The sequence below is a fragment of the Sorangium sp. So ce1504 genome (assembly GCF_051521635.1).
GTDB lineage: Bacteria > Myxococcota_A > Polyangia > Polyangiales > Polyangiaceae > Sorangium > Sorangium cellulosum_B.
This window is the reverse complement of the sequence record NZ_CP150365.1, coordinates 3,117,501-3,232,843: the sequence shown is the minus strand read 5'-3', so window position 1 is coordinate 3,232,843 and position 115,343 is coordinate 3,117,501. Positions and strand designations below refer to the sequence as shown.

Below are 115,343 nucleotides of genomic sequence, written 5' to 3'. Positions count from 1 at the left end.
CGCGCGGAGCTCTGGCCGGCGCTCGACGCCCCGGATCGCGCGATGGCGGACCTCCGGCGCGCGGTCCAGCTGGCCCGCGAGGAGGCGAGCGCCCTGGCGGAGCGCGACGCGACGATCAAGCTCGCGGAGCTGCTCTACCTCTGGGGGCACGAGGACGAGGCGCTGCCCCTGGTGCGGCAGGCGCGCTCGCTCGACGAGCAGCTCAAGGACAGGCCGGCCTACAGGAGCGCGCTCCTGCTCGCGCGGATCCACGCGATGCGCGACGAGCACGCGGACGCGAGCCGGCAGCTCCGGTGGCTCAGGGCGCAGGGGGCGGTCGCGGATCTGCCGCCGTACGCCCAGGCCCTCCTCGGCGTCATGCAGCTCGCCGTGAAGGACCCGAGGTCCGGCATGGAGAGCACGCGCACGCGGGCGACGGCGCGCGAGGAGGGGGAGCCGCCCGGCGAGCTGAGCGGCGGCCTCAGCGCCGATCAGCGGATCGAGCTCCTCTACTGGCGAGCGCGCGCCCTGCTCGACGCCGGCCGCCCCGAGGACCTGGCGCTGCTCCTCGCGCGCACCGCGCCGCTGCTCGCCCAGAGCCGGGCCTGGCGCCCGCGCTTCGCGAAGCTCCGGGCGGGCGACGGGCAGCTCGCGGGATAGCGCCGCCGGGGCGCTGGGCCTTCACCTCGGATCGACGCGGAGCACCTCGCCGGTCAGCATGACGACATAGAGCTCGCCCGCGGCGTCCTCGCCGAACGAGGCCGCGGGCAGGCGCGACTCGAGGTCCGCCGTGATCTCGACGTGATCCCGCACCCTCGAGCCGTCCCACCGCAGCGTCCAGAAGCGGTGCGTCCCGTAGTCGCCGTAAACGTACCTTCCCTGGAGGCACGGAATCGCCGAGCCGCGATAGACGTAGCCGCCGGTGATCGAGCCGCCCTCTCCGCTCGAGTGGCTGTGCTCCACGGCGGGCGCGACGCCGACGCGGGAGCACCCGGCGGCGACGCAGTGGTCGCCCTCCATCGCCGGCCACCCGTAATCGCGCCGCCCGGCGCGCGCCGGCTCGATGTCGAGCTCCTCCCAGGCGTTCTGTCCCACGTCGGCGATGTAGAGATCCCCCGTGCCCCGGTCGAAGCTGATGCGCCACGGATTGCGCAGGCCGTAGTCCCAGACGAGCGGGTTCACGCCCGGGCCGGAGAGGTTGCCTGGCGGGCCGAGCCCGCTGTCCACGTCGATCCGCAGGATCTTGCCGAGCGGAGACGAGAGATCCTTCGCTGGAGAGGCCGAATACGGCGTGACGGCCGCGTCGCCGACCGACGCGTAGAGGTAGCCGTCGGGGCCGAACGCGAGCGTGCCGCCCGCGTGGTTCCAGCCGCCGTGCCTCGCGTCGAGGAGCGTCCGGACAGGCACGCTCCCCGCCGACGTGTCGGCGACATCGGGGTTCGAGGCCGAGCGGCGGAACTCGGCGATCGTGACGTTGCCCCTGGGCGCGGCGGTGTAGAAGAGCCAGAACCTGCCGTTGTCCGCGTAGCCCGGGTGAAACGCCATCCCGAGCAGCCCGCCCTCCGCGGTCGGGCTGGGCGCGCACACGAGCGGGTTCGCGCTCGCCGGCGGCGAGGGCGGGCACGATGTCCCGCCGCGGAGCTCGAGGAACGGGGTGGACCGGAGGACACCGTCCTTGATCAGGCGGACGACGCCGTCCTTTTCGAGGACGAACATCCTCGATCGGTCGCCCGGCGGGCTCGCGAGGAAGACGGGCGTCGCCAGGCCGGCCGCGACCTGCGTGAGCTTCAGGCGCGGCACCCCGGCGCACGCGGCCCCGGAGCCGACGCTGCCGCTGCCGGCGCTAGAGCCGACGCTGCCGGCGCCGTCGCTGCCGCTGGTACCGCTGCCGGAGCTCGCGCTCGTGCTGCTGGCGCCAACGCTCGCGCCTGCGGCGCCGCCCCCGCTGCCGCCGCCGCTCCCTGCCTCGGGCGGCGGCCCGAGGCCCTCGATCCAGGAGCGGACAGCCGCGAGGCCCGCCGCGTCGGCGGCGTCCGACGCGATCGGGGGCATCTGCGCCCTGGAGCCGCGGTGATCCATCCGCCGCACGACGGCGCTCGACTCGGGATCTCCCGGCGTGATCCGGTAGAGCGCGCCGGGCTCCCAGAAGCTGGGTGTCACGCCCACGCCGGTCGTGTAGGTATCGGTGCTCTCCACCGTGGTGTTCGCCGCGAGGAGGCGTGTCCGCAGGGTCGCGACGCCGGTGCTGTTGTGGCAATTGCCGCAGTTCGCATGGAGATAGCCGAGCGCCGCGGCCGCCCGGGCGTCGCCCGGCGGGCGCACCCCTCCCCGCATCGGGACGGTGAGCCACCCGGCGTCGCTCAGGGACGCCATCGTCTCGCCCGGTCCATCGTGGCTCAGCTGCAGCGCGCTGAAGCCGAGGACGCGCTCCGGGAGCTTTCCGTGGCACTCCCAGCATTCCGCAGTCCGCGGGATGTCGTGCGCGGTCCCGCGCGCGTCCTCGACGCCCGCCTCGACGAGGAACGCGTCGTTCCTCGCCGGATCCCACGCGTACGCGGCGAACAGCCAGTCGTCGATGCCCGGCCCGAAACGGTGGATGAACCGCGTCTCCACGGCCACGCCCTCCGCGCGGAGCTCCTTCCAGAAGCGCGCGCCCACCGGCAGCGACCAGTGATCCATGTCGCTCGTGTCGACCGTGGAGCAGGGCGGCAGGTACACGAAGCGCCGCTTCGCCGCCCCGTCCGACCAGAGCTCGTAAGCAGGACGAAACTCGCGCGTGCCCGCTGCCCGCGATCGCGTCGTGATGTCGGCGTAGAGCCCGGTCTCGGAGAGCCGCGCGGGCGGCAGCGGATCGGGCGGCAGCGCGGCCGCGTCGGCGCAGGGATCACCCGACGCGCCGGTCGAGCTCGACGCGGCGGCGCTCGACGTGGCCGCCGCCGGGCTCGCGCAGGGAGCGCAGCGCGGCCCTCCGCAGTCGAGGCCCACCTCGAGGCCGTTCATCACCCCGTCCGAGCAGGTCACGTAACAGACGTCGAGCCTCGGGCGCTCCTGCGTGCTGCCGATCTCGCTGCTCCTCAGGTAGGTCGTGTGCGCGCGCTCCTCGTCGAGCAGCACGCCGTCGTTCCGCGCCGTCCCGAGCGCCCACGACTGCACGAGCGCCGACACGTCCGTCGCGCGGGCGCCGACGCCGGCCTCGGCCGCGAGGGTCGCCGCGCTCTCGCCTTCAAAGCCGCTGTCCCCGATGCTCCACCAGGTGACGGTGCGCTCGTCCCACGGGACCCTGACGCGGTGCACGCTCACAGCGCTGCTCTCCACCGCGTACGTCTGATGGAAGACCAGCGAGGCAGAGAGGACCGTCGCGCCGACGGGCACGGGAGAGAGCCCGAAGTGCACGACAGACCGGCGGCGGCCGGCGCCCGCGGCCCACCCCGTCGAGAGGCTCGGAGATGCGGAGTCGTTCCACCCCGGAGCGTTTTGCCACAGTGTCGCATCTCTCACCGTGCCGAGAGTTCCACGCTGGATGGTGACGCACACCGCACCATCGCTCGACAGCGCCGCCGAGGCCGCTCCGAGCGCCGCCGAATCGCCCTCTCCGACACCGTGACTCTCGCCGGCGGGACGCCCGAGCTCGCCCTCCGTCCCGGGCGCGGTGCTGCAGCCGATCGCCGCCGCCGCGGCGGCGCCGGCCAGGACGCCGCGCATCACGAGAAAAGGGACGCCCGTCATCGCCGCCAAGCGACGTGGGCGGCGGCGCGACGGCCCGAGTGGCCAGGGCGGCCCGAGCGAGAAGCATCGTTGTTCCATACAGCAATACCCTCCTTGCTGGGTCGCCCGGCCGGATGTTTCCCTCAGGTGAAGGCGTATGTGCGCGAGGCGCGCGGTGGCCGCACCGGATCCATGGACACACCTGGGCACCGATGGACGCCACGTTCGTCATCAACGAGCATGCCACTCCGCCGCGGGCGACGCGTCGCGTTATGCCCTGGAGCAAAGCGCGCCATCGCGCGAACTGCGAAGCGCATCACATTCCGAGGTGAGGACCGCATCACATCGGAAGCTCGATGGCGATGGCGGAGCTCGCTCCGGGTGCCCTCTCCGTTCAGCGCTCGCCCGCGCTCTCACGAGAGCGAAACGAGAAGCCGCGCGGCCCGCGGAACTAGTGGTTGGATCCTGCGCGAGGGCGGCGTAACATAACAGATTGTGTCATCCCCCGAACCGACGCAGAGCGCCTCGCTATTCCTCTGCATCACCTTCTTTCCGAGCGAGCGTCTGGCGACGGCGGTGCTGCGGCTGGTGTCCAGCTTCTGCGGCGCCGTGCTGGACGACGCGAATGTGAGCTCGCGGTTCTACATGGCCGCGCACGAGCTCGCCGAGAACATCACCAAATACTCCACCGGCCCTCGCGTCAGCCTCGAGCTCGCGCTGGAGGAGGACGAGACGTCGCACATCATGAAGATCCGCGCGCGCAACGAGGCGTCGCCGGAGCGGCTGCGAGAGGTCGAGAAGCGGCTGCTCGACCTGAAGACCGCGAGCGACCCGCTGAAGCACTACGACGACCTCATCACGGAGACAGCGATGGTCGAGGGCGTCTCCGGCCTCGGCCTCGCGCGCGTCCGCGCCGAGGGAGGGCTCGACGTCGACTACAAGATCGAGGGCAACGAGCTCACGATCATCGCGCACGCGCCGCTCGAGCGGTGGAGGATGAATGGACAGCCTAAGGGTTGATCGCATCACCACGGACAGCTTCGGCATCGAGCCGGCGCTGCTCGGCGATCGCCTGAGTATCAAGCTCACCGGGACGGGCGACATGGCGGCGGCCGCGCCGCTCGGCGCCTATTGCAAGGAGGTCCAGCACGAGGTCCGGCGCCTCTCGCTCGCAGCCGTCGAGTTCGACATACGCGCGCTGTACTTCCTGAACTCCAGCTGCCTGAAGGCGTTCATCGCCTTCATCTCGGGCGTCACCGGCCAGGGCCCCAGCTGCAAGATCCGGTTCGTCACGGACGCGAGGCTCGGGTGGCAGCGGCGGAGCCTGGCGGCCCTGGAGCGCATGTCCCCCGGCCTCGTCTCCATCCACGACAAGTGAACGGGGAGCGATAGATCATGGCGGCGAAGCGCCACACGATCGCCCTCCTTACCGACTACCTTTGCGGCGAGTACCAGTCCGAGGCGCGCTTCGGGGTCGAGCGCGCGGCCGAGGCGCACGACGTCAACCTCATCGTGGCCTTCGGCGAGACGCGCGCCCGCCAGGGCTACACGCTGGACGCCCGGGGCGGGATCTATTCGCTCATCGGCGCGACGACGGTCGATGGGGCGGTGATCATGTCGTCGGCGCTCACGAACCACGTCGGCCCCGAGGGAGCGCACGAGTTCTGCCGATCGCTCGCGCCCTTGCCCGTGTGCAGCGTGGGGCTCGCGCTGGACGGCGTCCCGAGCGTCATCGTCGACAACGCGGTCGGGGGGGAGGCGGCGGTCGCGCACGTGCTCGACGACCACGCGTGCAAGCGCGTCGCCTACATCAGCGGGCCGGCCAACAACGAGGAGGCGAAGCTGCGCGCCGTGGCGTACCGGAGGGCCCTCGCGGCGCGCGCGCTCCCCTATGACGAGCGCCTCTTCGTGTACGGCGATTTTCTGATCGACGGCGGCCGCCGCGCGATGCGCGAGCTCCTCGGGCGCAGGGTCGAGTTCGATGCCGTCGTCGCCGGCAACGACAACATGGCCCTCGGCGCGATGGACACGCTGAAGGCGCACGGCATCGACGTCCCTGGCGACGTCCTCGTGTGCGGGTTCGATGACGTCGCCGTCTCGCGCGTCACCAGGCCGTCGTTGACGACCGTCCGCCATCCGATCAAGGACCTCGGGGCGCTCGCCGTCGAGACGGTCGTGCGCCAGCTCCGCGGCGAGCGTGTGCCGGAGTGCAGCCTCCTTCCCGTCGAGCTCACGCGGCGCGAGTCGTGCGGCTGCGGCTACTACGCTGCCCTCCCGCGCGCGACCGGGGCGCCGCCGCGCCGCGAGCCGCTCTCCATCGCCGCGCAGCAGGAGCCGCTGGAGCGCGCGCTCGCGCGGTGCGTGACCGTCCCGGCGGCGTCGCGTGAGGCCTGGCCCCGAGAGCTGCTCTCCGCGCTCGAGGAGGAGCTGAGCGGGCGGGAGGGCCGCTTCCTGACGGCGCTCCAGGACCTCCTCGACGCGGCGGGGCGCGAGGGCGTCGCCCTCGACCAGTTCCAGGGCGCGATCACGCTGCTCCGCGCGAAGATCGGCCGGGCGCCCGGCGGCGCCTCCGAGGACCGCCTCGAGCGGCTCTGGCACACGTGCCGCATCCTGATCAGCCACGCCTCCGTCCGCGCCGAGGGCGAGAAGCGGCTGTACCTGGAGCGCGCGTCGGTCAACCTCAGCTGGACCGGCATGTTCTTCTCGACCTGCCTCGGCATGCCCACCCTCCGGCGCACGCTCGCGGCGGAGCTGCCGAAGCTGGATCTCACGCACGTCGCCATATCGCTCTTCGACGATCCCGAGCGCGCCACCCTGCAGTCGCTGTTTCTGATGGAGAACAGCCGCGAGGTGGAGCCGCCGCCCGCGAGCTTCGCGTCCTCGTGCCTCGCGCCGCCCGGATTCCTGAGCTCGTCGGAGCGCTGGAGCGTCGTCGCGATGCCGCTCACGTTCGGCGAGACGGAGCACTACGGCATCGCGCTCGTCAACAGCGGCGCGAACGAGATGGTCTACGACGCGGCGCGCCTCCAGATCGGCTCTGCGATGAAGGCGGTGTCGATGCACCGGGAGATCGTCCGGCACGTGGAGGTACGCGAGCGGCTGGAGCAGGAGAGGGTCCACCAGGAGACCCTCGTCGCGAAGCACATCCAGACCACGCTCGTCCCGGCGCACCTGCATGTGGAGGGGCTCGAGCTCTCCGCGATGATGCGGCCGGCCGCGGAGGTCGGCGGCGACTACTACGACGTGCTCCCCACGCGGGACGGCGGGTGGCTCGGGATCGGCGACGTGGCGGGGCACGGGCTCGTGGCGGGCCTCGTCATGTTGATGATCCAGAGCATGGTCGCCGCCATGACGCGCAGGGATCCGGGCGCCCGCCCGGGCGAGGTCGTCTCGGCGCTCAACCGCGCGATCTACGACAACATCCGCGACCGGTTGAAGCGCGACGAGCACGCGACCCTGCTGCTGCTGCGCTACGAGCGCGGCGGGCGGGTGACGTTCGCGGGCGCGCACGACGACATCATCGTGTGCCGCGCGAGGACGGGGAGGAGCGAGTGCATCCCGAGCTCCGGCGTGTGGGTCGGCGTCCTGCCGTCCATCGACGCGTTGACCACGGACGCCGAGCTCCTCCTCGAGGACGGCGACCTGCTCGTGCTCTACAGCGACGGGGTGACGGAGGCCCGCAACGCGCACCGGGAGCAGTTCGGGCTCTCGCGGCTCTGCGCCACCGTCGAAGCCGCCCAGGACGCGCCGGTCGACGACATCCGCGACCGGATCCTGCGGGAGGTCGACAGCTGGTGCCCGAGCCCGGACGACGACATCACGATCGTCGTGGGCAGGTACCGCGCGCCGCGGTGATGGCGGCTCACCGGGCTCGTCAGCCGGTGACGCGGCCCTCGACGATGCCCCCGTCCGCGGTGATGGCGACGACCACCTCGCCGTCGACGAACAGCGACACCACCGGGCCGACCCACGCGTCGTTCTCCCAGACGCACTCCCACACCCCGGCCATGGGCGGGATGCCGCCGCGCCGCACCCAGATGCGCCCCGCGCTGCCCGCCCAGGCGCGCCCCTCCGCGTCGATCGTCGCGGCCGACAGGGCGCGCCGCGGCTCGATGATCTCCGTGAAGACGCTCTGCCCGTACCGCCAGACGACGCTGCCCTCCGCGCCGACGGCGATGCCCACGCCGAGATCGGGCCGCCCGGCGCACGCGACGAACGCCCGCGCCGGCGGCGCCGGGATGCGCTCCAGGTGCCAGTCGAGCGGCGCGTAGAGCGCGACCAGCCCCTCGCCCTTGGTCGACCGGCCGACGACCAGCCACCGCTCGTCCTCGACGCGCGCGACCGCGGCGAGCAGCGCGACGCCGTCGGCCGGCATCGGCCGCAGCCAGCGCTTGGCGATGAACGCGTGGAGGAGCGGCCGCGGATCGTTCGGCGTCGTCGAGACGAGGATGCCCATGTCCTCGAGGTCGCCGCTCAGCGCGACGTGGCTCTGCGGCTCTCCCGGCAGCTGGAAGACGCCCGTCACGCCGCCCGTCGTGTACACCGCGAGCGTCGAGGCGTCGCCGCCGATGAGCCACCGGCCGGGGCCGATCCGGTGCACGAAGCGCACGCCCTGCGGGCTCGGGAGGCCGCCGGACGACGCCTCGCTCCAGCTCGTCCCGTTCCAGAAGAGCAGCCCCCCCGTGGCCGCCGCGAGGCACCGGCCATAGCCGTCCCAGGCCACGCTCCGGATGACCGAATCGAGGCTCGGGTGGTGGAGCACGCTCCACGTCCAGCGCTCGACGACCGCCGACAGGCGCGGCGCGGGCTCCCGCGAGGCGCGCGGGGGCGCGCTGATGATCTCGGCCTCGATCGGGCGGTCCTGGCTCGGGCGCTCGGCGGCCTTGGCGTTTCGCGGCGACAGCAGCGTCTGGCCGAGCTCCCCCTTGAGCAGGACCGGCGCCTTCAGGTGCGTGGACGGGACGGTCATCGGACCGACCTCCTCCGCGGCGCGCACGCGCTGCTCCCCCGCGCTCGCCACGATCCGCTGCTCCAGCGCGGAGATCGGCGACGCGGGGCGGAGGTACGGCGAGAGCATCGCGGCCACGGCCACCGCCTCCTGGAGGCGCTCCTGCGCCTCGCCGGTGGACGCCCAGCGGAGCGCGAAGTCGATCGACTTGCACGCCTGGTCGTTGCCGCGCAGCGCCGGGTGGAGCCACCGCGTCTCGACGATGCTCCGGCGCGTGCGCGCCATGGCGGCCATGAGCGCCTGCGCCTGCGACTCCGCGATGATGTACTCCTCGCCCGTCAGCAGGAAGAAGATGACGGACGCGAGGTTGAAGATGTCGGTCCACGGGCCGATCGTGCTCGGATCGGCGGACAGCATCTCCGGCGGCGCGACCCCGGCGTTGCCCACGACGCCGGCCATGATCGTCTCGCGGATGCCGCGCGGCCGCGCCATGCCGAAGTCGCTGATCTTGAACAGCTCGTCGTCGCCGGAGCCGCAGCAGAGGATGCTCTCCGGCGTGAGCTGCCGGTGGACGACGCCGACGTCGTGCACGGCCGACAGCCCGCTCGCGATGCACTCGATGGCGCGCGTCGCGCGCGCCGGATCGAACGCGTGGCCCGTGGCCTGGATGGTCCCCTGGACCCGCTGCCGGAGCGTCACGCCCTGGACGCCGCCGTGCACGTACTCGATGGTGATCCAGGGGAGATTGAGCGCCTTCGTGCCGCGGCGGACCTCGAACGTGCCGGTGTCGATGAGCCGGACCACGAAGGGGGTCGGAGGGACCTGCTCGTTGAGGCGGCCGAGGGACACCGCCTCTTTCTTCACGATGACGGCCGCTGACGGACCCATCTGCCTGAAGAGCGACGGCCGGAGGATCTTGACGACCACGGGCGTCTCGCCTTCGGGCGCGGTGCGGACCGCGTAGAACGAGACGAACATCGTCCCGGAGCCGGCGCGCGACACGATCCGGTAGCCGATGCTTGGCGAGAGGTCGCTGGCGATCGTGGCACCCTGCAGACCTCCGAGGGCCTCTTCATCGCTGGGTATTGTGAGCACGTGAACGACCATAGCGCACCCGGCGCGGCGTGGAACAACTTGCCGAGGGGGAGCAACGCCGCCGCCTCGGGCGTCGCCGGCGCGCCGCCGGAGCGGCTCGGGAAGCGGCCCGTCGGTCTGCTCGCGGCGGCGAGCGCCGAGGGGCGCGCCCCCCTGTAAGCCGGCCTGGGCGGCGCGCGTTGCACGGGCATGAAGAACCAGCGCTCCCTGTCCCGCGCGTACCTCGCCGGGCTCATGCTTTCCGTCACACCGCTGCTCGCCGCGTGCGCGGCGCAGGCGACGCCGCCCGTGGCCGCCGCTCCGGAGGTCAACACCATCACGGTCGTCGGCCGCGGCGACGTCAGCGCGAGGCCTGACATCGCCCGGGCCCAGATGGGCATCGAGGTGATGGCGCCGACGGTGCACGAGGCGACGAAGCTCGCCGCGGCGCGCATGACCGAGATCCTCGCCGCGCTCAAGAACGCCGGCCTGGCCGAGAAGGATATCCAGACCAGCAACTACTCCATCCAGCTCGTGCGGCAGCCCGACGTGCCGCCCTGGATGGCCATGGGCCACGCGCAGCCCGCCCCGGCGGTCGCGCCGGCGGCCCCGGCCGCGGCGCCCGCGGCTCCCGCGGGGCGCGGACCGAAGGCGCCTCAGCCGCCGGCGCCGAAGCCGCCGCCCGCCGACCTGGCGCCGGCAGCGCCGCCTCCGCCGTCGCACGTTTATCAGGTGAGCAACACGGTGATGGTCGTCATCCGCAACCTCGATCAGGTCGGGGCGGTGCTCGACGCCGCCGTGGCCGCCGGCGCGAACAACGTCTGGGGCGTCTCGTTCGGCCTCGACGAGACCGACCCGCTCGAGGCGCGCGCGCGGGAGAAGGCGATCGCGGACGCGCGGGCTCGCGCCGGGGCGCTCGCCAGGCTCCAGGGCGTCTCGCTCGGCCGCGTCGTCTCGATCAGCGAGGTCGTCGAGCACGGCCCCATCTACGCCCCCCGCCCCGCGCTCGCCTCCGGCGGGTACTCCGCGGACATGGGCACGCCCGTGTCGTCCGGCGAGGTCCCGTTCGGCACGCAGGTGAAGGTCGTCTACGCGCTGGAGAGCGCGCCGGCGAGCCCGCGCAAGTGACGCCGCGGCGCGGAGGGCGGGGCCGCGGGCGCGCCTGCCCGCGCGGCGGCGGTCGGATTCCAGCTAGATCCACCGCGCGTCGCCCCAGTGGGTAAAGTCCCAGCACCCAGCACGGACCCCACCCCCCATCGGCCCCTGCACAGCGCACCATGATCGCTCCGTCCCGCCCTTCCCTTCGCCGTGCCCCTGTCCTCGCGGCGCGCCCGCGCTGCTCCGCCGCGCTCGCTCGCTCGTTCGCAGCGGCAGCGCTCGCCGCCTCGACCACGGGCTGCCTCGTGATCGAGCCGCCGACGTACGAGCATCCCGAGCAGACCGCGCCGGTGCTCACGGCGGTCTTCCCTCCCCAGCACATACCCGTGTACATCGTCGAGCAGCAGGACAGCTTCAAGAATTTCGGCGCGACGGTGCTGTCCGAGGACAACGGCATCCCTCTGCAGGGCGTCCTGTACATCGATTATGGGCGGCGCAGCAGTGAAGATACCCCGTTCCCGCTCCCGTTCCGGAGGGTCACGTTCCCACGAGTGTTCCCGGCCGGGACCATGGCTGGCGGACAGCGCCCCTTCGAGCTCACCTGGGATCTCACGACGCCAATCCCGGCAGAGGGGGTGACGCCGGAGAAGGAGTGCCACACGATCACCATGATTGCATCGCACGCCTTCAACAAGTGCAGTTGCGCGGCCGACCCGGACGACATGAGTTCGCTCACCTGGCAGATCATCCACTGCAATCCGAACGAGCCGACCTGCCCCAAGTCATGCCCTCCGCTGGATTGCGAGACCACCCCGTGCCTCTTCTGCGATGATCCCTCGCTCGAGGATGGCTGCAAGAACCACTGACGCCGCGGGGCCGCGCGCTCGGGGGGATTGCGCGCGCCCCTGACGCCGCGGGGGCGTGGTACATGGGGGTCGATGATCGCTCCCCCTGATGTCCAGCCCTCTCTCGCGCCGCGCGGCGGGGTCGTGCGCCCTGCGCGCCGGCCGCCCGGGTGGATCGCCCCTGGGCCGCCGCCGGTGACGCCGGATCGCCCGGAGGTCTGGCCCGGCCCCGGCGAGGACCTCTGCTATCTCTCGGGCGATTTCCGGATCCTGCAGCGGCTCGACGGGCACCGCTGGTCGGCCGACGACCTCGTGACCGCCTGGTTCGCGGCCGAGCGGGTCGCGAGCACGCCCCCGCGCCGCACGGTCGACCTCGGCTGCGGCATCGGCACGGTGCTCCTGTTCACCGCGTGGCGCTTCCCGGACGCGCGCTGCGCGGGCGTGGAGGCGCAGGAGGTGAGCGCCTCGATGGCGGGGCGCTCGGTCGCGTGGAACGGCGTCGACGCGCGCGGCGAGGTCCGGTGGGGGGACCTGCGCGATCCGGCGGTGCTCGACGGGCTCGCGCCTGCGGAGCTCGTGACGGGGACGCCGCCGTACCTGCCGGTCGGCACCGGCATCGAGTCCTATCGGGTCCAGTGCGGGCCGTGCCGCTTCGAGCACCGCGGCGGCGTGGAGGACTACTGCCTCGCGGCCGCGCGGCTGCTCGCTCCCGGCGCGCCGTTCGTGGCCTGCGCGGCGGCGTGGCAGCGGCCTCGCGTCGAGGCGGCGGCGGCGGCGGCCGGGCTCGCGCTCGAGGCGTGGCGCGACGTCATGCCCAAGGAGGGCAAGGCGGCCTTGTTCTCGGTCTATGCCCTGCGCCACGCCGAGGCCGTGGCGTCGTGCCATGACGAGCCGCCGCTCGTGTTGCGGGGCGGAAACGGGCGCTTCACCGAGGAGTTCGACGCGCTCCGCCGGACGATGGGAATGCCGGTATGACCCGGGCTCCTGCGCGGGTGTGTCGGCGGGGGCTCACCGCCTTGTCGCGGAGCGCACGAACCTGCACTCCGCGATAGGACAGCCTCCTTGCCGGCGGATCCGCCTCGTTCGCCGGCCGTCAGCTCGGCTGTGACACGAGCGGAAGGGTCATGGTCTGCGCGCGGAGCAGCGGCCGTCCGTCGCGCGACAGGAGCGCATCCTTCGCTTGCTGGCCCTGTGCCGTGCGCGGTCGCGCCGGGCGCGCCGGCTTGTCTCCGGGCTCGGGTACAGGCGCAGGCGCAGGCTCGGCGGACACCGTCTCGACCGGGGCCTCCCATGCGTGTCGGGTCCCGCCGGCCTCGTTGGCCTGGAAGAACACGGCACGGAGCGCCCTCCCCTCGACGTCCGTCTCCACGGCCATCATCCAGAACCACGGGCCATCCGGCTCGGTTTCCTGCCCCATGAACGAGAAGGCCATCTGTCGCGACTCCGAGCGGCGACCGTGCTCGCTGCGCGCGGCCTCGAGGTGCCGCTGCGAGGGTTTGTCGGCCGGACCGCGGTACACGCGCACGGCGACGCCCTCGATGTGCGGCATGAAGTACAGCCCGTCTCGATGGACGGACAGCCAGGGGTGTTTTCCGCTCTCTGCCAGCTTGCAGAGGGAATGACCGAACCGCTCGTGCGCCTTGCAGCCGATGCCCCAGCTGGTGTCGCCCTCGTCGCGGTTCGCCTCGTTGAACGCCTTGTTGCGGACATCGACGGCCGTCTGCGCCAGGAGGACGAGCCGGCTCTGCTGGAGGACGGGGTTCAGCTCCCAGGGCAAGGACGCATCCATCGCGCCTGGCACGGTACGCGTGTTCACTGAAAAGTCAATCGGTACCGGCGCTTGCACGTGCGCGAGGTGGCTCCGTGCGCGAGGTGGCTCCGTGCGCGGCGCGGCTGGCGCAGCGGGCGCGGCGGGTCGACCCGACGCCTCCCGAGCGGCGCCGCTGCGCGCCGTGCTAGAGCGCGCTCCACGCACGACGGCGTCGCGTGCGGGGAGGTGTCCTTGGGAGAGGCGATCGTCGGGGGGAACGCCGCGGAGCGACCGCTGGTGGGCGTGGGCGTGATGCTGGTGCGCGACGGGCACGTGCTGCTCGCGCGGCGCCGCGGGAGCCACGGCGACGGCAGCTACTCGTGGTGCGGCGGCCACCTCGAGCTCGGCGAGTCGTTCGAGGACTGCGCCGTCCGCGAGGTGCGCGAGGAGAGCGGCCTTGTCGTCAGGAAGCTCTCCTTCCTGTGCCTCAGCAACATCCTCGCCTACGGCAAGCACTATGTGGACATCCAGCTCCTCGCGGAGGAGTTCGACGGCGAGCCCGAGGAGCGCGAGCCCCACAAGATCGCCGGCTGGGGCTGGTACCCGCTCGACGCGCTGCCCACCCCGCTGTTCCGCCCGGTGGAGCTGGCCATCGCGAGCTACCGCAGCGGCCGCCGCTACAATCCCTGATCCCGGCCTCATGCGCGCGCAGGACGGCGCCGCCCCGCGCCGGTGCGTGGCCTCGTCCTGGGGTCCTGGGTGAGCCAGTTGACACCCTTGATCCCACCGCCACTTCTTCCTTTGCGCAGCCAGATAGAATGAGAGGTCGGATAGTCCGCTTCCGACCCGGGAAACTTCTGGGCCCAATCATAGACGACGGGCTCGTACCGGCTGCTGATTGAGCTATCAGGCGACTCGACCGCGCCGATACCTCCATAACCGCTCACCGGCTTCAGCTTCCGGCACACCTCGAGCATCACCTCCGGGAACGACTCCGACGAGCCCGCAAACCAGAGCAACGGGAATGCGATCCGGAAGAATCCGAGCTCGACAAATGGCCGCTTCTCGTTGCCCAGCGCTTCCGCGTAGAAGGCGCTCGCGCACGGCTCCGGCGACACCGCCTGCGGCCTGTTCGCTACGTTGCTACTTCGTCGCGGCGCGGCGCCACGAAGCAGCGCACCGCTGCGTCGCGGCGCCGCTGCTTCGCTGCGTCAGCGCAGCCACGCGAGCGCGATCACCGCGCCGCACAGGACCGCCAGCGCCAAGACCACCGCGCCGATCCGCGCGCCCGACCAGCGCTTCTCGGCTCCGCCCTCCACCATCGCCGCGCTCATCCATACCCCGGCAACCTCTTGCTCAAGGGCATCCATCGCCCCCGCCTGGGCCTCGATCTGAGCGAGCTCCTTCCGCACGTCCTCGCCCCGCGCGATCCGAAACAGCAGCGAGCCTCGCGCCCGTGCTCTCTTCAGGATCCGGAGCTGCTCCTCTCTCGCCTCCGGCGTGTCCGAGTACCAAACCGGATCGAGCCCCGGAGGCAGCCCCTCCGGCGGCTTCTTCGGCGATGCCATCGCGTCATCCTCCGCACGACGACTGACCTGCGAAGTCCCAGCAGCTCCCTTCACTCCCTGGCGCTCCGGCGTTTTCCGAGGCTCCGCCAGGACCGGCGTTGCCGCCGGCGCCAGGTGTGCCGGCGGTGAAGTCCACCGCCGGCGCTTCGCTTGGCGTCACCGCATACGCAACGCCTACGGCATAGCCGCCCCGGCCGCCACCTCCAGCACCACCTGGACCGCCTGCACCACCCTTTCCGCCGTCGCAGCCGGCTTTGCTGGGCGGCGTCGTCGATGCCGTCCCGCCAGCGGCGCCATTGCCTCCAGCGGCGCCATTTTGCCCCGCTACCCCGGCACCTCCGTTGCCGGCCTTACCCACCGCGATCGTCACCCCGGTCAGCGTCAGGCGGTTGCCCAGGCTCACGATCCCACGCTCGATCCGCCCGCCTGCCCGCCTCCGCCTCCCTTGCCTCCGCAGCCCCCGGCCCCGCCGCCTCCGCCGCTGGCCCCGACGCCGTCGACGGTGTCTGGTCCGACCTGGCAGAACAGCCCCGCCTTCGCTCCGCCGCCTCCACCTCCGCCTTGACCACGGCCGCCGGTTGAACCGGGAGCGCCGTCGCCGCCGCTCAGGCCCTTCAGCGCAAGCGTCGCGCCAGTCCCTCCGGCGCCGGCAGGACCGCCGGTGCCGTCCCGTCCATCATTTCCTGGTCTGCATCGCCCGTTGGGATCCGACAGGTCGCTCTGTCCTACGCCGCCCAGGCCATCGCCGAATGGATTCTCCTCCGGCACCGGCCCGCCATCCGTCCCAACCTGCCCGTTGCCCTTGTCCGTCGCCGTGATGCCTCCCGGCCCGCCGCTCCCCCCGGCCGTCTCGCCGTCCTCGCAGCTCGTCACCGCTCCGGCACCGCCCAGCACCGCGTTGTCCGCAACGCACGCGTTCGACGCGCTCCCCGCCTCCGCGCTCGCCCCGGCCACCGGCGCCTCGCTCGGCGTCGCCCCCTTGGCCCCATCCATCGCATCGCCCGCGGTCACCTCCACCTCTGCGAGCTCCGCCTCGACGTCCGCCACCACCACGCCGATCGACGACCCGCCCGCCTGCGTCGCGTTCGCCGCACGGATCGCGAACCCTTCCACCAGCGCCCCGTCCGCGCCCTCGCCGATCGTCAGCGCCACCGCGTCCGCCGGCCCCGCGATCCCGCTCTTCCTCCCCTCATCCAGCGTCCACCCCGCGCACGCGAAGCTCCCGATCACCTCGAGCCCCGCTTCGACCTTCACGCTCTCCTCGAACGCCTCCCCCTCGTCCGCGCATGCGTACACACGCTTGCCTTCCGCCGCCGCCTTCTCGATCGCCTCCTGCAGCGATCCGTAGGGGCTCTGCTTCGTGCCCTCTCCCTCTCCCGCTCCCGCGGCCCCCGCCTGCGCGAACACACCGCACGCCTCGCTCACCACGCTCGGGTCTTCCCGCGGATCCGCCTCGCACGGGGGTAGTGGTCAACTTTGCCCAGAGAGAGTCCACATGAAGGCGGGAAGGCGGGAAGATCATTCAGGTTTTCTTCCCGCCTTCCCGCCTTCATGTTCAAATTTGACCACTACCGCCTCGCGTACCTCGCGAGCCGGCCGCCGTTCGTCGCCTCGTCGTCCCAGGCCACGTCGAACCGATCGGAGGTCTCCGCGACGAACGAGCGCGCCGCCCAGCTCGCCGCGCGGTGCAGCCGGCGGTGCTGCCGCTCCCGGTGGAGACCGTCGCGGATCTCGCCGTCGATGAATGCATACGCATACGTGGTGAAGCGGACCCCGTGCGCCGGGTCGAATCGAGACGCCGCCATCACCGCCCCGGTGTACGCGTACGCGAGGAGCTCCTCCTGCTGCTCGGGCCGCACGTGCGGCGCATACACCGCCACCCTGGCCCGGACCAGGCCGATCGCCTCCGCCACCAGCGCCTGCTGCTCCGGGGTCAGCGGTCCCCCAGGAGGCGCCGTGCCGCTCCGGCTCATCGCTTGCTCGCGGCGCGGCGCCGCCCCTTGCCCCGAGGATCGCCGCGCTCGGCGCCATCCGCCGCGGCAGGCGCGCCGCCCCGCGCGAGCTCGTGGCTCTCGTCGGGCGGGGGCCGCTGCTGAAGGGCCCGGAGCAGCGCGACCGGATAGGGGTGCGCCGACATGAGGGTGGTGCTGTCATTTGCCCAGAGAGGTTCCACATGAAGGCGGGAAGGCGGGAAGATCATTCAGGTTTTCTTCCCGACTTCCCGCCTTCATGTTCAAATGACAGCACCACCCCATAGCCGATCGCGACGCCGGACTCGGATAGCTGGGCGTATGGGCGGGGTGTGGGCTCGCCGTCCGGGCAAGCATGGCCGGACCCGCCTTGCCTGGTTGGCTGCATTTCCTTTTTTGGAACGCAGACTCATGACGCCTGCGACGTGAGGCACAAGATCCACACTCATGTCGACAGCGCATGGCATCACGGTCCGTCACGCCTTCACAGGATCCTGCCGGCACGGGGCGCTGAGCCCGGCTGGTATGGATTCGAGCCCGCGTGATGCGCTCAATCACGTTCTCGGTCCGGCTCGGCGGCCCGGCCGACGATGCCCGAGCCCCGTGGAGCACCGCGCACGCGGCCTCATCGCCCTCGCCGAGCGTGTCGCGCATCAGGAACCCCCTCCATGCCCCTCGCCTCCCCGTACACGATCACCATGCCTCTCTCCCTCGATGGCAGAGCCGTCGTCTATCGTGCGGTCAGGAGCGCCGATCGCTGCCCGGTAATCCTCAAGGTGCTCGATCCGCGGCGCAGCCGCCCGAAGGACCGCGAGCGGCTGAAGCACGAGTATGAGCTCGGACAGCTGCTCGACGCCCGGGCCGTCATCAAGCCGCTCGCCCTCGAGACGTACCAGGGCATGCCGGCCCTCATCCTGGAGGACTTCGGCGGCCAGTCCCTCGATCACCTGCTCGGGACGCCCATGGGGATCGAGCGCTTCCTCCCCCTCGCGATCCGCATCGCGGCGGCGGTCGCGGACGTTCACCAGCAGGACATCATCCACAAGGACCTGAAACCCGGCAACATCCTCGTCAACCCCGCCTCCGGCGAGGTCAGGATCGCCGACTTCGGGTTCGCGTCCCGCCTCCCCCGCGAGCAGCAGCGCGCGCAGCCCCCCCGGCTCATCGAGGGCTCCTTGCCCTATCTATCGCCGGAGCAGACAGGTCGGACGAGCCGGGCCATCGACAACCGCACCGATCTCTACTCGCTCGGCGTGACGTTCAATCAAATGCTCACCGGCAGGCTCCCCTTCGAGGCGCGCGACCCGGTCGAGTGGGTCCATTGCCACGTGGCCCGCGTCCCCACGTCGCCGTCGGAGCTCGTCCCCGAGGTGCCCGAGACGATCTCGCGCATCACCCTGAAGCTCCTCTCCAAGATGCCCGAGGATCGCTACCAGAGCGCTCGCGGCCTCCAGCGCGACCTGGAGAGGTGCCTCGCAGAGTGGAGCGCGAGCGGGCGGGTGGAGCCGTTTGCGCTGGGCGAGCGAGACACGACAGGCCGGCTCCAGATCCCGCAGAAGCTCTATGGCAGAGAGGCGGAGGTCGCCACCTTGCTGCAGGCCTTCGGCCGCGTGGTCGCCACGGGGACGCCGGAGCTCCTGCTCATCTCCGGGTACCCCGGGATCGGCAAGAGCGCGCTCGTCCATGAGCTGCACAAGCCGATCATTCGGGAGCGGGCCTTCTTCCTTTCGGGCAAGTTCGATCAATACAAGCGCGACATCCCCTACGCCACGCTCGTCCAGGCCTTCCAGGAGCTCGCGATCGAGCTCCTTGCCGAGAGCGAGGAGCGGATCGCGGCGTGGAGACGGCAGCTGCTCGACGTCCTCGGGGTCAACGCCCAGCTCATCGTGGAGGTGATCCCGCAGGTCGAGCTGATCGTCGGACGGCAACCGCCCGTCCCCGAGCTGCCGCCGACCGAGGCGCAGAACCGCTTCCGCATGGTGCTCCGGCACTTCATCGGGGTGTTCGCCCAGAAGGAGCACCCCCTCGCGCTCTTTCTCGACGATCTCCAGTGGGTCGATGCGGCCAGCCTCGGGCTGCTCAAGGACCTCTTGGCCCACCCTGAGATGCGCTATCTCCTCATCATCGGCGCCTACCGCGACAACGAGGTGTCCCCCACCCACCCGCTCCTGGTGACGTTGGACGAGGTGCGGAGAGACGGCGCGCGCGTCTCGGACATCGTGCTCGGCCCGATACCGCGCGAGCACCTCGCCGCGTTCGTCGGCGAGGCGCTCCGCTGCCGCCTCGAAGACGGCGCACAGCTCTCCGATCTCGCCTACGAGAAGACGGCCGGCAACCCCTTCTTCGCCATTCAGTTCCTCCTCTCGCTCCATGAAGAGCGCCTGATCGAGTTCGACGAGCGCACGGAAGCCTTTCGGTGGGACGTCGCGAAGATCCGCGAAAAGGGCTACACCGACAACGTGGTCGACCTGATGGTCGGCAAGCTCAGGCGGCTGCCCGCGAAGACCCAGGAAACGCTGAAGCAGCTCGCCTGTCTGGGAAATACCGCCGAGGTCGCCCTCCTGGCGATGGTTCGCGGCAGTGTGGAGCACGACGTGCACGCGGACCTCTGGGAGGCCGTCCGCGCGGGCCTCGTCATCCGCGTGGACAGCACATACAAGTTCCTCCACGACCGCATCCAGGAAGCGGCCTATTCGCTCATCCCGGAGGAGCTGCGCGCCGAGATGCATCTTCAGCTCGGCCGGCTCCTCTTGTCTCGGTTGCCAGAGCAGGGGATCGCAGAGCGGGCCTTCGACGTCGCAAACCAGCTCAATCACGGCGCCCACCTCCTCACCGACCCGCGCGAGAAGGAGGCGCTCTGCCGGCTCAACTTCCTGGCGGGGACCAAGGCAAAAGCCTCGGTGGCCTACGCGTCGGCTCGCAGCTACCTGGCCCAGGCGACATCCCTGCTGCCACCGGACGCCTGGAGCGCACGGAACGAGGATGCATTCACGCTCCACCTGGAGCTCGCCGAATGCGAGTACCTCGTCGGCCGCTTCCAGCAGGCCGACGAGCTGTTCGACCTGATTCTCCAGAACGCCCGCTCCAGGCCCGACCGATCCAGGGCGTACCGATCGCGCCTGCGGCTCTACCAGATCGCCGGACGGCACCGCGACGCCGTGGCGGTCATGATCCAGGCCCTGCAGCTCTACGGGGTGATGCTCCCGGAGTCCGACGAGGAGATCCGGATGGCCGCGGAGGCCGAGATCCGGCAGGTCTCGATCAACCTGCAGGGGCGCCCCATCGCCGACCTCGTCGATGCGCCTGTAGCCACCGACGAGAGCGCGCGGGCGCTCATCGGCCTGATCGCCGAGTCGTTCCCCATCGTATACACCTCGCGACCAGCGCTCTGGGTCCTGCTCACCGCCAAGGGGGTGAGCGTCTCCCTGCAGCGCGGGCACGCCGAAGAGTCCTCCTTCATCTATAGTAACTACGGCATGGTGCTGGTCTCGTTCTACCGCGACATCCCGCGCGCGCTCCAGTTCTCCGAGATGGCGCTCAGGCTGAATGAAAAATTCAAGAGCGCCACGGCAAAACTGAAAGGGAAGCTGCTCTTCCAGAATGCAAGCGTCATCAAGGTCTGGTGCGGGCGCTTCGCGGCGAGCCTCCCGCTCATGGAGCAGGCCTTCCTCGCTTGCCTCGACATCGGAGATCTCGTCTTTGCCGGCTACTTGACCTACAACATGACATGGCTCGTTCTGGAGAGCGGAGAGCCGCTCGTTCATGTCATCGATGTCGCGCGGAAGCACATCGCGTTCGCCCGGCAGACCCACAATGACGTGGTGTACCATGTCCTCCGGCTCGAAGAGCAGTTTGCAGCGAGCCTGAGGGGAGCGACGCAGGCGCCCACGAGCTTCAGCGACGACACCTTCGACGAGGAGAGCTGTATCGCGGCCCTCAAGAAGGCGGGCTTCGGCCTTGGAGTTACATACTACCACGTCATGAAGCAGATCGCGACATTCACCCATGAACGCTATGCCGAAGCGCTGGAGTCCGCGACCAGCGCCACGTCGATGCTGCACCAGGTGGCATCCATGGCGATCGAGGCGATGCATCACTTCTACCACGCGCTCACGCTGACGGCGCTCTATGCGCAGGCCCCTGCCGAGCAGCAGCGGCAGTTCGCGCAGACGCTCGTGAAGCAATTGCAGAAGCTGGAGCTCTGGGCCGACAACTGCCCCGAGAACTTCCGGACCCGCTACGCCCTGGTATCAGCCGAGGTCGCCCGCACCGAGGGCCGGGACCTCGACGCCATGCGCTTCTATGAAGAGGCCGTCCACTCGGCGCGCGACAGCGGCTTCGTCCACGTTGAAGCGCTCGCCTACGAGCTCGCATCTCGGTTTTACCGGGCGCGAGGGTTCGCGCGCTTCGCCGACACCTACTTGCGCGAGGCCCGCTCCTGCTATGTCCGCTGGGGCGCCGACGGCAAAGTCCAGAGCCTCGACCGATGCTACCCCGAGCTCGTCGAGCGACCATCGGCCGCGCTCACCGCCACGTTCGTGGCCGCGCCCGAGCAGCTCGACCTGTTCTCGGTTGTCAAAGCCTTGCAGAGCATCTCGTCCGAGATCCTCTTGCCGAAGCTCAGCGAGACGCTGCTGCAGATCGTGCTCCAGCAGGCGGGCGGGCAGAGAGGGGCGCTGATCCTGGTCCGCGACGGCGAGCTCGCCGTCTACGCCGAGGCCACGACCGACGGGACGGAGATCCGCGTCGCGAGCCACAAGGGCGTCCCGGCGTCGGCGGCGGCGTTCCCGATGTCGATCCTCCACTACGTCGCGCGGACGCGTGAGCCCGTCATCCTGGACGAGGCCGCCGTGGCGACGCGGTTCGCTTCGGACGAGCACCTCACCCGGAGACGGCCGCACTCGCTGCTGTGCCTCCCCATCGTACGGCAGGCGCGCCTGAGCGGCCTTGTCTACCTGGAGAACAACGTCGCGACGGGGGCGTTCACGGCCGGCACGATCCGGGTGCTCGAGCTGCTCGGCGCGCAGACGGCCATCTCGCTCGACAATGCCATGCTCTACGCCGACCTCGAACGGAGCCAGATGGAGATCAAAGCAGTGCTCGACAACATGGTCGACAGCGTCTTCGTCGTCGACCGGAACGGGCGCGTCACCCTGGCCAACCATGCGGCGGCGCGCCTCGCAGGGCTCGCGAGCCCGGACGAGGCGCGCGGGCCCATCGCGGACCTGGTGCGGCGGCTCCGCTTCGACCGCCCGAACGGGACGCCCTACGAAGCGGAGCAAACGCCGCTCGTGCGCGCGCTCGGCGGCGAGACGGTGGCCCTGGATGAGGGGACGATCTCGCTCCCCGGCGCGGAGCGGACCCGCTACGTGCACACGAGCGCGTCGCCCATGCGCGATGCGGGGGGGCAGGTGGTGGGCGCGGTGGCGGTCGTGCGGGACGTCACCGAGCTCGTCGAGCTCGACCGGCTCAAGGACCAGTTTCTCCGCGTGGCCGCGCACGAGCTCAAGACGCCCGTGACGGTGATCATGGGCTATGCCGAGATGCTCTTGCGCACGGCGACGGAGCTGCCGCCGGGTCAGCGCCGGATCGTGGACGGGCTGCTGCGGGGCGCCGACCGGATCGAGCGGATCGTGGCCGATCTGCTGTTCCTTTCGCAAGTCCAGCTCGGCCGGCTGGATCTGGTGCTCGAGCGCGTGGATCTCGGGGAGCTGGTCGAACGCATGGCGACGCGCCTGGAGCAGGGGGCGCGGTCGCGCCGCATCCGGGTCACGTGCGCCGAGCCCGTGGTGCTCCAAGGGGACCGCGAGCTCTTGGAGCGGGTCGTGGCGCACCTGCTCGACAACGCGCTGCGGTACTCACCGGATGGCGGCGAGGTGGAGCTCTACGTGCGGATGGCGGACGCGCTCGACGCCCTGGTGTCCGTGCGCGATCAGGGGGTGGGGATCCCCGTGGAGAAGCGGGCGCGGATCTTCGAGCGCTTCCATCGCGCCCACACCGATACGCCCCACGATTACGGAGGGATGGGGACGGGGCTGTACCTGTCGCGCGCGATCGTGGTGCGCCACGGAGGCGAGATGTGGTTCGAGAGTGAGGAAGGCCGTGGCAGCACGTTCCACGTCCGCCTGCCCCTTACATGCGAAGGTGCGACCGCACCATCCTGACCAGCTGGTCGCAGTGAAAGGGCTTCGCGATCCACCCTGCGGCGCCGATCTCCTGGGCTCGAAGGGCGGCGTGCTCGGCCGCGGTCAGGACCATGATGGGCACCGACCGGCCGTATCGGTTCTGAAACTCCCGCGCGAAGGTCCGGCCGTCCATGACCGGCATCTTCATGTCGAGCAGGATGAGGTCGGGCATGTGTTCACCTATCCTCTCCAGAGCCTCTTGTCCGTGCCGCGCTGTCTGCACATGGAATCCCTCCACCGAGAGCGTCATTGCCACGAGCTCGCGCAGGTCGTCGTCATCTTCCGCAACGAGAATATTCATCGTCACCTCGATCTCCATGGCCCCCAGAGTGACCGATAAGGCTCAGGCCACCTTTCCGTTCACTCAGCGCGGGAGCCCGATGACCCCGTCGAGCTCTCTTCAATATCGATCCGTCAGCCGTTAGCCATCAACGCTCATTTCCTATACTGTACTGTACAGCCGTTCCTCGCTCCTGGCGCGCCGGCACAGACGGACTCGACCGAGAGCATCCTCATGGCCATTCGAGTATAGCCATTCCGATTCACGTCGGCCTTCAGAAAACCCCTCATCGCCGGATGGTTACTCCGTCGGCAACCGCCTTTCCGCCGACAGGCAGGTCCGACGGCAGGCATGCGGCCTGGCTCTGCCTGCAAGCCCACGACCGAGGTGATCGTGACGACCCTGCCGCCCTGCTGGCTCGCCCGTCGCTATGCTCGGCAGGGAAAAGGCGAAGCTCGCCATGGATGGATTGACGAGAGGGATCGCCGCTGGACGGCTGAAACAATCGAGGCCGGCGACACGCGTCAAGGCCATCGCTTCTTCGGCGTGCCCCGAGCAGCGTGAGCCAGCCGCCCGCCCGGCCCCCCCGCGCGGCGCCGCACCTCGCCGCGGGCCGGCCGGCGAGCGCGGCGCAAAGCCACGCTCGCCGCGCAGCGTGGCATCCTGCCACAGCTGCGACATCCCGCCCGACCGTGACGCGCCCGCGAGACGCCGTCAGACCGCCGCGTGCACCGCGCTTCGCAGCTGGAGCGCGTGTCGCTCTCCGTTGATAGGCATGCGCAGGACACGTATCATGCGCACCATGGCAGACGCGGCGGACGGCTCGCCCGGCTTCAGCTCTGGAAGCGCGAACGGCGGCGATCCCCCCGCGCCGCTCGCGCCCGACGTCGCGGATACGCTGCAGGGCGTCGACACCGTGGTGCGCGACCGTCCCCCCACGCGGGCGGAGCCGCCGGCCGAGCGGAACGGCGACGGCTCCACGCTGAGCGACGAGGACCTCTGGCGGGCCGCGGCGCGCTCGAGCCTGCACGAGGGAGGCAGCTCGGTTCAGGTGCCGCCCGAGGGCACGTTGCTCGGAGGGGTCTACCGCATCGTCGGTCGCCTCGGAGAGGGGGCGATGGGCGTCATCCTCCTGGCGCGCGACGAGCAGCTCCAGCGGGACGTCGCCATCAAGCTGCTCCGGCCGGAGCAGCTCGACAACGCGCAGATGCAGGCCCGCCTGCTGGCGGAGGCGCGGGCGATGGCGCGCGTCCACCACCCGAACGTCGTCGAGATCTATGCGTTCGGCGAGTACGAAAACGCGCCGTATTTCGTCATGCAGTACGTGCCTGGGGTCACGCTCGACACGCATGTCCACAGCAAGGGGGGCCGGCTCGGCCTCGACGAGGCGCTGAGCGTCCTCGACCAGGCCTGCCTCGGCGTCGCGGCGATCCACGCCTCGGGCATCGCCCACCGCGACGTGAAGCCGAGCAACATCCTCGTCGGCCAGGCCCTCCGCGTCGTGGTGGCCGATCTCGGGCTCGCGAAGCGGATCCCCCGCGGCGATCGGGTCGAGCTCGCCTTCTCCGGCACCCCGGCGTACCTGGCGCCGGAGGTGGCGCTGGGCCGGCAGCTCGATCCCGCGCTGCTGCCGCGCATCGACGTCTACGCCCTCGGGGTGGTCGCGTACTACCTGCTCGCCGGCCGCCTGCCGTTCCAGAGCACGAGCACGGTGGATCTGGTCATGCAGCACGCGTATCAGCCCCCGATCCCGCCGAGCGAGATCTGCCCTGATCTGCCGCCGTCGTTCGACGCGCCGGTGCTCGCGGCGCTGGCCAAGGAGCCCGACCAGCGCACGGCGAGCGCGGAGGCGCTGCGCGAGGCGCTGCTCGACGCGCGCGGCGCCATGCCGGCGTACGCGCGCACGACGCGCGTCGTGGTCGCCGACGACAGCCCGTCGTTCCGCAGCTTCCTCGCCAGCGTCCTCGCGGAGGCGCTGCCCGGCGCGGCCATCGAGACAGCGCCCGACGGCGCCGCGGCGCTGGCGGCCATCGAGGCGAACCGCCCGTCGCTCGGCGTGTTCGACCTCGACATGCCCGGGCTGGACGGCATCGCGCTCACGGCGGCGGTGCGCAGGCTCCCACAAGGGGATTTCCCGATCATCGTGGCGACCGGGACCGGGGGCGCGGCCGACTGGCAGTGCCTGTCGCGCCTCGGCGCGTCGGCGTTCCTCGTCAAGCCGTTCGACGCGGGGCAGCTCATCACCCTGGCGCGCGCGCTCGTGGGCGTCGCCGAAGAGCAGAAGCGCCGGCCATGAGGGGCGGGGCGAAGACCCTGGCCTCCGCCGCGGCGGGGGTGGAGCACGCGGCGTGGCGCGAAGCTTGCCGGCGGGAGAGCGCCGATGTCCGGCGTGGTCGAGGCTCCCGATGAACGACAGCGCGATGAAGGTCCTTCTTGTGGATGACGACGAGGTCGACCACCTCGTCACACGGCGGCTCCTCCGCGACGTTCCCCGCACCCGGTACGACGTGACGTGGCTGAGCAGCTCGGACGAGGCGATCCAGGCGCTGCGCGCCGGCGGCTACGACGTGTGCCTCCTCGACTTCCGGCTCGACGCCCGGACGGGCCTCGACGTCGTGCGTGAGGCCAACCACCTCGGCTGCGCGATCCCCATCATCATGCTGACGGGGGTCGGCGACGAGGAGATCGACATGGCCGCGATGAGCGCGGGCGTCGCGGATTACCTGGTGAAGGGGAGGTTCGACGCGCAAAACCTCGAGCGCACGATCCGCTATGCGATCGAGCACAAGAGGTGCCAGCTCAAGCTCAAGCAGTACGCCGACACGCTGGAGGAGAGCAACCGGCAGCTCGTCCAGATGCACGAGGAGCTCGCGGCGAAGAACGCGGAGCTGGTCCGGCTGAACGAGGAGAAGAACCGCTTCGTCGGCATGGCGGCCCACGACCTCAGGAACCCGCTCGGCGTCATCCTCGGCTACAGCGATTTCATGCTGATGAGCCACCGGCGCGGGGAGCCGACGTCGCTGCTCAAGGAGGGCGGCGTCGAGATCGTCAACATGATCAGGAGCTCGAGCAAATTCATGCTCTCGCTCATCAACGATCTGCTCGACGTGTCGATGATCGAGCTCGGCAAGCTGAGCCTCGACAGGAAGAGCACGGATCTCGTCCAGCTCGTCGAGTCGAACGTCGCGCTCAACATGGTGCTGGCGGGGCAGAAGAATATGAAGCTCGTCGTCGAGAGCGACGAGGGCGTCCCGCGGGTCGAGGTCGACGTCCACAAGCTGGAGCAGGTGCTCAACAACCTCATCAGCAACGCCATCCACTACGCGCCTCCGGGCACGACCATCCGCGTCCGGGTCCACGGCGGCCGGGGGGAGGACGCCGGCGGGGGGGCCGAGGTGCTCCTGTCGGTGAAGGACGAGGGGCCCGGGATCGCGGCGGAGGACCTCGGGAAGCTCTTCCGGCCGTTCGGGCGGGCGAGGACGGTCAGCACCGGGGGGGAGCGCTCGACGGGCCTCGGGCTGGCGATCGCGCAGCGGGTCGTCGAGGGCCATGGCGGGCGGATCTGGGTGGAGAGCGTGGTCTCGAAGGGGTCGACGTTCTTCGTGGCGCTGCCGGTGGCGCGGGCGGAGGAGAAGGAAGAGGCCGCGTGACGGGGGCGCGACGAGCGCGGGCCCCGCGCCGCTCGACGTCACGATAGAAGGCGTCGAGCGCCCCGCAGACCGGCAAGAGCCGACGGCAACCAGCGCTGTCCGAACCGTCGTGTGGGAAGACGCCGCCAACTGTGAGCTTTCGGCGCTCCGCTCCACCAAGAACCCATCCTGCGCCACGCAGAGCAATCCGCTCTGCCGCCGTTCCGTAACAGCATTCCACATTGAGGAGCCACTCCAGAAGGTGGATACTCCGCTGGATGCAAGCTCACGGTCCGCGGTAGCGCGAAGCCGCGAAGACCGGCTCGATCGCGGGCTGCGCCGTGCCGGACGCGCCCTCGACCGCTCGCCGGAGACTCGCCGCACCGCCGCCCTCGGGCCGCGACGTTCCGACCACGTTGAACCGTGTAGGACACATCGATGTGCGCAGTCTCCGCACCTCATGCGAGGTGCCAGGGAGGAGTAGCTGTGGCGAAGAGAAGAGCGTTATTCAGAGGCGTGCTGTCAGCGCAAGCCAGCGTGATGGCCGCGCTGCTCTTGCTGCTCGGACAGGGATGCGGGAGCGACGACAACAAGCCCGAGCCCCAGGAGCAGACCCCACCCGAAGAAGAGAACGAGAACCCTCCGCCCGAGGAGGAGGAGCCGGATCCTCCCAAGGAAGAGCCCGAGGAGCCCGAGGAGCCCGAGGAGCCCGAGACCCCGGAGGGGCCCACCGACTTCGTGTCGGCCGATGATCCGTTCACCGAGGGGTACCTCGGCGAGGAGGAAGAAGAAGAGGAAGAGGAGGAGGAAGAAGAGGAAGAGAGCCGCGAGCTCGAGGAAGGCGACATCTACCGCGTCCTCGGCGGCGGGCAGATCCTCAACCTCAACACCTTCCGCGGCCTGCAGGTCATCGACATCCAGGACCCGTCGGACCCGAAGTTCCTCGGCCAGATGCAGATCGCCGGCACCCCGGTCGAGATGTACGTCGTCGGCGACCGCGCGGTCGTGCTCCTGAACGACTGGGCCGGCTACCAGCTCAAGGCCGACGGCCTCACCGTGGAGCGGCGGACCGGCGGGACCGTGCTGTTCATCGACATCGCCGACCGCGCCGCGCCGAAGCTCTTGTCGCAATATCCGGTCACGGGCGCCATCATGACGAGCCGCCTCGCGCGCGGCGAGAGCGCGAGCTCGCTCTACATCGCCTCGAACGGCTCGGAGCTCGAGGAGATCAACCCCGGGCAGTTCCAGTGGGTCAACAAGACCCTCGTCCGGAGCTTCGACGTCGGCGCCGACGCGCTCGCCCCGCGCAGCGAGATCGAGCTCGGCGACACCGTGACCGCCATCCACGCGGAGGCGGACGTGCTCCTCGTGGCGCGCAACGGCGGCAGCTGGTCGCAGGATCCCAGCGAGATCTCGATCATCGACATCTCGAACCGCGACGGGTCGATGGTGCTGCGCGACAGCGTGAGCACGGCCAGCTACGTGCGCTCCCAGTTCCACATGGACTTCCGCGACAACATGCTTCGGGTCTTCTCCGGTCCGCAGTGGGCCGACGGGACGCCCAGCTACCTCGAGACGTGGAACGCGGCCGATCCCGACGACATCGTGCCGATCGACAGCGAGGAGTTCGGCGCCGAACAGTCGCTCTACGGCGCCATCTTCCTGGACGACAGGGCGTTCGCGGTCACCTACCGGCGCCAGGATCCCTTCCACGCCTTCTCCATCGATCCGAGCGGGAACGTCACCGAGGAGAGCGAGTTCATCGTGTCCGGGTGGAACAACTTCTTCCGCCCGGTCCTCGGCGCGACCCGCCTGATCGGGATCGGCGTGAACGACCAGAACGGCCGGCAGCTCGCGGCCAGCCTCTACGACATCACCGATCTGACGAGCCAGGATCCCCTGGTGGCGCGCGCCGAGATCGACGGCGGCGCCCAGGGCTGGAGCTGGTCCGAGGCCGACTGGGATCACCGCGCGTTCACCGTGCTCGACGACGCGGTGGACGCCGTGGCGGCGACCGGAGAGCCCGAGACGGGCCTCGTGCTGCTCCCGTTCTCCGCGAGCAGGATCGTGGACAACACCCGGCGGCCGTTCTCCGGCGTGCAGATCTTCACCTTCTCGGACACCACGCTGACCCGCCGCGGCGTGATGGAGCACGGGACCCCCGCGCGCCGCACGTTCCGCGCCGAGGACATCGCCACCGCGAACGTCTCCGATGAGGAGCTCACCCTCTACGCGCAGGACAAGCTCGACACGCCCGAGAAGCTCGGACACCTCGATCTCGCCCCGGATTATGTGAAGGTCTTCGCGTTCGGCGAGCACCGCGTCCGCGTGAAGATGCCTTACGATCTCTACTGGACCCCCGCCGAGAACCGGAAGGTCAAGGCGGAGGTCGTGCCGAGCGCCGGGCTCACCCAGCTCGCGCAGCCGATCGCCACCTTCGATCTGCCGGCCGACGCAGAGCTCCATCAGGTGGGCGATCTGCTCGTGTCGCTGACCACCACCTTCGAGAACTGGGTGGGCAAGGTGACCCACCTCGAGGTGATCGACCTGTCCGACCCGACCGCGCCGCGGCGGGCGGGCACGCTCGACACGAGCGATCTCCCCGCCACGGGCGGCTACTACGGCGGGGGGAGCTCGTTCTCGACCGTGCACCCCGCGCGCGATGCCCTCGCCTTCCTGCGCGTCATCGGCCACTCCGAGGACCTCGGGGTCGGCTGGGCGTGCCGGACCAACTCGGTCGAGAATCCGGGCTGCTTCGGGCAGGAAGGCTGCACGTACATGGCCGGAGAGCGGACGTGCCGCAACATCGGCGGCGAGGAGTACTGCAACGGCGGGTTCGCCGAGTGCACGGACCACCCCGGCGCGGACACGAGCTGCACGCCGGTCGAGGTCGACCGGAACGACATCGTGGGGATCACGTCGACGTATTGTTATGAGTACGTCCCGCGCCGCAGCTGGGCACAGATCGAGATCCACGTGGTCGACCTCTCCGACCCGGACCACCCGACCGTGGCGCCGGCCGTCGCGCTGCCGGACGACAACGAGACCGTGAACGTCCTCAACGACGACGGGGAGCTCTACTTCAACATCAAGCGCTCGATCAGCGGCCGCGCGCCGGACGATCCGCGCCCGCGCACGCAGTACTTCCTCACGCACCTCGACCTGACCAACCCGTCGCAGCCGGCGCTCGATCCGGGGATCAACGTGCCCGGCGAGGTGCTCGCGATCCAGGGCGCGTCGATCTACGCGAGCGACAGGGTGTGGGGCCAGCAGTTCATCGAGACGGCGATCGCGCGGCTCGAGGTGCACGAGGGGCTCGCGTACCTGCAGGAGTACCAGAAGTTCCCGGACCGCCAGGTCAACGCGATCTCCATCGATGGCCGCGGGCTGCCCGTCCTGTCCCACAGCCTGATCTGGCGTCCGAGCAGCGGGTGGTACGCTGGCTGGGATCCCAACCAGAAGCTGACCACGCTCTCGCCGGCGGGTGAGGCGCCGCCGCCCGAGCCGGAGAACGAGAACGAGGACCCCGCGATCCCCGAGTTCGACGTGCTCTCCACCGTCCGACTCGCCTCGTGGGCGTCGCTGCGCCACACGGCCGACATGCGGGCGCTCTTCGAGGTGCCCGGCGGCGCCCTGGCGATCTCCCTCGAGGAGCCCGAGGCGCCGAAGGCACAGGCGTTCTTCCCGCTCTGGGGCTGGCCCGAGAGGTTCGTGACCAGCGGCGAGGAGGTCCTGTTCGCCGCCGGCCGCTTCGGGATTCACCAGCTCGATCGCGAGACCGTCAACCTCGTCCCCTACCTGGGCGAGTAGCCGGGCCGCTGGGCAAGCCGGCCGGGGCCGAGCGCACCGGGCCGGCTTGCCGCAATGGCACGCGGCGCGCAGCTTCGCGCGGCGCGGCCGCCTCATCCCTCTTTTCCCTCTTCGAACGCTACGCACCGCGCAGGCCGCGCGTGCGAGGCGGTGAGATCCGGTTTCGCGGAGCGCCCGACAACGCTATGGAGGAGCCCCATGGTCGAGCAAAGCACAGCGGAAAACGGGGAGGGGCAACCGGAGAGCCCGGAGCCCATCGAGGATCGCGCGACGGAAGCCGCCGGAGAGCCGGCGGAGGCGGGCGCTGAGGCCTCTTCCGGCGGCACGACGACGACCACGACGGCGGGCGCAGCGAGCGCGGAAGACGCCGTGGCGGCGCCGGCCGCCGCTGCGCCCGCCGCCGCTGCGCCGGCTCGATCGCGGCCGCCGCGGGTCATCGACATGCGCCGGCCGCGCACGCCAGCGCCCGCGCAGGAGCCGCCGCCGCGGCGCTCGGCGCGGCCAGCGGAGCGCGGACCCGCCGACCGTGGAGCGCGCGAGCGCGGGCCGGCGGAGCGCGCAGGACGCGACAGCGGCCCGGCCGAGCGCGGGGCGCGCGACGGCATCGCGGCCGAGCGCCGCTCGCCGGACAAGCCCAGGGGGGCGCGGGATGGGGCGACGCCGCGCGGCCGGACAGGCGCCGGGGGCGCTACCCAGACCCGCGCGCCCGCGGCCCATCCAGCGCCGGGCAACGCCACGCGAGAGCAGCGCGCTGCCGCCGCCGCGGACCCCGCGCAGAGCGAGGCGGAGCGCAACGCCGCGCTCGCCGAGGCGAAGCGCGCGCCCGCCGCGGGAGAGGCCAACGCCTCCAGGGCGTCGCGGCAGCCGCAGCCCGCCGAGACGCGCGGCGTTGCGCCGGCGCCGGAGACGACGGCGACCCCCGAGCCGCGCCGGGACGCCGTGTGGGTGCCTCCGCCGAGCGCCGCATTCCCGCGGAAGAAGAAGCCCGCGCTCACCGCCAAGGAGGCAATGAAGGCCAGAGTCCAGGCGCGGGCCGAAAAGAAGGCAGCGAAGCAGGCACCGAGCCGCGCGGCCGAGCCCACCGCGGACCATGGCGTGGAGGCCGGCCGTGAGGAGCCCGGAGCGCCTCCCGCTGCAGCAAAGCCCCGTGACGCCGCCGTGGCGAAGCCCCGCGATGCGGCGCCGAGGTCAGCACGCCGCGACCAGGCGGCGCCGGCGCCGGCGGCGAGCGCGCCGACCGCGAAGCCGGGGCTGCTCAGGCGGTTGCTGAGCCTGTTCGGGCGCTCCGGCTAGTACCGGTTCACGAGGCGCTCGGTCGGCTGCTCGGGCTGCCGGTGGCACCGGAGAGGTGAGCAAGCTCAGGCCGAACGTCGAGCCCGCCGCTCGCGTCGGCTCGCTGCCGGGAAACAGCGAATCATCCCCAAAGCGATCGATTCAGCATCACCGCGGCCGGATCCCCCCGCGAGCAGACGGCCCGCAAAAGCATCCACCTGGTTTGTAGGCACAATGTGCCTCGCCTCACTCGTTATCCAGATCGGGTGGTCTCGCACACGCTCGCACCGTGCCGGAACCGACGAACCTGCGCGTCACCTCGGTGCTCGGCCCGGGTCGTTCACGCGAGGCGCGACATCGGCGAGGTGAGTCGCTAACATCGCTCCGGGGCATCACCGCTGTCGCGGAGCAGCGACGTCGTCTCGACGCACGCTTCGCGCGGACGAACCGAGGAGAGCTGCCGTGAAGCATCAGAAGGGTCTCTGGAAGCTCGCATGTGCGGCGTTCACCATGCTGTCGATGGCGTCGATCGCAGGCTGCGATCAGGGAGGTGGGGGCGAGGTCAGCAGCAAAGGCAACGGCAAAGAAGCCACGGCCAAGGTGATCAAGGTCGCGTTCGTGACGAACGGATCCAGCGACTTCTGGAAGATCGCGTTCGCCGGTGTGCACAAGTACGAGCAAGAGGCCAAGATCCAAGTCGACCTCAAGGTGCCGCAGGTCAGCACGCCCACGGAGCAGAACCAGATCCTCGAGAGCCTCGCCAGCCAGGGCTACGACGCCGTCGGCGTGAGCGTCCTGGCGCCGGACGATCAGGTGACCGTGCTCAACAAGGTCGCGGAGAAGGTCAAGCTGATCACGTTCGACTCCGACGCCCCGAAATCGAACCGGCTGCTCTACATCGGCACGAACAACTACGAGGCCGGCAAGGTGCTCGGCAACGAGATCGTGAAGCTCTTGCCGAACGGCGGGAAGATGGCCGCCTTCGTCGGCATGTTCGCTGTCGACAACGCGGCCCAGCGCCTCAAGGGCATTCAGGACGTGGTCACACCCCACAACATCCAGCTCGTCGACAAGCGCGAGGACAACACCGACCTCGCCAAGGCGCGCACGAACGTGGAGGACATCATCAACGCCCACCCGGACCTCGACGTCGCGACCGGCCTCTGGTCGTACAATGGGCCGGCCATCGTCGCCGCCGTCGAGGCGCTCGGGAAGAAGGGCAAGGTCAAGCCGGCCGTGTTCGACGAGGAGGACGCGACGCTCGCCGGCATCGAGAACGGCACTGTCGCCTGCACCGTCGTGCAGAAGCCGTTCCAGTTCGGTTACCTGGGGAGCAAGTGGCTCCACCGCCTCGCGACCGAGGGCGACGCGGCCATCGCCGCCATCCCCCCGAGCAAGGTGATCGACACCGGGGTCGACGTGATCAACAAGGAGAACGTCGCGCAGTTCAGGGCCACGCTCGCCGAGATGAAGAAGTAGCCCGGTCCCCCGGCGGTCCGACTCCTCGCCGCCCCGTATCGGCTCGGCTCAGAAGGGCTGAGGGTGCGGTGAGCGGCGATAGACGATCTGGCCGCCGGTCTTCGACAGCGCGTAAGCGAACCCGAGCTCCAGGGTCGAGCGGGTGATGACGCTCCCGAGGTCCACCCCCTGCTCCACCATCAGCCGCGCCGCCGCCGGCGTGACGCCGACGAGCACGACCTCGGCGCCGAGCAGCCGCGCCGCCCGCGCCGCCCGCAGGAGGTGCTCCACCGACGCGGCGTCGACGACCGCCATCCCCGTGACGTCGACCAGCACCACGCGCGCGTGGTGCTCGGTGATGTCCTGCAGCATCGACTCGATGAAGCGGCCCGACCGCTGCGCGTCCATCGTCCCGACGATCGGCATCACGAGGATGCTCCGCGCGATGGGCACGACCGGGCTCGAGAGCTCGCGGATCGTGTCGAGCAGCGACTCCTGGTGCCGGTTCGCGCGCTCGAGCTCATGGGTCCGCTCGGTGATCCGGTGGACGAGCCGCGCGTTCTCGATCGCCACGGCCATCGTGTCGACGATGCGCTCGATCATCGTGAGATCGTCGAGCGAGCACGCCGCCCGGCGCCCGCTCTCCAGGACCAGGGCGCCGAAGGCGGACCCGCCGGCGAGCAGCGGGACGCCGACCAGGGTATGCGCCCCCTTCCCGCGCGCCTCGACGACATCGGGCGCGTCGTGGAGCTCGCTCGAGTGCGTGTCGACGAGGATCGGCCGGGCGGTGCTCAGCACCCGCCCGACCATCGACCTCGCGTCGAGGGGGGCTCGCTCCTCGCGGTACCCCTCGTTCCCCGCGTCCACGGTGACGAGGAGGAGCTCCTTCGCGCGGCTCTCGTAGGGGAGCTGCTCCCTCCGCTTCGCCGCCTTGCGGTTCGCGTCGAGAGGCAGGTAGTCGGAGAGGGGGAGCGACCAGGGCGTGCGCTCGATGGTCACGACGTCGATGCCGGTGTCGATGAAGCGCAGCGCGGACCCTCCCCCGGAGCCGGCGCGCGTGGGCAGCCCGGCCAGGGCCGCCTCGACGCCCTTCGATACCATGTCGTGGAGCACCCGCACCGCGCGGTAGCCCATCTCGTGCTCGCGCTGGACCAGGACGGCGTGGATGGTCCCTTCCCGGAGCATCTCGAGCGTGTCCGTGAGCAGATCGAAGGCGACGATCTTGAGCTCCCCCGCGCGCCCCAGCGCCCTCGCGGCCGCGCCCCACGACAGGCCGTTCTCGGCGCAGACGCCGAAGGCGCCGGCGATTCCTCCGGTCTGCACGGCTTCCCGGGCGATCCGCATCCCGAGCTCGATGTCGAACCGGTCCTCTGCCGGCGGCTGCAGGTCGAAGGGCGCGCGCGTGCCCGAAACCGCCGCACGGAACGCCTCGATGCGCTCGCGGCTGTTCATGGCGCTGAGCCAGAACGTCAGCGCGCCGATCTTGCCTCCGCCCGGGAGCAGCCGGGCCATCATCTCCGCGGCGAGCCGCCCTGCCGCCACGTTGTCGGTGCCGATATAGGCCTGAGCGCAGCTGCCCTCGGCGGGCGGCGTGTCGATCGTGACCACCGGGACCCCGGCCTGCGCCGCCCGGCGGATCGCCGGCTCGAGGACCTCCGGGGTGATCGGCGCCACGGCGATACCGTGCACGCCCCGGTCGATGGCGTCCTCGAGGATGCCGCGCTGCTCGACGGCGCTGTGGGCGGGGGCGTTGCGGACGTCCACGTGGATGCCGACGCTGCGCCCCGCGATGAGGGCGCCGTCACGCACGTTGTTCCAGAACGCCAGCGGCGATCGGTGCGGGACGTGGTAGACGCGGATCTCGCGGGCCGCGGCGTCGCCGCGCGCGCCCCCGGAGGGAGCGTCGCTCAGCAGGACGAGGTGCACGGAGCGCCATTGCGGCCCGAGCTGCACGCTCTTGATGCCTTTCGAGATCATCTCGACGAGCTCGTGCGTGCTGGTCCGCGCGGCCACCGCGTTCAGCACCCCCTCGAGCACGCGCACCTCCTGGGCCGACCGCGCCTTGTCGTTGTAGAGCTCTCGCCGCTCCAGCGCCGCGCCGGCGCTCGCGGCCAGCGCGCGGAGCCGCGCCCAGCCCTCGCCGGAAGGCGCCTGCCCGCCCGGCTGCTCGACGGCGAGCACGCCGATCGTCTGTCCCTGCACGTGCACCGGGGTGAGGACGACGACCGCGCCCGCGGGCACGAGGTGCAGCGCCGACGCGCCCGGCAGGTGCTCGCGGTACCAGTCGGCGGCCGCCATGACCCGAGGGCTGTCCGCGGAATCCGGCGCCGAGAGCGTCGAGAGCGTCGAGAGCGTCGCGATCACGGTGGCCGGCACCGCGCCGCCGGCGACCTCCTGCGGGCTCGCCAGCACGCCAGCGAGGCCGACAGAGGCCTTGTAGACCAGCTGCTCCCCGTCCCGGGCCAGGAGGCTCGCTCGCTGCGCGGAGGGCACGGCGCCCACGGCGTCCGTCACGATGCGATGCAGCGTTGCATGAAGATCGAGACCGGTGACCATGCGCCTCACGTCCCCGCAACACCCCCACGACGGCGCGGACGTACACCAGTGGGCGTGATCGAACGGCACCTTGTCAAGGGATGACCGAGCCGCCTCGGACGCCGCTCGCCCGCGCGTGGGCTCGCTAACGGAGCGTTGCCGCCCGACTTACACCTCCACGCCCTCCAGTCGCCAGGCTTCTGCGAGGCCGTCGCGCCAACCTTCTTCGATGACCTCGGCATGCCCCACGATGAGACGCTGGGCCGGTCGCTCCAGCATGGCGCGGATGGAGCGCGCGGCCGCGGTCTTGTCCGGGATCTTCTTTCTGGCGTCGGGAGGAACGCGCACCCGCTCGTAGAAGCCAGTGAGGCGCGCGGCATAACGCAAAGTCCAGTGGTCCTTGGCGCAGGCGCAAAGGACGATGTCTGCGCCCAGCAGGGTTTGCGTCGGCCGATGGTAGAGCACTGTCTCGTCCCAGAACGGCACGCCCCGGAGCGGCAAGGCCTCGAGCTCGGGGACCTGCTCGCCGAACTTGGCGTCGTGGATATCCATGTGGAGTCTCAGCGCCTTGTTCCTGCTCCGCGCCGACGCCGGTCCCACCACGCGCGCCTCGGGGAAACGGGCCGCCGCCGCGGGTGTCCCGAGATGATGCCAGCAGTTGGGTACCAAGAGCCAGCGCACGGGACCCAGGGCGCGTAGCTGCTCTGCCAGCGCATCGGTGGGAGGGGCCGGGGTGTGCAGGAGCAAACTGCCGTCCTCGAGGCGTACGACCGTTGTGCGGGCGCGCATCCGTACCCCGCTGAACCACACGGGGCGGTCCAGGGTCCAGATCGTGTCATCGACTACGGCGGTGAGAGCGCTGTCAGGCATGCGGGCGACCTCCTCCAAGCGACCAAGGCGTTCGAGGGGCAAGGGCCATTCGTCCTCAACCCGCGGCGCCGGCTGGCCGGTTCTTCCTTCTCTTCTTCTTCTCGCCCTCGCGCGCCCGGTCCGCCGCCCGCAGCGCGCTGAGCTCGCGCCGGAAATCCGCGGCCGCCGCGTGGTGCTCGTCAGCCGACCGAACGACGCCGGCGATGGCGCCGCCGCAGCGCGGGCACTCGCTCCGATCGGACGTCAGCGCCGTGCGGCAGCCCGGCTCGGAGCAGAGATCGTACTGCCACCAGTGACCGACGGCCCAGCCGACGAAGGGCGCCCCGAGGAGCACGGCGAAGGCGAGCTCCCCACCGGCGCCGCGCGGCAGGGCGGCCGCGACCAGGATTGCCCCGCAGAAGCCCGCGAGCAGGCCGAGGAACAGGCCCATGCCCGAGTGCGCGCGCCGCAGGCGGAAGACCGGCCGCGGATCGCCCTCCTCGAGCTTCGTCATCGCGGCGGGCCCCGCCTTCGGATCGGCCCAGACATGGCCGCACTTGTGGCAGTGCCAGCGCCTCGGCAGGAACAGCATGAGCGGCGCGGCGAGGATCGAGAGCGCGGCGGCGGCGCTCGAGCCCTCGAGGCGCAGGCGCTCGTGGAAGCAGTAGGGGAGCTCGCAGCGCGGGCAGCGGACCCCGGCAGCCTCCTCGTCGTCGTTGCTGGCCGCCTCCCCGGGGTGGACCTCAAGGAGCCTCTCCACGCGCTGGAGATCGCCCTCGCGCACCTGCAGCTGCGTGCCGCCGGCGGCGCCGCTCAGCATCGGGTTGTAGCTCGCCGCCTCGAACACGTGGGACTCGATGCCGTTGGCCGAGAGCAGCGTGCGGTCCATCTGGGCCGCGACCGGATCGAGGTAGCGGCGGACCGTGATCAGCTTCCCCGTGCCCGAAGCAGCATCCAGCTTGTCGCGGTACGGCAAGACGTCGCCTCCCCCTGGGTCGGGACAGTGTCGCCCGGCTATGGGGCTAAGAAATCCAAACGCGCTCCGAAAGTCAATCTCCCCGACGAGGGCCCGGCGCAGCTGCGCGAGCGGCGGTGGCGGCAGGCCGTGCAGCCGTCGCCGCGGTTTCAGCTCGGAGGCGAGGGCGGCGTTCGCGTCGTGGAACGGGTCGCCCTTGCTGGTGAGCAGGTGCAGGTCGCGCGGGCCGGCGGCGGCGAGGGCCCTTGGCGAGCCGGTCGGCGTAGGCGGGGGCGCGGTGGGCGGTTCGTCTTATCCTGCCGGCCCGTGGCACCTCAACCTCAGAAAGTCTCCGCCCCGTCGAGCGATCCTCGTCGAGTGCACGCGCTGGGCCATGCCGTCCGCCAGGGCGCGATCGCGGTCGTGGCATGGCTCGCTCTGATACGAGCGGAGGCCGCCCACGCCGCGAACGTCGGGGTCGCGGTGGAGCTCGACGAGCAGCACTGCGTGACGCTCGACGCGGTGCGGGCGGCGGCCGCGCTGCGCGGAGGGCACGTGGACGCCGACTCCCCAGTACGGCTCCGGGTCCATGTGCGCGAAGCGGAGCCGCCGAGCGCGGTGACGCTCGTGATCACCGGAGAAGGCGCTCACGGCGCCATCGAAGCGCGCACGATCGTGGCAGACTCCTGCGCGGAAGCCGCCTCGGCGCTCGGGCTGGTCGTCACGATGGCCGGCGAGGACGAGCAGGCCCCGGTCGAAGCTTCCCGCGCCGAGCCTCCCTCCCTGACGCCGCCGGCGAGACCGTCGCAAGGCACAGCCCGCGAGAGCAGCCCAACCCACACCGCGCCGCCGGTGAGACCGTCGCGAGCCACGGCTCGCGAGACCACGCCCGCGACGAAGCTGTATGCGGCGCTCGGTCTCGTGGCCACACCGCTCTACGTAGGGCCGACAGGCGCGCGGCTCTCGGGCGGGCTCGCATCGGGTCGGGTGTTCTTTCCATGGGCGGAGCTCGGCGTGGGGGCGACGATGCCGCGCACCGTGGTCGGAGGGGGAGCGTCGGTGAGCCTCACCTGGCTCACCGCTCGTGCCGCGCTGGCGCCGCTCGGCGCATCCCTCGGCGATCACGTCTTCGTGAGTGCTTACATGATGTTCGATGCGGGCGCGTTGCTCGCCTCGGGGGAGGGAGCCCCGGCGGTCTACAGCCGATGGCGCCCGTGGCTCGAGGCGGGCGCCGGCGCACGGATGCGCGCGCTGCTCGGCGCATGGTCCTTCATGGATTGGCAGGTTGGGCCCGCGCTGCCCCTCCTTCGGGACGAGTTCTACTACGTGCACGGCGGGACGGCCTATAAAGCCCCCGCCGTCCGGCTGGACGCCGCGCTCTCCATCGGGGCGTATTTTCCGTGATCAAACCGGGGACCTCGTGGATCGCCTGGGACGAGCCCCTCGTGATCAGCACCGACGACGCCCCCGGTTCCACCGCCTTCCGCCTCGCTCGCCCTCTGGGCGGACTCGTCGACGCGCAGGCGCGTTCCCCCTGTGAGTCCACCACCGACGTCGCGCGCGAGGCGCGCCTCGAAGAGCTCGCGTCGCACCTCGAGTTCCTGTGGCGGTTCGCGTGCCGGATGGGCGTGGGCGAGGCGGCAGCCGAGGACATCGCGCAGGAAGCGTTCGTGGTGGCGGCGTCGCGCCTCGACGCGATCCTTCCCGGCAAAGAGCGCTCGTACCTCGTCTCGGTCGTGGTTCACATGGTCCGGCGCGAGCGAACCCGGCGAGCACGTCACGAAGAGCTCAAGGGAGAGCCCTCCGCGCCGGCGGGCGAGCAGCCGGACAGCCGCCTCGACGACGCGCGCGCGCGCAGGCTGCTGGACGCGTCGCTCGAGGCGCTGGACGACCAGCTTCGCGCGGTGTTCGTGCTCCATGAGATCGAAGAAGAGACGATGGAGGACATCGCTCATCTGCTGGACTTGCCGCCAGGGACCGTGGCGTCACGACTCCGCCGCGCCCGTGAGGCGTGGAAGCGAGCGACGGAGCGATTGAAGAGGGGTCTGCCGGTGAGCGGCGGGAGGCGGCCGTGAGCGACTCGTACGACGACTTCGACCGCGCGCTGCTGCGCGCCGGGAGGACGGCGAAGGCGCCTTCCTCGCTCCGCGCGAAGGCCCTCGCGGCCGCCGCGGCGGGGACCGCGACCGCGGTCGCAACGACGAAGCTCGGCGTCGGTGCGGCCAAGGCGAGCGGGGGGATCGCGGCGCAGGCCGCTCACGCGCTCGGCCTGAAGGCGGTGGTCGTCGCGTCTATCGGCGTCACGTCCGTCGCCCTCGTGCTCGGGGGCGCGTACGTGGCGGCGACCCATCACGCGGACGCCGTCGCGCCCGCAGCCCCCATGCGCTCGCCTCGCGCGGCGGAGATCGACGGGGTGGCGCCGGCAGCCGCTTCATCCACGCAGGAGGCCACGCAGGAGGCCACGCAGGAGGCCACGCAGGAGGCCACGCAGGAGGCCACGCAGGAGGCCACGCAGGAGGCCACGCAGGAGGAGCCCGCCCTGCCTGCGAAGGCAGAGCCCGCCGCCGCCCCTGCCGCCGAGCCCGCCCCGCGCGCAGCGGCGTCGACCAAGAACGTGGCGCCCGCGCCCCAGGCGATCGGGCTCGCGCGCCAGGTCCCCTCATCCGTTCCTGCGGCGACGGCCGCCCCCGCCATCGACCCCCTTCCACGAGAACCCCGCAGTGCGGAGGTAGCGCAGTCCCCTGCGACACCCACCTCCGTTCTATCGGACGAGCTCCGGCTCATCGACGCCGCGCGAGCGGCCCTCACGCGGGGGGACGCGCCGCTCGCCCTTCGCCTCACCGCCGAGCACGCGGCGCGCTTTCCAGGAGGTAGCCTCGCCATCGAGCGCGACGTCCTCCGCGTCGACGCCCTCGTGGCCGGAGGGCACGTCGCAGAAGCCGCGTCGCAGGCGTGCGCCTTCGTCGCGCGGAGCCCGCGCTCCGCTCAGGCGCCGCGCATGATCAAGGTGGGTCGCTGTTCAAATACGATTCCGTGATCAAAGGCGCGGGCAGAGAGATCGCCGCTCAGTGGAGGATTCTCGATCATGCGACTTTCGCGGCTAGCACTCTCCTTGTTGTGGTTCCCGGTCGCTCTCTCAGCCACCACGTTTGGGTGCGTCATCGATCGCGTGCCGATCGGTGATCTCGACCCCGGCCAGCAGCCGCTCGACCCCGATGGCTCGGGCGCGGGCGGCGCCGGCGGCGCGGGCGGCTCGTCGGGTTCCGGCGGCGCGGGCGGCTCGTCGGGCAGGTGCAGCGCGGCGGTGGCTTCCCGTCCCTTCAGCCTGGACGACTGGCCGGCGACGAGCGGCACCTTTCCGCTGGCGATCACGGACATCGCTTTTGATCCATCCGGCAACCTCGGCATGACAGGATACACGACGTCGGACGTCGACATGGGCGGCGGCGTGCTCCGGTCCGGGGGAACCGACGACGCCCTCTTGGCAACGTACGATGCCGCGGGCAACCACACCCTCAGCAAGCTCTTCGGCGATGATTCGAATCCGCAGGCCGGCGAGCACATCGTTTTCGACGCGGACTGCAACATGTTCCTCGTAGGCAGTTTCTCACAAACCATGGATCTCGAGGGTGCGACGATGACCTCGCCCCGGGCCGCCAAGTTCCTGGCCAAGCTCGACAGCGCCGGCAATCCCCTCTGGAGCGTGCACCTCAACGCCGCGTATGACACAGATTGGGATATCCGATCCATCGCGGTCGATCCGACGACGGGCGGCGTGGTGTTCACGGGAAATTTCGCCGAATTCCTCGATCTCGGGGGAGGTCCGCTCACGGCGCCAACCGATGCTGCCGAGGACCCGACGAAGGCCTACGTGGCGAAGTTCGATGCGACGGGACATTTTGTCTGGAGCAAGTACGCAGACGGCAGGTACATGCCAGGCGGCACCCTGGCCGTCGACGCTTCAGGGCAAATCGTGATTGCGACCGACGACTCGTACCTCGATGACGGACAAACTAGATACACGCGGCTCGGCCTCTCGCGGTTGGACGCCTCGGGAAACCGACTCTGGAGGAAGGAATTTGCCGCTCCTTTCGAGGGGGGAGCACCCTGGGGCTACCACCGCAGCCTTACTGGCGTCGCGGTGGATGGAGACGGAAGCGTGTTCCTCGCCGGGAACGCGCAATGCGACTTTGATTTCGGCGGCGGACCCCTGCATGGCACGGATTGTTCAAACGACAGTCCCTTCGTGGCGAAATTCGACGCTGATGGAGCCCACCTCTGGAGCCAAGTCATCAGGGGCGACTTTCCTTTCGCCGTGAGCTTCGGTGTCGACGCTCTCGGGAACACCTTCGTTTCGGGCAGCGTCGGCAGCGGGGGCCTGGAGGCCGACGGCATGCCGGGCGGCCCAGACGGAGATTCCCGGCCGTTCGTCATGCGGTTCGACAGCGAGGGGCATATTTCATGGGTCCAAATCCTCGGTTCCGAGGTCATCGACGTGCTGGGGCTCGCCGTGGATCCTGAAGGAAATGTCGCCGTTGTGGGGCAAGACGTCGATGCCGTGAATGCGCCCTTCGGGGCCGGAAATGTCGTCATGAAGCTCAACGTCGCGGCGCCGTGATTCTATTCGTCGGCCCGCGGGCGGGCGCTTGGCCCCCCTCCGCCGCTTGCTCACCCAGCCCCCCGCGGTCAGCCGGGCCGGCGGGCGTCGAGGAGCTGCCGGGTTCACTCGGCGACCAGGGCAGGCGGCCCTCAACGCCCAGGGTGCTTCGTGGCGATCGCGTACAGCGCGTTGGTCTCGGCGGTGAGGGCGTTGCGCTCGCGGAGCGGGGCGAGGGTGTCGCGCTTGACGGCCTCCTGCGCGCCGGGATCGAGCTTGTCGATCGTGCCGCGGTAGCCCGACCCGAGGGCGATGATCCACCAGTCGTCTGGCGAGTCGAGGGCCTGGCTGGAGCGCTCGGCGTCGACGGCGCAGGCCGCAACACCGGCCTCCGCGAGCATGGCGCGGAGGGCGCCCGGGGTGTCGATGCGCTCCCACGGCCGGAAGGTCTTGTAGACGTCGGGGCGGTGGGCCCGGATCGCGTCCCAGAACGCGGTATTGCCGGGCTCGAGCACGCGTTCGCCCCATGTGGTGATGGCGAGCGTGCCGCCGGGCTTCAGCCATCCCCAGAGCCGGCGTACGGCGGCAGGCATGTCAGGCATGAAGAAGATGCCAAAGACGCAGATGACGGCGTCGAAGCTTCCGGGCGGCGGGTCGAGCGCCTCCACGTCGGCGCAGCGGAAGTCGACGTTCGATAGCCCCAGCGCGCGGGCCTTGGCGCGCCCGCGGTCGAGCAATGGCTCGGCGAGATCCACGGCGAGCACGGAGCCCGTGGGCCCGACGGCCCGGGCCGCGGGGATGGCGGACGCGCCGGTGCCAGAGCAGACGTCGAGGACGCGGTGGCCGGGCTCCAGGCGGGCGCGCTCGACGGTGCGCTCCCCGATGCGGGCCCAGAAGGCGAGCGGCGGGTCGTCGAAGTGATCCGCCGCGGCGGAGTACGTGACAGCGGTGCGTGCTTTGTCGGGATCGAGCTGGGTCATGGCGTCCCCTGGGTCTGGAAGGGTCGGAGGGCGCGCGGCGTGCGCTCCTCGCGGCCGGTCCGCGTTCCTTGGAACCGGCTCGCAGCCGAGCAGACGCGCCCCCCGGTCCGCCATTACGGCCCGCCGGAGTTCGTGACCTGACGTTCGTAAGGCCACGAGCCCGGGGCGCTGCGGGCGCTCAGGCGGCGCGGGGACGCACGTCGCCGGTCCCGGCAGGCGAGCCGATCTCCCACGCTCGACTGTAATGCGACGGAGACCCGCGCGTCTTCCCGCGGCACCTGAAAGGAGCTTCTCATGAAGGTCACGCACGCAATCTTCTCGATCGCGCTCGGCATCACCTCGGTCACCTCCGCGCTCGGCTGCTCTCAGCCCGCGAGCGCCGAGCCACAGAAGGGCCCTCGCGTGGTCGAGATCATGGTCCACGGCGCCTTCGTGCCCGACAAGATCGCCGCGGTCGAGGGGGAGCGGCTGGAGCTCCGGCTCGTCCGCCACGACAGCGGCGGCTGCACCAAGGAGGTCGTCTTCCCGAGCCTCGGCATCCGCAAGGAGCTGCCGACCGGACAGCCTGTGACCATCGACCTTCCCGAGCTGAAGGCAGGGGAGCTCCAATTCGCGTGCGGCATGGGGATGATCAAGGGCACCATCGCCGTCGCGCCGAGGAAGTGAGCAGCAGAGGGAAGCGATCTCTGGCTCACCGCGAGCGAGCCCTCCGGCTGGCGGATCGGCCGACAGGTGGGACACGGTACCTCCACGTAGGCGGCGCTCCGGAGAGGGGCGCGCCGCACCTCGATCACGTCGTCACGGCGCGCAGCGTCGCCTGGCACACCACCGCCTGACATGCCATCGACTCCGGATGCAACTCCTACGATCGATTGTCTTATGCTCAGGTGACCGACGGCGCGCCGATTGCGATGTCCTTGGAATGTACCGGCGCTTGTCCCTCGGCCTGGGCTTGCTCACTTCTCTCATGCTCGCGGCGGCCTGCAGCGGCGCGGGGAACGACGGCGGATCGGGCGGCGAGGGCCCGGGCGGCGGGGGCCCGGTCGCGGGCAGCGGCGGCGGCTCCAGCAGCTCGGTCGCAGGCAGCGGCGGCGGCTCGGCCGCGAGCAGCGGCGCCGGCGGCGAATCGCCGGACCGTTGCACGCTGCCGCAGGAGACCGGGCCCTGCGACGCGGCGATCCCGAGCTACTGGCACGATCCCAGCACCGGCGAGTGTGTTCCGTTCACCTATGGTGGCTGCGAGGGCAACGCGAACCGCTTCGAGTCGCTCGCGGCGTGCCTGGAGACCTGTCAGGGCACCACCACGGACATGGATGCGTGCGCGGCGCCGGGCGATTGCGTCCTCGCGCCGCCGCGCTGCTGCGCCTCCTGCGACCCGGTCGACGCCAGCGCGTTCGTCGCCCTCCACCGCGACGCGGTGTCGGATTTCTGGAATGCCAGCGGGTGCGGGGACACGCAGTGCGAGCGATGCCCGGAGGTCGGCGAGGCCGAGAGCACCTCCCAGTACTTCGCCGCCACATGCGAGAGCGGGCGCTGCGTCGTCGTCGACGTGCGCGAATCCCCGCTGACGGAATGCACGAAAGACGCGGACTGCGCCCTGCGCGACGGCGTCGGGTGCTGCGAGTCGTGCGACGGGAAAGGCATCGTCGCCCTCAACCCGAGCGGGGATCTCGGCGCCCTCGTTTGCCCCGAAGAGATCGTCGCGTGCCCTCCCTGCGCGCCCGTGTATCCGGAGGGAATGACGGCGGTGTGCTCGGAGGGCAGGTGTACGCCGCGGCTCTCCGAGGCGCCCTGAGCCCGAAGGGCGAGGACGTGCTGGGAGAGCAGGCAAAGGCGCTCTTCGGGGGCTGATCGGAGCGCTGGCCAACGAGACCGAGCCGCGATGCCGACGGGCGCGCGCCACGCGCGCCCAGGGAAGCGGGGACGACCTGGAGAGCGTCGTGCGAAAACGGCAACTCCGCACAGCTCTTCAGGTCGTCGATCGGGGCGCCCCCACACCGGTCCGTCCGGCGAGCGCCCGCTACAGACCTCCCTGCACGACCTGTGACGTTCCACCTCTTTTGGTATACAGGTGAGGATAGAGCAAGGGGCACGGATGAACTGTGAATCGGATCACAAGGATGTCATTGCTGAGAACGAGCGCCTGAGGCAGCGCATCCGGGAGCTGGAGGAGGCGGACAAAGAGCGGGATCACCTCCGCGCTGCGCTGGGCCGGAGCGAGGAGCATGTGCGCCTCTTTGTCACCTACACACCGGCCGCGTTTGCCATGTTCGATCGGGATATGCGTTACATCCTGGTCAGTCACCGCCACCTGGCGGATTTCGGCTTGCGCGAAGAAGATGTCCTCGGTCGGAGCCATTACGAGATCTTCCCCGACATGCCCGAGCACTGGAAGGCCATCCACCAGCGCTGCCTCGCAGGGGCCTCGGAAGGGAATGATGAGGAGCCCTTCCCGCGGGCCGACGGGCACGTCGAATGGGGGAGCTGGAGGATCTTCCCGTGGCACACGACGACCGGCGAGATCGGCGGGATCGTGCTGTTCTCGGAGGTGATCACCAAGCGAAAGCAGCTCGAGGACAAGCTCCGGATGCAGGCGAAGACGCTCCTGGAGCTGTCGGCGCCCATCGTGCCCATCCGCCAGGGCGTCCTCGTGCTGCCGCTGGTGGGCGCGCTGGACGCGGCGCGGGCGCAGCAGATGATGGAGAACCTGCTGAGCAAGGTGGTCGAGCGGCAGGCGCGGGTGGCGATCATCGACGTCACGGGCGTGCCGGACATCGACACGGGCTCGGCGAGCGCGCTCCTGCAGGTGGCGCGGGCGGTCCGGCTGCTCGGGGCGCAGGTCGTCCTGACGGGCATCCGGCCCGAGGTGTCCCAGGCCATCGTCCGCCTCGACATCGATCTCGCAGGCATCGTGACCCGCCGCGATCTGCAGAGCGGGATCGCGTTCGCCACCGCGACGAGCCCGGGAGCCTCGTCGCCGTCCCCGCCATGACGCCCCCTGCTAGCCTCGACCCGATGTCGCACGGCTCCTCGACATGAACGGCAACGGCTGGGACGGCGCAGACCGCGCCCTCCAGTTCGGCCTCCGGCGACGTCCCCCTCACCGGCGTGTGGTGATCGCTGGGAGGGCGCGCGCGTAGCCGCGCCACGGCCCGGTAGTGGTCACATTGGCCCGGAGAGAGTTCACATGAAGGCGAGAAAGCAGGAAGATCATTGTTCTTTTCGTCCCGCCTTCTCGCCTTCTGCCTTCTCGCCTTCATGTTCAAATTTGACCACTCCCCTCGGCAACGTCGCCCCCGAGGCGAAAGTCGTCGGTGAACGCTCAGCGGGGAGCCGTGGCGCTCGGTGCCAGGGCGCTGGCGCGGCGCTCGGCGGCCGGTTCTGAACCTCGACATCGAGCTGCCCGAGCCGGGCGTGATCACCTCGCTTTGCGCGAACGAGGAAGCGAGCGACGCTGAGGTTGCGCTGTGGCATCGCCAACTTGCGACCAATGGTCCGCGTGGTTCCTCCCTGTCTTCCCGGCGGAGCCCTTTTGCCCTCTCGATCCGCGCTCGGACCCCCTCCGCGCTCGCGCGGTCACTTGCGGCCAGGGAGCCATCGCTCAATTTGCTAAGCGTCGATGAGGCGCACTCGTCGCTGAAATGCGGCATTTATCGACGTTTCCCATCGCGCGCACCGATGAGCGACAAACGCCGTGCGCAGGAGATTTGACCATGAACAATCGATGGATCATCTCAATTGTGGCGCTTCTCTCCTCGATAGGGATGGGCGCCGCGGGCCGCGCAGCACACATGGAGGAGCCGGCGGCGAACAACCTGGCATCCGCCCAAGCTCCGGCGAACGGCGCATCGGCGGACACCCCGAGCGTTGATTCGCCGTTCGAAGCGCCAGACCAGTCGTGCAAGCTGGACAACTGTCTCCGCCCTCATGACCCCTGCACGTGCAGCAATACCGGGTGGGCTGGATATTGCGGAACCGGTCCGCACCACCCTGGGTGCCTCTACTGCCGCTGCGATTGACAGGGGCCGGCGAAATGGGGGCGCTCCGGTGCGCGCAGCGCTGTTCGAGGCAGCCGCGCAGGGTGGCGTGCGCGGCTCCGTGATCGCCGGGGCGCGGGCGGTGTCGTGTTAAGATGCCCTCGTGCCGAAGGAAAAGGCCAGGCCTGGCGAGACCCTCATCGCGCGCAACAAGCGCGCAGGCTTCAATTACGACCTCGGCGACCGCTTCGAGGCGGGGATCGTCCTGAAAGGGAGCGAGGTGAAGATGCTTCGCGCCGGCAAGGCCGACCTGACCGACTCGTTCTGCACGGTCCTCCGGGGCGAGGTGTTCTTGCACGGCGTGAGCATCGCCGCGATGGCCAGCGCCGCCTTCGGCCACGTGCCGAAGGGCGCGCGCAAGCTCCTCCTCCACCGGCGCGAGATCGAGCGCATCGACCTCTCGATCGCCCGCGAGGGGATGACCGCCGTCGCGACCCGGCTCTACTTCAAGAGCGGTCTTGCCAAGGTCGAGATCGCGCTGGCGCGGGGGAAGAAGAGCCACGACAAGCGCGAGACCATCAAGGAGCAAGACGCCGAGCGCGAGATGCGCGCCGTGGTGGTGCACGGGCAACGAGGGTACGGACGCGCGTGACGCTCCGCGAGCTCGAGGAGGACCCGGCTCGGGCGTCGATCGCAGGCCGGCGCCCACCCCGGACGAGGCGGCTCGTCTCGCTGGACGTTCTCGCGACGTTTTCGCGACGCTCTCGCCCGGAACGCCGCCCGCCGTGGAGCGCGCGATGACGTAGGATGGCGCGCGTTGGCCCGCCCGAAACGCCCGCCGTCAGGCCCCCACCCGCTCGAGCTGCCGGGCGACGCCATGCGCGAGATGGTCGAGCTCGCGATGGACCGCATCGTCCAGCACATCGAGAGCCTGCCGGAGCAGCCGATGCACGCGACGCGGGGGGGCAAGCGGGTCGCGCGCTCGCTCCGCGAGCCGCTGCCGGAGCGCGGCGTGCCTTACGAAAAGCTCCTCCGGAAGCTCTTCGGCAAGCTCATCCCGATGAGCCTGAACACGGCGTCCCCCGGTTACATGGGGTACATCCCGGGCGGCGGCCTCTTTCACGCGGCCGTGGCCGATCTGATCGCGGACGCGGTGAACCGGTATGTGGGCGTCTTCCAGGCCGCCCCCCTGCTCGTGCAGATCGAGGCGAACGTGATCGCCTGGTTCTGCGCCATGCTCGGCCTGCCCGAGGGCTCCGGGGGGATCCTCACGACCGGCGGCTCGCTCGCGAACCTCGTCGCGGTGATCACCGCGCGCCGCGAGCGCCTCCCGCCGGACTTCCTGCGAGGGACCCTCTATGCCTCGGAGGAAGCGCACCACTCGGTGACGAAGGCCGCGCTCCTCGCCGGCTTTCCGCCGGAGGCCGTGCGCGAGATCCCGGTGGACGGGCGCTTTCGCATGCGGACCGACGCGGCGGCGGAGGCGGTTGCGCGCGACCGGGCGCGCGGCCTCTCGCCTTTCCTGCTCGTGGCCTCCGCGGGCACGACGGGCACCGGCGCGATCGACGATCTGCCCGCCCTCGCCGGCCTCGCCGAGGCCGAGCGCCTCTGGCTGCACGTCGACGCGGCGTACGGCGGCTTCTTCGCGCTCACCGAGCGAGGGCGCGCGGCGATGCGGGGGATCGAGCGCGCCGATTCGGTGACGCTGGACCCGCACAAGAGCCTCTTCTTGCCGTACGGGACGGGCTGCCTCGCGGTGCGCGATCGCGAGGCGCTGCGGCGCGCGCACGCGCTCTCGGCGTCGTACATGCCGCCGATGCAGTCAGAGGACGATCTCGTGGATTTCTGCGCGATCAGCCCCGAGCTGTCGCGCGACGCGCGCGGGCTGCGGGTGTGGCTGCCGCTGAAGATGCATGGGGCCTCCGTCTTCCGGGCCGAGCTCGACGAGAAGCTCACGCTCGCGCGCGGCGCCGCCGACGCGCTCCGGCAGATGGCGCAGCTCGAGGTCGTGGCGGAGCCCGAGCTGTCGCTCCTCGCCTTCAGGGCGCGCCCGCCCGGCGTCGACGACGGGCCGGCGCTCGACGCGCTGAACCGGCGCCTCCTCGCGCGGGTGAACGCGAAGCAGCGGGTGCTGCTCACGGGGGTGGTGGCCGGGGGGCGGTTCCTGCTGCGGATGTGTATCCTGAGCTTCAGGACGCACGCCGACCGGGTGAACGCGGGGCTCGCCGACGTTGCGTCGAGCCTCGCCGAGGTGCTGGAAGAGCTCCGCGACGGGCCGCTTTCGCCCGCGCGCGGCGGCGATCAGCGCGGAGGAGCGGACGACGACTGAAGGGGCGCAACAGACGCGCTCGCCCGGCGCTGGCTCAGCTCGGTCTCGTGTAACAGCCAACCATCTCGACACCCACCGGCGAGAAGATTCCGAAGCTTGTCATGGCACTCACGCTGGCTTGGCTCCGGCGATCCCTTTACGATCGGGCCAAGGAGGTTCTTCATGCGCACGCATCGATCTGTCTTGTCGGCGACGCTCCTATCGGCCGTCGCCGTCGCGATGTCCGCCGTGCCCGGATGCGGGGACGACGAGGCGCCGGCGCGGACAGGAAGCGATTTCCTCTCCAGCTATGCGAAGGCCCTCTGCGACCGCACGTTCGCGTGCTGCGACGCGGCGACCCGGGCCGCGCATGGCCTGGACGCGAGCTCCGCCGACGCGTGCGCCTCGCAGCTCGAGGCGATCCTCGTCGCCGTCAGCAGCGGAGGCGAGGTGAAGGGCACCTTCGTCCCGGAGAAGGCGGAGGCGTGCCTCGCCGAGGTGCACGCGGCCCCCTGTGCCGAAATTGAAGTACTGGGCGTGCTTCTGGGGGTGAACGCCGAGTTCACGCCGTCCTGCCGCGATGCGTGGGACGGCTCCGTGCCCGAGGGCGGGACGTGCGGCAACAACTGGGACTGCGCCCGGGACCGCTGCGTGCGCACCGTCGACGCGAGCGGGCAGTCGACGTCGGCGTGCAAAGCGAGGGCAGCGGCCGGAGAGCCATGCTCGTCGAGGTTCGACTGCGACGAGGCGCTCCGGTGCGACCAGCCCTCACCGCCCGACGCGGGGACGTGCGCGCCACGGCTCGCCATGGGGGAGTCGTGCAAAGGAAGCCTCGACTGCCAAGAAGAGCTTCGCTGTAGTCAAGAAGGGACGTGCCAGGCGCGCGAGCAGGCGGGCGGTCCATGCGCTTCGGACGAAGACTGCGCGGCCGGCACGGCGTGCGAGGGCGATTCGTGCGCGCCGCTCGGCGCCGCCGGCGCGCCCTGCTCCGCCGATTCGGACTGCGCGTCCTTCGCGTGCAGTGATGCGACGGGCACCTGTGCCGACGTCTGCAAGGGCGACTGATCTAGAGCGACGGTCACCCGCTTCGGATACGGGCCCACCTCGACGTTTTCGGTGCTCAGCGCACCGGAGTGCGCTTGCGCGCCGAAAACGCCGATCTGGGCCCGTCTCCTGTGCGGGAGACCGCCGCTCTGCATGGTGCAGAGGTGGGCGGAAACCGCTGTGGTTCTCACGGGGATAGAGATCCGGGCGACGCCGCCTGGTCGAGGAGCGTGAAGGCGCGGAGCACCTCGGCGACGCTCCACGCCTGAGCGATGCAGCCGCGCGGCGCGAAGGGGGCGTCACCATCGAAGATCTCGCTGATCGAGCCGAGGCCGGCGGTGTTGATGTGGTCGCCCATCGGCGCGAGCAGCCGGCGGGCTGCGTCGGGATCGCCATAAACACGGAGGTGCGCCTCGACGAACGGGCCGATGAGCCAGGCCCACACCATGCCCTGGTGGTAAGCGGCGTCGCGGCGCTCCTGATCGCCGCCGTAGAACCCCTGATACGCCGGATCCGACGGGGCGAGCGAGCGCAGCCCATACGAGGTCAGGAGCGCCCGCGCACACGCGTCGACAACGGCGCGCTGTCGCTCGGGGGAGAGCAGGCTCTCGGGGAGCGACACGGCGAAGATCTGGTTCGGCCGGAGCGCCGCCTCGGCGCCGGCGGGCCCGTCGAGGACATCGTAGCAGTAGCCCGCGGCGGCGTTCCAGAAGCGCTCGAAGGACGCGAGGGCCCTCGTCGCCATCCCCTGATACGGCTCGGCGGGCTCGCCGAGGCGGGCGGCAAAGGCGACCATCGCCCGCAGCGCGTTGTACCAGAGGGCGTTGATCTCGACCGGCTTGCCGATGCGCGGCGTGATCACGCGATCGCCGACCTTGGCATCCATCCAGGTGAGCTGGACGCCATCCTGCCCGCCGCGGAGCAGGCCATCGCCCGGGTCAACCTGGATCCCATAACGCGTGCCCTGGATATGCCAGTCGACGATGCCCCGCAGCACCGGGAACAGATCGCGCAGGAGCCCGTCGTCGCCGGTCGCCTCGTGACAGGCGCGGATGGCCTGGAAGTACCAGAGCGTGGCGTCCATCGTGTTGTATTCGGGGTGCGCGGCGCCGTCGGGGAACCGGTTGGGCAACATCCCCTGATCCACGAAGGCGGCGAACGTGCGGAGGATCGGCGCGGCGATGCTCGCCTGTCCTGTCGAGAGCGCGAGGCCGGGGAGGCTGATCATCGTGTCGCGGCCCCAGTCCTCGAACCAAGGATAACCGGCGATGACGCTCTTGCCGGGGCTGCCGCCGGGGGTCTGCGCGCGGTCCACGACGAACTGGTCGGCGGCGAGGACGAGCTGCGAGACCCAGCCGGGGGCGGCGGCCGCGCCCGACGGGCGCGCCCCGCTCCACGCCGAGAGGAGGGCCCGATCGCGCGCGCGGCGGCGCGGGAGGGCCTCCCGATCGACAGCGGTGGTGTCATCTCCGGCGGCGGCGAGGAACACCACCGTCTCGCCGGGCAGGAGGGTCGCCTCGAAGGTCGCGACGTGGAGGTGGTCGTCGCGGTCGAGGAGCCCGCGCGCCGTCTCGGCCGGGAGCGCGAAGCCGCGGTAGAGCTCCGTCGCGGGGGTGGCCGCGCCGCCTTCCAGCTTGAGGAACAGCGGCAGCGCGTCGCCGGCCGTGACGACGCGGACGCCGCCCGAAGCGGCGCTGACCTCGGCCGGCCACGCGACGGTGCCGGTGTTGTGGAAGACGCGGTTGTTGGCGATGGCGCGCGCGGTGAGGCGCAACGGCTCGCGCGCCTGGAGCGCGGTGTAAGCGACGTAGGTCGTGTTCTGGCCGTGCTCCATCCAGACGCGCTTTTCGAGCAGCGCGTCGGCGCAGGCGTAGCGCCAGCAAGGGATCGAGCCCTCGAGCGCGAAGTGCTCGATGTTGACGAAGCCGCTCGGCGCGACGGCGCCGCTCGCCCAGCGGTTGGTCGCGAGGTCCCAGGCCGCGCCGCGGTAGGTGACGGTCTCGTCGAGCTTGACCAGCATCAGCCGCCGATCGACGGGCGGCCGGAGGGCGGCGACGAGCAGCCCGTGGTAGCCGCGCGTGAGCGAGCCGGCCACCGTCCCGGAGCCATAGCCGCCGATGCCGTTGGTGACGAGCCACTCGCGCTCTTCGGCGATCCCCAGGTCGCCGCAGATCTCCCTCCCCATCCCGACCATGCGCTCCTCCTCCGGGACTTCTATCGCCTACCGAACCGGCTCGACGCAACCCTCGAATTCGCCGACGGGCCCTCGGTCGGCCTCGCTATCGGCCGATCCCTCCCGACACCACGTTGCCCCCCCGCGACGCGCTATCGCTCGCCGACGACAGGCAGCGACCGGCGCGCCGGCGTGTCCTCGGAGGACGGGATGCGCGGCGGATCGGCCCACGACCCGAACCCCTGCGGCTTGGCTCCGGCGGGGTGACCGCCGATCGCCGTCCACAGGAGCCCCTCCACGTACGAGGACGGCGAGACAACGAACGTCACGTCCTTCGGCGCGGGGCCGTAGGCCTCGGTCCAGGCCGTGGGCAGCTCGTACCAGACGCCGGAATACCACATCTTGATGATGTTGCGGGCGATCGGCCCGAGCTTCTCGTGGCCGAAGATCTCCCGGCGCAGGAAGGCGTCACGCGCCTGGCGGTCGCTCCCCTGCCCCGCCCCGCCGTGGATGGCGAGCAGCTCGTCCACCACGGCGGCGCCGACGACATCATCGGCGGCCTTCAGATACGCCTCGGCCTGCCCGGTCCCATGCAGGTCGAACACGGCAAAGGCGGTCACCTCCGCGGAGAAGGCGAGGAATCGATCGAGGCGGCTCGACGCCGCGCTCGCGCCGGCGACCGCGGCAGGGGCGTCCGCGGCAGGGTAGAGCTCGAAGGTAGGCGCCGCGGTGAACTCGCTGTTTGGAAGCGGGTTGCGGATCAGCTGGGTGATCAGGTTGCGGAACTCGAACATCTGCGGCACGGCGCTCATCAGCAGCGCCGGCTCGCCGTTGTAGGCCCGCGTCAGCGTCTCGAGGAACTTCGCGTAAGCGCGGTTGAAGGCGACCGCCATGTCATACAGCTCGGAGCCGGCCGGCAGCTCGGCCAGCTTGACATCCGTCTTGATGGGATACGCGCCCTTCCAGTCGACGGTGAACGCCGGCCCTGTCGGCTGGCCCGGCTGGTCACCCGGCTGGTAGTAGCGACCCTGGGTGAGCTGTTCGAAGCGGTAATAGTGCGACAGCTCCTTTTCCCGATCGTAGATGCTGGATTCGGTGCCCTCGCCCTGCTCCATGATCAGGGTGATGGCCCGGCGCGCGCTGGCCAGATCGATCACGGGCAGCAGCTCGCCGCCGCCGGAATAGTAGTACTCCGGGGTGATCTGCCGCCCGCGATCGCCGATGAAGATCGTCTCGCCCCGGGCCTGCGCCTCCGCCTCCAGGCGGACGAGGCCGTCCTCGATGGCGGCGTAGAACTCGCCGATGCTATAGAACTGCATCTCGCAGTCGTCGGGGTTCACGCCCAGCACCGTGGCGCCGGCCGGGGCGGCGCGGCGGACGAGCCGCCCGCCTCCCTTCTTCGGCCGCTCGATCTTCTTGAAGGTCTCGATGGCCTCGATGCCGAAGGGGGCGATGTGGACCTGGAAGTCGGTCTCGCCGTCCGGCAGGTAGGCGGGGTAGCTGGGCACGAAGCCCTTGGCCGTCAGATCGGGCGTGCCCTTGACGGCGTTCATCAGGTTCGCCGCGAGGGTCAGGTGGAGCATCTCCTCGACAGCCACCACGCGCAGGATATGGACGGCATCCGGGTTGCTCCCCGGCTTGATCGAGTAGAGCGCCGCGAGGTACGGCGGGATCGTGGCGTGCTCCAGCTGGAGCGCGTGCTGCAGGTAATGGTGCAGCTCGGTGAGGGTCTCGATCTTGTTCCGCGGCGCGGGAGGTTCGGAGCGTCTGGAGTTGATCATGGGCGTACCTCCCGTCAGTGGAGCTGCTTGAGCATCGCGCGCGTGCTCCGGTAGCAGAGCGCGGCGAGGGTGAGGGTCACGTTGGCGGTGCCGACCGAAGGCATGCTGCCGGCGCCGACCAGATAGAGGTTTTCATGATCCCAGGAGCGCTGGTCGGTGTCGACGACCGAAGTGCGCTTGTCCGATCCCATGATGTGCGTGCCGGCCAGGTGGTTGCCCCCCCGGATGGCGTACCCCTCGCCCTCGTAGGCGACATAGCCGTAGTCGCCGGGGTCGTACCGGGAGAAATCCACGACGCCCAGGCGCGCGAACATGGTCCTGGCGAACTGCCGCGCGTACGCGGCGCCGCGCATCGTGTACTCCGGCACCGTGAACGAGACCACCGGGCGCATGTTGCCGAGGCGGTCGGTGTAGCGCGGATCGACGGTGACGCGGTTGCTCTCGCTCGGCAGCACCTCGAGCATGAACGCGAACAGGAGCTGGCGCGAGATGCGGTCGACGAGCCCGCGGCGCAGCTCGTCCCCGAAGTGGTTGTGCTGGTCCACGAGCTCGGCCAGATCCGTGAAGGGCGAGCCCGTCGCCCACCCCCAGCCGTCGTTGTGGATGTCCACGCTGAAGGCCGCCTGACTCCGCCGGAATGGCCCCGTGCGCAGGTCGATGATGCCGCCGGTGCAGCTCGTGCCGCGCGTGGTCCCGCAGACCTCGGGCATCAGCCCCCAGCTCAGCAGGTAGGAGTGGTCCATCAGGTTGCGGCCCATCAGCCCGCTGCTGCTCCGGACGCCCGAAGCCAGCAGGAGCCGCGGGGTCTCGATGGCGCCGGCGGCGAGCACGAAGATCTTGCCCTTGACGGTCACCGTCTCGTGCTCTGACGACTGCGGGTCCTTGTAGACCTTGACCTCCAGCGCGGTGACGCGCCCGCTCTCGGGATCGATCACCACCTTCGAGGCGACCGCCTGGACCATCAGGTCGACCCGCCCTGTCTCGAGCGCCTTCGCCAGCGTCTTGCCGGAATGATACCGCGCCTGCACCGGGCAGAGCGGCACGCAGTTGGTGTTGCCCTGGCAGCGCTCCCCCTCCTCCACCTGATGGGTGTTGACGGCGCCCACCGGCACGTAGCCCTTGCCGCCGTCGTATGCGGGGTTGGGAACTCCGTTGCGGGCCTGCGGGTACGCGCGGATCCGGATGGAATATGCCTGGTCGTGCAGCTTGACCTCGGTGCCGTCGATGCCCTTGCCGACCCTCTGGTCCAGGTAGGACAGCGGCAGGCCCTTCATCGGGTACACGTAGCCTTCAGGGAAGCGGAGCCCCAGGTACGTCTGCTCCCGGACGTCGGCGGAGACGCCGACCTCGCGCTCGGCCACCTGGTAGTCGGGCTCGATGTCCTCGTAGCTCAGCGGCCAGTCGACCCCCTGTCCGAACAGCGTGCGAACCTTGAAGTCGTCCGGCAGCATGCGGGGGGTCTTCGCCTCCCAGTGCATGGTCGTCCCGCCGAACACGCGCGTGTAGTTGGTGTCGGTGACGTAGGGGCCTGATTGCACGACGTAGGGAGCCGGGTCGGTCTCGCCGGGCTGGAGCTTGCGGAGCTCCGGGCTGCGCGGCATCCGCGCGTTCGGGTTCTCCGGGAACGGCGACTGGTTGTCCTTCGACGACGCCGCGAAGAAGTTGGCAAGGTAAGATTCATAGCCGGAGATCGACCGGTTCGTCCCCGCCCCCGCCTCCAGCAGCAGCACCCGCTTGCCGGCTCGGCTTAGCTCGTTGGCCACGATCGCGCCGGCGATCCCGGAGCCCACGATCACGGCATCATAGCCGTCATCGGCGGCCACCGCGCCGGCGTCCGTCCGCAGCGCCGTGTCAATTTTCAACAGCACGTCCCGCCCTCCCCATGTGGATGATGCCCCCCGATGTCCTAAATCAGAAGAGTTCGGTCGCTGTCAACCGCTTCATTGTATCGGTCACGTGACACCGGGTTCGGCGCTCCTGTCGCTGTCATGAGAGCGGGTCGACGCACGACGCAGGCGCACCGCGGCGTTCCCGTCCGCGCCTGCGCGTGGATGCAGCGCGTTGAGGCCGCCTTTCCGCCAGGGGACAACAAGGCCCACTCGCAGATACAATAACGAGGAGTTTCCCCGGTGCGCCACAGCTCCCCGCCCAGGGGGGTTCAGCCGCCGGCCCGCAGCTCGACGAGCAGCTCGTCGCAAACGGCGATCCGCGGATCGGCCGGATTGCACACCCACCCGCCGATCACCGGCAGCGCGATCTTGGTGCCGCTCGGCCCGTGGGTGAACACCGACATCGTGCCGACCTCCAGCGCCCAATCGGTGGGCTCCGGCGCCGCGAAATCGGCGACCTTCTCCAGGCTGCCCTCGACACGCTCCTCCTCCCCGCTCGCGAGCGTCCAGATCCGCCAGTCCTTGGCGCCCACGCGTGCGGCGACTCGCCTGCCGTCGAGCGAGAACCGCGGCGCCGGCTCGGAGAACCGCGGCCGCCGGCCCGACATCGTCGCCTGGCCGCAGCGCCGCACCATCGCGCCGTCCTCGGTCCGGACCTCGATCTGCCCGCCCTGCTGCACCGCGAGCAGGCTCGCGTCCTCGGCCATCCCCAGCGCCCAGCCGGCGAGCTCGAACGTCACCGTGCGGATGCAACGCCCGTGCGGCAGCTCGTGCAGCGCCACCGTCGTCTCTTCCTGGCGCAGCGCCGCCAGGCGCGACCCCTCGCGGTCGTACGCCAGCGTGTACCAGTGCGGAAAGCCGAGCGGCTCCTCCATCACCAGCGGCTCCCCGCTGCGCGCGTCCCACAGCTGCAATCCGCCGTGCGTGCAGATCAGGTGACGTGTCCCGAAGTGCAGCCACGGCTGCGCCGGTCCGCCCTCCAGATACGGTTCCAGCTCTGGACTGAGCCGCGCGATCCGCCGCCCGGTGCGACCGTCGAGCAGCTCCCTGCCGCACAGCAACCGCTCGCCGCTCGGATCGAAGCGCGGCGGGAACCCTGGCAGCGGCGGCCGCGTCCTCTGGCGCACGAGCTCCGCCAGCGACCAGATCCGCAGCGCCGCCCCGACCGTGGCCACGTGGTTGCCGCTCGGCGAGAGGCAGATCGCATGGCCGCCGATCGGCAGCACGTGCGCGCGGCCGTCGATCCACCCGATCGTCCCGCTGCGGTACGTCGATACCACCATCTGCCCGCCGCCATCGGTGACATCGGACACCGGCGAATCGGTCGCGAGCTGCCGCTCGACGGCCAGCGTCTCGGGATCGACGACGTACACGAATCCTCCGGCGTATTCGTCGAGCGTCCCGTACACGATCAGGCGCGAGCCGTCGGCCGAGAGCTGCGCGTCCGCGCTGCCCTCCTCCGGGCACGGCAATGCCACCCGCAGCGCGCCTTCCGACCGGACCAGATACGCCGGCCCCCACCCGTCCGTCACGAACCGCGGATACGCCGGCGCGGCCGCGTCGTCGGGCGGCTCCGGCTCGATCACGGCGCGGCCCTCGGTCCAGCGCCAGCGCAGACGCTCCCGCCGGCGCTCCTCGGGCGGCTGCGCGCTCGGGTGCAGCCGCCTCGCCGTCAGCACCACCTCGTCCTCCGACGCGAAGCGCGGCACCTGCAGCCCGGCGAGCGACAGCTCCTCGTCGGAGTACAGCTCGGCGAGCAGACCGTCGGGCATCGGCAGTCCGCGCAGCGGGCGGATCCACGGGCGCCCGCGCGCTGCGAGCTCCTTCGTCCACGCTTGGTGGAGCGATGCCAGCGCCTTGACGCCGAACGTCCGCGTCAACAGGCAGCTCCCCAGCGAATCGGGGTACTGCGTCCACAGCCTGCGATCGGCGTCCAGCGCGCGACGGATCCGCAAGCGAACCGCCTCGTCGCGCAGCTCCGCCAACCACGCCTCGACGGAGCCGGCGGCGAGGGCGTACTCGAGCGCAGCGAGGGCGGCAGGCATGCCTCGTTTATCGCACGGACCCGCCCAGGTGAGCGGTCGTTCCCGGGCCTCCTCGGCACCTCCGCAGGCGCCTGCGAGAAGGAGCGCTTCGCTGACCGCCGCGCGACGGGCAGGACCGGCGCGATTGGAGCGGTCCGATCATCGACACGCGCAGTCGACCGAGAGGGTGTAGCTGCCTTCGGCCCCTGCGTAGCCGTCCACCACCAGGTAGGATGTCTGGCCTGGCGCGCTCGTCCAGCTCACGGTCTCGACGGTCTGTAGATCCAGCGGGGTCGAGGAAGCCATCTCGTTCGACTGGATCGGGTCGCAGGCGGACAGCAGCAGGAGATCCAGGTCCGTCGCGAGGTTCTCGAGCTTTGCGACCATCATGCACTCGGTCGTCGAGGAGAAGGCATAGACCGTCTCACGCCCCGACTCGGCACGAGCGGTCCGGTCGTAGGCCGTCCACACGTTCGCGCGCCCCTGGCTCGTCGTGCTGTGATTCAAACGATCGCCACACGAGATCGGTAACGCTCCCCCACACGGGTCGGCCGCACCGTCCACGCCCCCGCCCGCGACGCTGCCCCCGGCGCCACCCGGGTCGCCGCCGGTGCCGGCCGTTCCCGCCGAGCCGACGGCGCCGCCCTCGCCGCTGTTCGCGACGGATCCGCCGGCACCGCCGCCGCCACCGGTGGCGCCAGAGCCATTGCCGGCAACGCCACCCGTCGCGGCCGCCTCGTGCACATCGTTGCCGCACGCTGCAACCATGAAAACCGCGCAACCAAGAGCCAAGTGGAGTCGAAGCACGTTGCCTCCTTCCGTTCCGCCTGCGCCCCGCAGCATATCATGCCAATTCGGTGATCTGCCGAGGCGCTCCTCGCCGAGAGCGGCCTCCTGCGCGCTATGCTCGGTCATGCTCGCGTCCAGAGGTCGCCTCATGTCCCGCGCGGACATCGCAGCGCTCATGCTCGTTCTCCTCCTGCCAGCCGCGTGCGCTCACGGCCCGGCCGCGCCACGCGCGGCGCCGTCGCGGTCCGCCGACATCGCGGCGCTGCGGCTCGCGGACTGGCAGCCCATACCGCTTCTGGCGCTCGAGCGCACCGCGATCATCCACCTGGCCGTGCCCGCCGTCGATGTCCACACGCACCTGCACCGTGTCGTGGACGTGGCGGCCGAGGTCGCGCGCATGGACGCGTTCCACGTCGAGACCATGGTCAACCTCGATGGCTCCTCGGGCAAGCGCCTGGTGCGCGAGCTCGAACGCTTCGACCGCGCCTATCCAGGGCGCTTCCTGACCTATGTCAACCTCGACCTCACGCTCGTGGGCGCCCCGGGCTGGGGCGAGCGCGTGGCCGCGCAGCTCGCGACCGACTTCGAGGCCGGGGCCAAGGGGCTCAAGATCTTCAAGGAGCTCGGGCTCACGGTGCGCACGCCCGACGGCCGGCGCGTCGCGCTCGACAGCCCGGATCTCGAGCCGGTCTGGCGCACGTGCGCGCGCCACCGCCGGCCCGTGCTCTGGCACGTGGCCGACCCGGCGGCGTTCTTCGCCCCGCTGGACGCGAAGAACGAGCGCTGGCACGAGCTGCACGAGTTCCCGAGCTGGTCATTCGCGGACAGGACGCGCTTTCCAACCCGCGCGCGGCTCTTCGAGGAGCGCAACCGCGTGATCGAGCGCCACCCCGACGTCACCTTCGTGGGCGCGCACATGGCCAGCTCGTCCGAAGACCTGAAGCAGCTCGCGGGCTGGCTCGATCGCTTCCCCAATCTGCAGGTCGACATGTCGGCCAGCATCAGCGAGCTGGGCCGGCAGCCGCGCGCGGCGCACCGCTTCTTCGTGCGCTACCAGGACCGCGTGCTCTTCGGCACCGACCTCAAGAGCGCCAGGACCGCAGGCTATGAGGTCTATGCGCGCTTCCTCGAGACCGAGGACGACTACTTCGATACCGAGGCCGCGAACGGCCGCCAGGGGTCCTGGAGGATCTACGGTATGCACCTGCCCGCGCCCGTGCTGCAGAAGATCTACCGCGACAACGCGCGCCGCCTGCTCTGGCCTGCAGATCCCGATCGGCTCGCGGCGCCCCCGTGACGCTCGGCGCCCGGCGCGACACACGATGTTCCGTCCGGCGCGACGCGCGTTGTGCGCCGTTCTGCCCGTCACAAGCGTTGTTTTACTTGCCGTTCATTCCGTCGTCTGCTCGCTCATCTCCGCTCTCGCCCTGGCCGAGGCGAAGCGCTCGATCGCCATGCCGGCGGCCATCGCCGCGACGAACGCGAGCACGGCGCTCGATCCGGTCGCCAGCGAGACGAGCGCCGGCCCCGGGCAGTACCCGGCGAGACCCCAGCCGACGCCGAAGAGCCCGGCGCCAGCAACGAGGCGCGCGTCGATGTCGGCGCGGGTCGGGACGGCCGCGCGGTCGGCCAGGAGGGGAAACCGCGGCGCGCGGGCAAGGCCGGCCGAATCGACGCCGCCCTCGCGCCGCCGCCAGCGAAGGACGCGGTAGGCCAGGAAGTGCACGGATACCGCGCTGGCCATCACGAACGCGAGGCTCGGGTCCCAGCCGCCGGCCACGTCGAGGAAGCCGATGACCCTGGACGGCTGGGTCATGCCGGCGACGCCGAGCCCCACGGCGAACAGCAAGCCGGCGAGGAACGCGACCGCGCCCTGCCTCATCGCGCCCCCCCGAGCAGGTGCCGGCTGACGTACACCGTGATGGCCGCGGTCGCGATGAACGTCAGCGTGGCGACGAGCGACCGGACCGACAGACGGCTGAGGCCGCAGACTCCATGGCCGCTCGTGCACCCGTTGCCGAGCCGCGCGCCCCAGCCGACGAGCAACCCGGCGACGATCACGAGGCCGAGCGACCCGCCGCCCCCCGCTGAGGGGAAGGCGACCGGATGCGCGGCGACGAGCGCGAGGCCGCCGAGGAGGAGGCCCGCGACGAACGCCGCGCGCCAGGCGGTATCGCCAGGCTTCCGGAAGAGGAGCCCTCCGACGATGCCGCTGATGCCAGCGACCTTCCCGTTGAAGAGCAGCAGGAGAGACGCGCCCAGGCCGATGAGGGCGCCGCCGAGGAGGGGGCCTATCACGGTGAATTCATTCACGATGTGACCTCGCTGAGACACCGGTGGCCAGCATAGCAATGCGCGTCATCCACGGAAGACGAACCACCACGCGGTGCGCAATTCCGGAGCCCGCGCGGCGGTTGTCGGCCGGCCCGCCGGCTCGCGCGCCCCCTGCCCCGTCCGCCACCGCTCGCCGCGCAACCGCTGCTGCGAGCGCGCGGCGCCACACCCCGCCTGGATCGCCGCCCGACAGAGCGGGTGGGGCTGGGAGCGGGCGTATCACACACGGCGCCGGCGGACGGCCGAGATTGTGCCGGGTCCCAGAGGTGCTGGTGTATACTGACGGCCGATGGCCCACGCAGGCTCGGACGCGGCGGAACCGTCTTCATGGCGCAGGATTCCGCGCGTCGGGGATGTCGTCGGCGGCAAGTACCGCGTCGAGCGGGTGCTCGGCCGCGGCGGCATGGGGATCGTCGTCGCGGCGCACCACACCTCGCTGCGCCACCGCGTCGCGCTGAAGTTCCTGCTGCCCGAGGGGCGCACCACGCCCGGCGCCACGGAGCGCTTCTTCCGGGAGGCGCAGGCCGCGGCGGCGATCGCCAGCGAGCACATCGCCCGCGTCATCGATGTGGGGCAGACCGACGACGATCTGCCCTATTTCGTGATGGAGTACCTGAATGGCATCGATCTGGAGGCTCTGCTCGAATCGCGGGGTCCGCTGCCCGTGGAGCAGGCGGTCAGCTACGTGATCGAGGCCTGCGAGGCGCTCGCCGAGGCGCACTCGCTCGGGATCGTCCACCGCGACCTCAAGCCGGGCAACCTCTTCCTCGCGAGCCGCAAGGACGGCTCGAACCTGATCAAGGTGCTCGACTTCGGCATCTCGAAGGCGTCCGAGGAGGGCGTGCTCGGCTTGAACGCCCAGCTGACCGCGTCCGCCGTGGTGCTCGGCTCTCCCCGCTACATGTCGCCGGAGCACATCCGCAGCACCCGGACGGTGGACGCCCGCAGCGACATCTGGGCGCTCGGCATGACGCTCTATCAGCTCCTGACAGGGCGGCTGCCGTTCGAGACCGAGTCCGTCTCGGCGCTGTTCGTCAGCATCGTGACCGACGTGCCCGTGCCCCCGCGCAGCCACCGGCCAGAGCTCCCGCTCGCGCTCGAGTGGGTCATCCTGATGTGCCTCGAGAAGGATCCGGCGCGCCGTCCCCAGACGATCGCCGAGCTGGCCACGCTGCTCGAGCCGCTCGGGTCGGAGTCCGCGCGCCAGACGGTGGCGCGCATCCTGCGCAGGGCGATGGGGAACGAGGCCGTCGACGCGCCGCCGGCGCCGGACCGCCTGCGGGCCATCGACGAGGAAGCCGAGACCCTGACCGGGCCGATCGGCCCCACGCGTGGGTCCCGGCACAGCTTGAGCGAGCAGGCGAAGGAGCGCGCCTCCTCGATGCCACCCACGCAGGCGTCCGTCGCTCCACCCGCCCTCGCGACGGCGGCCTCACCCTCGATGCCGCCTGCGCGGGTGTCCGTCGCTCCTCTCACGCTCACCGCCACGGCCTCGCCGTCGGTGCCGCCCGCGCGGGTGTCGGTCGTTCCTCTCACGTTCACCGCGGCGGCCTCGCCGTCGGTGCCGCCCGCGCAGACGTCGGCTGCCGGACCTCCCTCCGTGCACGCGTTGCCCCCGGACGAGTCGCTGGCGCCGACAGCGGCGCCGTCCAGACGGGGCGAGCGCGTCGCCGCAGGGGATCCACAGGGGCGGCGCCGGCGAAGCATGGTCGCGCCCCTCGCGGCGGCGGCGCTCGTGGCGCTCCTCGGGGGCATGGCGGCGACCGCGTGGCTCGGGCGCGGCGCGGCGCCGGCCGCGGGCGCGCCGCCTGCCGGCGAGGCGGCCTCGCAGGCCACGCCGGCGCAGGGCGAGCCTTCTGCGCCCTCGCGCGAGGATCCCGGGCCTTCGTCCCTCCCGCCGTCGGAGGTCGCCTCGCCGCCCACAGCCGCGGCGGCCGCCGCGGCGAGCGGGTTCGCCACGGCCGGCGCCGCGCTCGCGCCGCTCGGCTCGGCGAGGGCGGGCCGCCCGCGCGCGGTGCTCGCGCCGTCGTCGCCGTACCCGGCCAGCAGCGAGCCGGCGCCGACGAAGGCGACGCGCCTGCGCGAGCACCGCTAGCTGCATGCGTCGAGCGCCCTCGAGCACGCGCGCTCGCCGGTGGAGGCTCGCCGCGGTGCCCCTCCTCGCAGGCGCCCTGCTCCAGGCCCCCGCCGCCCGCGCCGACGGCGAGGGCCAGGCCGACGAGGCCGACCTCCACTTCGACCTGGGCCGCGACCTCTACAAGCAGGGGCAGTTCCAGGCCGCCCTCGAGCACTTCCTCGCGTCGAACCGGCTCGTGCCGAACCGCAACGTCGTCTTCAACATCGCGCTCACCTACGAGGAGCTCGGCCGCTTCGCGGACGCGCACCGGTACTACGACGACGCGCTCGAGGGCGAGGCCGACCCGGAGGTCGTCGCCGAGGTCAGGGCCGCGCTCCAGCGGATCGCGCCGCGCGTGGCCGTGCTCCAGATCGTCACGTCGCCGCCCGGGGCCAGGATCTACGTCGATCGCAAGGACCTCGGCGCGCGCGGCACGGCGCCGCGCCGGCTCGCCATGTCCGAGGGGCGCTACCGGATCCTCGTCGAGCTCGCGGGCTACGAGCCCGTGGCCGTGGACGACGTCCCGGTGAAGCTGGGGCAGAGCAAGGAGGTCCTCATCGTGCTCCGCCGCATCGTCGGCACCGTGCGGGTGGACGTGCGCGGCGCGAGCGAGGCCACGGTGCACGTCGACCACGACGGCGCGCCGCCCGCCTGCACCGCCCCGTGCGATCTCGATCTGCCGCCGGGCCGCCACGTGCTCCATTTCTCGCGCCCGGGCTTCGAGGCGGCGCCGCAGCCGCTGACCGTCGCCGCGCACGAGACGGTGCCGATCACGGCGACGCTCAGCCCGCTCACCGGCTCGATCCTCGTGCGCGCCGACGAGCCCGACGCCCTCGTCGAGATCGACGGCCGCCCCATGGGCTTCACGCCGTCGGTGATCCAGGGCGTCGCCGTGGGCCGGCGCCGCGTCCGCGTCAGCCTGCGGGGCTTCGCGCCCGTCGAGCGGACGATCGAGGTGACGGCCGGCCAGCAGGCGGAGCTGCGCGACGTCACGCTGGCGCCGCTCCGGGAGGTGTCGTCGGCCTCGCGCGTCCTCGAGCGCCTGGAGGACGCGCCCGCATCCATCAGCGTCATCGAGCAGCACGAGCTGCGCGCCTTCGGGTACCCGACCATCGCCGAGGCGCTGCGCGGCACGCGCGGCATCTACCTCTCGAACGATCACGTCGTCTACTCGGCCGGGATCCGCGGGCTCGGCGAGCCGCTCGACTACGGCAACCGGCTCCTCGTCCTCTCCGACGGCCACTCGACGAACGACAACGTGCTGAACGCCTCGTTCGTGGGCTCCGACGCGCGCGACGACCTCCACGACGTGGATCACATCGAGGTCGTCCGCGGCCCTGGCTCGCTGCTCTACGGCACGGGCGCGCTCTCGGGCATCGTCAACCTCGTCCCGCGCGGGCGCGACGAGCCCACGAGCGCGCACGCGGCGGCCGGCACCTACTACGACGGCGTGGGCCACGCGCGCGCCGGGTTCCACTACAACGCCCGCAGGGACGCGGGCGTGCAGGCGAGCGTCTCCGGGGCGCGCTCCGACGGGTTCGACGTCCCGGTGGCGCTGCGGGACCCGGGCGAGGGGCCGCGCGTGCAGATCGCCGAGCGCGCCGAGACCTTCCGGGCCGGCGGCACGTCCGGGCGCGCCTGGTACGGGCCGTTCACGGCGCAGTGGATGTACCACGCGCGCGAGCAGCTCGTCCCGATCGGCTACGTGGGCACGCGGCTCAACGACCTCGGGACGAGCTACGAGGACGCGCACATGATGGCCGAGGTGCGCTTCGAGCCGCGGCTCACGCCCGACCTGCAGCTCATGGCGCGCGCCCACGTGAACCGCTTCGTCTGGCACGGCGCCTACGCGTTCGACGAGGCGACGATCTTCGAGCAGCAGCACGGCACCTGGCTGGGCGGCGAGCTCAGGGCGGCGTGGACGCCGCTCCCCTGGCTGAGGGTCACCGGGGGCGGCGAGGTGCAGGCGCACCCCGAGGCGACGCTGAGCAGCGTGTTCACGGACGGCCGCGCGCGCACGAAGCCCGTGCCGTACCGCTTCGGCGCCGGCTACCTCATCCTCGACAGCTCGCCCGCCCCGTGGGTCCGCCTCTCGTGGGGCGCGCGCCTCGACGTCTACAGCACGTTCGCGCCGATCGTCGTGCCGCGCGCCGCGGTCATCCTCCGGCCCGCGCCGGGAGGGGTCCTGAAGATCATGGGCGGGCGCGCCTTCCGCGCCCCGAGCATCTCCGAGCAGTTCTACACCGACGGCAAGACGCAGGTGCCCGCCGTCGACCCCGAGCGGGGCCTCGTGCTCAAGCCGGAGTCCATCGCTTCCGCCGAGATCGAGTACTCGCAGCGCCTCGGCGACGACTGGACCGCGCTCGGCGCCGTTCACGCGAGCAAGCTGTCGGACCGGATCACCTCCGCCGAGGACAGCCCCGGCGTGCCCGGCGTGGCGCGCTACGTGAACAGCCGTCGAGACGCGTTCGTGGCGGGGGGTGACGTCGAGCTCCGCCGCGAGTGGCGCCAAGGCTGGATGCTCGCGGCGACGTACGGCTACCAGCGCGGCGAGCTCAGGCGCGGCGAGCGGCTGATCAACGCGCCGGAGCACCTCGCGTCGTTTCGCGGCGTCGCCCCGGTGGTGGAGCGGCTCGCCTCCGCCGGGCTCCGGATCAACCTGGAGGCGCCCCGGCGCATCGGCCGCAGCTCGGCCGACGAGACCGCGGGCGCGATCGTCGCGGACCTCACGGTGTCCGGGGAGCTCCAGCGCTTCCACAGCCGCTATGTGATCGGCATCTACAACGCGATGGACACGCGGTACGACTACCCGGCCGCGGAGAGCTACCTCTCGGCCACGAGCCGGCAGAACGGCAGGACCTTCCTCGCCGAGATCACCGTCAGCTATCCCTAGTTCTGCGTGTCAGAGATCCGTGAGGGATGTTGGCGGCGGCGAGCGGGCTGCGGAGGTGGTGCCTTGTCTCGCCGCGTAGCCCACCGAAGCGGGCGGCCCGGAGAGGAGTGACATTGGGCGGCGGCGGCTCAGCGGCTGCGCCTCTGGCACGGCACGCGGCCGAGCCCGTCGCCGGAGGCGAAAGCGGGTGTGTTGGCCTGTAAGGCTCGCCATGCATGGTGGATGTCAGAAAGTGTTAGACTCCACCATGGGAGGGCTCATGCTGCCGAGGCTACCTCACCAAGCACCCGTATGACGAGCCCGCCCCCTCCCTTTCCCTATACGATCGGCGAAACCGTCGCCGAGGGCCGCGGGGCTGCCGTGTACCGCGCTGTTCGAAACGCCGATGGCCATCCGGTGGTCCTCAAGGTGCTCGACCCAAGAAGCTGCCGGCCGAAGGACCTCGATCGGCTCAAGAGGGAGTACGAGACGGGCAAGCTGCTGGATGTCGGGACCGTCGTCAGGCCCCTCGCCCTCGAGATGTACGAGGGGAGGCTCGCCCTCGTCATGGAAGACTCTGGCGCAGAGCCGCTCGATCGACTGCTCGGGGCGCCGATGGAGATCGGCAGGTTCCTCGAGATGGCTGTTCGCATCGCAGGGGCCGTCTCCGACATTCACCAGCGAGGCGTGGTCCACAGAGATCTCAAGCCCGCGAACATCCTCGTGAATTCCACCACCCGCGAGGTGAAGATTGCCGATCTCGGGCTCGCCTCACGGCTTCCCCGCGACCACCAGGCCGCGCAGCCAGCGCGCCTCATCGAGGGCTCCCTCCCTTACATGTCGCCCGAGCAGACAGGGCGGATGAACCGGGGGATTGATAGCCGCAGCGATCTGTATTCCCTGGGTGTCACGTTCTACCAGATGCTCACGGGAAAGCTCCCATTCCAGGCTCGCGACCCGCTGGAATGGATCCATAGTCACATCGCTCGCGCGTTCGCGGCGCCGTCCGACGTGGTCCCCGAAGTGCCCGAGGCGGTCGCGCGCATCGTGATCAAGCTCCTCGCGAAGATGCCCGACGAGCGCTACCAGACCGCGCGCGGCCTTCGCTGTGACCTGGAGAGGTGCTTCGAGCTATGGAGCTGCCGTGGCAGCATCGAGCCTTTCCCCTTGGGCGGGCAGGACGCGTCGGGCCGCCTCCAGATCCCGCAGAAGCTCTACGGGCGCGACGAGGAGATCGGGGTGCTGCTGCGCGCCTTCGAGCGCGTGTTGGACACCGGATCTCCTGAGCTTGTGCTGATATCCGGCTATTCGGGCATCGGCAAGTCGACGCTGGTCCACGAGCTGCACAAGCCGGTCGTCCGGGAGCGTGGATTGTTCGCCTCGGGGAAATTCGATCAGTACAAGCGCGGCATCCCTTACTCCACGCTCGCTCAGGCCCTGCAGGAGATCGTGCTCGAGATCCTCGCCGACACCGGGGGGATCGCGGCCTGGAAGCAGCGGTTGCTCGAGGCCCTCACGGTCAACGGACAGCTCATCGTGGAGTTGATCCCGCAGCTCGATCTCGTCATCGGCCGGCAGCCGCCGGCTCCCGAATTGCCGCCGGTCGAGGCGCAGAACCGGTTTCGCATCGTCTTCCGGAACTTCATCGGGGTGTTCGCCCGGAAGGAGCACCCTCTCGCGCTCTTCCTCGACGATCTCCAGTGGGCCGATTCGGCGAGCCTCGGACTCCTGGAGGATCTGATGACGCACCCCGAAACGGGCCATCTCCTCGTCATCGGTGCTTACCGCGACAATGAGGTGCCCCCCTCGCACCCGGTCATGAGGGCGCTGGACAAGGTGAGGAGGGAGGGCGGGCGCGTCCGTGACATCGCGCTCGGCCCGCTCTCCCGCGAGCACCTGGCCGTGCTCGTCAGCGGCATGCTCCACTGCCGGCAGGAAGACGCCGCGCCGCTGTCGGCCCTGGTCCACGAGAAGACGGCCGGCAACCCCTTCTTTGCGATCCAGTTCCTCACCGCTCTCTACGAAGAGCGGCTGATCGAATTCGATTCGCATGCGGGCGCCTTTCGGTGGGACATGCCGAAGATCCGCGCCAAAGGCTTCACCGACAACGTGGTCGACCTGATGGTCGACAAGCTCGCGCGGCTCCCTGCTGGTACCCAGGAAGCGCTGAAGCAGCTCGCCTGTCTTGGGCACGCCGCGGAGGTCGGCCTCTTGACGACGGCGTACGGCCGCTCGGAGGAGGAGCTGCACGCGGATGTCTGGGAAGCCGTCCGCGCGGGGCTCGTCCTCCACCAGGAAGGCACGTACAACCAGGAAGGCACGTACAGGTTCCTCCACGACCGCGTCCAGGAGGCGGCCTACTGGCTCATCCCGGAGGAGCTGCGGGCCGCAGTGCATCTCAAGATCGGCCGGCTCCTCGTGTCTCATCTGCCTAGAGAGGCCGTCGAGGAGCGGGCTTTTGACGTCGCGAACCAGCTCAATCACGGCGCCCACCTCCTCACCGACCCACGCGAAAGGGAGGCGCTGCGCCGGCTCAACCTCCTGGCAGGGCTCAAGGCAAAGGCTTCGGTCGCCTTCGCTTCGGCTCGCAGCTATCTGGCCCAGGCGATAACACTACTGCCCCCGGACGCCTGGCGCACACGGTACGAGGACACGCTCACGCTCTACCTGGAGCTCGCCGAATGCGAGTACCTCGCCGGCGACTTCCAGCGGGCCGACGAGCTGGTCGACCTGATCCTCCAGAACGCACACGCGAACCCCGACCGAGCCAGGGCCTACCGGCTGCGTATGCGGCTCTATCAGATGGCCGGACGACACCGCGACGCCGTGACGGTCATGCTCGAGGCGCTGCGGCTCTATGGGGTGACGCTCCCGGAGCCCGACGAGGAGATCCAGGTGGCCGTGGAGGCCGAGATCCAAGAGGTCCCGATCAACCTGCGCGGGCGTCGCATCGCCGATCTCGTCGATGCGCCCGTGGCCACCGACGAAAGCGTGCGGGCGCTCATCGGTCTGGTCGCCGAATCGAGCCCCCTCATCTACTCCGTGCGACCGGCGCTCTGGGCCCTGCTGACCGCCAAGGGAGTGAACGTCTCCCTACGATGCGGACACGCCGAAGAGTCCTCCTTCGTCTACAGTTGTTACTCCATGGTGGTAGTGTCAATCCTCGACGACATTCCATGCGCGTTCCAGTTCTCCGAGATGGCGCTCAGGCTGAATGAAAAGTTCAAGAGCGTCACAGCCAAGCTAAAGGGGAAGCTGCTCTTCCACCATGCGGGCGTCATCAATTTCTGGCGCAGGCACTATGCGACGAGCCTTCCGCTCATGGACCAGGCCTTCCTCGATTGCCTCAACGTTGGAGATCTCATCTGCGCCGGCTACTTGACGTACAACATGGTATGGCTTCTCCTGGAGAACGGCGACCCGCTCGATCGCGTCATTGACGTCGCGCGGAAGTACACCGCGTTCGCCCGGCAGACCCACAACGACGTGGTGTACCATGTAGTCCGGCTTGAAGAGCAGTTTGCAGTGAGCCTGAAGGGAGCGACGCAGGCGTCCACGAGCTTCAACGACGGCGCCTTCGACGAGGAGCACAGCATCGCGATCCTCGAGAAGGCGGGCTTCGGCCTTGGAATCGCCATTTATCATATCATGAAGCAGATCGCGGCATTCACCTATGGACGACATGCCGAAGCGCTGGAGTCCGCAGCCAGCGCCGCGCTGATGCAGCACCAAGTGGCGTCTCTGGCGATGGAGGCGACGCACCACTTCTACCACGCGCTCACGCTGACGGCGCTCCACGCCCAGGCGCCTGCCGAGCAGCGGCAGCAATTCGCGCAGACCCTCGAGGAGCAACTGCGGAGGCTGAAGCTCTGGGCCGACAACTGCCCCGAGAACTTCCAGAGCCGCTACGCCATGGTATCAGCCGAGGTCGCACGCGTCGAGGGCCGGGACCTCGACGGCATGCGCCTCTATGAAGAGGCCATCCACGCGGCGCGCGACAGCGGCTTCGTCCACAATGAAGCGCTTGCCTGCGAGCTCGCGTCTCGGTTCTACCGAGCACGAGGGTTCGAGCGCATCGCCGATACGTACCTGCGCGAGGCCCGCTCCTGCTACGTGCGCTGGGGGGCGGACGGCAAGGTGAGGCAACTCGAAACGCTGTATCCGCAGCTCCTCGAGCAACGGCTGCTCGCGCCCACCGCCACCTTCGCGGCGCGCGCGGAGCACCTCGACCTGCTCTCGGTCGTCAAGGCGTCGCAGACCATCTCGAGCGAGATCCTCCTGGAGAAGCTCTTGCGAACGCTGCTCGAGCTCGTCCTCGAGCAGGGAGGTGCCCAGAAGGGCTGCCTCATCCTTGTACGGGGTAGCGACCTGACGATCGAAGCGGAAGCCGCGATCGAGGAGCGACAAGGGACCGTGACGAAGGTTCTGCATTCCTTGTCGGTGTCCTCCTCCGCGCTCGTCCCGGCCTCGCTCCTCCACCACGTGCGGCTCACCAAGGAGCGGGTACTCCTCGACGACGCCGCCACGAAGGCCGCCAGGTTCTCGGACGACGAGCACATCGTCCGACAGAAGCCGAGGTCGGTCCTCTGCGCTCCAATCTTGCGGCAGGCCGAGGTGATCGGCCTGCTTTACCTCGAAAACAACCTCACCACGCACGCGTTCACGCCCGAGCGGCTTCTCGCCCTCGAGTTGCTCGCCACGCAAGCGGCCATCTCGCTCGAGCACGCGCTCTTGCTCGCCAAGGAGCGAGGGGCGCGGGCGGCGGCAGAGGCCGCGGAGAGGCGCACGGCGCTCCTCGCCCACGAGCTGAAGACACCGCTGACAGGCGTCCATCTCAAGCTCGACGCGCTCACGCGATCGATAAAGCATCAAGAGACGGTATCCTCGTCCTGGTTGTCGTCCTCGCTCACGTCCTTCAAGCGTCAGCTCGGTCGACTCAACATGTTGATCGACAGCCTGCTCGACCTCTCGCGCGTCCAGGTGGGGCGGCTCGTCCTGACGCGTGAGCCGGTGGACCTGACGGCGCTCGTGCAGGACGTCGTCGGGAGGCTGAGCGAGCAGGCGGCGCTGGCAGGATGTGCTCTCCACGTCCAGGCGATACGCGCTGTCTGGGGCCAGTGGGATCGGCTGCGGCTCGAGCAGGTTGCGACGAACCTGCTGACGAACGCCCTGAAGTACGGAGCTGGAAAGCCGGTTCGGATCGTCGCCGACGCGGATGGGGCCGTCGCTCGCCTCTCGGTCTTCGATCAGGGGATCGGGATATCTGAGCCCGACCACCGGCGCGTGTTCGAGGCGTTTGAGCGCGCGACGGGGATTCATCAAGCGCAGAGCCTCGGACTCGGCCTGTACCTTGTTCGGGAGATCGTACGAGCGCATGGCGGGCGCGTGCATCTTCACAGCCGGCCAGGTTCAGGAACAACGTTCACCATCGAGCTGCCCATCGAGCCGGGGGGCGAGATCAGCCTCGAGCAGCCATCGTGAGAAGGGAGGCGAGCGGGCACTGCGGACCGCGGGCGACGCTCCGCCAGGGGGATATGGTGTGACATGGCATGCCAGAGTGGGAGCCGCCGCGCCACGAATTCTCTCGACGGATGAAGAACGTTCAGGTTCAATTCCGTTGGTATGCAAGTTTCTGCCGGATTGCAGCAAGACACCGAAGCCGTGAAGCTTGCGAGCAAGCGAGTGCGCCTCGTTGAACGGGCGCCGCTCGCGATCGTCGAGTATGGCCGCGACCTCACGATCGAGGACTGGAACGAGGCGGCTGGACGGCTGCTCGGCTATGCGCGGGAAGAGGCACTCGGCCAGCGCATGGATCAGCTGCTACCCGTACACGGTGACCCGGACGCCTGGCGGCGGCTCCTCGGAGAGAACGACGCCGTGCCGCGGGTGTGGGCCCACGCCCGCAAGGGCGGCGACGAGGCACTCTTCGAGTGGAGCTACGAGCACCTCCTCGACGAGCGCGGCGAGGTGAGCAGCGTTGGGGTCTTCGGGCAACGTGTGACGGAGCAGATCGAAAGGCGCCTCCTCAACAAGGAGAAGGAGCGGATCCTACACACGATCACACAGGCTCTGCCGAGCGTCCTCTGGGCCGTCAATCGCGCCGGCATCTTCACGCTCCACGAGGGCAAAGCGCTCGATCGGGCTGGGCTTGCGCAGGGCCAGCACATCGGCAAGAACGCGTTCGAGCTCTACGCGGAAAGCGTCGAGGGGGTTGAAGTGCTGCGGCGGGCGCTCGCCGGCGAGCCGAACCACTCGCTCACCCAGGCGCACGGGCTGTTCTGGGAGAACTGGCAGCTACCGATCCGAGGCGAGCACGGCGAGGTGCACGGGGTCGTCGGCTTCTCGCTTGACGTCACCGACGCAAAGAACACGGAGCTGGAGTTACGGAACCAGCTGGACCTCGTCGAGCGGCAGCAGCAGGTCATCCGCGACCTGTCAACTCCTATCATCCAGGTCTGGGACGGCGTGCTCACCCTGCCAATGGTCGGGATGGTGGACAGCGCGAGGACCGCGGATGTGATGGACGTCCTGCTCGACGCGATCACGCGTACCCGCGCGCGTTACGCCATCCTCGACCTCACCGGCGTCGAGGTGGTGGACACGAAGACCGCGAGCTACCTGATCGAGCTCGTCCGTGCCATCCGGCTCCTGGGCGCGGAGGGCGTCGTCACGGGCATCCGGTCGAACGTCGCACAGACCATCGTGGCGCTCGGGCTCGATCTGGCCGACATTGCCACCTTCGGGAACCTCCGGGCGGCGCTCCAGCACTGCATCCGGGGGATGAACAAGGAGCATGCGGCGAGCACGCCGCAGCAGCGATGATGTCGCGCCAGGGCGCGCCAAGCGGGCGGGTCAGTGCCTTGCGTTCGAGGATGCAACTTCCGTGGCCATCGCCTGTCGAGGCCCACCACGCGCCGACGATGGCCAACGCCCTGCGGCAGGTCCCGCGCAGACTGGCGATGGTCATCGCGCTCCTCAACCTCGATTACGCTAGACGGTGATGGCCATTCGCCAGCCCGCGCGCGACGCCATGAGTGACGGCAAGGCTGGATGCTCGCGGCGACGTACGGCTACCAGCGCGGCGAGCTCAGGCGCGGCGAGCGGCTGATCAACGCGCCGGAGCACCTCGCGTCGTTTCGCGGCGTCGTCCCGGTGGTGGAGCGGCTCGCCTCCGCCGGGCTCCGGATCAACCTGGAGGCGCCCCGGCGCATCGGCCGCAGCTCGGCCGACGAGACAGCGGGCGCGATCGTCGCGGACCTCACGGTGTCCGGGGAGCTCCAGCGCTTCCACAGCCGCTATGTGATCGGCATCTACAACGCGATGGACACGCGGTGCGACTACCCGGCCGCGGAGAGCTACCTCTCGGCCACGAGCCGGCAGAACGGCAGGACCTTCCTCGCCGAGATCACCGTCAGCTATCCATAGTTCCGCCGCCAGAGGTCCAGCCAGGGATCCGGAGAGAGATTTCAACGCAAAGATGCAAAGACGCAAAGTCGCAAAAAAGAGCAGATTATTTGTATTTTTGCGTCTTTGCGCCCTTGGCGTCTTGGCGCCACGGACTCAATCGACAACCCGGGGACCCGGCCGATGAGCTGGACGGCGCGCTCGGATCCACGTGGCCGCCGCCCGGACGTCCGCCAGACGAGGGCAACCGGTACACGACCGTCGCCTGCTCCTCGTCGATCTCCACCCGTGCCACCAGGGTTCGGATCAACTGACGGCGCCCCTGCCAATCGAGGTGCTCCAGACCCCGCCCAACGCGCTCGGCGAAGTCTTGCAGCCGCGTGACCACGGCGCTCAGGACCGCGTTCTGGGAGAGCCTGTCCTCGGCTTCCTTGACGGCCTGCTCTGCCCTTCGGATCTGTTCGCGTAGGCGCTCGGCGCGCGGCAGCAGCTCCTCCAAGCAGATCGCGCCTGCCTCGTAGGCATCCAGCAGCCGTTTGAGGCTGCGCTGGTGGTGGACGACCCATCGCTCGGCTTGAGCGCGCTCGAGCTGCGCATCAGCCGCAGCGCCATCGGCGGCACTGCGGCGCAGCCACTCCTCTTCGAGTCGTTCGGGCTCTTGCAGCACCTGCCGCACCGAATCCCAGACCTGCGCGTCCAGCATCTCGGCGCGTACCGAGGGGTTGTTGCAAGCACGGGCAGTTCCGTGGCGCACCGCTTGCACACTGGTGCAGGTATAGTAGCGGTAGATGACGGAGCTCGACGGCTTCGAGGCCGACCGGCCGCAGAAGGCGTAACCACAGCGCGCGCAGACAACGAGGCCCTGCAGCAAGTAGCGTTGCCCTCGCGCGTGCCGCTGCGACAGCTGCTTGTTGCGCATCATCTGCTCGCCCGCGGCGGTAAAGACCTCGGCCGACACGATCGGCGGCACCGGGATCGAGATCCACTGGTCGGCCGGTCTTCGCCGATGTGTCCTTGCACCGCCGCGCGCTATCCGGGGCTTGCTCCGGCGAGGCCGGAGCGGCCGCGACTCAACCGACTCGCGCTTGCCGTAGGCCGCTTGCCCCATGTAGGCCGGATTGCGGAGCAGCTCGTGCAACCTTGACCCTCTCCAACAGCCACCCCTGGGCGTCGGGATCTGCTGCGTGTTGAGCCTGCGCGCGATCGTCCGCAGAGGCGTCTGCTGGTGCACGAAGGCGTCGAAGATGGCGCGCACGACGTTCGCCTCCGACCGCACGATCTCGTAGTGCGCCGGCTCGGCGTCCGAGCGACGCACGTAGCGGTAGCCGTACGGAGCGGTCGACAGCGGGTTGACCATCCCTTGTCTGGCCCGGTGCAGCTTCCCGCGACGGCATCGCTCCGCGAGCCGCGCTCGCTCGTACTCGGCGAGCATCCCCTGAACCTGAACCAGCAGCTGGTCCTCCGCGTTTACCCCGGACGCGCCTTGCAGAAACACGATCGAGACGCCGCGCGCGGAGAACTCTTCGAGCAGCAGCACCTGGTAGGCGTAGCGTCGCGCAAGTCGGTCGGGGCTGTGGACGTACAGCACATCGACCACCCCCTCGGCGATGCGGTCGCGAAGCCGCTCCAGCGCCGGCCTGATCAGCGTTGCGCCGCTGCACCCATCGTCGACGTGCACGTCTGCCGGCAAGACGTGATGGCCGTCGGCCAAGGCTCGCTCCTTCAGCGCCGCCACCTGGCTGTCGACGGTGGCCTGCCTGGTCTGCCGATCCGACGAAACACGCGCGTACAGCGCGACCTTCTTCATGCAGCCTTCCCTCCCTTGCCACGCGATCGAGGCACCTCGGTCGGCTGTCGCCGCGCCAGCGCGTCGACCTCCGAACGCACCTCGCGCCGGGTCGGCGGCACCACGATGGCGTAGGCCAGCTTCAGCTGCTCCGCCGACCGGTGCGTGGGCTCAAAGGTGACCTCGATGCGTCTGCTGCGCCGCATGCCGCGCGGCCTAGCAGGCGCGCCACGCGCAGAAGCCAGGCGACGTGATGCGTCCCGGCTCAGCCACCGCCCCCTGCCTCAGCCGCCAGGCTTCCGAGCTCGGCAAGCGCGTGGCGACCTACAGGACGAGCGGGCGACCGAAACCCGCCACTGGAATTTGTCGATTGAGTCCGTGCCGCCTTTGCGTCAAAATCTCTCTTCGTTCGCGCTACAGAGCTCTGGCTGGATTTCTGACAGGCGGAACCAGTTCCGCCGGTCGAACTGGCGACCAGCGAGCACGGAGCGATCAAGAGCGCAGAGGGCGCTGGCCCAGGTCGGTGAAGAATCGCAGGAGATAGCCGTCGGGGTCGGCGACGACGAACTGGCGGTTGCCGAGCTCCGTATCGCCCTCGCGGTACCATCTCTCCTCGAAGGGGATCACAATCTGGAAGCCGCCTGCGCGCACGCGCTCGTACAGCGGCGTGACATCGGCAACCTCGATCTGAAAATTGACGCCGCGTCCGTAAGGATGCTCCAGCGGCGCGGTGCGGAACCTGCGACCCGGCCCCGCCGCCTCCTGCAGCATGAGCTGCGCGCCCTCGAGGTCGATGAAGGCAAATCTCTCCTCGGGCCTCTCGAACCGCAGCGTGCAGCCGATGACGCCAACGTAGAAGCGGAGCGAGGCGCCGAGATCCGCCACGTCGAGCTCCGGTATGAGCTTCTGCCCGTTCATTGTCCTTCCCAAGCGAAATCGACCGGTGGCTCGAGCCGCGCCGCAGCTCGTCAGGCAGAGCCTAGTTCACCGGAGAGACATCCACGCTTGCGTTGATCACATAGGACGCGTCACCATGACCCGAAATCCTCAGGGGGAATTGGCCCGGGCCGACGAGCTGCACCGGCGGCGAACGCCCGGGAGCGATCTTGCCATGTCCGATCGCATCCGCGTAGAATCCCTCGGCCGTGCACTCGAGTGCTCCTCCCGGTGCATCGATGAGCTCGACCGTTCTGTTGAGGCTGTACGTCTGCCCGCCGTCTACGTCATCCCCCGCCAGCAGGGGGACCGGTTCACTGCCGTAGGCATTGCTCATGCGACACCTCGCCGACAGGTTCCACGGCGTTGAAAACCAGGTGCCGTCCTCGATGACGCGTACGTTCTCGAAGCGCACGGTGATACGCAGCGCGGCGTCGAACGGGATGGGCGATGTCGTCCGACGCCACCTGCCGGGAATCGCCCGATACTCCACGAAGATGGGGCTAGGCGCCGCCGCGGTATCGTAAGCGCTCAGGATAGCTTGCGCTCCACGCGCGAAAATCGCTGTCGGTTTCCTTGGACGGAGCCCTGTTCCGACGAAGTGTAGTCTCAGCCCACTCGATGCGGCAAACGCGTCCACGCCGCCCTCGAAGGTCGCCAGACGAGCGCTCACCGCTGTGTTGAACTGTCGCCGATCGCCCTCGAAGACCGCCTCATAGGAATAGCCCCAGTAGACCTTCGCGATGTAGAACGCTGCCTCGATCGGCGGGTCCTCCATCTCGGACGTATCGTCGATCGAGGAGACGCGAACGACCTGGAAAGCCCGGTAGGTGCCGTAGCGATTCTCGGAGGCGTACCCGAGCGACACGTCGACGATCGACCATGCGGCGAGGTTCGCCTCCAGCTGGGCCGTGTCCCGCATGGTGACGATGTCGTGCGATACGTAGCTCTGCGGCAGCCGCGCTATCGCAGCATCCTCGAAGAGGCTCCGCCCGATGGTGCCTTGCAGCGGGCGGAAATGTGCGTCGACGGGCGCGCCGAGGGCGCGATCATCGATCCCGCGAGGCGCCGTAGCGGTGATCGGCGCAACTGGCATCGTGCGTGGAGCGCGTGCGCCGCCCGCGCACGCGGTGAGGATCAAGGACGTAGCCACCAGCAGCAACGTGACGACATGTTGCAGAGCGAGGAGCCGCATGCTGAGAGCGTACCAAACGCTCAGGCGGGGCTGCCAGTACCATCTCAGGAGCGACGGCGCTCCACGCGCGTCGCAGCGGCGCGCTCGCCTCAGCTCTGCAGGGCGGGGACCCCCGAAAGGCCGTCCCCTGCCCGCCCGCGCCGCGGCAGCGGCGCGCCGGGGCCCCCCACCTGCGTCACAGGCTCGCCCGTCTCGAGGTCGATCTCCTTCTTCGGCCCGTCGGGCCAGGGCGCCCTCGAGTCGAGGAGCGTCACCCGGCGAACCCCGAGCGCCACGAGCTCGCGCGCAGCCACGGCGAGCTCGAGCCCCATGGTGACGTCGGCTCCCGCGGCGGTCGGCTCGGCCGGCGGGGGCACATAGACGACCGCGCCGGCGCCGGCAGCCTCGATGTCTCGCAGGGCGTCGAACAGATGGGCGTCGCCGAGGAGGTCCGAGACGAGCGCGGCGCGGTGGGTGTACACGATGGCCGTGTCACCGGCGTGCGCCGGCGCGCCGTGCGTCAGGAGGAGCAGCTGCCTCTCGCGACGTATCGTGTACGTGTGCGCCCGCCACTCGCCGCTCAGGCCTGCGGGCCGGAACGGGGCGCTCCGGACGCGCGCGGCGACGTCCTCGCTCCGCACCCGGTGGCGGAGGAGGTCGTCGATGGAGACGAGCGGCAGCCCCTGTCGCGCCGCGAAGCGCGCGAGGTCCCGGCGGCGCGCCATCGTCCCGTCGTCATTCAGGATCTCGCAGATGACGGCGGCCGGCAGCGCCCCGGCGAGCCGCGCCAGGTCGACCGCGCCCTCGGTGTGCCCCTCGCGCTCGAACACCCCGTCTCGGCGCGCCCGCAGCGGGAACACGTGCCCTGGCGACACAACGTCTCGCGGCGACGCGTCCGGCGCGATCGCGGCCGCAACCGTGCGCGCCCGGTCGCGGGCGCTGATGCCGGTCGTGACGCCCTCGCGCGCCTCGATGCTCACCGTGAACGCCGTCGACCGGCGCGCGCCGGGCCGGGTCGCCATGAGCGGCAGCCCGAGGCGGTCCACCTGGTCCTCGGTGAGGGCGAGGCAGATCAGCCCCCGGCCGTGGGTCGCCATGAAATTGATGGCGGCCGGCGTCGCATGTTCTGCCAGGACGACGAGATCTCCCTCGTCCTCGCGCGCCTCGTCGTCGACGAGGATCACCATGCCACCGGACCGGAGCTGCTCGACGGCAGCCTGAACACGCAACGTGGATGTCGAAACGGCCATGGATTCCTCTTCGCTCAGCGGGCCGGGAGCGGCGCCAGTCGATCGATCTCTTCCAGATCGGCCCCGGTTGGCGCGCTGGCGGGGCGGGCCGCACCACGCGGCCCGCGCCCCCAGGCCGTCAGCCCTTCGGCTTGCCGTTCGCGTCCCACTCGGCCCAGAAGCGCTCGAGTCCGACGTCCTTCAGCGCCCGGTTGAGGAAGCGCCGATCGGTCCAGGGCTCGACCTCGAACGTGCTCCTGATCAGGCCATATTTCTTCGAGTCGGCGACCGCCGACTTGTACCGGGCGATGGCGTACTCGTCGAGCAGCGGGCTGGCGTTCTGCTTCATGTCCTCGCCCTGCTGCGCTTCCTTGTAGTTCGCGAAGGGCGTGCCCGACTTCGACCAGAGCTGGAAGGCCTGCGTGCGGTTCTTCTCGTCCGCGACCCACGCCGCTGACTTCACCGCGAGCGTGATGATCTTCTGCACGACGTCGGGGTATTCGTTGATGAAGTCCTCCCGCGCGATGATGCCTGAATTGCTCGGGTAGGTCGGGGAATCCCCCTTCGTCGTGTAGACGATCTTCGCGATCCCCTGGTCGCGCAGCGAGAGGTAGTCCGTGCCGCCGAACACCGCGTCGATGTCCTTCGTGGCGATCGCCGCCTTCGCGGTGGAGGCATCCATGCTGATGGACCGGATGTCCTTCTCGCTCAGCCCGTGGCCCTCGAGGATCCGGTTCGCGGACAGCTGCGAGGCCGTGCCCTTCTGGAAGGCCACCTTCTTGCCGCGCAGATCCCGGACGCCGGTGATCGGCGAGTCGGCGGGCACCACGAGGTAGGCGTGTCCGCGCCGGCTGGCGCTGGCCAGGAGCCGCGTCTTGAGGCCGCTCGCCCGACCGACGACGGAAGGCAGGTGACCGTGGGTCCAGATGTCGAGCAGGTTGTTCGCGACCGCCTCGTTCACGGCGGGGCCGGCGCCGCGGAAGAAGTTCCACTTCACCTCGATGCCGTCCTTCTTGAACTCCTCGGCCAGGGTCCCCTGGAGGTGCAAGAGGGAGAAGAAGCTTCCTCCGGTGACGGGGCGATTGCCCACGCCGACACCGGGCACCCCGACGCGGATCACGCTGGGCCCGGCGGCCCGGGCCCTGCCTGCCAGAAGCGCTGCCGACACCGCTGCAGCGGCGCCTCCCAAGAACTGACGTCTTTGCATGGCGCCGTGATGTGCACCGTGCGTGCCATTCCATGAAACCCTTGGAATCAAGGGTCTGCCAAGCGGCGCTGTTGCCAGGGAAGCACCCGATCCGCAGGGCTGCTGGCGAGCGGCCCACCGCGGGGCCGCGTCAGCCGCCGAGCCCTCCCGGCCGGGCGCTCGCGAAAATCGCGACGTTCCTCGGCGTCACCTCGGGCTCGAACACGATGGCCGCCTCGACCTCGTGCCCTCGCTCGCCGAGGACCATCGCGCGATCCAGCGCGACCGCGACCTCCGTGAGCCGGGCCAGGAGCGCGCGCGGCAGCGTGAGCCGGCGCATCTGGCCGAACGCCGCGCGCGCCGCGACCTCGCGCTCGCGGAGCTCGGCCTCGGTCGCCGGGCCGAGGCCCCGCAGCGCGAGCGCCCTCGCCGCGAGCTCGCGCAGCCCGCCGTGCGCGCGCCGCCGGTTGATCCCGCGCATCTCCTCGCCCAGGGCGACGTCGAGCCCGCGGCCGCGGAGCAGCGACAGCAGCGCGTGCCGCCGCTCGCGGGCCAGAAGCTCCTCGTCCAGGCTGGCCTCGACCCCCGCCGGGCGCGCCGTCAGGTTGGTGAGCCCCAGCGCCTCGCGCTTCAGGACGAGCCCCGCCGCCCTGGCCGCGGCCGAGAGCGGGGCGCGGGCCGGCGCGCCGATCTTCTGCAGGCAGCACGAGACGAGCGCCAGGTCGCAGGGCGCCTCGACCGCCGCCGTCACCATGCGGTCCCCGAGCTCGCCGCAGGCGTGAAGGCCGACCGGCAGGTCGTCCGGAGCGAACGCCAGCGCCTGCTCGAAGGCGTCGAACGCCACGAAGCGCGCCCGCCCCCCGGCGGCCAGCGCGGAGGCCGTGGCCACGCGGTCGGGCTCGCGCTCCAGGCCGAGCGCATCGCGGTCGAAGCGCGCAGCGGCAAGGCGGGTGAAGTGGCCGTGCCCCGCCCCCACGTCGACGAGGCGGCGGGCGCGGGCGGCCATGGGCGCCACCGCGCCGAGCAGGGCCTCGAGCTGGAGCCGCTTGCGCGCGGGCACCGCCCGGAGCTCGTCCAGCGACGCCGGCGGGAGCGGCTGGACCGGTCGCCGCGGCAGCCTCGCGGCCTCGTCCGCGGCCCGCGCCAGGGCCACGAGACTCGGGGGCGGGCGATCGAGGCCGTCGATGCACGCGGCGAGCCCCTCGGCCTCGCAGCGGGCGAGCTCGGCATCGGAGAGCGCCAGCAGGAAGCCCGTCCAGCCCCGCGCCTCGCACCAGGCCGGCGGCGCGCCCTCGTCGACGCGGGCCTCGACGATGTCGAGCGCCGGCACGAGCACCTCGAGGGCGCGCGCGAGGCGCTGGGCGACGGAGGGAGGCCTGATCGACGGGGGCATGCGAGAGCCGGAGGCGTGGCGAGGACTACCGGATCCGCGCCGCGCCAGGAAGGCGCCTCGGACGCATGGCCTGGCGGCGAGCCCGACGGCCTGAGCTTGGCTCAGATCTCGAGCAGCACCTTGCCGGCCGTGGCGCGGCTCTCGAGGAGCTCGTGTGCTTCGGCCGCCCGCGCGAGCGGCAGGATGCGCTCGATCCGCGGCATGAGGGTGCCTTCGCGGTGGGCGTCGAAGACCGCGCTCGCCCGGCGCGAGAGCTCTTCGCGCGTTCTCACATACCCAGCGACGTTCTCGCCGCTCACGCTGACCGACTTCGCCATCAAGCGCCGGAGATCGAGCGCGTCCGGTGCTCCGCTCGCGAAACCGTAGAAGGCGATGTGGCCGCGCGGCGCGACCGCCTCCAGGTTTCTCTCGAACGTCGCCGAGCCCACGCCGTCGATGATGTAGTCAGCGCCCCTGCCCTGCGTGAGCCGCAAGGTCTCCTCGGCGAAGTCGCGCGCCCGGTAGTCGATCACGTGGTCCGCGCCCGCCGCGGCCGCGAGCCTCGCCTTCTCGGGCGTCGACACCGTGCCTATCACGGTAGCGCCGCGGCGCTTGAGCCATTGCGTGAGCAGCCGCCCCATGCCGCCCGCCGCGGCGTGGATCAAAGCCACCTGCCCCGCAGCGAACCTGGGATTCTCGAACGTCAAGACGTGGGCGGTCAGGCCCTGGAGCATCAAGGCCGTCGCGCTCTCGAAGCTGACGTCCGCGGGCAGCGGGATCACCTGCGACGCCGGGACCAGCTGATACTCCGCGTAGGCCCCCAGGCCGAAGTGCAGCGTGGCCACGCGCTCGCCGGGTCGCGTCTCTGTCACGCCCTCCCCCACGGCAGCGACGACGCCGGACGCTTCGAAGCCTGGGGTCAGCGGCGGCGGGTCTGGCCAGGGGTGCGCCGCGCGTCGTAACGTGACGTCCGCGAAATTCACCCCTGCGAAGCGAACTCGAACGAGCACCTCGCCAGAAGAAGGCGTCGGCACCGCGAGATCGTGGAGCTCGAGCACGTGGGGGGCGCCGAAGCGCACGAGTCGAATCGCTTTCATGATCGGATCTCCCGGTCGGCGACGATTTCGGTGTTTTGCGCCGGCGGCGCGGGCGGCTCGAGCAGCACGGCGGCGGCAGAGGCGAGGATCAAGAGCCCGCCCGCGAGCGCGGCGCCCGTCGGTCGTTCACCGAGCAGCGCGAGCGAGAGCGCGATCGCGACGAGCGGCTCGAGCAGGGTGAGCGTCGCGGCCTTGCCCGCGCTGACGCGCGACAGGCCCCACAGAAACAAGAGCCCCCCGAGCACGCCCGGTCCCGCGCCGGCGACGACCAGCCAGAGCGCCGACGCGACGTCCGGGCTCGTCCAGGTGCTTCGCGGAGAGAGCAGCGCCAGCAAGGGCAGCGCGAACAGCGAGCGGAAGAACAGGAGCTCGGCGCCCGAGAGATCGCGCGTCAGGCGCTTGCTGAGCAGCACGTTGGACGCGAGGAACACCGCGCTCGCGAGCCCGAAGAGCCCGCCGCTGAGCGACGGCGCGGAGGACCAGGGGCTCAGCATCAGCGCGAGCCCGAGCAAGCTCGCGCTCGAAGCCCAGAGGACCCGCCCCCGCAGGCGCTCGCCGAGCAGCGCCCCCGCCGCGAGGGCGACCAGGATCGGCGCCAGGTGGTGCGCGGTCATCGCGACCGCGACGCTCGTGCTCCGCAAGGCGAGCAACAGGCAGGCGACGTTCAGGGCCTCGCAGGCGCCGACCGCGAGGAGCGCCCGCACCGGCAAGCGTCCGCTTCGTCGCACGCCTAGCGCGAGCGGCGCCGACGCCAGCGTCATGCCCGCCATCAGCGCAAAGCTCTCGAAGAACGGCGACAGCGCCGCGGAGCGCTCCGCGTGCTTCACGAACAGCGGGACGGTGCCCCAGGCAGACGCCGCCGCGATGACGGCGACGAGGCCCTTGATGGTTTCATGCTCCCTCATCGAGCTCACGGAAGCGAGCTTGGCGATGGCCATCGGATTAGACCAGCGACTTGTTTTGACCTCATTGTTAAGCGATGCTTCACGCATGACCGAGCTCGCCGTCGAGAGCCGCCACCTCCTCTTGCTCGTCGCGCTGGACGCGGCGGGCAGCCTGCACGCCGCCTCGCGCAAGCTCCACGTCTCGCCGTCCGCGCTGAGCCAGCAGCTGCGCGAGCTCGAGGATCGCCTGGGTGGTCCGCTCTTTCTGCGGCAGTGGCGGCGCCTCGTCGCCACCGCCGCTGGACGGCGCCTGACCGACGCGGCGCGCGCGGCGCTCGCCGATCTGTCGCGCGCCGAGAGCGAAGCGCGACGGCTCATGAGCGGGACGACGGGCGTGCTGCGCCTGGCGACGTCGTGCCACCAGTCGTATGCGTGGCTGCCGGGAGTCCTCCGCGCGTTCACCGAGCGCTTTCCCGACGTGGAGGTCACCGTCGTCGCGGATTCGGCCGACGCTCCCAGCGAGGCGCTGCTCGCGCGCAAGCTCGACGTCGCGCTCGTGACCGGCGACACGCCGCGAGCGCGCGGGCTCGCTTACCGGCGCCTCTTCCGCGACGAGCTCGTGGCGCTCGTGGGCTCGGAGCACCCCCTCTTCGGTCGAGCCTGGGTTCCGCTCGAGGCGCTGGCGCACGAGCACCTGTGGTCGGATGCGCGAGCGCTCGATCCGCGGACGGTCCTCGGCCGTGCGCTGGCCCTCGCGGGGGTGGCCGGGCCGAGGAAGCTCACCCCGGTGCCGCCGGCCTCGGGCGTCGCCGTGGAGATGGCGCGCGCGAACCTCGGGCTGGCCCTCGTCCCCCGCTGGGCAGCGACGCCGCTCGCGGCGAGCGGCGCGCTCGGGGCGGTGCGGCTCGGCAAGCGCGGGCTCGCCCTCGAGTGGCAGATCGCGACCCGGGTCGGAGAAGCCGAACCGGCGCTCTCGGCCTTCGTCGAGACGCTGGTCGCCCACCACCCGCGCGCTCCGGGCCGGAAACCGGCGGGGCGTCCGCGGGCTCGCCCGGCGCGTGAGTGAAAGGCGACCGAAGAAGCCCTCCCCGCCGTCCCGATCGTACCGGCGCCTGTTTCCATGGGAACAGCTTTTGCGGCCGACCTATCAGGTCGATGCGCTCTTCTGCACCGCCTGTGACGGCGGGACGCGTCGTTCAGCTGCTGTAACTGAGCGCTCGGTGGCCAGGGTGATTTTCGGGCGGATTGGTCTCCTGCTGGAAGCTCCGGAATGCCGAGCGCGCGACCCCACGGAAGGGAGGGCTTGGTCCGAGGGGTCCCCCTTGACGTTTCTGAAATGTTTGGACTTCCTTCACCCTTGCGCTCCGATGAGCCCCTTTAGTGACCCGTCTACGCATCAGGCCCTCCGGCGTTCGCACCAAGCCCGGCCCGCACCCGCTCTAGAGAATCCGGCGGACTCGCATACGGTAACTCGCCTGCAGATGACACGGCGGTGGCATACAGGAGAGTACGCGCGATCCCCTGATGTGTCGACTGTTGACGTGCTCGACCTATGCCCCATGTTCCCCCGTGCAAACGCGCTGCGCACGGCCCCTGCCTCGACGTGCATGGTAGAGACCCAGCGAATCGTCGCCTGCGCGCAGACCTTGGGGAGGGACGCGATGATGACAGCTATCAAAGGCGCGCTTCTGATCACGCTCGCAGCGTCCATGGCCGCGTGCGACGCCGCCCGCCAAGCGGACGCCGAGGCGACCGAGGTAGCAGCGTTCGCGGCCACGACGCCTGAGTACGGGCAAGAGGAATGGGCGACAGCCTGCGACCACCTGAAGGTCACCGCTGTCTGGTCGGGGCTCTGCGAGCATAAAACGAAGGAGAACACGTGCACATACAACCCGCCGCCGGGCTGGGTCATCGTGGAAACCAAAACGGAGAAATTCAATGACAATCACGGCTCCTTCGTACCTAAGACGCTCGCCGGCGGCTCGCGACTGATCCTCGAATCCGAGCTCACGGAAGCCTATGACACGGCGATCGATCTGGCCGTGAAGTGGCGCAATTTCGACGCGGAGGCCAAGCTCCGCGAGCGCTACAACCAGCACTCGTCCGAACGGCAATTTTACGAGGCGAGCCACAACACGTTCGTAGGTACCGTCTCCGCCACGCCCTGGGGGAGCTGTGCGGACCGGAAAGGGGCATGGATAGACGTTTCCGTGTATGCGCGTCTGCGCTATATCGGCGAGCCCGGCAAGAAGCACCAGCTTCTTTACCAGCTCGAAGACAAGTTCGGTCTGGTCCCGGTCTGGATCGGCATCACGCGAAGCGACCGCAGCAACGCGATCTACGCGATGGATGGATCCGACAACCCTCGCTCGGAGGTCGTACCATGGAAGACCTGCCCAGAGGGCCAGGTGCAGATCGGACTCGGAGTGCATTCAACGGAGGAAGCTTTTTGGGTATGCACGGCGCCCGCTCAAGCGCACGACACCTTCTTCGTCTCCAGGTTCGTGAACGCCGCGGCGTTCGTGTACCGCGTACGGGACGGTTCAGTGCAAAGAATGGGAGGGATCGAGTACCAGAATTGCCCGATGCTGAGCACGCCGATCGGCAGAGCGCTGATCCCCGGTGGATTCTGGGCGTGCAGCGGTGGCGGCATCTCCCCGCCGCCCGTTGCGATGTCCGAACGCGCGCCCGCGCTGATGGTCGGGAGCAACCCGAGCTCGACGGCACAGCAATGGTTCTTCGACCCGATCGGCAGCTCTCCGTCGCGAGCGCCGACCAGCCTGGCCGCGAGCAAAGCGGGAACCATGATCGTCAGTCGGGCCACTGGCATGGCGCTCGATCACAGCGGGTCGGCCCACATCCGTTCCGCGTGGATAGCCATCGTCGACCCATACACGTGGTCCGCGAAGGGGCAGGTATGGCTCCTCGAGAAGCACCCGTCCCTCGATCGCTATGTGCTCCGGTGGCCGCCGACCGGACAGGTCCTCGACTACGCATTCGGCGAGGACGGTAAGACGTACGCGGTGCTCCAGGACGCGGTGGCCGGCGCGCCTGCCCAGCTCTGGGACATCCGCCACGTCGAGGGCGACTACTATGCCATCGTGAACCATCACTCCGGGCAAGCGCTGAGCCTCTGATGTGACGCATCGCAGGGGCCGCGCCAGTCCGGTAGCTGACGGTCGCACACGCGCTGTCGGATGGTCCTCCGCCTTCGGCTCCGGTGAGAAGGACGGTCCTTTCGGTTCCCCCCCTCCCCTCACCGCCGCGCCGCCCCTACAACAAACACCGCGCAGCGCGGCAGCACGCCATGGCGCTGCGCCGTCGCGCGCAGAGCAGCGCCCCGGCGCTTGCCCGCCGCCCACGAGGATCCATGGGACGAACCTTCTCCGAGCTGGACGACGACCTCATCGGCTTCCTGGCCGAGCAGCGCCTCTTCTTCGTGGCCTCCGCCCCCTCGGGCAGCGGCGGGCACGTCAACCTGTCGCCGAAGGGGCACGACACCTTCCGAGTGCTCGACCCGCGAACCGTGGCCTACCTCGACCTGACCGGCAGCGGCGTCGAGACCATCGCGCACCTGCGCGACAACGGCCGCATCACGCTGATGTTCTGCGCGTTCGACGGCCCACCCCGCATCCTGCGCCTCCAGGGCCGCGGCGAGCCCATCTTCCCCTGCGACCCGCGCTTCGGCGCGCTGGCGGACCTCTTCCCGCCGTTCCAGGGCGTCCGATCGGTGATCCGCGTCGCGCTCGAGCGCATCGCCACGTCGTGCGGTTACGCCGTGCCGCGCATGGCCTACGAGGGCGAGCGGGACACGCTGTCGAAATGGGCGAAGCGCAAGGGGCCAGAGGGCCTCTCGCGCTATCGGCTGGAGAAGAACACGACGAGCATCGACGGCCTGCCGGGCCTGCCCCCGCCGTCAGGAGGTGAGTGATCTCAGAGCCCGCGGGTCTCGCCGACGTCGAGGATCCAGAGGCGCTCCAGGTCGCCACGGCCCTTCAGGAAGGCCTCGCGCGCGCGGACCGGCGGCTCGCCGATCGGCTCGTCGGTGAGCTTGTACGTGCCCCAGTGCATCGCGACGAAGGTGCGCGCGCCGAGCAGCTCGGAGGCCTTCACGGCCTCTTCCGGTCCCATGTGCTGCGGCTCCATGAACCAGCGCGGGGCGTAGGCGCCGATGGGCAACATGGCCCAGTCGATGGAGCCGCCGCTGCGCTCGCCGATCTCGGCGAAGCCGTCGAAGAAGCCGGTGTCGCCCGAGTGGTACGCGGCGCCCTCGGGGCCGCGGATCACGAAGCCGCCCCAGAGCGCCTCGTTCCTGTCCCAGGGCATGCGCATCGACCAGTGCCGCGCGGGCACGAGCGTGATCTCGACCTGGCCGACGTGGACAGACTGCCACCACGCGAGCTCGTCGATCGCGCCCGCGCCCAGCTTCGCGAGGAGCGCGCCGTTGCCCTGCGGCACCACGAAGCGGGGCCGGAGCGGCGCGTTCTTCTTGCCGAGCTTGCCCGGGTGCACGGCGTGCGCCGCGAGGATGCGCGACAGCGTCCGCGTGTCGAGGTGATCGCGGTGGTTGTGCGTGATCAGCACCAGATCGATCTCGGTGAGGTCCTCGAGCGGGATGCCCGCCGGGGCGAGCCGCTTCGTGGTGCCGAGGCCTGTCGCGAGGATGGGATCGATCAGGATGCGCAGGCCGCCCAGCACGAGCAGGAACGACGCGTGGCCAATCCACGTGAGCGAGGCGCGGCCGCTCTCGACGAGCGAGCGGTCGTACGCGCGGTGCGGCGTGACGAAGCCGTCGGCGACGGCCTTCTCGCGGGCGCCGAGCTTCCACTTGAGGACGTCGGCCGCGCCGCGCGCGGGCGTGGTGGCAAGATGATCGAAGCGTCCCACACCCGGCGGTATACCACGAGGAGCGAGGCGGCGTAGCGGGTCAGCCCGCGTTCGCGAGAGACACAGGCGCCCGCCGCAACGCGAGCTTCCTCAGGAACGTCACCGGGTCGAGGTAGTACGGATTCTCGTGCACGTGGCCGCCGATGATCACGTGCGAGTGCGTGGCGAGCACATCGGCGATCACCCGGCCGCTGAAGCGATTGACGTCGTAGCAGCAAAGAAGCGTGCAGTCGTGCTTGGGCGCCAGCGTGTTCACCTTTGCTTCGTAGACCATCAGGTCCTCGGTGCCCGGCAGGTTCTTCAGCGCCCATTCCATGTCGCCGCAGGTGCGAACGGACTTGAACTCGCCTTTGGCCGCGCCCTCGAGCACGCCCTCGAGGGTCGAGTACATGCGGTCCGCGACGAACACGTTGTCCTGGATGTACGTCTGCTCGGAAGGCACGACCTTGAGCTGGCCACGCTGAATCGCATCCTGCACGGGCACGCCGCCCTTTTGCATCCGATCCACATGGTCGTCATGCGCGCTCGACTCGAAGATGGTCACCACCTCGTCGCCGATATCGATTCCTTCGCGGAAGTACGGATTGAGGACGTCGTACATCTCCTTGCGCGAATCGAAGAACGCGCAGATGTGCTGCAGGCCATGCAGCTCCTTGCCGCAGAGGCTCACTTTTCGCGTACGTGTCGGGGCCATGTTGCGCTCCTAGAGCTCGCACGTCTACCACCTCGTCCCGTCCGCGTCGACCCATCGTGGTACAGCGTCATTCCCGGAGTTCGTCCCTGGATTGACGCTGTGTCCGCCTGGCGACGATCCGGGCTGACCGGGTTCATGAAAGAAGCGAGTGAAAGAAGCGAGCTCGTCGGGGGACAACGCCTCGAAGCGAGTTACTCGATGGGCGCGAGCGTCCAGGGGAAGTCGGTCAAAACGGATTTTGCACGAGCTCGGGACACCTACGCGCGTGGGGCCTGCCCCGAGCTGATGGATTCAAAAGCGCAGGCGATCATGAACAGCGCGCCGGCGCTCGAGAGGAAAAAGCCCACGAACGCGCCCATGCTCCCGTGTGCGCCCCGCTCAACGCGTTCGCGCTCCTCGACGAGGAGCGGGCCCTCGAGGCCGCGCGGGCGTCCGAGGCGCGCTGGGATCGAGGCGAGCCGGTGGGGCGCCTGGACGGGGTGCCTGTCTCGGTGAAGGACCTCCTGCTCACGCGCGGCTGGCCGACCCGGCGGGGCTCGCGCACCGTGGACGCGGCCGGCCCCTGGACGGAGGACGCGCCCGCCGTCGCCCGGCTGCGGGAGCACGGCGCGGTGCTCTTCGGGAAGACGACGACGTCCGAGTTCGGCCTGAAGGGCCTCGGCGACAGCCCCTCGGTCCTCTCCGGTCCTGACGACCGCGATCCGTTCCGGGCCCCGCCGCCGCGCGAGGACGCGCTGCACCTGGGCGCGCTCGTCGCGGTCGACGCCCCCGACGCGCTCGACGCGTCCGGCACGCTCGACCCGTCCGGCGCGCTCGACCCGTCCGACGTACGCTTCCTGCGCCGCGTGCGGGTCGGCGTGAGCGCCACGCTGGGGTACGTCGCTCTGCCGGCGGAGACGCGGGTTTGCTTCGACGCGGCGGTCGCCCTCCTCCAGCGGCTCGGCGCCGAGGAGGAGGAGGTGGCGCCGCCGTTCGACGACCCGGGGGGCGTGCTGCGGACGCTGTTCGCGGCGCGCGCCGCGCACACGGTGCGGGAGCTCGGACCGGAGCAGCGGGCGCTGCTCGATCCGACGGTCCAGAGCGCGGCAGCCCAGGGAGAGGCGCTGAGCGCCGTGTCGTACCTCGAGGCGGAGCGGCAGCGCGCGGAGCTGGCCCTGGCGATGGCCGCGTTCCACCGCCTCTTCGATCTGCTGGTGACGCCGACGTCGGCCGGGGCCGCGCCCCTGATCGACGGCGGCGCGCTCCCCGCCTCCTTCGCCGCGCCCTTCAGCCTGACGCGCCAGCCGGCGATCAGCGTGCCGATGGGCCTGACCAGCGCCGGCCTGCCGCTCGGGCTGCAGATCGTGGGGCGCCACTTCGAGGAAGCGCTGGTGCAGCGCGCCGCGCTCGCGCTCGAGCGAGAGAGCGCCCCGCTGCGGGCGCCGCCGCTCCGCGTGAGCTGAGCGGTCGCGCGAGGCCGTGACTTGATGCGTGTGGCAGTCCGCCTTGTGGCGCAACGCACTCCCGCACCGGGTCGGCAGGGGCCGCGAGCGCGAAGCGCCCGTCGGCGTCATGCGAAGCTAGCCGGTACGCTTCAGCAATGCCTCCAGCCGGCTCTTCAACGCCGAAGGGTCGCGATGCAGGTGGTACGAATAAAGCCATTTCCTGCGCCGATGATATCCGCCTCGTCGAGGGCTCGAGCCACGCAAGAGTCGACGACCTCTCCTGGAAGAATCGAACGGAAGCTCCATGTCTCGACGAGCCTCGCCCGGCGCAGACCGGCCAGCTCAAGGAGACCCGCCGAGCGACGTGGAGGCGCGTACGGGCTCCCCACGGGACGACGGCGCGAACAGGGCGCTCCACGAGCGCCTGCGGTGGAGAACACCCGCTCCGTGAGCCGAGCTCCCACCGCGGCCCATCCTCACCCTGGTCCAACGCCTTCGCACACAACTTCTGGGGCCGCGCCTCCCGCTCTTCCTTCTTGCAACTGGCCAGCGAAGGTGGCCTCCTGAATCACGGGGACGAATAGCCTGGTTGATGCCGGTTGAACACCACGAGAGGAGCACTCCATGCAACCTCGAACGACAGCGAGCGAAGCACTCGACGCCCCGTATCGCCAGTCCGGCGCGCCGCCCATCGACATGGCGCTGAACCACGGCACCTACTGTTCCGAGCGGTGCGCCGACGTCCTGCGGCGCCACGCCGGCAACATCTCCCTGCGGATCTACCCCGCCGGGGACAACGGAGATCTCCGGCGCGCGCTCGCCGCCGACGCGGGCGTCAGGCCGGAGAACGTGCTGGTCGCCAACGGGAGCGGCCCGCTGCTCAAGACCTGCATCCCGTCCCTGATCGAGCGCGAGATCAAGCGTTCGGCGATGCGGACGCTGCGCTTCTTGCTGAAGCGCACGGCGTATCCCATCATCACCACCCGGCTCACCTACTCCAAGGTGCCTGCGTCCGGCGTCCGCGTGGGGCTGCGATGCGAGCTGCTCCCGCTCCATCCGGAGAACGGCTTCGCGCTCGACGTGGAGATGCTCGCGTCGCGCCTCTCGCGGCAGGACGGCCTGGTTTACCTCTGCAACCCCAACAACCCCACCGGCAACGTCCTCATCACGAGGCAGGAGCTCGGTCCGCTGCTCACCCGGTTCCCGGACTCCCTCTTCTTCATCGACGAAGCGTACGTGCACTACCTCGAGGAGAGCCCGAACACCCGGATGGCAGACCTGGTGCTGCGCCATCCCAACCTGATGGTGCTGCGCAGCTTCTCCTTCGCCTACGGGCTCGCCTCGGTGCGCGTGGGGTACGCCATGGGGGACGCGACGGTGGTGGCGCAGATGGAAGCCAAGATGACGCCGCACCGCGTCGGGCAGCTGGCCGCAGAGCTCGCGATGGCGTCGCTCCAGGACAGCGGACACCTCGGATTCGTCCGGCATCAGACAGCGAGGGAGCGAGCCAGGCTCATGGCGGCCATCGGAGCTCATCGCGCGCTCGAGGCCTGTCCGTCACAGACCAATTTCATCCTGTGCCGCGCGCGCGGGGCGTGGTCCGGGGCGAAGATCCACGACGCGCTGCTCGCCCGAGGCGTGAAGGTGAAGGCCTTCGAGCCGTTCGGCGACGAGCGGTACGACGAATACTTCCGCGTGACCGTCGGGTTGCCGGCAGAGAACACCTTTTTCATCGAGCAGCTCGACGCCCTGATGAGCCCGCGCCGCAGGGAGGCGCCCCCCATGACAGCGGCGCCGGCGGTGCACCAGGTCGAGCTCTCGGAGCTTGCTTAGCCGAGAAGTTGCGCAAGGTTCCGGGGCATGGAGCCTCGAGAATGGAAACCCTTCCCTGCCTGCCTGACCGGCGCACAGCGGAAGATCCTGGAACCCCTGGTACCGGCGCCTGAACCCGCTCTCCAGCCTGCGTGAAGCATGCGGAGCAGGTGACGTTGATACGGCGCGCGCTCGACGACTTCCTCGCGAGGTGAACGCGCGTCTCCACCGGCGCGCGACGGCTCCGGAGCTCGGTCGCCGGTGGATCAGGAGAAAAACGATGGCATCCGCGGTCACGCACAAGGAATGGTCAGTCGACAGCTTCGAAGCGCTGGATCCTACCTTCGTGGCGGATCCTTACCCGCTCTATGCACGCCTCCGGGAGGAAGCGCCGGTCCATTTCGTCGCCTCGGTAGGGGAATGGTGGATCACGAAATATTCCTATGCGAAGGTCGTCCTGGCCGACAGGCGCTTGACCACACAACGTGAAAAGGTCATGACCGTTCCCCCGCGCCACACCTCCGGATCATGCCCGTGGACCCAGAACATGGTAGAGCTGGATCCACCCGAGCATGACCGTGTGCGTTCCCTCGTCGGCAAGGTGCTCACGCGCGAGGTGGTCCAGCGCCTCCGGTCGAGGATCGAGCAGGTCGCGCATGAGCTCGTGGACCTCGTCGAGGGGGACGGGCACATGGACATCATGGCCGACTACGCGTATCCCCTGCCGACGGACGTGCTCTGTGAGCTGATGGGCTTGCCGACATCGGAGCGAGAGCAACTTCGCGCGTGGATGCCCGGAATCCATCTGCAGTTCGATCAGGCTCAACCGCCGGCGGTGCGACAGCAGGGCGAAGCCGCCGATGGCGCCGCGCGAGAGTACCTGAGCCGATGGATCGCCGAGCGGCAGGTGCGCCCGGGCGACGATCTGATCAGCGCCCTGATCTCCACAGAGGACCACGGCGATCGGCTCGCGTTTCCGGAGCTCTTGTCGAACCTCGGTTTGCTCCTCTACGCCGGCTTCGAGACGACGGCCCGGATGATCTCGGCTGGCGTGTACGCGTTGCTCTCGCATCCCGATCAGCTGACGCTGCTTCGAGGCCACCCGGAGCTGATGCAGGGCGCCGTCGAGGAGCTGCTGCGCTACGCGTCGCCTGTACAGCGAGGGGTGGAGCGCTGGGCGCTCACGGATCTCGAGCTCGGGGGCAAGCTGATCCAGAAGGGGGATCGGCTCTCCATCGTGCTGAGCGCCGTCAACCGCGACCCCGAGGTGTTTCAGGAGCCCGACCGGCTGGACATCACCCGGAAGCACAACCCGCACCTGGTGTTCGCCCGGGGCACGCACGCGTGCCTGGGCTCCCTCTTCGCCATCACCGAGCTCGAGATCGCCTTCTCGGTGCTGCTGCGCCGGCTGCCGCGGCTCGAGCTCGCGACCCCGGAGCCGACATGGGGGCCCAACACCAAGCTCCGCGGGATGACGGCGCTGCACGTCCGCTTCTAGAGCGACGGTCACCCGCTTCGGATACGGGCCCATCTCGACGTTTTCGGTGCTCAGCGCACCGGAGTGCGCTTGCGCGCCGAAAACGCCGATCTGGGCCCGTCTCCTGTGCGGGAGACCGCCGCTCTGCTCGGCATGGTGCAGAGGTGGGCGGAAGCCGCTGTAGAGCGGGCGCGGCTCCCGCTGCGCTCTCGCGCCGCGGCGCCGTGAGCCGACCTAGCCGCCGGCGACCGGCGGGATCAGCGCGACGTCGTCGCCGCAGCGGATCTTCTCGTCGGCATGGGCGTAGGTCCCATTGACAGCGAGGCGGATCGAGCGCCGGTGCGGCGTGAGCGCCGGATAGCGCCGGCACACCTCGCCCATGAACTCCTCCACCGTGCAGGGGCCGCTCAGCTCGAAGCGTACCTCCGAGGCCCCGACGATGTCGCGCGCGCCTCCGAAGGCGAGCAAGTTGACGGCGTTTTCCATGGCTGAAACGTACCATCCCACGCAGCTCGACGCCGCGATGCCCGACCGATCCTCCGCTCCCCGCCGAGGCATCGGACACGCTCGAGCGCGGAAGAGGCTGATCTCTGCGGACGTCCTCGCGAGCGACCGGCCGATGTGGGGTGCTGAGTCGATCGGGGTACCGTCGAGTCGAACGTGGCCAGGAGGAGATGGTTTTTCCATCGAGTCTCACCTTTCGTGAGCTGGAAGCTCGGCCGCCGTCCCTTGCGGGTCCGCGCCTGGAACACCTTCAGCGTTGCGTGCTCGGCGCCGCCGTTGCTGTGTAAAATCAGCCAGGTGGACGCAGGAGAAAGGTGGCATGCTCGCGACAATGCCGCTCCCAGGTGCCGCCGGTGCTCGGCGATCGGAGGGCCAGACGTCGACGGTCGACGTACACGGCCGGCCGATCGGCGATCTGCGAATCTCGGTCACGGACCGGTGCAACCTCCGCTGCTCCTACTGCATGCCGGAGGAACAGTACGCCTGGCTCCCCCGCGATGACATCCTCCGGTTCGAGGAGATCAGCTTCCTGGTCGACGTCTTCGCGGAGCTGGGCGCCGCCAAGGTGCGCCTGACGGGCGGCGAGCCGCTGCTGCGCCGCGATCTGAGGACGCTCGTGCGGTTCATCGCCGACAAGCCCAGGATCCACGACATCGCGATGACCACGAACGGCGTGCTCCTCGCCGAGCACGCCCACGCACTCCGGGCGGCCGGCCTGCGCCGGATCACCGTCAGCCTCGACACGCTCCACCCCGAGCGCTTCAAGGCGCTCACCCGCCGCACGACCCACGCCCAGGTCCTCGAGGGCCTGCGCTCCGTGCCGGCCGCCGGGTTCACCGACACCAAGATCGACACGGTGGTGATCCGCGGCGTGAACGACGACGAGCTCGCGGATCTCATCGAGCTCGGCAAGACCATCCCCGCCGAGGTCCGCTTCATCGAGTACATGGACGTCGGGGGCGCGACCCAGTGGTCGTACGACAAGGTCTTCTCGCGCGCCGAGATCATCAGGTCGCTCTCGCGCCGCTACGGCCGCGTGGAGCCGATCCCGAGCGAGGGCGCAGCGCCGGCCGCCCAGTTCGCGCTCCCCGATGGGACGACGTTCGGCGTCATCTCCTCGACGACACAGCCGTTCTGCAGCGCTTGCAATCGCAGCCGGCTGACGGCCGATGGGATGTGGTACCTGTGCCTCTACGCCGCGCGCGGCATCAACCTGCGCGAGCCGCTCCGGCAGGGCGCCTCGCTGGAGGAGATGAAGGCCATCGTCGCCCGCGTGTGGGGCGCTCGCTCCGACCGCGGCGCCGAGGCCCGCCTCGCCGACCGATCACGCGGCGCGCTGCTCCCGGCCATCCAGCTGAAGCGCGACGCGCACCTGGAGATGCACACCCGCGGCGGGTGAAGCGCTCCGCTCCTCGAGCCATCACGGAGGGTCGATCATGCGTCTCGAAGAAGTCGGTAGAGCCGCCCCGGACAAGAGCTGCCGCACCCACGGCGGGGTTGCGCTGCTCTCCCCGGAGAAGGTGGCCGAGCGCCTGAAGCAGCTCGGCGGCTGGGCGCTCGCGGAGAGCCGCCTCTCCAAGACGTATCGGTTCGCCGATCCCAGGGCCGCGCTCGCCTTCGTCCACCGCGTCTGCGCCTTGGCCGAGGCGGAGAACCACCACCCCGAGCTCACGCTGTGGAAGCGCGAGGTGCGCATCGAGCTCTGGACCCACAAGAGCGACGGGCTGACCGAGCTCGATTTCTACTTTGCCGGCAAGTGTGACCCGCTCGAGCGGGGCTGACCCACGGGGCCCCTGGGTAACGCGGCGCTCAGGCGACAGCCCCCTGGCGCTCCAGAGCCCACGCCTCGGCGAGCGCGAGCGCCCGGGCGTTCTCGGGGATGCTCTCCAGGAAGCTCTGCCGCAACGCCGGCCTGCCGATCTTCGCGGCGCGCTCGAGGAGCCGCGCGCGCGCCGCCTCGATGATCTGCGCGGCGCGCTCGCGCTCGCCGGCGGCGCGCAGGGCCTCGGCGTAGGTCAGGCGGATCAGCGACTCTCCCTCCTCGGCCATCCCCGCGTCCTCGATGAGGCGGAACGCCTCCTGCGCGTGGACAAGCGCCTCGGCCGCCCCCTCGGGCCCCCCTCCCATCCGGGCGCGCGCGAGGATGGCCAGCGCCACCGCGCGCAGGAGCGGCGCCACGTCGAGCAGCGCCGCCGCCGCGCCCGCCTCGCGCGCGGCGGCCTCGCCGTCGCCCGAGAGCAGCGCCGCCCGGGCGAGGTACGCGCGCGAGAGCCCCTCCATGCGCCGGTTGCCCTGCCGGCGCGACGCGTCGATGGCCTGCTCGAGCAGCGCGCGGGCCTCGTCGATCTGGCCCGCCTGGAGGAGGGCGTGCCCCAGGTTCTGCCACGCGGTCGCGAGCACCTCGCGCAGATCCATCCGTATCGCCTGGGCGACGGCCGCGCGCAGCAGCTGCTCGGCGCGCTCGAGCGCGCCGAGCTCGGTGAGGATGAAGCCCATGTTCAGCTGGACAGAGCAGGCCTGCCGGCGATCGCCGGCGCGCCCGAACGCCCCGACCGCCACCTCCAGGGCGTCCACCGCGGCGGCGTGATCACCCGCGAGCGCGGCGCGGAACGCGACGCTCTGGTGCAGCCCACCGACCGCCTCGTCGTCGACGGCCGGAGGATCCCCCGCGAGGCGCAGGCTCTGCTCGAGCAGCGCGTCGGCGGTCGCGTGCTGGTTGGCGAGCATGAGCTCCGCCGCGCACCAGGAGAGGCAGAGCACCACCGCGCTCAGCGCCCCCTCGGCGGGCGCCGTCGCCGCGAGCCGCGCGGCCCACGCCCCGGCGCGATCGACGGCGCCCTGCTTGCTGGCGCCGATCAGCGCCGCGGTGAGCGCGCGGTACCATGCGCCCGACCCCGGCTCGATCAGCGCGACCGCCTCCGTCGCGCGCGCCACGGTGGCCGACAGCTCGCCGCGCCACAGGTGCGCCTCGGCCTGGACCAGGCGCAGCGCGCCGAGATCCCGCCCGCTGGCCCCGGAGGCCACGCCCCGCTCCGCGCGCGCGAGCGCGGCCGCGAGGTCGTTGCCGCGGAGCGCCTCCTCCGCCGCGGCGCAGAGCCACCGCACGGCCCGCTCGGGTTCGCCGCCGCGCTCGCAGTGCCCGGCCAGGACGAGCGCGTCCCGCTCCCCGGCGTGCTCCAGCCACTCGGAGGTGAGCCTGTGCCCGAGCCGCTGATCCGCCTCGGTGAGCATCCTGTACGCCGCGTCGCGCACGAGCCCGTGCCGGAACGCGTACTCCACCTCGCCCGGGAACCGGGACGCGGGCCGCCGCGCGATCCACTCCTGCTGCTCCAGCGCGAGGAGGCAGCCCGCGAGCGCGGCGTCGTCCCGGTCCACCCCGAGCAACCGGGCGACCGCGCCCCACCAGAACACCTCGCCCAGCAAGCTCCCGGCGCGCAGCGCCCGGCGCGCCTCCAGATCGAGCCCCTCGAGGCGCGCCTGCACCATGGCGAGCGCGGTCTCGGGCGCCTCGCCCGCGTCGCGGCCCTCGGCGCCCCCGGCGCCCTCGGCCGCCACGCGCAGCATCTCCTCCAGCAGGAACGGGTGCCCCGCCGCGCGCCGGACGAGCCCCTCCACCTGCTCCGTGGGCGCCTGCTCCCCGAGCGCCGCGCGCACCAGCCGCTCGCAGGCGAGGGCCGGCAGCGCCCCGAGCCGCATCGCCGTCGCGCCCCGCTCGGCCCACAGCCCCGGGAACACCTCGTCCACGTCGGGCCGCCCGAGCCCCAGCACCAGGAGCGGGCTCGACCGGAGCTGCCCGAGCGCCGCGTCCACGAGCTGCACGGTCGGCAGGTCGCCCCAGTGCAGGTCCTCGAGCACCAGGAGCACCGGCCCGGCGCGGCACTCCGCCTCCAGGAAGGTAAGCCAGGCGCGCCGCACCTGGTCGGCCATGAGCATCGGGTTCTGCCGCGCGGCGCGCAGCTCGCGCCGATCCGCGTCCGGGAACGGCGCGCCGATCACCTCGCCCAGGAACTCCGTCACGCGCGCCTGCTCCGCGGCGTCCACGGATCGCGCGACGCGCGCAGCGAGCTTCTCCCGGCCGCGCTCCTGGGCCTCGCCCTCCGCGATCTGCGCCGCGCGCCGCACCACCTGGGCGAGCAGCCCGAGCGGCGCCCCGGCCCGCACCGCGTCGCCCTGCGCCGTCCAGATCTGGGGCGGCGCCTCGCGGCCGCGCATCCTGCGCGCGAGCTCGATGCGGAGCCGCGACTTGCCCACGCCGGCCGCCCCGATCACGAGCGCCGCCTGGGCGCACGGCTCCGAGGCGCACTGGTCGAAGAGGAGCTCGAGCCAGCGCAGCTCGCTGCTCCGCCCCACGAACGGCGTCGGCTTGCCGAGCAGCGCGCGCGCCTCCTCCAGCGGCTCCTGCTCGCCGAGCAGCGCCGCCCCGCGCTCGCCGTGCGCCACCTCGAAGCGCGGGCCGAGGAGGGACGCGGTCATCGCGTCGATCGCGATCGGCCGGAGCGCGTCCTCTGCGCCCCGCTCCGCGGCCGTGAGGTTCGCGACGGCGCGGTCGATCACGGGCCCGAGCGGCTGGGTCCCGTCCACGACCTCCCAGCCCGTCGCGAGCGCCACGTCGGAGGCCTGGAGCAGCGCCTTGAGCGAGAGGGCGCACCGGGCCGCGCTCGCCGCGAGATCCGTCGGCGCCTCGGCCCCCGTGAGCAGGGCCGCGATCGATCCGTCCCGGAGCAGCTCCACGCGCGCGCCGTGCAGGTCGGCGGTCCTCCGGATCGCCTGGAGGAGGGCGAGCGGCCAGCGGCGCTGATGGGTCAGGCCGCGCGCCGGCGCCGTGCTCGCCTCGCTGGACACGGGCTGCGGCGGCCGCGCCGGCTCGGCCCGGCGCGCCGCCAGCACCACGCTGACCAGCCGCCGCTCGGCCGTCGTGAGGCCGACCGACGGCGAGAGGGGCGCCGCGCTCGCCTCGCGGATCTCCGGTGAGCGCAGCTCCGCCCCGACCGCGCGCGCGTCCCCGGGCCGCAGCCGCCGATCCTTGCCCAGGAGGCGCGAGAGGAGCGCGTCGAGCGCCGGGGGCGCGCCGGGCCACAGCTCGCGGAGGCGGGGCGCCTGCTCGAAGAGCACCTTGGTGAGCAGCGCGACGACGTGCACCCCTGCGAACGGCGGCCGCCCGGTGAGGCACTCGAACAGCACGCACCCGAGCGCGTACAGGTCGGCGCGCGCGTCGATGTCGGGCTCGCCGCGGACCTGCTCCGGCGCCATGTAGGCGGGCGTCCCCACCGGGGCGTCGGGGTTGGTCAGCGTAAACGTGACGTCGGGGGCCCGCGCGATCCCGAAGTCGAGGATCTTCACCGCCGCGACGTCGCCGCCCGGCAGGAAGAGGTTCGCCGGCTTGACGTCCCGGTGGACCACCCCGCGCAGGTGCACGGCGCCGAGCGCCTCGGCGGCGCGCGCGGCGAGCGCGAGGCTCTCGTCGAGGCCCAGCGGCCCCCGCCGGAGCCGCGCCGCGAGATCCTCGCCGTCGAGCCACTCCATCGCCAGGTACTGCCGGCCCTCGGCGGTGACGCCGTGGGCGACGTGCCGCGCGATGGCGGGGTGGTGGAGCCCCGCGAGGACCCGCGCCTCCCGGCGGAACCGCTCGGCCTGCTCGGTCTGCTCGGTCTGCGCGGTCTCCGCGTGCAGCCCCACCTTGAGGGCGACCGGCTCCCCGGTCTCGCGGTCGACGGCCCGATAGACCGCGCCCATTCCCCCGGATCCCGCGACACGATCGAGCTCGAAGCGACCTGCGAACAGGTCCCCGGGGCGCATGCGCGGAGTATCGGGCACGCACGCCGCGCGTGCCAGGGCGGAGCGCGCGGCCGGGACCGACGCAGCGTCCTCTGCGTCCTTGCCTGGAATCTTCCTGCCTTCGAGCACGCCGGCGCGGGCAGCCCCAGCGCCGCCGAGGCCGTCTTTCGCCGACGACTCCCACCTCGGCTACCTGGCTCCGTCCGGCTCGTGTTTCTCCTGGGGGGCCTTGCGGGATCCATGACAATGGCCAACTGCGCCGCGTCGAATGACGAGGCGCATCAACGGCGATGGGGGGGAGAGCGCACGTGAGCCACACGTTGTCGCGCATCACGGTCCTGCTCCGTGAGCGAAGCGAGGAGATCATACGCCGGTGGATAGCGCGCCTGCGGAGTGAACCGAAGATCCCACCGACCCGTGAGCTCACCGATGAGGACTTGAGAGATTACACGCCGAAGCTCCTCGACGACCTCCTCGACTCACTCGCGCAGCTCGCGCAGCCGGGCGCGCCGGACGGAGCCAGCGGCCCGGAGATCGGCAGCTCGGAGGCCGCCAAGGTGCACGCCTCGCATCGCATCGCCGAGGGCTACTCCCTCGCGGAGGAGCTGCGCGAGCTCGGCCTCCTTCGCGCCGTGATCGTGGACCTGTGCGCGCGGGAGGGGGTGGTGCTCGGCGGCGAGGAGGCCCAGCTCGTGCACTCGGCGATCGACGAGGTGATGATCACCGCGGCCGTCGAGTACGAGCGCGCGAGCTCGGCCGATCTCCGCCGTGACGTCGCGCTCCACGAGCTGTTCATCGCGGTCCTCGGGCATGACCTGCGCAACCCGCTCTCGGCCATCCGGTTCGCCACCGCCGCCCTGCTCAAGCGCGAGGACGTCACGACCGCCGTGGCGAGGCTCGCCCAGCGCATCGCCGCGAGCAACGAGAGGGCGGTGCGGATGGTCGAGGAGCTGCTCGACCTGACGCGCATCCGCTCCCACCGGGGTCTTCCGGTCGAACCGGAGCCCGTCGACCTCCGCGCGATTTGCCAGCGCGTGGTCGAGGAGCTCGAGCTCGCCCACCCGGAGCACACCATCCGCTTCACGGCCCACGGCGACGGGCGAGGCATGTGGGATCCGGGCCGGATGGGGCAGCTCATGTCGAACCTGATCGGCAACGCCGTCGACTACAGCCCGCCGAAGGAGCCGGTGCAGGTGGAGCTGCGCGGGTACGAGAATGTCGTCGTGATCGAGGTGATGAACCGCGGGACCCCGATCCCGCCCGAGCTGCTGCCGGTCCTCTTCGATCCGTTTCGCCGGGGCGAGCAGAGCCAGCGGGACCCACAACGCTCGAAAGGACTCGGGCTCGGGCTCTTCATCGTCAAATCGATCGTCGACGCGCACGGAGGCTCCATCCAGGTCACGAGCACGCTGGAGGAGGGCACCACGTTCCGCGTCAAGCTCCCCCGTTCGTCGTGACGCGGTCGTTTCGCCGACACGCCGCGGCGCGGCGCTGGCTCAGACCGGCCTCAGCGCCGGCCAGGCCAGCTCGATGCCCTCGCGGACCAGGAGCGCCTGGAGCTCTTCGCGGAGCGAGCTGCGGGCGCGCACCTGTCGCGGCAGCACGCGGCGCTCCAGGCAGAACGTCGCGAGCAGCCCCGCCGCCTCGCCGACGCTCCACTCCACAGGGTGGACCCGGTAGGCGCCGTTCGTGATGTGCGTGACGCCAAGGTTCTTCCCGCCCGGCAACAGGTTCTCCACCCGCATTGGAATAAGCGCACCCAGCGGTATCTGGAACGGCCAGCAGCCGAGATCGAGGTACCCGGCGCCCCCGATGCGCGGGTGCAGATCGATGCGATAACACCCGACCCCGACGCTCTCCTCGAACGTCGCGGGGCCGTCGGGCCGGAGCGGATACGCGATGTGCTGCTCGAGCACCGTGAGCTCGGCCCGGATCCGGCGGGACTCGCGGATGTAGGGCGCTGGCGCGAGGCCGTCGACCGTGCCGCCGACCACGTCCCCGCGGAGGCGCAAGCCTGGATAGCCGACCCCGCCGTCCGGGCGAGGCGCCTCGGTCTGCATCCAGTACAGAAGGCTCAGGCTGAGGTTCCGCGCTGCGTCCAGGTGCCGCGCGGCCTCCGCCTCGTCGACGCCGCAGACGGGCCCGAACCAATAGTCGTTCTGAGGCCAGTTCACGATGGTGATGTCGCTCGGCGCGAACCCCGCTTCGAAGACCGTCCTGTCGAGGATCCGCCGGAAGCTCCACCAGGGATGCCGGTCCTCCGCGACGAACAGACCTCGAGTCAGGGGCTCGTGTGTCTCGGGTCGAACCGCCGTCCAGTCCAGCAGCCGACCCGGCCAGCCGGGCGGCTCGAGCGAGCGCCAGCGCTCGTACTGACAGGGCCTGTCGATGACATGGTCCTCTCCAGGGTGGTGCTCGATCGCAAAGCAGACGGTGATCGCCTGCTGGGCCCCCGGATCCGCGCGCTCGGGGGCGTGCGGCTCGCAGGTCTCCGCGCGAGACTCTGCCCCGAGCACGTGCTCCACGCCCGCGAGCGAGAGGAGCTCGCCATGAGGCGTGGCATCGATGAAGAGGTCGGCCACGAGGAGGACATCGCGCCCCGATTCCAGCCCTCGGACCACGACGCCGGTCACCCGGTCGCCGTGCGTCCACGCCGAGATGGGCCGGTGAGCATGGATCGCGACGAGGCGCCCGTTGAGCCGATACGGCGCGATCATCTCGTGCAGGACCGCCACCGCGACCCGCGGATCGTGGCACAGGCGGCTGACCCAGCCGTTGCCGGGGTTGAGCTCGGGGAGCGCCCTGGCCGACGCGGTGAGCGGTAGATGCCTGCGGTAATACTCGCGGATCCCCTGGCGCAGCGCGCGGTAGCTCCGGGTCGCCCCGATGTCCTCGATCCACGGGTGCTCGTCCGGAGGGACCGCCTGGTTCGTCAGCTGGCCCCCGAGCCAGTGAGTCTCCTCCGTCAGGACGACGCGGCGGCCCGTCCTGGCCGCCGCGAGCGCAGCCGCGCAGCCGCCGAGCTCTCCGCCGATGACGGCGACGTCGGTCCGGATCACGTCCATCGCCAGCTCCCCGCGCTCACGCGCTCTTCCGCACGGGCTGCGCCGCCGGAGCTCGCCGCGCGAGGAGCTCGGTGACGAGCTGGTTATTCTCCCTCGCCCTGGCCTTCAGGCCAGGGAGCAGCCGGCGGATCTTCGCGCGGATCTCGTGACGCGTGTCCCACGAGCGATCGAGCCTGGCGATGAGCTGCCCGGAGCTGATGCTCCCGAGGGGCGGGGTCTCCATCTCGAGGTCCTCGATGAACCCCGCGATCTTGGACGCGTAGGGCAGCGCGACGAACGGGGTCTCGCGGAGCGCCGAGAAGATCAGGAAGTGGAGGCGCATGCCCACCACGAACTCGAGGTGCCCGACGAGGCCGAGGATCTGCTGCGGCGTGTACCGGCGCCTCAAGACCTCTGCCCGCTCGGCGTTCTTCATGTGGGCGACGACCGCGTGGCTGTGCTGCACGTCCGTCCGTTCCATGGACACGAACACGACGTCCGCGTCGAGGCGCTCGACGACGAAGTCGGCGGCGTTGGCGAGCAGGCCATAGTACTCGTCAGGGTCGATGTCGGGCGCCGCCGGGCCCGGCTCCCTGACGGAGAAGCCGACAAGGTGCCGCTCGAACTCGACCCCCTCGGCCCGGATGGCCTCGATGGGCAGCGCCTCTTCGCGCAGCAGCAGGGCCGGATCGGCCGTGAGACGAATCTCGCGATTCACCCCCACCTCCTCGAGGAGGCGACGTCCCTGCTTGTCTCGTACGGTGACGATGTCCGCGGCGTTCAGCGCCGCCCGTACAGCCTGCTTCGCGCTCGGGTCCGACAGCGGACCGGCGCTCACGGCGTAGATCACGACGGGGACGCCGCGCTCCTCCGCGATGAGCGCCTCTCTCAGATAGACCGGCGCGTCCCGATCGTACAGGATGCCTCCCCCGCCGAGGACGAAGAGATCGAGGCGCTCGATCTCGGCGGTCGATTCCATTCGGGTGAGGTCACGAACGGGGACGACGCGCTCCACCTTGTGGCGCGCCTTCGTGTCCTCCGGGCACAGCGAGAACACGGTGATCTCCGCTGGAGTCGTCTCCCGGAGCTGCGTGACGATGCCATCGAGGATGGCCTCATCGCCGAGGTTCATTCCGCCGTAGGACCCTGAAATCCCGATTCGGAACGGCTGGTTCGCCTTGTCCATCGTGGGCTCCTCCCGCGAGCGCCTCCGCTCGATCGCCGCGCCGTCACGTCGCGTCGAGCGCGGCCCTCCGCCAGCTGCGACCTGCTCGGTCGTCCGAGATCGTCAGCGCAGCGCAGGACCTTGCCACGGCGGCGGCGAGGCGCAATGTCCGCCGGCGGAGGACGCACCATGGGACACGTGCAGGCGCGGACGACCCGGAGTGGCTCGAGAGAGCCAGGCGGCGAGGCGCGCCCGGCCAGGGAGCAGCGCGCGGGGCGAGCCGCGGCGCGGGTCGCGCCGGCCGTGCCCGCGGGTGATGTCGTGGACGAGGCCTGTCAGCAATCCTTTCCTGCCAGCGACCCACCCGCCTGGACGCCTGTGATAGCCGGCCTGCCGCGCGACGACCGGTCAGAATGCCCCGACCTGGGATGACCGTCCCCGTCCGCACCACCGCGCGGCTCTCGCCGTCATCGTACAGATAGAGGCCGGTGTCGGGGACCGGCGCGCCCTCGTCGACGCGCGCCTCGAGAGAACGGTCATGATAGCGTGACCTGCCGATGCTTCCGCGCACCCTCGCCTTGCTCGCCCTGTGGACCTGTGGCTGCGCCCCGGCGCTCTCCACGCTCCAGCCGGCCCACGTGGCCGAGAAAGGCCATGTCCAGGCCGAGCTCGGGCTCGACGTCTCGATCCCGACCGGCACCCTCGCGTCGCTCGTGGACGCCGGCGTCGTGCTGGCGGACGCCGCGGAGTCACGAGAGCTGTCCGAGGCCGAGCGGCAGGCGCTCTTCGAGGCGGGCGGCGCGCTCGCGTTGAACCCGCCCTCGGTCACGCCGCACCTCGGCATCGGCTACACCGCGCTCGATCGCTGGGAGCTCAACCTCCGATATACCGGCAGCGCGTTCCGCCTGGGCACCCGCTACCAGCTCCTGAAGCGCGACAAGCACGGCATCGATCTGACGGCCGGCGCCGGCGTCGGGCGGTACGTGATGGAGTTCCCCGTCGGGAGCGTCCTTGGCCTCGTCGAGCTGGAGGACTTCACGCGATGGCAGATCGACCTGCCGATCCAGATCGGGACGGCGGGCACATGGTACCGGGTCTGGGGCGGCCCGCGCCTGATGTTCACGACGTTCGACACCGCGCTCGTCCTGGACCTGCCCGCCTTCACCGGCTATCCGGGCGAGCGGGAGCTCGCGTCGTTCTCCGGCACCGGCTTCTACGTGGGCGGCCAGGCCGGCGTCGCGCTCGGCTATAAACACGTATTCTTCGGCTTCGAGCTGACGATGGCGGAGATCTTCTCGAGCGGTGAGCTCACGGTGCTCGGTCAGCGGGCGGTCGAGCTCGATCTCGACAGCTTCATCGTCTACCCGTCGGTAGGTCTGATGGCTGAATTCTAGATCCAGAGCACCGGACGATCGACGCGCGCCGCCTCAGCGGAGCGCCGCCGCGTGGTCCTGCGCGAACCGCTCGAAGCCGATCGGCTCAGCCCCGGTGACGTCCTTCACCGGACAGGGTGGCGGCCTGGTTCACGAGGAACGGGAGCTGCGCGTAGCGCGCTGCGCCTCGCGTGTGAATGGAACCGCGCGGCGTTACGATAGCTTATCGCTCCTGAAAAGCGGCCGAAACAGGCGCCGTCCGATCATGGCAGGGTCCCCGCGGCGGTGCTCGCCGGAGGGGCGCTGTTCTCCCCACCTGGAGGCATTGCGCGTGGTGACCCCTGCCGACCTCGCCATCAAGGACCTCGGCCCCTGCCGGCACCCCTCGCCCGTCGCCGAGAAGCTCGGCGAGAAGGCCACGGTGTACGTCGGCGAGGCCGACAAGGTGCTGTTCAACGATCGCCTGTCCGCCGTCCTCGCGGACGCCTCCGGCGCGCGGCCTCCGGCGTTCGAGCTGGCCGGGCCGCGCAACCGCGTCTTCTGGGATCCGAAGGAGGTGCGCGCCGGCATCGTGACGTGCGGCGGGCTCTGCCCCGGCGTCAACAACGTCATCCGCGGCCTCGTGCTCACGATGGCGCAGAGCTATGGGGTGCCGGAGATCTTCGGCTTCCGCTACGGCTACGAGGGGCTCGTCGCCCGCTTCGGGCACGCCCCGATGCGCCTGGATCCCCGGAGCGTCGAGGAGATCCACCGCATGGGCGGCACCGTGCTCGGCACCTCCCGCGGCAACCAGGACCCGCACCAGATGGTGGACACGCTCGAGGCCCTCGGCATCAGCGTCCTCTTCGTCGTCGGCGGCGACGGCACCATCCGCGGCGCGATGTCGCTCGTCCGGGCCATCGAGGAGCGCCGCCTGTCGATCGGGGTCGTCGGCGTGCCCAAGACCATCGACAACGACATCAAGTTCATCGACCGCAGCTTCGGCTTCGAGAGCGCCTTCGCCGCCGCCGTCGACGTCATCCGCAGCGCGCACGTGGAGGCCTCCGGGGCGAAGAACGGCATCGGGCTCGTCAAGCTGATGGGCCGCCACTCGGGCTTCATCGCGTGCGCGGCGGCGCTCGCGTCGGCGGACGTGGACGTCGTCCTCATCCCCGAGGTCCACGCGGAGCTCGACGGCCCGTGCGGGCTGCTCGCGCACCTCGAGCGCCGGCTCGCCCGCCACGGCAACGCCGTGATCGTCGTCGCCGAGGGCGCCCTGCAAGAACACTGCACCTCCAGCGCGGAGCCCATGGCGACGGATCTCAGCGGCAACCTCAAGCTGAAGGACATCGGCCTCTTCCTGCGCGACCGCATCAACGCGCACTTCCGGGCGCGCGGCGTCGAGGCGACGCTGAAGTACCTGGACCCGAGCTATCATATCCGCAGCGTCCCCGCGTCCCCGTCGGACAGCGTGTATTGCTGGAACATGGCCCGGAACGCGGTCCACGCGGCCATGGCGGGCAACACCGAGATGCTGATCGGCCGGTGGCACGGCCGCTTCGTGCACGTGCCGATGCCCCTGGCCGTCCGCATGCGCAAGCAGGTGGACCCGACGGACGACCTGTGGATGGCCGTCGTGGAGGCCACGGGGCAGCCGCTCTCGTTCTACTAGCGCCACCCGCCAGGGGTCCGGAGCGAGAATTCAACGCAAGTCGCAAAGCCACAAAGTCGCAAAAAGAACAATTGGATCGGCCTTCGCCCCGCGCGCCGCGGGCTCGCCCCGTGCCATCATGGCCGGCATGAAGCTCTCGCTGCCCTCTCGCTCGCTCGTGCTCGCCGGCCTCGCCTGCCTCGCCGGCTGTACCAAGGAACCCGCGCCGCAGGCCCCGCCGGGGGTCGACGCTCCGCCCGCGTCGCAGGCCCCGCCGGCGGCCGAGACCTCGCCCGCGGCGCAGCCCCCGCCGGCGGGCGGCGAGCCGCGCGCTGCGGCGTCGGAACCTCGGTGCGAGGCCGACGCCGACTGCGTGGTGTCCTGCGCGCGGGCCGGGCAGTGCTGCGACCAGCTGTGCCCGCCGTGCGACCAGGCGTTCCACCGCGACGCGCTCGCGGAGCTCCAGAAGTGGCGCGCCGCGAGCTGCGCCGCCGAGAGCTGCCCGGTCGCCAAGTGCATGGCACCGAAGGAGGACTCGGTCGCTCGCTGCAAGGCGGGCGCGTGTGTCGTCGAGCGCGTCCCGCACGTCGACCGATGAGCCGGCGCCCGGGATGAAACCTCCCCGATACCTGCGCGAAACTCGGGGAACACCTTCGCACAGCGCCCACGGCGCGTTTTGCCACAGGCTGCATCCGCGCCACACCGATCGAGCTCGACGCCAGCGGGCGGCGGTCTCCGGCCTCCTTCATGTCGAGACCGCCGTCCGTGGCCCTGCGCTTGCATTGCGCGGCGCGTAGGGCGCGGGAACATCGCGATCCCGGCGGCGAGCTCTCCTGGAGCCCACGGCGCTCGCCGTGCTGGAGGACGGGCCCTCGCCGGGATCGCAGCGGGAGGTCCCTTGGGCATCGAGATCCAGCAAGACCACTTCAAGACCGTCGATTATCGGCTCTTCAAGACGCGGCTCCAGCAGAACCTCGCGGCGCTGGAGATGGTGCTCGCCCGGCCGGGGTTCGGCCACGGGGAAGCGACGATCGGCACCGAGCTCGAGATGTTCCTCGTCGATCGCGAGGCGCGCCCCGTGCCGATCGGGGCGGAGATCGCGCGCGCCGCGGCGAGCCCGATGATCACGCCGGAGATGGGCGCGTTCGACATCGAGCTCAGCACCCAGCCGGTGCCGCTCGCCGGCAGGCCGCTCTCGGCGCTGCGCGAGCAGATGCGCGCGACCGTCGAGGCGATCCGCGAGCGCGCGGCGGCGCGGGGCGCGCGCGTGGTCCCGGTCAGCATCCTGCCGACCTTCCAGCGGCGCGACTTCAGCCCTGCGACGATCACGAACCTGCCCCGGTATCGGGCGCTCGCCGCGGGGCTCTGCAGGCTGCGCAGGGCGCCCTTTCACATCCAGATCGACGGCGCCGAGCCGCTGGAGCTCACGTCGGACGACCCCGCGATGGAGGCGGCGAACACCGCCTTTCAGATCCACCTCCGGGCCACGCCCGACGCCTTCGCGCGGCTGTTCAACGCCGCCATGATGATGACCGCGCCCGCGCTCGCGGCCGCGTGCAACTCGCCCACCTTCCTCGGCCACCGGCTGTGGCACGAGACGCGGGTGGCGGTGTTCAAGCAGGCAGGCGACGATCGCCCGCCGGCGCCCGGCGCGGACTGGAAGATGCCGGCCCGCATCGGCTTCGGGACCGGCTGGGTGCGCGACGGCGCGGCGGAGCTCTTCATGGAGAGCGTCGCGCTGCACGAGCCCATCCTCCCCGTGTGCGGCGACGAGGACGTCGTCGGCTGCGCGCGGGCCGGCGGGATACCGCAGCTCCACGAGCTCCGCCTGCACCACGGCACCGTCTGGAACTGGAATCGACCGGTGTACGATCCGGCCGGCGACGGCCACTTGCGGATCGAGCTGCGCGCCTTGCCGTCCGGGCCCACGCTCGATGACATGCTCGCGAACGGGAGCTTCCTGCTCGGAGGCATCCTCGCCCTCGCGCCCTCCATCGGAGAGCTCCTGCCGTCGTTCCCGTTCGAGCTCGCCGTGAGGAACTTCTACCATGCAGCGCACTACGGCCTCGACGCCGAGCTCGTCTGGCCCGCCGTACCGGGGGCCGCGCCGAGGTGCGTCCGGGCGCGCGATCTCCTCCTCTCGCTCTTGCCGCGGGTCGAGGAGGGCCTCGTGACCGCGGGCGTCGACGGGGACGAGGCCCGCCATTATCTCCGGATCTTCGAGGCGCGGGTCGCCAGAGGCATCACCGGCGCCACATGGCAGCTCCGCGCGCTCTCGGCGCTGGAGATGGGCTCCGCGTCGCGCGAGGAGGCGCTGAGAAAGATGCTGGAGCGCTACATGGCCGAGGTCGACTCCGGCGCGCCCGTGCACGCCTGGGGGACCCCGCGCGCGGGCGCGACATGAGGTCGCCATGAGCCATGACGCCACGAGATCCCTCGCGGAGCAGCTCGACGCCCGGCTCGCCGCGCCGGGGGCGATGGATGCGGCGCGGTTCGAGGCGTTCCTCGAGGCCCAGCGGCGGCTCGGGCTGGTCCACGGCGCGCGCCCGCTGTGCCGCTATCTGCGGCCGTACCTCATCGCCGAGCAGGACCTCGCCGCGATCGCCCGCGCGGCCGAGCAGATCGCCTCCGCGCTGGAGAGGGTCGCGCAGCGCGCGATCCGGGACGACTTCCTGGCCGAGGAGGTCGGGCTCTCCGCGGACGAGCGCGCCCTCGCGGCCATCGTGCCGGGTCCGGGGCCGCTCCACACGGTCGGGCGCCTCGACATGCTGATCACCGACGGCGGCTTCTCCTTCATCGAGTACAACGCCGACTCCCCCGCCGGCCTCACCGACCAGATCCTCGTCGAGCGGACGCTGATGGCGCTCCCCCACCTCGCGCCGCTCCGGGACGGGCGTGGCCTGCGCACGCCGGCGCCGCACCGGGCGCTCCTCGGCGCCCTGCGCGAGGGCTACGCCGCGTGGGGCGGGCGCGAGGCGCGGCCCGCGATAGCCATCGTCGACTGGGCCACTGTCGACACCTCGGCCGAGCTCAGGGTGCTCGCCGACCTGTTCTCGGCCGAGGGGCACCGGACCAGGATCGTCGATCCGGACGAGCTCACGTACGACGGCCGCCGCCTCGGAGCGGGCGGGGAGCGCATCGATCTCGTCTACCGGCGCGTGATCACGCAGGAGCTCGTCGGGCGGCGCGGCCTCAATCACCCCCTGATCCGCGCCTACTGCGATCGCGCGGCGCACGTGGCGAACTCGTTCCGGATCAGGCCCCTCAACAAGAAGGCGGCGTTCGCCGTGCTGAGCAACCCCATGTTCTCGGGCCTGTTCACGCCCGAGCAGCGCGCGGCCATCGCGGAGCACGTCCCCTGGACGCGCCGGGTGACCGCCGGCCGCGCCGCCTGGCGGGGCCGCGAGGTGGATCTCGTCGAGCTCCTCCTCGGAGAGCAGGAGAGCTTCGTGCTGAAGCCGAACGACGAGTACGGCGGCAAAGGCGTGCTGCTCGGGTGGACGGCGACGCCGGCGGCCTGGAGAGAGGCAGTCCGGGCCGCCGCGGACCAGCCCTGCATCGCGCAGGAGCGGCGCCGCCCGCGCACCGCGCGCATGCCGACGTTCCGCGGCGGCGCCGTGGAGGAAGAGCAGGTCTATTTCGACCTTTGCCCCTTCGTCTTCGCCCGCGGCGTGGAGGGCCCGCTCTCCACCTTCACCACGCGCATGGAGGGCGCCATGGTCCGGCTCTCCGCCTCGGAGGTCAGCAACGTCTCCGCGGGAGGCGGGGTCACGGGCCTCGTGATCGTCGGCGGCGCGCGCGCGCCGCGGGAGGGTGCCCGTCATGTGTGAGCTGCTTGGCATGGTGTCGAACGTGCCCACGGACATCGTGTTCTCGTTCACGGGGCTCGCGCTCCGCGGCGGGCAGACCGGGCCGCACGCGGACGGCTGGGGCGTCTCGCTGTACGATGGGCTGTTCGCGCGCACGTTCCTCGAGCCTCACCCGGCCTTCTCGAGCCCGCTCGCGCGGTTCATCCGCGAGAACCCGATCCACACGGCCCTCGCCATCGCGCACGTGCGCAAGATGACGCGCGGGGGAGCGGCCCTGAAGAACACGCACCCGTTCATGCGGGTCCTCCACCGCCGGCACATCGTGTTCGCGCACAACGGCACCTTGCCCACGGTCAGGGATCGGAAGCTCCACGTCGAGACGCCGGTCGGCGACACCGACAGCGAGCACGCCTTCTGCGTCCTCCTCGAGGCGATCCGGAGCGCGTACGGCGAGAGGTACCCGGGCGACGCGCGGGAGCTGGGGCGCACGCTGTACGAGCTGGGGAACGAGCTCGGCGCCGACGGCGTCTTCAACTTCCTGTTCGCGGACGGCGAGCACCTCTTCGCCCGCTGCGGCGATAACCTGTCCTGCATCCTGCGCCAGGCCCCGTTCGGCGAGGCCACGCTCGTGGACGCGGATCTCAAGGTGAATTTCAACGACCTCCACGGCGTCGGCCCCGACGCGCGGATGGCGGTCGTCGCCACAGAGCCGCTCACGCGCGACGAGCTCTGGCGCAAGGCGACGCCCGGCACGCTGTGGGTCTTCCGCGCCGGCGAGCTCCTGGCGACGTTCCCCGAGGCCCGCGAGGGCTCAGGCGCCGAGGAGTCCGGCCGCGAGGCCCCCTGATCGAGCGCGCCCCCGGGGGGCAGCCGGGCGGGCTCCTTGAGGCTGAGCTGCACGGCCGAGGAGAGCCCGTGTCCGCGGCTCCGGGCGCCGGCACGCCGTCAGCTGCGCGGGCGCGCGACCAGGTCCCGGAAGAAGTCGCTCAGCGTGTGCTCCTTGTAATCGCGGAACTCGCCCGCATCGAAGTAGACGCCGCCGCAGACGCTGCAGTTCTCGTACCAGATGTGCGACTGCTCCGGGTCGACCATGCGCACCATCGGCGTCGAGCAGCGGGGGCACGGCACCCGCCGGATCTGGTTGTTCTTCCGCCCTACCGAGGGGTCGCCGGTGTCGATCTGCTGGGAGCCCGCCATGGCCTTGAGGGACTCCTTCTCGCGGCTGTCGAACCAGATCCCGCCGCACGCCGTACACCGGTCGACATCGATCCCGCCGAAGGTGACGATATCCATCGAGGCCGTGCATTTCGGACAGTTCACGTCATGCTCCAGTGCGGCAGGCGCCGCCGTCGGGAGCGATGGTATCAGACGCCCCGGATCGCGGGAAGAGCGTCGATCGCCTCGCTGGAGACGGTCGGCGGCATGCACGGTCGCCAGCCAGCGGGCGGGCTGTCCCCCACCGCGCGCACCGCGCGGCGCGCGACGTTATTTCGAGCCCATCTTCTCCTTCACGATCTGCTGCAATTGATCGAAGTAGCGGCTGTCGCGCCGGACGGCGATGCCGAACTGGGATGTCCCGAGCTTCGACTTCGAGTAGACGACATAACGGGACATCTCGCGGTGGGCCGTCAGATCCTCGGTCATCTGCACGTAATGAGGGTGTGGCATGTAGATGAGATCGGGCTTATAGGCCTCGAAGAACCTGTCCGCGGAGAACGGCTCGAGCGCGAAGCGCCGGTCGTTGAGGCCGGCCATGTCGATGATCGTCTTCTTGAGGTTCATCGCGCCGAGCATCCCGACCTCGGTCGTGGCGATGACGAGGTCGTCGGGGAGCTTCGAGACGCGATCGATCGCGAACCAGTATTTCTGCGGTCCCGAGGTGTTGCCGTGCTTGACGATGTTGAAATGCCCGAGCCGATTCGCCGCGACGGCGCCGGCGAGGTCCCTGCCTGCCGCGGCGAGGGGAGTCGACAGCTGGAGCCAGAGGATCGCCAGCGCGGCCACGCCGGCCAGGGGCAGGGCGGCCGGCGCGGGCTGGCCGACCGAGTCGGAGAGCGTCCGCGCGAGCCGGGCGGCGCTCCGGCAAGCGAGGTAGATGAGGCCTGGCAGCGGCGCGTAATAGAACCTCTGCGCGAACCCCATGATCGGCACGACGAACACCCACGAGTAGGCGAGGCACAGGAGCGTCGCGGCGAGGACCCCTTTGTCGAACGCCGAGGACTCCGCCCAGAAGGCCCGGGGGCCGCTCCTCCGCCCCTCGCCTGCCGGCGCGCCGGGGCTCGCCTGCCGCGCACCGAGGCCCACGAGCACGTCGAGCGCGATGACGGTGAAGAGCGGCCAGAAGAGCTCGAGCCAGTCGACGAGATCGATGGTCGGCCGGCCGCGGTAGGCGCGGAGGATCCCTGATCCGTAGAGGTTCGTCGATTTGGCATAGAACGGCAGCGGTAGGGGCGAGCCGAAGTACAGCTTGGCGGCCGCGAGGTGGAGGGCGAGGACGCCCGCCGTCGCGGCGAGGGCGGCGAGCCCGAAGCGCCGGCGGTCGCGGTCGCGCTCGAGCGCGACGAGCGCGAGCGGGACGAGGACGGCGTAGGCCGTGAGCTCTGGCCGCACCGAGAAGGCGAGCCCGCCGAACGCGCCGAGCGCCACGCCGCCGGCGACCCGGGCCGCGCCGAGCAGCCGCAGCGTGAGGAGCAGGTACGCGGTGAGGAAGCAGAGGCCGAACGACGTGTCCATGCCGCTCACGAAGTGGTCGGTCAGCGTGGACCGGGCGGCGCAGAACGCGACGAGGGTGAAGCAGGACAGGCGCGCGACCTTGCCGTCGCCGGCCGCCCGCAGGACGAGCAGGGCGAGCAGGACGAGCAGCACGGGACCCCAGACGAGGCTCTGAAGCATCGCGGCGAGGCTCGTGTTGCCGCCGGCGATGAGGTGGAACGGCACGGCGGCGACGATGAAGGCGAGCGAGGTGAGCCCGTAGGACGGCGGCCCCTTGGGGTTCCACGAGACGCTGTGGTCGGCGAGGATGTTGTGCGCGTACCGCTGGAACATGTACGCGTCGTCCCAGAGCGTCGTCAGGTCGAAGCGCACCACCGTCTTGCACGCCAGCAGCGCGAGGCAGAGCGCCATCGTGATCCAGAAGCAGACCGAGGCGAGCCTGCGCACCGCCTCCCGTGGCAGCGACGGAGAGCGCTCCAGGGCCTCTTCCGCCGCCGCGCCCTGCCCTGCCGATGCATCAGCGGACGGTTCGGCTCGCTGCTCCTCCGGCAGCGAGGTTTCTACGTGCGTCGTCATCGTGCTTCGCGCCTCGACTACATGGTTCCGGCCGGAAGCCCTGCTTCCGCCGACGGGTTCGCGTCACCGAGGCGAGCGCCGTTGGGAGGCTCGCGGCGCTCGGATTCCCTTTGCGGATCGACGCGTTGCGCCGTCTCCGTTGGCCACTGCCTCAGAGGTCGCATGCGGCGACCATAGTCGCACCTGCAGCGCGCCGTACATCCGGAACCGGCGTGGAAAACTTGCCCCGCGCAGCACGAGGCGGCGCGCGGCCGCGTTCGGCGCCGTGGAGCGCCTCGGACCCGGGCCCCAGTCCTTCGCGCGGGGCCGGTCAGCTCACCGAGGCCCCCCACGCCGCGCGAAGAACGAGGCCCCCGGGCGGCCCGGCCGGTGAGCCCAGCGAGGCCCAGCTCCGCGAGGCGAAGACAAAAGCAGAAAAGCCCGCATGACGTCCGCCATGCAGGCTCTCTTCTGAAGCGTCTCTCGCACGCTGCGACGCGCCGCTCACACCCGAGCACCGGGCGCGAGGCTCGTCACGTTCCATGGAGCAAGGTCAAGCCGCACGACCTATTAGTACCGGTTAGCTCCGCCGATTGCTCGGCTTCCACACCCGGCCTATC

Annotated in this window: 82 protein-coding genes, 1 rRNA gene and 2 pseudogenes (2 of these 85 cut by a window edge); 47 read left to right on the top strand and 38 right to left on the bottom strand. The window is 70.6% G+C overall.

The features are described from left to right. On the top strand, positions 1–639 hold the final stretch of the coding sequence (locus tag WMF39_RS12540) for a serine/threonine-protein kinase (protein ID WP_437745765.1). It extends 3,408 nt beyond the left edge of the window; the window shows 639 of its 4,047 coding nt (coding positions 3,409–4,047); the start codon falls outside the window, past its left edge; its stop codon occupies positions 637–639. A 21-nt stretch (positions 640–660) separates the two neighbouring features. Here the strand turns inward: WMF39_RS12540 and WMF39_RS12535 are convergent, their stop codons facing one another. Then, positions 661–3,705 carry a PQQ-dependent sugar dehydrogenase gene (locus WMF39_RS12535; RefSeq protein ID WP_437745764.1) on the bottom strand — a complete coding sequence of 1,015 codons (3,045 nt, stop codon included), beginning with the start codon at positions 3,703–3,705 and terminating at the stop codon, positions 661–663. A gap of 474 nt (positions 3,706–4,179) precedes the next feature. Between WMF39_RS12535 and WMF39_RS12530 the strand changes: the two genes are divergently transcribed. Genes WMF39_RS12530 through WMF39_RS12520 form a run of 3 tightly spaced genes read left to right on the top strand, consistent with a single transcriptional unit; the run spans position 4,180 to position 7,539 of the window. Continuing rightward, positions 4,180–4,704, top strand: coding sequence for a hypothetical protein (locus tag WMF39_RS12530; protein ID WP_437745763.1), 525 nt, complete (start codon positions 4,180–4,182; stop codon positions 4,702–4,704). After that, positions 4,685–5,062: a hypothetical protein gene (locus WMF39_RS12525; RefSeq protein WP_012234954.1), complete on the top strand. Its 378-nt coding sequence runs from the start codon at positions 4,685–4,687 to the stop codon at positions 5,060–5,062. Before WMF39_RS12530 ends, WMF39_RS12525 begins: the two co-directional genes overlap by 20 nt. 17 nt (positions 5,063–5,079) lie before the next feature. Next, positions 5,080–7,539, top strand: a complete 2,460-nt coding sequence (locus WMF39_RS12520; protein ID WP_437745762.1) for a SpoIIE family protein phosphatase — start codon at positions 5,080–5,082, stop codon at positions 7,537–7,539. Positions 7,540–7,558: 19 nt separating this feature from the next. On the opposite strand, the gene WMF39_RS12515 is transcribed toward WMF39_RS12520, so the two are convergent. Beyond that, entirely contained in the window at positions 7,559–9,727 is a 2,169-nt protein-coding gene (locus WMF39_RS12515) for a serine/threonine protein kinase (RefSeq protein WP_437745761.1), read from the bottom strand. On the opposite strand from WMF39_RS12515, the gene WMF39_RS12510 reads away from it, so the two are divergent. From WMF39_RS12510 to WMF39_RS12495, 4 genes are all read left to right on the top strand, one after another. Beyond that, the gene (locus WMF39_RS12510; RefSeq protein WP_437745760.1) at positions 9,728–9,886 is read left to right on the top strand and encodes a hypothetical protein; all 159 of its coding nucleotides are present in this window, start codon (positions 9,728–9,730) and stop codon (positions 9,884–9,886) included. A 75-nt stretch (positions 9,887–9,961) separates the two neighbouring features. Beyond that, entirely contained in the window at positions 9,962–10,834 is an 873-nt protein-coding gene (locus WMF39_RS12505; protein WP_437745759.1) for an SIMPL domain-containing protein, read from the top strand. Positions 10,835–10,983: 149 nt separating this feature from the next. Further along, a complete protein-coding gene (locus WMF39_RS12500) occupies positions 10,984–11,670 on the top strand; it encodes a hypothetical protein (protein ID WP_437745758.1) in 687 nt (228 codons plus the stop codon). 72 nt (positions 11,671–11,742) lie between these two features. Continuing rightward, on the top strand, positions 11,743–12,624 hold the full coding sequence (locus WMF39_RS12495; RefSeq protein WP_437745757.1) for a tRNA1(Val) (adenine(37)-N6)-methyltransferase: 882 nt from the start codon (positions 11,743–11,745) through the stop codon (positions 12,622–12,624). A 118-nt stretch (positions 12,625–12,742) separates the two neighbouring features. Here WMF39_RS12495 and WMF39_RS12490 read toward each other — a convergent pair whose 3' ends face one another. After that, positions 12,743–13,438 (bottom strand): hypothetical protein, encoded by a 696-nt coding sequence (locus WMF39_RS12490; protein ID WP_437745756.1) that lies wholly within the window; start codon positions 13,436–13,438, stop codon positions 12,743–12,745. 213 nt (positions 13,439–13,651) lie between these two features. Between WMF39_RS12490 and WMF39_RS12485 the strand changes: the two genes are divergently transcribed. After that, complete coding sequence (locus WMF39_RS12485) at positions 13,652–14,089, top strand: nucleotide triphosphate diphosphatase NUDT15 (protein WP_437745755.1); 438 nt, start codon at positions 13,652–13,654, stop codon at positions 14,087–14,089. Positions 14,090–14,097: 8 nt separating this feature from the next. Here WMF39_RS12485 and WMF39_RS12480 read toward each other — a convergent pair whose 3' ends face one another. The 5 genes from WMF39_RS12480 to WMF39_RS12460 all read right to left on the bottom strand — a co-directional run bounded on the left by WMF39_RS12480 (position 14,098) and on the right by WMF39_RS12460 (position 17,104). Then, entirely contained in the window at positions 14,098–14,517 is a 420-nt protein-coding gene (locus WMF39_RS12480) for a type VI immunity family protein (RefSeq protein WP_437745754.1), read from the bottom strand. Positions 14,518–14,610: 93 nt separating this feature from the next. Beyond that, a complete protein-coding gene (locus WMF39_RS12475) occupies positions 14,611–14,967 on the bottom strand; it encodes a hypothetical protein (protein ID WP_437745753.1) in 357 nt (118 codons plus the stop codon). Positions 14,968–15,366: 399 nt separating this feature from the next. Then, positions 15,367–16,392, bottom strand: a complete 1,026-nt coding sequence (locus WMF39_RS12470) for a hypothetical protein (protein WP_437745752.1) — start codon at positions 16,390–16,392, stop codon at positions 15,367–15,369. A gap of 143 nt (positions 16,393–16,535) precedes the next feature. Continuing rightward, positions 16,536–16,940, bottom strand: coding sequence for a sigma factor (locus tag WMF39_RS12465; protein WP_437745751.1), 405 nt, complete (start codon positions 16,938–16,940; stop codon positions 16,536–16,538). Then, a complete protein-coding gene (locus WMF39_RS12460) occupies positions 16,937–17,104 on the bottom strand; it encodes a hypothetical protein (protein WP_437745750.1) in 168 nt (55 codons plus the stop codon). The genes WMF39_RS12465 and WMF39_RS12460 overlap by 4 nt, the downstream gene beginning before the upstream one ends. Positions 17,105–17,635: 531 nt before the next feature. Here WMF39_RS12460 and WMF39_RS12455 point away from each other — a divergent pair. Beyond that, complete coding sequence (locus tag WMF39_RS12455) at positions 17,636–23,101, top strand: AAA family ATPase (RefSeq protein ID WP_437745749.1); 5,466 nt, start codon at positions 17,636–17,638, stop codon at positions 23,099–23,101. On the opposite strand, the gene WMF39_RS12450 is transcribed toward WMF39_RS12455, so the two are convergent. Next, positions 23,070–23,441: a response regulator gene (locus tag WMF39_RS12450; protein WP_437745748.1), complete on the bottom strand. Its 372-nt coding sequence runs from the start codon at positions 23,439–23,441 to the stop codon at positions 23,070–23,072. The two genes, WMF39_RS12455 and WMF39_RS12450, sit on opposite strands and share 32 nt — an antisense overlap. 763 nt (positions 23,442–24,204) lie before the next feature. On the opposite strand from WMF39_RS12450, the gene WMF39_RS12445 reads away from it, so the two are divergent. The 5 genes from WMF39_RS12445 (at position 24,205) to WMF39_RS12425 (ending at position 33,592) form a co-directional block, all read left to right on the top strand. Continuing rightward, positions 24,205–25,698 (top strand): protein kinase domain-containing protein, encoded by a 1,494-nt coding sequence (locus WMF39_RS12445; RefSeq protein ID WP_437745747.1) that lies wholly within the window; start codon positions 24,205–24,207, stop codon positions 25,696–25,698. A 109-nt stretch (positions 25,699–25,807) separates the two neighbouring features. After that, entirely contained in the window at positions 25,808–27,052 is a 1,245-nt protein-coding gene (locus WMF39_RS12440; RefSeq protein ID WP_437745746.1) for an ATP-binding protein, read from the top strand. A gap of 465 nt (positions 27,053–27,517) precedes the next feature. Continuing rightward, positions 27,518–30,841, top strand: a complete 3,324-nt coding sequence (locus WMF39_RS12435) for a beta-propeller domain-containing protein (protein WP_437745745.1) — start codon at positions 27,518–27,520, stop codon at positions 30,839–30,841. A gap of 198 nt (positions 30,842–31,039) precedes the next feature. Beyond that, complete coding sequence (locus WMF39_RS12430) at positions 31,040–32,134, top strand: hypothetical protein (RefSeq protein WP_437745744.1); 1,095 nt, start codon at positions 31,040–31,042, stop codon at positions 32,132–32,134. 441 nt (positions 32,135–32,575) lie between these two features. After that, positions 32,576–33,592, top strand: coding sequence for a sugar-binding protein (locus tag WMF39_RS12425; protein ID WP_437745743.1), 1,017 nt, complete (start codon positions 32,576–32,578; stop codon positions 33,590–33,592). A 48-nt stretch (positions 33,593–33,640) separates the two neighbouring features. Here WMF39_RS12425 and WMF39_RS12420 read toward each other — a convergent pair whose 3' ends face one another. The 3 genes from WMF39_RS12420 to WMF39_RS12410 all read right to left on the bottom strand — a co-directional run bounded on the left by WMF39_RS12420 (position 33,641) and on the right by WMF39_RS12410 (position 37,931). Beyond that, on the bottom strand, positions 33,641–36,127 hold the full coding sequence (locus WMF39_RS12420) for a substrate-binding domain-containing protein (protein ID WP_437745742.1): 2,487 nt from the start codon (positions 36,125–36,127) through the stop codon (positions 33,641–33,643). A 147-nt stretch (positions 36,128–36,274) separates the two neighbouring features. Beyond that, complete coding sequence (locus WMF39_RS12415) at positions 36,275–36,976, bottom strand: DUF4336 domain-containing protein (protein ID WP_437745741.1); 702 nt, start codon at positions 36,974–36,976, stop codon at positions 36,275–36,277. A gap of 55 nt (positions 36,977–37,031) precedes the next feature. Then, on the bottom strand, positions 37,032–37,931 hold the full coding sequence (locus WMF39_RS12410) for a hypothetical protein (protein ID WP_437745740.1): 900 nt from the start codon (positions 37,929–37,931) through the stop codon (positions 37,032–37,034). Between the two features lie 402 nt (positions 37,932–38,333). On the opposite strand from WMF39_RS12410, the gene WMF39_RS12405 reads away from it, so the two are divergent. Genes WMF39_RS12405 through WMF39_RS12390 form a run of 4 tightly spaced genes read left to right on the top strand, consistent with a single transcriptional unit; the run spans position 38,334 to position 42,528 of the window. Beyond that, positions 38,334–39,314 carry a hypothetical protein gene (locus WMF39_RS12405; protein WP_437745739.1) on the top strand — a complete coding sequence of 327 codons (981 nt, stop codon included), beginning with the start codon at positions 38,334–38,336 and terminating at the stop codon, positions 39,312–39,314. Further along, positions 39,311–39,985 (top strand): RNA polymerase sigma factor, encoded by a 675-nt coding sequence (locus tag WMF39_RS12400; RefSeq protein ID WP_437745738.1) that lies wholly within the window; start codon positions 39,311–39,313, stop codon positions 39,983–39,985. The genes WMF39_RS12405 and WMF39_RS12400 overlap by 4 nt, the downstream gene beginning before the upstream one ends. Next, positions 39,982–40,947: a hypothetical protein gene (locus tag WMF39_RS12395; RefSeq protein WP_437745737.1), complete on the top strand. Its 966-nt coding sequence runs from the start codon at positions 39,982–39,984 to the stop codon at positions 40,945–40,947. Before WMF39_RS12400 ends, WMF39_RS12395 begins: the two co-directional genes overlap by 4 nt. A gap of 48 nt (positions 40,948–40,995) precedes the next feature. Beyond that, on the top strand, positions 40,996–42,528 hold the full coding sequence (locus WMF39_RS12390) for a hypothetical protein (protein ID WP_437745736.1): 1,533 nt from the start codon (positions 40,996–40,998) through the stop codon (positions 42,526–42,528). Positions 42,529–42,659: 131 nt separating this feature from the next. On the opposite strand, the gene WMF39_RS12385 is transcribed toward WMF39_RS12390, so the two are convergent. Further along, positions 42,660–43,487 (bottom strand): class I SAM-dependent methyltransferase, encoded by an 828-nt coding sequence (locus tag WMF39_RS12385; protein ID WP_437745735.1) that lies wholly within the window; start codon positions 43,485–43,487, stop codon positions 42,660–42,662. A 294-nt stretch (positions 43,488–43,781) separates the two neighbouring features. On the opposite strand from WMF39_RS12385, the gene WMF39_RS12380 reads away from it, so the two are divergent. From WMF39_RS12380 to WMF39_RS12355, 6 genes are all read left to right on the top strand, one after another. Then, entirely contained in the window at positions 43,782–44,153 is a 372-nt protein-coding gene (locus WMF39_RS12380; RefSeq protein WP_437745734.1) for a cupredoxin domain-containing protein, read from the top strand. 286 nt (positions 44,154–44,439) lie between these two features. Then, positions 44,440–45,282 (top strand): BPTI/Kunitz domain-containing protein, encoded by an 843-nt coding sequence (locus tag WMF39_RS12375; RefSeq protein WP_437745733.1) that lies wholly within the window; start codon positions 44,440–44,442, stop codon positions 45,280–45,282. A gap of 300 nt (positions 45,283–45,582) precedes the next feature. Continuing rightward, a complete protein-coding gene (locus WMF39_RS12370) occupies positions 45,583–46,479 on the top strand; it encodes an STAS domain-containing protein (RefSeq protein ID WP_437745732.1) in 897 nt (298 codons plus the stop codon). A 1,148-nt stretch (positions 46,480–47,627) separates the two neighbouring features. Beyond that, positions 47,628–48,116 (top strand): SsrA-binding protein SmpB, encoded by a 489-nt coding sequence (gene smpB / locus WMF39_RS12365; RefSeq protein WP_012234932.1) that lies wholly within the window; start codon positions 47,628–47,630, stop codon positions 48,114–48,116. 165 nt (positions 48,117–48,281) lie between these two features. Continuing rightward, a complete protein-coding gene (locus WMF39_RS12360) occupies positions 48,282–49,793 on the top strand; it encodes a pyridoxal phosphate-dependent decarboxylase family protein (RefSeq protein ID WP_437745731.1) in 1,512 nt (503 codons plus the stop codon). A 162-nt stretch (positions 49,794–49,955) separates the two neighbouring features. Then, on the top strand, positions 49,956–50,837 hold the full coding sequence (locus tag WMF39_RS12355) for a hypothetical protein (protein WP_437745730.1): 882 nt from the start codon (positions 49,956–49,958) through the stop codon (positions 50,835–50,837). A 166-nt stretch (positions 50,838–51,003) separates the two neighbouring features. On the opposite strand, the gene WMF39_RS12350 is transcribed toward WMF39_RS12355, so the two are convergent. The 5 genes and pseudogenes from WMF39_RS12350 to WMF39_RS12330 all read right to left on the bottom strand — a co-directional run bounded on the left by WMF39_RS12350 (position 51,004) and on the right by WMF39_RS12330 (position 59,451). Then, positions 51,004–53,010: an amylo-alpha-1,6-glucosidase gene (locus WMF39_RS12350; RefSeq protein ID WP_437745729.1), complete on the bottom strand. Its 2,007-nt coding sequence runs from the start codon at positions 53,008–53,010 to the stop codon at positions 51,004–51,006. 650 nt (positions 53,011–53,660) lie between these two features. Beyond that, a pseudogene (locus WMF39_RS12345) lies at positions 53,661–54,770 on the bottom strand (ferritin-like domain-containing protein); the annotation flags it as partial. Between the two features lie 14 nt (positions 54,771–54,784). Further along, complete coding sequence (locus WMF39_RS12340; protein ID WP_437745728.1) at positions 54,785–56,638, bottom strand: GMC family oxidoreductase; 1,854 nt, start codon at positions 56,636–56,638, stop codon at positions 54,785–54,787. 290 nt (positions 56,639–56,928) lie between these two features. Beyond that, complete coding sequence (locus tag WMF39_RS12335) at positions 56,929–58,704, bottom strand: WD40 repeat domain-containing protein (protein WP_437745727.1); 1,776 nt, start codon at positions 58,702–58,704, stop codon at positions 56,929–56,931. Between the two features lie 138 nt (positions 58,705–58,842). Continuing rightward, positions 58,843–59,451: a hypothetical protein gene (locus WMF39_RS12330; protein ID WP_437745726.1), complete on the bottom strand. Its 609-nt coding sequence runs from the start codon at positions 59,449–59,451 to the stop codon at positions 58,843–58,845. A 169-nt stretch (positions 59,452–59,620) separates the two neighbouring features. On the opposite strand from WMF39_RS12330, the gene WMF39_RS12325 reads away from it, so the two are divergent. After that, positions 59,621–60,769, top strand: coding sequence for an amidohydrolase family protein (locus WMF39_RS12325; RefSeq protein ID WP_437745725.1), 1,149 nt, complete (start codon positions 59,621–59,623; stop codon positions 60,767–60,769). A 93-nt stretch (positions 60,770–60,862) separates the two neighbouring features. Here WMF39_RS12325 and WMF39_RS12320 read toward each other — a convergent pair whose 3' ends face one another. Together WMF39_RS12320 and WMF39_RS12315 are read right to left on the bottom strand one after the other, a co-directional pair. Next, entirely contained in the window at positions 60,863–61,354 is a 492-nt protein-coding gene (locus WMF39_RS12320; protein WP_437745724.1) for a DUF6691 family protein, read from the bottom strand. After that, positions 61,351–61,785: a YeeE/YedE family protein gene (locus WMF39_RS12315; RefSeq protein WP_437745723.1), complete on the bottom strand. Its 435-nt coding sequence runs from the start codon at positions 61,783–61,785 to the stop codon at positions 61,351–61,353. Before WMF39_RS12315 ends, WMF39_RS12320 begins: the two co-directional genes overlap by 4 nt. 310 nt (positions 61,786–62,095) lie before the next feature. On the opposite strand from WMF39_RS12315, the gene WMF39_RS12310 reads away from it, so the two are divergent. The 5 genes from WMF39_RS12310 (at position 62,096) to WMF39_RS12290 (ending at position 74,219) form a co-directional block, all read left to right on the top strand. Continuing rightward, positions 62,096–63,901 (top strand): protein kinase domain-containing protein, encoded by a 1,806-nt coding sequence (locus WMF39_RS12310; protein WP_437745722.1) that lies wholly within the window; start codon positions 62,096–62,098, stop codon positions 63,899–63,901. 55 nt (positions 63,902–63,956) lie between these two features. Next, positions 63,957–66,815, top strand: coding sequence for a TonB-dependent receptor domain-containing protein (locus tag WMF39_RS12305; protein WP_437745721.1), 2,859 nt, complete (start codon positions 63,957–63,959; stop codon positions 66,813–66,815). A 291-nt stretch (positions 66,816–67,106) separates the two neighbouring features. Continuing rightward, a complete protein-coding gene (locus tag WMF39_RS12300) occupies positions 67,107–72,275 on the top strand; it encodes an AAA family ATPase (protein WP_437745720.1) in 5,169 nt (1,722 codons plus the stop codon). A gap of 180 nt (positions 72,276–72,455) precedes the next feature. Continuing rightward, on the top strand, positions 72,456–73,616 hold the full coding sequence (locus tag WMF39_RS12295) for a PAS domain-containing protein (protein WP_437745719.1): 1,161 nt from the start codon (positions 72,456–72,458) through the stop codon (positions 73,614–73,616). A gap of 228 nt (positions 73,617–73,844) precedes the next feature. Continuing rightward, entirely contained in the window at positions 73,845–74,219 is a 375-nt protein-coding gene (locus WMF39_RS12290) for a hypothetical protein (protein WP_437745718.1), read from the top strand. An 85-nt stretch (positions 74,220–74,304) separates the two neighbouring features. Here WMF39_RS12290 and WMF39_RS12285 read toward each other — a convergent pair whose 3' ends face one another. The 9 genes from WMF39_RS12285 to WMF39_RS12245 form a co-directional block, all read right to left on the bottom strand. Then, positions 74,305–76,005 carry a recombinase family protein gene (locus WMF39_RS12285; RefSeq protein ID WP_437745717.1) on the bottom strand — a complete coding sequence of 567 codons (1,701 nt, stop codon included), beginning with the start codon at positions 76,003–76,005 and terminating at the stop codon, positions 74,305–74,307. After that, positions 76,002–76,190 carry a hypothetical protein gene (locus WMF39_RS12280; RefSeq protein ID WP_437744284.1) on the bottom strand — a complete coding sequence of 63 codons (189 nt, stop codon included), beginning with the start codon at positions 76,188–76,190 and terminating at the stop codon, positions 76,002–76,004. Before WMF39_RS12280 ends, WMF39_RS12285 begins: the two co-directional genes overlap by 4 nt. Before the next feature lie 286 nt (positions 76,191–76,476). After that, complete coding sequence (locus tag WMF39_RS12275; protein WP_437745716.1) at positions 76,477–76,902, bottom strand: bleomycin resistance protein; 426 nt, start codon at positions 76,900–76,902, stop codon at positions 76,477–76,479. A 61-nt stretch (positions 76,903–76,963) separates the two neighbouring features. Beyond that, positions 76,964–78,115, bottom strand: a complete 1,152-nt coding sequence (locus WMF39_RS12270) for a hypothetical protein (RefSeq protein ID WP_437745715.1) — start codon at positions 78,113–78,115, stop codon at positions 76,964–76,966. An 89-nt stretch (positions 78,116–78,204) separates the two neighbouring features. Further along, positions 78,205–79,344 (bottom strand): 3,4-dihydroxy-2-butanone-4-phosphate synthase, encoded by a 1,140-nt coding sequence (gene ribB, locus WMF39_RS12265; protein ID WP_437745714.1) that lies wholly within the window; start codon positions 79,342–79,344, stop codon positions 78,205–78,207. Positions 79,345–79,462: 118 nt separating this feature from the next. Next, positions 79,463–80,530 carry an ABC transporter substrate-binding protein gene (locus WMF39_RS12260; RefSeq protein ID WP_437745713.1) on the bottom strand — a complete coding sequence of 356 codons (1,068 nt, stop codon included), beginning with the start codon at positions 80,528–80,530 and terminating at the stop codon, positions 79,463–79,465. A gap of 130 nt (positions 80,531–80,660) precedes the next feature. Further along, entirely contained in the window at positions 80,661–81,902 is a 1,242-nt protein-coding gene (locus tag WMF39_RS12255) for a methyltransferase (RefSeq protein WP_437745712.1), read from the bottom strand. 101 nt (positions 81,903–82,003) lie between these two features. Continuing rightward, a complete protein-coding gene (locus WMF39_RS12250; RefSeq protein WP_437745711.1) occupies positions 82,004–82,978 on the bottom strand; it encodes a quinone oxidoreductase family protein in 975 nt (324 codons plus the stop codon). Beyond that, positions 82,975–83,970, bottom strand: coding sequence for a DMT family transporter (locus tag WMF39_RS12245; protein ID WP_437745710.1), 996 nt, complete (start codon positions 83,968–83,970; stop codon positions 82,975–82,977). The genes WMF39_RS12250 and WMF39_RS12245 overlap by 4 nt, the downstream gene beginning before the upstream one ends. Here WMF39_RS12245 and WMF39_RS12240 point away from each other — a divergent pair. The 3 genes from WMF39_RS12240 (at position 83,969) to WMF39_RS12230 (ending at position 87,793) form a co-directional block, all read left to right on the top strand. Further along, entirely contained in the window at positions 83,969–84,928 is a 960-nt protein-coding gene (locus WMF39_RS12240) for a LysR family transcriptional regulator (protein WP_437745709.1), read from the top strand. The two genes, WMF39_RS12245 and WMF39_RS12240, sit on opposite strands and share 2 nt — an antisense overlap. A 595-nt stretch (positions 84,929–85,523) precedes the next feature. Then, positions 85,524–86,999: an RICIN domain-containing protein gene (locus tag WMF39_RS12235; protein ID WP_437745708.1), complete on the top strand. Its 1,476-nt coding sequence runs from the start codon at positions 85,524–85,526 to the stop codon at positions 86,997–86,999. 233 nt (positions 87,000–87,232) lie between these two features. Beyond that, a complete protein-coding gene (locus tag WMF39_RS12230) occupies positions 87,233–87,793 on the top strand; it encodes a pyridoxamine 5'-phosphate oxidase family protein (protein ID WP_437745707.1) in 561 nt (186 codons plus the stop codon). 2 nt (positions 87,794–87,795) lie between these two features. Here WMF39_RS12230 and WMF39_RS12225 read toward each other — a convergent pair whose 3' ends face one another. Further along, positions 87,796–88,749, bottom strand: a complete 954-nt coding sequence (locus WMF39_RS12225; RefSeq protein WP_437745706.1) for an MBL fold metallo-hydrolase — start codon at positions 88,747–88,749, stop codon at positions 87,796–87,798. Positions 88,750–88,789: 40 nt separating this feature from the next. Continuing rightward, on the bottom strand, positions 88,790–89,419 hold the full coding sequence (locus WMF39_RS12220; protein ID WP_437745705.1) for an MEDS domain-containing protein: 630 nt from the start codon (positions 89,417–89,419) through the stop codon (positions 88,790–88,792). Between the two features lie 401 nt (positions 89,420–89,820). On the opposite strand from WMF39_RS12220, the pseudogene WMF39_RS12215 reads away from it, so the two are divergent. From WMF39_RS12215 to WMF39_RS12200, 4 genes and pseudogenes are all read left to right on the top strand, one after another. Beyond that, positions 89,821–90,150: pseudogene (locus WMF39_RS12215) on the top strand (amidase family protein); the annotation flags it as partial. A gap of 27 nt (positions 90,151–90,177) precedes the next feature. After that, the gene (locus WMF39_RS12210; RefSeq protein ID WP_437747969.1) at positions 90,178–90,885 is read left to right on the top strand and encodes an amidase family protein; all 708 of its coding nucleotides are present in this window, start codon (positions 90,178–90,180) and stop codon (positions 90,883–90,885) included. Between the two features lie 606 nt (positions 90,886–91,491). Further along, positions 91,492–92,700 carry a pyridoxal phosphate-dependent aminotransferase gene (locus WMF39_RS12205; RefSeq protein ID WP_437745704.1) on the top strand — a complete coding sequence of 403 codons (1,209 nt, stop codon included), beginning with the start codon at positions 91,492–91,494 and terminating at the stop codon, positions 92,698–92,700. A gap of 259 nt (positions 92,701–92,959) precedes the next feature. Further along, the gene (locus WMF39_RS12200; RefSeq protein ID WP_437745703.1) at positions 92,960–94,177 is read left to right on the top strand and encodes a cytochrome P450; all 1,218 of its coding nucleotides are present in this window, start codon (positions 92,960–92,962) and stop codon (positions 94,175–94,177) included. 213 nt (positions 94,178–94,390) lie between these two features. Here WMF39_RS12200 and WMF39_RS12195 read toward each other — a convergent pair whose 3' ends face one another. Then, a complete protein-coding gene (locus tag WMF39_RS12195) occupies positions 94,391–94,642 on the bottom strand; it encodes a MoaD/ThiS family protein (protein WP_437745702.1) in 252 nt (83 codons plus the stop codon). A gap of 349 nt (positions 94,643–94,991) precedes the next feature. Here WMF39_RS12195 and moaA point away from each other — a divergent pair, with 349 nt between their 5' ends. Both moaA and WMF39_RS12185 read left to right on the top strand, forming a co-directional pair. Further along, a complete protein-coding gene (gene moaA / locus WMF39_RS12190; protein WP_437745701.1) occupies positions 94,992–96,059 on the top strand; it encodes a GTP 3',8-cyclase MoaA in 1,068 nt (355 codons plus the stop codon). A 37-nt stretch (positions 96,060–96,096) separates the two neighbouring features. Next, on the top strand, positions 96,097–96,441 hold the full coding sequence (locus tag WMF39_RS12185) for a 4a-hydroxytetrahydrobiopterin dehydratase (protein WP_437745700.1): 345 nt from the start codon (positions 96,097–96,099) through the stop codon (positions 96,439–96,441). A gap of 28 nt (positions 96,442–96,469) precedes the next feature. On the opposite strand, the gene WMF39_RS12180 is transcribed toward WMF39_RS12185, so the two are convergent. Continuing rightward, positions 96,470–100,456: a serine/threonine-protein kinase gene (locus tag WMF39_RS12180; protein WP_437745699.1), complete on the bottom strand. Its 3,987-nt coding sequence runs from the start codon at positions 100,454–100,456 to the stop codon at positions 96,470–96,472. 287 nt (positions 100,457–100,743) lie between these two features. On the opposite strand from WMF39_RS12180, the gene WMF39_RS12175 reads away from it, so the two are divergent. Continuing rightward, positions 100,744–101,892: a sensor histidine kinase gene (locus tag WMF39_RS12175; RefSeq protein WP_437745698.1), complete on the top strand. Its 1,149-nt coding sequence runs from the start codon at positions 100,744–100,746 to the stop codon at positions 101,890–101,892. Positions 101,893–101,931: 39 nt separating this feature from the next. On the opposite strand, the gene WMF39_RS12170 is transcribed toward WMF39_RS12175, so the two are convergent. Both WMF39_RS12170 and WMF39_RS12165 read right to left on the bottom strand, forming a co-directional pair. Next, positions 101,932–103,500 carry an FAD-dependent oxidoreductase gene (locus WMF39_RS12170; protein WP_437745697.1) on the bottom strand — a complete coding sequence of 523 codons (1,569 nt, stop codon included), beginning with the start codon at positions 103,498–103,500 and terminating at the stop codon, positions 101,932–101,934. Between the two features lie 16 nt (positions 103,501–103,516). Next, positions 103,517–104,665 carry a polysaccharide pyruvyl transferase family protein gene (locus tag WMF39_RS12165; RefSeq protein WP_437745696.1) on the bottom strand — a complete coding sequence of 383 codons (1,149 nt, stop codon included), beginning with the start codon at positions 104,663–104,665 and terminating at the stop codon, positions 103,517–103,519. 536 nt (positions 104,666–105,201) lie between these two features. Between WMF39_RS12165 and WMF39_RS12160 the strand changes: the two genes are divergently transcribed. The 6 genes from WMF39_RS12160 (at position 105,202) to WMF39_RS12135 (ending at position 112,303) form a co-directional block, all read left to right on the top strand. Then, positions 105,202–106,038, top strand: coding sequence for a hypothetical protein (locus WMF39_RS12160; protein WP_437745695.1), 837 nt, complete (start codon positions 105,202–105,204; stop codon positions 106,036–106,038). 310 nt (positions 106,039–106,348) lie between these two features. After that, positions 106,349–107,668, top strand: coding sequence for an ATP-dependent 6-phosphofructokinase (locus WMF39_RS12155; protein ID WP_437745694.1), 1,320 nt, complete (start codon positions 106,349–106,351; stop codon positions 107,666–107,668). A 118-nt stretch (positions 107,669–107,786) separates the two neighbouring features. Then, a complete protein-coding gene (locus WMF39_RS12150; RefSeq protein ID WP_437745693.1) occupies positions 107,787–108,245 on the top strand; it encodes a hypothetical protein in 459 nt (152 codons plus the stop codon). Between the two features lie 300 nt (positions 108,246–108,545). Beyond that, positions 108,546–110,051 (top strand): hypothetical protein, encoded by a 1,506-nt coding sequence (locus WMF39_RS12145; RefSeq protein ID WP_437745692.1) that lies wholly within the window; start codon positions 108,546–108,548, stop codon positions 110,049–110,051. Between the two features lie 7 nt (positions 110,052–110,058). Beyond that, positions 110,059–111,477, top strand: coding sequence for a hypothetical protein (locus WMF39_RS12140; RefSeq protein ID WP_437745691.1), 1,419 nt, complete (start codon positions 110,059–110,061; stop codon positions 111,475–111,477). Then, the gene (locus tag WMF39_RS12135) at positions 111,470–112,303 is read left to right on the top strand and encodes a class II glutamine amidotransferase (protein ID WP_437745690.1); all 834 of its coding nucleotides are present in this window, start codon (positions 111,470–111,472) and stop codon (positions 112,301–112,303) included. Before WMF39_RS12140 ends, WMF39_RS12135 begins: the two co-directional genes overlap by 8 nt. Positions 112,304–112,401: 98 nt before the next feature. On the opposite strand, the gene WMF39_RS12130 is transcribed toward WMF39_RS12135, so the two are convergent. The 3 genes from WMF39_RS12130 to WMF39_RS12120 form a co-directional block, all read right to left on the bottom strand. Then, positions 112,402–112,776: a zf-TFIIB domain-containing protein gene (locus WMF39_RS12130; protein ID WP_437745689.1), complete on the bottom strand. Its 375-nt coding sequence runs from the start codon at positions 112,774–112,776 to the stop codon at positions 112,402–112,404. Between the two features lie 165 nt (positions 112,777–112,941). Beyond that, positions 112,942–114,744 (bottom strand): hypothetical protein, encoded by a 1,803-nt coding sequence (locus WMF39_RS12125; protein ID WP_437745688.1) that lies wholly within the window; start codon positions 114,742–114,744, stop codon positions 112,942–112,944. 528 nt (positions 114,745–115,272) lie between these two features. Then, a 23S ribosomal RNA gene (locus tag WMF39_RS12120) occupies positions 115,273–115,343 on the bottom strand (it continues 2,936 nt past the right edge of the window).

Coding starts and splice junctions, on each gene's coding strand:
- WMF39_RS12535 (WP_437745764.1), bottom strand. CDS start 3,705: ATGACGGGCGTCCCTTTTCTCGTGATGCGCGGCGTCCTGGCCGGCGCC.
- WMF39_RS12525 (WP_012234954.1), top strand. CDS start 4,685: ATGGACAGCCTAAGGGTTGATCGCATCACCACGGACAGCTTCGGCATC.
- WMF39_RS12520 (WP_437745762.1), top strand. CDS start 5,080: ATGGCGGCGAAGCGCCACACGATCGCCCTCCTTACCGACTACCTTTGC.
- WMF39_RS12505 (WP_437745759.1), top strand. CDS start 9,962: ATGCTTTCCGTCACACCGCTGCTCGCCGCGTGCGCGGCGCAGGCGACG.
- WMF39_RS12500 (WP_437745758.1), top strand. CDS start 10,984: ATGATCGCTCCGTCCCGCCCTTCCCTTCGCCGTGCCCCTGTCCTCGCG.
- WMF39_RS12495 (WP_437745757.1), top strand. CDS start 11,743: ATGATCGCTCCCCCTGATGTCCAGCCCTCTCTCGCGCCGCGCGGCGGG.
- WMF39_RS12490 (WP_437745756.1), bottom strand. CDS start 13,438: ATGGATGCGTCCTTGCCCTGGGAGCTGAACCCCGTCCTCCAGCAGAGC.
- WMF39_RS12475 (WP_437745753.1), bottom strand. CDS start 14,967: ATGGCATCGCCGAAGAAGCCGCCGGAGGGGCTGCCTCCGGGGCTCGAT.
- WMF39_RS12465 (WP_437745751.1), bottom strand. CDS start 16,940: ATGAGCCGGAGCGGCACGGCGCCTCCTGGGGGACCGCTGACCCCGGAG.
- WMF39_RS12460 (WP_437745750.1), bottom strand. CDS start 17,104: ATGTCGGCGCACCCCTATCCGGTCGCGCTGCTCCGGGCCCTTCAGCAG.
- WMF39_RS12455 (WP_437745749.1), top strand. CDS start 17,636: ATGCCTCTCTCCCTCGATGGCAGAGCCGTCGTCTATCGTGCGGTCAGG.
- WMF39_RS12450 (WP_437745748.1), bottom strand. CDS start 23,441: ATGGAGATCGAGGTGACGATGAATATTCTCGTTGCGGAAGATGACGAC.
- WMF39_RS12445 (WP_437745747.1), top strand. CDS start 24,205: ATGGCAGACGCGGCGGACGGCTCGCCCGGCTTCAGCTCTGGAAGCGCG.
- WMF39_RS12440 (WP_437745746.1), top strand. CDS start 25,808: ATGAACGACAGCGCGATGAAGGTCCTTCTTGTGGATGACGACGAGGTC.
- WMF39_RS12430 (WP_437745744.1), top strand. CDS start 31,040: ATGGTCGAGCAAAGCACAGCGGAAAACGGGGAGGGGCAACCGGAGAGC.
- WMF39_RS12420 (WP_437745742.1), bottom strand. CDS start 36,127: ATGGTCACCGGTCTCGATCTTCATGCAACGCTGCATCGCATCGTGACG.
- WMF39_RS12415 (WP_437745741.1), bottom strand. CDS start 36,976: ATGCCTGACAGCGCTCTCACCGCCGTAGTCGATGACACGATCTGGACC.
- WMF39_RS12390 (WP_437745736.1), top strand. CDS start 40,996: ATGCGACTTTCGCGGCTAGCACTCTCCTTGTTGTGGTTCCCGGTCGCT.
- WMF39_RS12385 (WP_437745735.1), bottom strand. CDS start 43,487: ATGACCCAGCTCGATCCCGACAAAGCACGCACCGCTGTCACGTACTCC.
- WMF39_RS12380 (WP_437745734.1), top strand. CDS start 43,782: ATGAAGGTCACGCACGCAATCTTCTCGATCGCGCTCGGCATCACCTCG.
- WMF39_RS12370 (WP_437745732.1), top strand. CDS start 45,583: ATGAACTGTGAATCGGATCACAAGGATGTCATTGCTGAGAACGAGCGC.
- WMF39_RS12355 (WP_437745730.1), top strand. CDS start 49,956: ATGCGCACGCATCGATCTGTCTTGTCGGCGACGCTCCTATCGGCCGTC.
- WMF39_RS12350 (WP_437745729.1), bottom strand. CDS start 53,010: ATGGTCGGGATGGGGAGGGAGATCTGCGGCGACCTGGGGATCGCCGAA.
- WMF39_RS12335 (WP_437745727.1), bottom strand. CDS start 58,704: ATGCCTGCCGCCCTCGCTGCGCTCGAGTACGCCCTCGCCGCCGGCTCC.
- WMF39_RS12330 (WP_437745726.1), bottom strand. CDS start 59,451: ATGGTTGCAGCGTGCGGCAACGATGTGCACGAGGCGGCCGCGACGGGT.
- WMF39_RS12325 (WP_437745725.1), top strand. CDS start 59,621: ATGTCCCGCGCGGACATCGCAGCGCTCATGCTCGTTCTCCTCCTGCCA.
- WMF39_RS12320 (WP_437745724.1), bottom strand. CDS start 61,354: ATGAGGCAGGGCGCGGTCGCGTTCCTCGCCGGCTTGCTGTTCGCCGTG.
- WMF39_RS12310 (WP_437745722.1), top strand. CDS start 62,096: ATGGCCCACGCAGGCTCGGACGCGGCGGAACCGTCTTCATGGCGCAGG.
- WMF39_RS12300 (WP_437745720.1), top strand. CDS start 67,107: ATGACGAGCCCGCCCCCTCCCTTTCCCTATACGATCGGCGAAACCGTC.
- WMF39_RS12290 (WP_437745718.1), top strand. CDS start 73,845: ATGCTCGCGGCGACGTACGGCTACCAGCGCGGCGAGCTCAGGCGCGGC.
- WMF39_RS12285 (WP_437745717.1), bottom strand. CDS start 76,005: ATGAAGAAGGTCGCGCTGTACGCGCGTGTTTCGTCGGATCGGCAGACC.
- WMF39_RS12280 (WP_437744284.1), bottom strand. CDS start 76,190: ATGCGGCGCAGCAGACGCATCGAGGTCACCTTTGAGCCCACGCACCGG.
- WMF39_RS12275 (WP_437745716.1), bottom strand. CDS start 76,902: ATGAACGGGCAGAAGCTCATACCGGAGCTCGACGTGGCGGATCTCGGC.
- WMF39_RS12270 (WP_437745715.1), bottom strand. CDS start 78,115: ATGCGGCTCCTCGCTCTGCAACATGTCGTCACGTTGCTGCTGGTGGCT.
- ribB (WP_437745714.1), bottom strand. CDS start 79,344: ATGGCCGTTTCGACATCCACGTTGCGTGTTCAGGCTGCCGTCGAGCAG.
- WMF39_RS12260 (WP_437745713.1), bottom strand. CDS start 80,530: ATGCAAAGACGTCAGTTCTTGGGAGGCGCCGCTGCAGCGGTGTCGGCA.
- WMF39_RS12255 (WP_437745712.1), bottom strand. CDS start 81,902: ATGCCCCCGTCGATCAGGCCTCCCTCCGTCGCCCAGCGCCTCGCGCGC.
- WMF39_RS12250 (WP_437745711.1), bottom strand. CDS start 82,978: ATGAAAGCGATTCGACTCGTGCGCTTCGGCGCCCCCCACGTGCTCGAG.
- WMF39_RS12240 (WP_437745709.1), top strand. CDS start 83,969: ATGACCGAGCTCGCCGTCGAGAGCCGCCACCTCCTCTTGCTCGTCGCG.
- WMF39_RS12245 (WP_437745710.1), bottom strand. CDS start 83,970: ATGCGTGAAGCATCGCTTAACAATGAGGTCAAAACAAGTCGCTGGTCT.
- WMF39_RS12235 (WP_437745708.1), top strand. CDS start 85,524: ATGATGACAGCTATCAAAGGCGCGCTTCTGATCACGCTCGCAGCGTCC.
- WMF39_RS12230 (WP_437745707.1), top strand. CDS start 87,233: ATGGGACGAACCTTCTCCGAGCTGGACGACGACCTCATCGGCTTCCTG.
- WMF39_RS12205 (WP_437745704.1), top strand. CDS start 91,492: ATGCAACCTCGAACGACAGCGAGCGAAGCACTCGACGCCCCGTATCGC.
- WMF39_RS12200 (WP_437745703.1), top strand. CDS start 92,960: ATGGCATCCGCGGTCACGCACAAGGAATGGTCAGTCGACAGCTTCGAA.
- WMF39_RS12195 (WP_437745702.1), bottom strand. CDS start 94,642: ATGGAAAACGCCGTCAACTTGCTCGCCTTCGGAGGCGCGCGCGACATC.
- moaA (WP_437745701.1), top strand. CDS start 94,992: ATGCCGCTCCCAGGTGCCGCCGGTGCTCGGCGATCGGAGGGCCAGACG.
- WMF39_RS12185 (WP_437745700.1), top strand. CDS start 96,097: ATGCGTCTCGAAGAAGTCGGTAGAGCCGCCCCGGACAAGAGCTGCCGC.
- WMF39_RS12180 (WP_437745699.1), bottom strand. CDS start 100,456: ATGCGCCCCGGGGACCTGTTCGCAGGTCGCTTCGAGCTCGATCGTGTC.
- WMF39_RS12170 (WP_437745697.1), bottom strand. CDS start 103,500: ATGGACGTGATCCGGACCGACGTCGCCGTCATCGGCGGAGAGCTCGGC.
- WMF39_RS12165 (WP_437745696.1), bottom strand. CDS start 104,665: ATGGACAAGGCGAACCAGCCGTTCCGAATCGGGATTTCAGGGTCCTAC.
- WMF39_RS12160 (WP_437745695.1), top strand. CDS start 105,202: ATGCTTCCGCGCACCCTCGCCTTGCTCGCCCTGTGGACCTGTGGCTGC.
- WMF39_RS12150 (WP_437745693.1), top strand. CDS start 107,787: ATGGCCGGCATGAAGCTCTCGCTGCCCTCTCGCTCGCTCGTGCTCGCC.
- WMF39_RS12140 (WP_437745691.1), top strand. CDS start 110,059: ATGAGCCATGACGCCACGAGATCCCTCGCGGAGCAGCTCGACGCCCGG.
- WMF39_RS12135 (WP_437745690.1), top strand. CDS start 111,470: ATGTGTGAGCTGCTTGGCATGGTGTCGAACGTGCCCACGGACATCGTG.
- WMF39_RS12125 (WP_437745688.1), bottom strand. CDS start 114,744: ATGACGACGCACGTAGAAACCTCGCTGCCGGAGGAGCAGCGAGCCGAA.